111 protein-coding genes, 1 tRNA gene and 1 riboswitch (2 of these 113 only partly in view) are annotated in these 115343 nt (G+C 38.0%); of the genes, 23 read left to right on the plus strand and 89 right to left on the minus strand.

Annotated elements, in window-relative coordinates:
- Both IGL93_RS09760 and IGL93_RS09765 read right to left on the minus strand, forming a co-directional pair.
- Positions 1-610, minus strand: partial view of a hypothetical protein gene (locus IGL93_RS09760; RefSeq protein WP_010713183.1) — the 5' portion only. It extends 722 nt beyond the left edge of the window; the window shows 610 of its 1332 coding nt (coding positions 1-610); it begins with the start codon at positions 608-610; the stop codon falls past the left edge of the window.
- Between the two features lie 112 nt (positions 611-722).
- Positions 723-1274 (minus strand): helix-turn-helix domain-containing protein, encoded by a 552-nt coding sequence (locus tag IGL93_RS09765; protein WP_002362234.1) that lies wholly within the window; start codon positions 1272-1274, stop codon positions 723-725.
- Positions 1275-1487: 213 nt separating this feature from the next.
- On the opposite strand from IGL93_RS09765, the gene IGL93_RS09770 reads away from it, so the two are divergent.
- Complete coding sequence (locus IGL93_RS09770) at positions 1488-2195, plus strand: AzlC family ABC transporter permease (RefSeq protein ID WP_002356628.1); 708 nt, start codon at positions 1488-1490, stop codon at positions 2193-2195.
- The gene (locus tag IGL93_RS09775; protein WP_002362235.1) at positions 2182-2508 is read left to right on the plus strand and encodes an AzlD domain-containing protein; all 327 of its coding nucleotides are present in this window, start codon (positions 2182-2184) and stop codon (positions 2506-2508) included. Before IGL93_RS09770 ends, IGL93_RS09775 begins: the two co-directional genes overlap by 14 nt.
- 49 nt (positions 2509-2557) lie before the next feature.
- On the opposite strand, the gene IGL93_RS09780 is transcribed toward IGL93_RS09775, so the two are convergent.
- Positions 2558-2630: transfer RNA gene (locus IGL93_RS09780), tRNA-Thr, on the minus strand.
- A 158-nt stretch (positions 2631-2788) separates the two neighbouring features.
- On the opposite strand from IGL93_RS09780, the gene IGL93_RS09785 reads away from it, so the two are divergent.
- Positions 2789-3025 carry a hypothetical protein gene (locus IGL93_RS09785; RefSeq protein ID WP_002381528.1) on the plus strand — a complete coding sequence of 79 codons (237 nt, stop codon included), beginning with the start codon at positions 2789-2791 and terminating at the stop codon, positions 3023-3025.
- A 73-nt stretch (positions 3026-3098) separates the two neighbouring features.
- Here the strand turns inward: IGL93_RS09785 and IGL93_RS09790 are convergent, their stop codons facing one another.
- The 8 genes from IGL93_RS09790 to IGL93_RS09825 form a co-directional block, all read right to left on the minus strand.
- A complete protein-coding gene (locus IGL93_RS09790) occupies positions 3099-3371 on the minus strand; it encodes a membrane protein (protein ID WP_002356625.1) in 273 nt (90 codons plus the stop codon).
- A 105-nt stretch (positions 3372-3476) separates the two neighbouring features.
- Positions 3477-4106, minus strand: coding sequence for a uracil phosphoribosyltransferase (gene upp, locus IGL93_RS09795; RefSeq protein ID WP_002356624.1), 630 nt, complete (start codon positions 4104-4106; stop codon positions 3477-3479).
- A gap of 131 nt (positions 4107-4237) precedes the next feature.
- On the minus strand, positions 4238-5476 hold the full coding sequence (glyA, locus tag IGL93_RS09800; protein WP_002356623.1) for a serine hydroxymethyltransferase: 1239 nt from the start codon (positions 5474-5476) through the stop codon (positions 4238-4240).
- Between the two features lie 75 nt (positions 5477-5551).
- A complete protein-coding gene (locus IGL93_RS09805) occupies positions 5552-6574 on the minus strand; it encodes an L-threonylcarbamoyladenylate synthase (protein WP_002368930.1) in 1023 nt (340 codons plus the stop codon).
- A gap of 43 nt (positions 6575-6617) precedes the next feature.
- The gene (gene prmC / locus IGL93_RS09810) at positions 6618-7451 is read right to left on the minus strand and encodes a peptide chain release factor N(5)-glutamine methyltransferase (protein ID WP_010776026.1); all 834 of its coding nucleotides are present in this window, start codon (positions 7449-7451) and stop codon (positions 6618-6620) included.
- Positions 7444-8517 (minus strand): peptide chain release factor 1, encoded by a 1074-nt coding sequence (gene prfA / locus IGL93_RS09815; RefSeq protein WP_002356619.1) that lies wholly within the window; start codon positions 8515-8517, stop codon positions 7444-7446. The genes prmC and prfA overlap by 8 nt, the downstream gene beginning before the upstream one ends.
- 11 nt (positions 8518-8528) lie before the next feature.
- Positions 8529-9113: a thymidine kinase gene (locus tag IGL93_RS09820; RefSeq protein WP_002356618.1), complete on the minus strand. Its 585-nt coding sequence runs from the start codon at positions 9111-9113 to the stop codon at positions 8529-8531.
- A 226-nt stretch (positions 9114-9339) separates the two neighbouring features.
- Positions 9340-10857: a flavocytochrome c gene (locus tag IGL93_RS09825; RefSeq protein ID WP_002356617.1), complete on the minus strand. Its 1518-nt coding sequence runs from the start codon at positions 10855-10857 to the stop codon at positions 9340-9342.
- A gap of 369 nt (positions 10858-11226) precedes the next feature.
- Between IGL93_RS09825 and IGL93_RS09830 the strand changes: the two genes are divergently transcribed.
- Complete coding sequence (locus IGL93_RS09830) at positions 11227-12642, plus strand: TrkH family potassium uptake protein (protein ID WP_010713181.1); 1416 nt, start codon at positions 11227-11229, stop codon at positions 12640-12642.
- A gap of 36 nt (positions 12643-12678) precedes the next feature.
- On the opposite strand, the gene nifJ is transcribed toward IGL93_RS09830, so the two are convergent.
- The 23 genes from nifJ to ssnA all read right to left on the minus strand — a co-directional run bounded on the left by nifJ (position 12679) and on the right by ssnA (position 41134).
- A complete protein-coding gene (gene nifJ, locus IGL93_RS09835) occupies positions 12679-16212 on the minus strand; it encodes a pyruvate:ferredoxin (flavodoxin) oxidoreductase (RefSeq protein ID WP_010776027.1) in 3534 nt (1177 codons plus the stop codon).
- Positions 16213-16232: 20 nt separating this feature from the next.
- The gene (gltA, locus tag IGL93_RS09840) at positions 16233-17651 is read right to left on the minus strand and encodes an NADPH-dependent glutamate synthase (RefSeq protein ID WP_010776028.1); all 1419 of its coding nucleotides are present in this window, start codon (positions 17649-17651) and stop codon (positions 16233-16235) included.
- Positions 17644-18501, minus strand: a complete 858-nt coding sequence (locus IGL93_RS09845) for a sulfide/dihydroorotate dehydrogenase-like FAD/NAD-binding protein (protein ID WP_002365019.1) — start codon at positions 18499-18501, stop codon at positions 17644-17646. The genes gltA and IGL93_RS09845 overlap by 8 nt, the downstream gene beginning before the upstream one ends.
- Positions 18502-18538: 37 nt before the next feature.
- Positions 18539-19003 (minus strand): flavodoxin, encoded by a 465-nt coding sequence (locus tag IGL93_RS09850; RefSeq protein WP_002382673.1) that lies wholly within the window; start codon positions 19001-19003, stop codon positions 18539-18541.
- A gap of 235 nt (positions 19004-19238) precedes the next feature.
- On the minus strand, positions 19239-20069 hold the full coding sequence (yqeB, locus tag IGL93_RS09855; protein WP_002356611.1) for a selenium-dependent molybdenum cofactor biosynthesis protein YqeB: 831 nt from the start codon (positions 20067-20069) through the stop codon (positions 19239-19241).
- Entirely contained in the window at positions 20033-20788 is a 756-nt protein-coding gene (yqeC, locus tag IGL93_RS09860) for a selenium cofactor biosynthesis protein YqeC (protein ID WP_010776029.1), read from the minus strand. Before yqeC ends, yqeB begins: the two co-directional genes overlap by 37 nt.
- Positions 20776-21033, minus strand: a complete 258-nt coding sequence (locus IGL93_RS09865; protein WP_002367121.1) for a DUF3343 domain-containing protein — start codon at positions 21031-21033, stop codon at positions 20776-20778. The genes yqeC and IGL93_RS09865 overlap by 13 nt, the downstream gene beginning before the upstream one ends.
- 20 nt (positions 21034-21053) lie before the next feature.
- Positions 21054-21641 (minus strand): sulfurtransferase-like selenium metabolism protein YedF, encoded by a 588-nt coding sequence (yedF, locus tag IGL93_RS09870; RefSeq protein ID WP_002374269.1) that lies wholly within the window; start codon positions 21639-21641, stop codon positions 21054-21056.
- Positions 21642-21656: 15 nt separating this feature from the next.
- Positions 21657-22679, minus strand: a complete 1023-nt coding sequence (gene selD, locus IGL93_RS09875; protein WP_002362241.1) for a selenide, water dikinase SelD — start codon at positions 22677-22679, stop codon at positions 21657-21659.
- A 15-nt stretch (positions 22680-22694) separates the two neighbouring features.
- Positions 22695-23843 (minus strand): selenocysteine lyase SclA, encoded by a 1149-nt coding sequence (gene sclA, locus IGL93_RS09880; protein ID WP_010776030.1) that lies wholly within the window; start codon positions 23841-23843, stop codon positions 22695-22697.
- A gap of 13 nt (positions 23844-23856) precedes the next feature.
- A complete protein-coding gene (gene mocA, locus IGL93_RS09885; RefSeq protein WP_010707246.1) occupies positions 23857-24438 on the minus strand; it encodes a molybdenum cofactor cytidylyltransferase in 582 nt (193 codons plus the stop codon).
- 13 nt (positions 24439-24451) lie between these two features.
- On the minus strand, positions 24452-27025 hold the full coding sequence (gene xdh / locus IGL93_RS09890) for a selenium-dependent xanthine dehydrogenase (RefSeq protein WP_284954680.1): 2574 nt from the start codon (positions 27023-27025) through the stop codon (positions 24452-24454).
- A gap of 120 nt (positions 27026-27145) precedes the next feature.
- On the minus strand, positions 27146-28153 hold the full coding sequence (locus IGL93_RS09895; protein ID WP_010776031.1) for an XdhC family protein: 1008 nt from the start codon (positions 28151-28153) through the stop codon (positions 27146-27148).
- The gene (locus IGL93_RS09900) at positions 28150-28509 is read right to left on the minus strand and encodes a winged helix-turn-helix domain-containing protein (protein ID WP_002356595.1); all 360 of its coding nucleotides are present in this window, start codon (positions 28507-28509) and stop codon (positions 28150-28152) included. The genes IGL93_RS09895 and IGL93_RS09900 overlap by 4 nt, the downstream gene beginning before the upstream one ends.
- Before the next feature lie 93 nt (positions 28510-28602).
- Positions 28603-29922, minus strand: a complete 1320-nt coding sequence (locus tag IGL93_RS09905; protein ID WP_002356594.1) for a nucleobase:cation symporter-2 family protein — start codon at positions 29920-29922, stop codon at positions 28603-28605.
- A gap of 93 nt (positions 29923-30015) precedes the next feature.
- Positions 30016-30396: a RidA family protein gene (locus IGL93_RS09910; protein ID WP_002362244.1), complete on the minus strand. Its 381-nt coding sequence runs from the start codon at positions 30394-30396 to the stop codon at positions 30016-30018.
- A gap of 14 nt (positions 30397-30410) precedes the next feature.
- The gene (gene arcC, locus IGL93_RS09915) at positions 30411-31355 is read right to left on the minus strand and encodes a carbamate kinase (RefSeq protein ID WP_002359647.1); all 945 of its coding nucleotides are present in this window, start codon (positions 31353-31355) and stop codon (positions 30411-30413) included.
- A gap of 240 nt (positions 31356-31595) precedes the next feature.
- Positions 31596-32789, minus strand: coding sequence for a knotted carbamoyltransferase YgeW (ygeW, locus tag IGL93_RS09920; protein WP_010707240.1), 1194 nt, complete (start codon positions 32787-32789; stop codon positions 31596-31598).
- A gap of 38 nt (positions 32790-32827) precedes the next feature.
- Positions 32828-34153 (minus strand): YgeY family selenium metabolism-linked hydrolase, encoded by a 1326-nt coding sequence (locus IGL93_RS09925; protein ID WP_002362247.1) that lies wholly within the window; start codon positions 34151-34153, stop codon positions 32828-32830.
- Complete coding sequence (gene dpaL / locus IGL93_RS09930; RefSeq protein ID WP_002356589.1) at positions 34144-35337, minus strand: diaminopropionate ammonia-lyase; 1194 nt, start codon at positions 35335-35337, stop codon at positions 34144-34146. Before dpaL ends, IGL93_RS09925 begins: the two co-directional genes overlap by 10 nt.
- A 23-nt stretch (positions 35338-35360) precedes the next feature.
- The gene (gene hydA, locus IGL93_RS09935) at positions 35361-36734 is read right to left on the minus strand and encodes a dihydropyrimidinase (RefSeq protein WP_016616770.1); all 1374 of its coding nucleotides are present in this window, start codon (positions 36732-36734) and stop codon (positions 35361-35363) included.
- 29 nt (positions 36735-36763) lie between these two features.
- Positions 36764-39769 carry a putative selenate reductase subunit YgfK gene (gene ygfK / locus IGL93_RS09940; RefSeq protein WP_010776034.1) on the minus strand — a complete coding sequence of 1002 codons (3006 nt, stop codon included), beginning with the start codon at positions 39767-39769 and terminating at the stop codon, positions 36764-36766.
- Positions 39770-39799: 30 nt separating this feature from the next.
- On the minus strand, positions 39800-41134 hold the full coding sequence (gene ssnA / locus IGL93_RS09945; protein ID WP_010776035.1) for a putative aminohydrolase SsnA: 1335 nt from the start codon (positions 41132-41134) through the stop codon (positions 39800-39802).
- A gap of 403 nt (positions 41135-41537) precedes the next feature.
- On the opposite strand from ssnA, the gene IGL93_RS09950 reads away from it, so the two are divergent.
- The 5 genes from IGL93_RS09950 (at position 41538) to IGL93_RS09970 (ending at position 46175) form a co-directional block, all read left to right on the plus strand.
- Positions 41538-42176: a helix-turn-helix transcriptional regulator gene (locus IGL93_RS09950; RefSeq protein ID WP_002381503.1), complete on the plus strand. Its 639-nt coding sequence runs from the start codon at positions 41538-41540 to the stop codon at positions 42174-42176.
- Positions 42177-42381: 205 nt separating this feature from the next.
- Positions 42382-43734, plus strand: a complete 1353-nt coding sequence (locus tag IGL93_RS09955) for a Mur ligase family protein (RefSeq protein WP_002356584.1) — start codon at positions 42382-42384, stop codon at positions 43732-43734.
- A complete protein-coding gene (locus IGL93_RS09960; RefSeq protein WP_010709837.1) occupies positions 43724-44416 on the plus strand; it encodes a type 1 glutamine amidotransferase in 693 nt (230 codons plus the stop codon). The genes IGL93_RS09955 and IGL93_RS09960 overlap by 11 nt, the downstream gene beginning before the upstream one ends.
- A 114-nt stretch (positions 44417-44530) precedes the next feature.
- Positions 44531-44575, plus strand: a riboswitch (PreQ1 riboswitch).
- Positions 44576-44652: 77 nt separating this feature from the next.
- Entirely contained in the window at positions 44653-45627 is a 975-nt protein-coding gene (locus tag IGL93_RS09965) for a nucleoside hydrolase (RefSeq protein ID WP_002376589.1), read from the plus strand.
- Between the two features lie 2 nt (positions 45628-45629).
- A complete protein-coding gene (locus IGL93_RS09970; RefSeq protein ID WP_002356581.1) occupies positions 45630-46175 on the plus strand; it encodes an ECF transporter S component in 546 nt (181 codons plus the stop codon).
- A 54-nt stretch (positions 46176-46229) separates the two neighbouring features.
- On the opposite strand, the gene manA is transcribed toward IGL93_RS09970, so the two are convergent.
- From manA to licT, 10 genes are all read right to left on the minus strand, one after another.
- Positions 46230-47201 (minus strand): mannose-6-phosphate isomerase, class I, encoded by a 972-nt coding sequence (gene manA / locus IGL93_RS09975; protein WP_002356580.1) that lies wholly within the window; start codon positions 47199-47201, stop codon positions 46230-46232.
- Positions 47202-47242: 41 nt separating this feature from the next.
- Positions 47243-48286, minus strand: coding sequence for a serine hydrolase domain-containing protein (locus tag IGL93_RS09980; protein ID WP_010776036.1), 1044 nt, complete (start codon positions 48284-48286; stop codon positions 47243-47245).
- Between the two features lie 129 nt (positions 48287-48415).
- Positions 48416-49285, minus strand: a complete 870-nt coding sequence (locus IGL93_RS09985) for a VOC family protein (RefSeq protein ID WP_025192700.1) — start codon at positions 49283-49285, stop codon at positions 48416-48418.
- Between the two features lie 161 nt (positions 49286-49446).
- Positions 49447-51315 (minus strand): ABC transporter ATP-binding protein, encoded by a 1869-nt coding sequence (locus tag IGL93_RS09990; protein WP_002356577.1) that lies wholly within the window; start codon positions 51313-51315, stop codon positions 49447-49449.
- Positions 51312-53039, minus strand: coding sequence for an ABC transporter ATP-binding protein (locus IGL93_RS09995; RefSeq protein ID WP_002374237.1), 1728 nt, complete (start codon positions 53037-53039; stop codon positions 51312-51314). The genes IGL93_RS09990 and IGL93_RS09995 overlap by 4 nt, the downstream gene beginning before the upstream one ends.
- 20 nt (positions 53040-53059) lie before the next feature.
- The gene (locus tag IGL93_RS10000) at positions 53060-53737 is read right to left on the minus strand and encodes a TetR/AcrR family transcriptional regulator (RefSeq protein WP_002367146.1); all 678 of its coding nucleotides are present in this window, start codon (positions 53735-53737) and stop codon (positions 53060-53062) included.
- Between the two features lie 147 nt (positions 53738-53884).
- Positions 53885-54454: a guanylate kinase gene (locus IGL93_RS10005; protein ID WP_002367148.1), complete on the minus strand. Its 570-nt coding sequence runs from the start codon at positions 54452-54454 to the stop codon at positions 53885-53887.
- A gap of 181 nt (positions 54455-54635) precedes the next feature.
- Positions 54636-56081 carry a glycoside hydrolase family 1 protein gene (locus IGL93_RS10010; RefSeq protein WP_010776038.1) on the minus strand — a complete coding sequence of 482 codons (1446 nt, stop codon included), beginning with the start codon at positions 56079-56081 and terminating at the stop codon, positions 54636-54638.
- 24 nt (positions 56082-56105) lie between these two features.
- Positions 56106-57986: a beta-glucoside-specific PTS transporter subunit IIABC gene (locus IGL93_RS10015; protein WP_002359609.1), complete on the minus strand. Its 1881-nt coding sequence runs from the start codon at positions 57984-57986 to the stop codon at positions 56106-56108.
- A gap of 161 nt (positions 57987-58147) precedes the next feature.
- Entirely contained in the window at positions 58148-58990 is an 843-nt protein-coding gene (gene licT / locus IGL93_RS10020) for a BglG family transcription antiterminator LicT (RefSeq protein WP_002359608.1), read from the minus strand.
- A 301-nt stretch (positions 58991-59291) separates the two neighbouring features.
- Between licT and IGL93_RS10025 the strand changes: the two genes are divergently transcribed.
- Positions 59292-59918 (plus strand): FMN-dependent NADH-azoreductase, encoded by a 627-nt coding sequence (locus tag IGL93_RS10025; RefSeq protein WP_002367152.1) that lies wholly within the window; start codon positions 59292-59294, stop codon positions 59916-59918.
- A gap of 61 nt (positions 59919-59979) precedes the next feature.
- Here the strand turns inward: IGL93_RS10025 and IGL93_RS10030 are convergent, their stop codons facing one another.
- The 28 genes from IGL93_RS10030 to groES form a co-directional block, all read right to left on the minus strand.
- Positions 59980-61149 (minus strand): AI-2E family transporter, encoded by a 1170-nt coding sequence (locus IGL93_RS10030; RefSeq protein ID WP_002381494.1) that lies wholly within the window; start codon positions 61147-61149, stop codon positions 59980-59982.
- A 4-nt stretch (positions 61150-61153) separates the two neighbouring features.
- Complete coding sequence (locus IGL93_RS10035; protein WP_002356567.1) at positions 61154-61522, minus strand: PTS glucitol/sorbitol transporter subunit IIA; 369 nt, start codon at positions 61520-61522, stop codon at positions 61154-61156.
- 127 nt (positions 61523-61649) lie between these two features.
- Positions 61650-61826 (minus strand): DNA-directed RNA polymerase subunit beta, encoded by a 177-nt coding sequence (locus IGL93_RS10040; protein ID WP_002356564.1) that lies wholly within the window; start codon positions 61824-61826, stop codon positions 61650-61652.
- Positions 61827-61839: 13 nt separating this feature from the next.
- Positions 61840-63141 carry a UDP-N-acetylglucosamine 1-carboxyvinyltransferase gene (gene murA, locus IGL93_RS10045; protein WP_002356562.1) on the minus strand — a complete coding sequence of 434 codons (1302 nt, stop codon included), beginning with the start codon at positions 63139-63141 and terminating at the stop codon, positions 61840-61842.
- A 102-nt stretch (positions 63142-63243) separates the two neighbouring features.
- Complete coding sequence (locus IGL93_RS10050) at positions 63244-63480, minus strand: DUF1146 family protein (protein WP_002356560.1); 237 nt, start codon at positions 63478-63480, stop codon at positions 63244-63246.
- Positions 63481-63668: 188 nt separating this feature from the next.
- Positions 63669-64088, minus strand: coding sequence for a F0F1 ATP synthase subunit epsilon (locus IGL93_RS10055; RefSeq protein WP_002356559.1), 420 nt, complete (start codon positions 64086-64088; stop codon positions 63669-63671).
- A 16-nt stretch (positions 64089-64104) separates the two neighbouring features.
- Positions 64105-65511: a F0F1 ATP synthase subunit beta gene (gene atpD / locus IGL93_RS10060; RefSeq protein WP_002356558.1), complete on the minus strand. Its 1407-nt coding sequence runs from the start codon at positions 65509-65511 to the stop codon at positions 64105-64107.
- A 73-nt stretch (positions 65512-65584) separates the two neighbouring features.
- A complete protein-coding gene (locus tag IGL93_RS10065; protein ID WP_002359606.1) occupies positions 65585-66493 on the minus strand; it encodes a F0F1 ATP synthase subunit gamma in 909 nt (302 codons plus the stop codon).
- 15 nt (positions 66494-66508) lie between these two features.
- Positions 66509-68065, minus strand: a complete 1557-nt coding sequence (atpA, locus tag IGL93_RS10070) for a F0F1 ATP synthase subunit alpha (RefSeq protein ID WP_002356555.1) — start codon at positions 68063-68065, stop codon at positions 66509-66511.
- Positions 68066-68093: 28 nt separating this feature from the next.
- A complete protein-coding gene (atpH, locus tag IGL93_RS10075; protein ID WP_002356554.1) occupies positions 68094-68636 on the minus strand; it encodes an ATP synthase F1 subunit delta in 543 nt (180 codons plus the stop codon).
- Positions 68623-69153 carry a F0F1 ATP synthase subunit B gene (gene atpF, locus IGL93_RS10080; protein WP_002365031.1) on the minus strand — a complete coding sequence of 177 codons (531 nt, stop codon included), beginning with the start codon at positions 69151-69153 and terminating at the stop codon, positions 68623-68625. The genes atpH and atpF overlap by 14 nt, the downstream gene beginning before the upstream one ends.
- 137 nt (positions 69154-69290) lie before the next feature.
- Positions 69291-69512, minus strand: a complete 222-nt coding sequence (gene atpE / locus IGL93_RS10085) for an ATP synthase F0 subunit C (RefSeq protein ID WP_002356552.1) — start codon at positions 69510-69512, stop codon at positions 69291-69293.
- A 48-nt stretch (positions 69513-69560) separates the two neighbouring features.
- A complete protein-coding gene (gene atpB / locus IGL93_RS10090; RefSeq protein WP_002356551.1) occupies positions 69561-70280 on the minus strand; it encodes a F0F1 ATP synthase subunit A in 720 nt (239 codons plus the stop codon).
- A 302-nt stretch (positions 70281-70582) separates the two neighbouring features.
- Complete coding sequence (gene smpB / locus IGL93_RS10095; RefSeq protein ID WP_002356550.1) at positions 70583-71047, minus strand: SsrA-binding protein SmpB; 465 nt, start codon at positions 71045-71047, stop codon at positions 70583-70585.
- Between the two features lie 12 nt (positions 71048-71059).
- Positions 71060-73429 (minus strand): ribonuclease R, encoded by a 2370-nt coding sequence (gene rnr, locus IGL93_RS10100; RefSeq protein WP_002356549.1) that lies wholly within the window; start codon positions 73427-73429, stop codon positions 71060-71062.
- Positions 73429-74202: an alpha/beta hydrolase gene (locus IGL93_RS10105; RefSeq protein WP_002384145.1), complete on the minus strand. Its 774-nt coding sequence runs from the start codon at positions 74200-74202 to the stop codon at positions 73429-73431. The genes rnr and IGL93_RS10105 overlap by 1 nt, the downstream gene beginning before the upstream one ends.
- A 145-nt stretch (positions 74203-74347) precedes the next feature.
- Complete coding sequence (gene secG, locus IGL93_RS10110; RefSeq protein ID WP_002356546.1) at positions 74348-74584, minus strand: preprotein translocase subunit SecG; 237 nt, start codon at positions 74582-74584, stop codon at positions 74348-74350.
- A 167-nt stretch (positions 74585-74751) separates the two neighbouring features.
- Complete coding sequence (locus IGL93_RS10115; protein WP_002356545.1) at positions 74752-75027, minus strand: GNAT family N-acetyltransferase; 276 nt, start codon at positions 75025-75027, stop codon at positions 74752-74754.
- Complete coding sequence (locus tag IGL93_RS10120) at positions 75017-75301, minus strand: (4Fe-4S)-binding protein (protein WP_002356543.1); 285 nt, start codon at positions 75299-75301, stop codon at positions 75017-75019. Before IGL93_RS10120 ends, IGL93_RS10115 begins: the two co-directional genes overlap by 11 nt.
- Positions 75302-75392: 91 nt before the next feature.
- The gene (locus IGL93_RS10125) at positions 75393-77222 is read right to left on the minus strand and encodes a heavy metal translocating P-type ATPase (protein ID WP_025191376.1); all 1830 of its coding nucleotides are present in this window, start codon (positions 77220-77222) and stop codon (positions 75393-75395) included.
- A gap of 167 nt (positions 77223-77389) precedes the next feature.
- Positions 77390-78217 (minus strand): ammonia-dependent NAD(+) synthetase, encoded by an 828-nt coding sequence (nadE, locus tag IGL93_RS10130; protein WP_002356540.1) that lies wholly within the window; start codon positions 78215-78217, stop codon positions 77390-77392.
- 2 nt (positions 78218-78219) lie between these two features.
- Entirely contained in the window at positions 78220-79704 is a 1485-nt protein-coding gene (locus IGL93_RS10135; RefSeq protein WP_002356538.1) for a nicotinate phosphoribosyltransferase, read from the minus strand.
- Positions 79705-79781: 77 nt separating this feature from the next.
- Entirely contained in the window at positions 79782-80192 is a 411-nt protein-coding gene (locus tag IGL93_RS10140) for a GtrA family protein (RefSeq protein WP_002367164.1), read from the minus strand.
- Between the two features lie 218 nt (positions 80193-80410).
- Positions 80411-81958, minus strand: a complete 1548-nt coding sequence (locus tag IGL93_RS10145) for a glucosaminidase domain-containing protein (protein WP_002374218.1) — start codon at positions 81956-81958, stop codon at positions 80411-80413.
- Between the two features lie 16 nt (positions 81959-81974).
- Positions 81975-82685: a hypothetical protein gene (locus IGL93_RS10150; protein ID WP_010776039.1), complete on the minus strand. Its 711-nt coding sequence runs from the start codon at positions 82683-82685 to the stop codon at positions 81975-81977.
- A gap of 23 nt (positions 82686-82708) precedes the next feature.
- The gene (locus IGL93_RS10155) at positions 82709-83428 is read right to left on the minus strand and encodes a response regulator transcription factor (protein ID WP_010776040.1); all 720 of its coding nucleotides are present in this window, start codon (positions 83426-83428) and stop codon (positions 82709-82711) included.
- 302 nt (positions 83429-83730) lie between these two features.
- Positions 83731-85356: a chaperonin GroEL gene (gene groL, locus IGL93_RS10160; RefSeq protein ID WP_002362559.1), complete on the minus strand. Its 1626-nt coding sequence runs from the start codon at positions 85354-85356 to the stop codon at positions 83731-83733.
- Between the two features lie 57 nt (positions 85357-85413).
- Positions 85414-85698, minus strand: coding sequence for a co-chaperone GroES (groES, locus tag IGL93_RS10165; RefSeq protein WP_002356531.1), 285 nt, complete (start codon positions 85696-85698; stop codon positions 85414-85416).
- 232 nt (positions 85699-85930) lie between these two features.
- On the opposite strand from groES, the gene IGL93_RS10170 reads away from it, so the two are divergent.
- Entirely contained in the window at positions 85931-86107 is a 177-nt protein-coding gene (locus IGL93_RS10170) for a hypothetical protein (protein WP_002356530.1), read from the plus strand.
- 18 nt (positions 86108-86125) lie between these two features.
- Positions 86126-86779, plus strand: a complete 654-nt coding sequence (locus IGL93_RS10175) for a CPBP family intramembrane glutamic endopeptidase (protein ID WP_002356529.1) — start codon at positions 86126-86128, stop codon at positions 86777-86779.
- Positions 86780-86821: 42 nt separating this feature from the next.
- On the opposite strand, the gene IGL93_RS10180 is transcribed toward IGL93_RS10175, so the two are convergent.
- On the minus strand, positions 86822-87472 hold the full coding sequence (locus tag IGL93_RS10180) for a redox-sensing transcriptional repressor Rex (RefSeq protein WP_002356528.1): 651 nt from the start codon (positions 87470-87472) through the stop codon (positions 86822-86824).
- A 213-nt stretch (positions 87473-87685) separates the two neighbouring features.
- On the opposite strand from IGL93_RS10180, the gene IGL93_RS10185 reads away from it, so the two are divergent.
- The 6 genes from IGL93_RS10185 to IGL93_RS10210 all read left to right on the plus strand — a co-directional run bounded on the left by IGL93_RS10185 (position 87686) and on the right by IGL93_RS10210 (position 94007).
- A complete protein-coding gene (locus IGL93_RS10185) occupies positions 87686-89632 on the plus strand; it encodes an ABC-F family ATP-binding cassette domain-containing protein (RefSeq protein ID WP_284954679.1) in 1947 nt (648 codons plus the stop codon).
- 14 nt (positions 89633-89646) lie between these two features.
- Positions 89647-90279: a GntR family transcriptional regulator gene (locus IGL93_RS10190; RefSeq protein ID WP_002356525.1), complete on the plus strand. Its 633-nt coding sequence runs from the start codon at positions 89647-89649 to the stop codon at positions 90277-90279.
- Between the two features lie 95 nt (positions 90280-90374).
- A complete protein-coding gene (locus IGL93_RS10195) occupies positions 90375-90584 on the plus strand; it encodes a helix-turn-helix transcriptional regulator (protein WP_010776042.1) in 210 nt (69 codons plus the stop codon).
- Entirely contained in the window at positions 90581-90916 is a 336-nt protein-coding gene (locus IGL93_RS10200) for a hypothetical protein (RefSeq protein ID WP_002359589.1), read from the plus strand. The genes IGL93_RS10195 and IGL93_RS10200 overlap by 4 nt, the downstream gene beginning before the upstream one ends.
- Positions 90917-91114: 198 nt before the next feature.
- Positions 91115-92305, plus strand: a complete 1191-nt coding sequence (locus tag IGL93_RS10205; RefSeq protein WP_002388977.1) for a quaternary amine ABC transporter ATP-binding protein — start codon at positions 91115-91117, stop codon at positions 92303-92305.
- Positions 92298-94007 carry an ABC transporter permease/substrate binding protein gene (locus IGL93_RS10210; RefSeq protein ID WP_010776044.1) on the plus strand — a complete coding sequence of 570 codons (1710 nt, stop codon included), beginning with the start codon at positions 92298-92300 and terminating at the stop codon, positions 94005-94007. The genes IGL93_RS10205 and IGL93_RS10210 overlap by 8 nt, the downstream gene beginning before the upstream one ends.
- A gap of 283 nt (positions 94008-94290) precedes the next feature.
- Here the strand turns inward: IGL93_RS10210 and IGL93_RS10215 are convergent, their stop codons facing one another.
- The 11 genes from IGL93_RS10215 to IGL93_RS10265 form a co-directional block, all read right to left on the minus strand.
- Positions 94291-95025: a YcjF family protein gene (locus IGL93_RS10215; protein ID WP_002384134.1), complete on the minus strand. Its 735-nt coding sequence runs from the start codon at positions 95023-95025 to the stop codon at positions 94291-94293.
- Between the two features lie 119 nt (positions 95026-95144).
- Positions 95145-96047 (minus strand): diacylglycerol/lipid kinase family protein, encoded by a 903-nt coding sequence (locus tag IGL93_RS10220; RefSeq protein ID WP_010713166.1) that lies wholly within the window; start codon positions 96045-96047, stop codon positions 95145-95147.
- Positions 96048-96169: 122 nt separating this feature from the next.
- Entirely contained in the window at positions 96170-97183 is a 1014-nt protein-coding gene (locus tag IGL93_RS10225) for a CdaR family transcriptional regulator (RefSeq protein WP_002356518.1), read from the minus strand.
- A 141-nt stretch (positions 97184-97324) separates the two neighbouring features.
- A complete protein-coding gene (locus IGL93_RS10230; RefSeq protein ID WP_002367172.1) occupies positions 97325-98473 on the minus strand; it encodes a glycerate kinase in 1149 nt (382 codons plus the stop codon).
- Between the two features lie 21 nt (positions 98474-98494).
- The gene (locus IGL93_RS10235; RefSeq protein WP_002370504.1) at positions 98495-99787 is read right to left on the minus strand and encodes a GntP family permease; all 1293 of its coding nucleotides are present in this window, start codon (positions 99785-99787) and stop codon (positions 98495-98497) included.
- Positions 99788-99896: 109 nt separating this feature from the next.
- Positions 99897-100580 (minus strand): TVP38/TMEM64 family protein, encoded by a 684-nt coding sequence (locus tag IGL93_RS10240; RefSeq protein WP_010776045.1) that lies wholly within the window; start codon positions 100578-100580, stop codon positions 99897-99899.
- A gap of 150 nt (positions 100581-100730) precedes the next feature.
- Positions 100731-101804: an ABC transporter substrate-binding protein gene (locus tag IGL93_RS10245; RefSeq protein ID WP_002359578.1), complete on the minus strand. Its 1074-nt coding sequence runs from the start codon at positions 101802-101804 to the stop codon at positions 100731-100733.
- Positions 101801-102637, minus strand: a complete 837-nt coding sequence (locus IGL93_RS10250; RefSeq protein WP_002356512.1) for an ABC transporter permease — start codon at positions 102635-102637, stop codon at positions 101801-101803. The genes IGL93_RS10245 and IGL93_RS10250 overlap by 4 nt, the downstream gene beginning before the upstream one ends.
- A complete protein-coding gene (locus IGL93_RS10255; RefSeq protein WP_002356510.1) occupies positions 102637-103443 on the minus strand; it encodes an ABC transporter permease in 807 nt (268 codons plus the stop codon). The genes IGL93_RS10250 and IGL93_RS10255 overlap by 1 nt, the downstream gene beginning before the upstream one ends.
- Positions 103444-103461: 18 nt before the next feature.
- Positions 103462-104547 (minus strand): ABC transporter ATP-binding protein, encoded by a 1086-nt coding sequence (locus tag IGL93_RS10260; RefSeq protein ID WP_002356508.1) that lies wholly within the window; start codon positions 104545-104547, stop codon positions 103462-103464.
- 25 nt (positions 104548-104572) lie between these two features.
- Positions 104573-105115, minus strand: coding sequence for a helix-turn-helix domain-containing protein (locus IGL93_RS10265; protein ID WP_002356507.1), 543 nt, complete (start codon positions 105113-105115; stop codon positions 104573-104575).
- 263 nt (positions 105116-105378) lie between these two features.
- On the opposite strand from IGL93_RS10265, the gene IGL93_RS10270 reads away from it, so the two are divergent.
- Genes IGL93_RS10270 through IGL93_RS10285 form a run of 4 tightly spaced genes read left to right on the plus strand, consistent with a single transcriptional unit; the run spans position 105379 to position 108350 of the window.
- Entirely contained in the window at positions 105379-106371 is a 993-nt protein-coding gene (locus IGL93_RS10270; RefSeq protein ID WP_010707222.1) for a YhdH/YhfP family quinone oxidoreductase, read from the plus strand.
- Positions 106372-106386: 15 nt separating this feature from the next.
- Positions 106387-107160, plus strand: coding sequence for a phosphopantothenate--cysteine ligase (gene coaB / locus IGL93_RS10275; RefSeq protein WP_010776047.1), 774 nt, complete (start codon positions 106387-106389; stop codon positions 107158-107160).
- Entirely contained in the window at positions 107157-107711 is a 555-nt protein-coding gene (gene coaC, locus IGL93_RS10280) for a phosphopantothenoylcysteine decarboxylase (protein WP_002359573.1), read from the plus strand. The genes coaB and coaC overlap by 4 nt, the downstream gene beginning before the upstream one ends.
- Positions 107712-107714: 3 nt before the next feature.
- Positions 107715-108350, plus strand: coding sequence for an ECF transporter S component (locus IGL93_RS10285; RefSeq protein ID WP_002356501.1), 636 nt, complete (start codon positions 107715-107717; stop codon positions 108348-108350).
- 55 nt (positions 108351-108405) lie between these two features.
- Here the strand turns inward: IGL93_RS10285 and IGL93_RS10290 are convergent, their stop codons facing one another.
- Positions 108406-109611 (minus strand): aminoacyltransferase, encoded by a 1206-nt coding sequence (locus IGL93_RS10290; protein ID WP_002385715.1) that lies wholly within the window; start codon positions 109609-109611, stop codon positions 108406-108408.
- Positions 109612-109848: 237 nt separating this feature from the next.
- Positions 109849-110355 (minus strand): QueT transporter family protein, encoded by a 507-nt coding sequence (locus IGL93_RS10295; RefSeq protein ID WP_002356499.1) that lies wholly within the window; start codon positions 110353-110355, stop codon positions 109849-109851.
- 262 nt (positions 110356-110617) lie between these two features.
- On the opposite strand from IGL93_RS10295, the gene IGL93_RS10300 reads away from it, so the two are divergent.
- Positions 110618-111577 (plus strand): diacylglycerol/lipid kinase family protein, encoded by a 960-nt coding sequence (locus IGL93_RS10300; RefSeq protein WP_002356498.1) that lies wholly within the window; start codon positions 110618-110620, stop codon positions 111575-111577.
- 66 nt (positions 111578-111643) lie between these two features.
- Here the strand turns inward: IGL93_RS10300 and recD2 are convergent, their stop codons facing one another.
- From recD2 to trmL, 3 genes are all read right to left on the minus strand, one after another.
- Positions 111644-114253, minus strand: a complete 2610-nt coding sequence (gene recD2 / locus IGL93_RS10305; protein WP_010713160.1) for an SF1B family DNA helicase RecD2 — start codon at positions 114251-114253, stop codon at positions 111644-111646.
- Positions 114254-114279: 26 nt separating this feature from the next.
- Positions 114280-114924, minus strand: coding sequence for a histidine phosphatase family protein (locus IGL93_RS10310; RefSeq protein ID WP_002365042.1), 645 nt, complete (start codon positions 114922-114924; stop codon positions 114280-114282).
- A gap of 216 nt (positions 114925-115140) precedes the next feature.
- Positions 115141-115343 carry the 3' end of a tRNA (uridine(34)/cytosine(34)/5-carboxymethylaminomethyluridine(34)-2'-O)-methyltransferase TrmL gene (gene trmL, locus IGL93_RS10315; protein ID WP_002356493.1) on the minus strand. The gene runs 304 nt beyond the window's last position, so 203 of the gene's 507 nt are visible here — the last part of the coding sequence; the start codon falls outside the window, past its right edge; it ends in the stop codon at positions 115141-115143.

A 115343-nucleotide genomic window follows, 5' to 3' on the forward strand; every position in this document is an offset into this window, starting at 1 on the left:
AAAGTAATAACACAAAAAAGATAACAAACAGAATTAATTCTTTTCGTGAAACTTCTGCTGATTCTTCTTCTAGCTCGTTTAATGAAACAGGATAGCTCTTGATTGCTACTAAAGCAACCAGAAAATAGAGCGCGTACACCAATAACGCCAGTCCAATCTCAGTCGCTTTAAAAAATAAAGCGCCAAATAAAACAGCGGTCAATAAGACTGTCGTTAAAAGATTGCTATGACTGATTTTTTGACCTTCTTCTTTTAAGAAAAAGCGAATTGATTGATTACTTGGTGGCAACAATGCCCCACTAAGTCCTAACAACATTCCTGAAATACTATAAAGCGGGAAAGAAAAAGCGCCGGCGATCCCAATTAAGGAGCCTGCCAAGCCTAACAATAGAGAAATCTTTAGTAGACCTAGACTAGTTAAAGACAAATTAATTCCTCGAACCAGAAAAATGCCTGTCATACGCAATGTATAAAATAAGACAAATGGTAAAATTGTTAAAAGGTTGTGTCCATCACTCAATTGAATGTAAAGTAAATAAGGCACAACAATAATCGTATTACTTAGTAAACTTAATGCTGTATTACCAAGACTTTCAATTTTTTTATTCATTTTGACCTCTTCTTTTATCTTTCATTTTCTATTATTTTTAGGGTAGCATTGTTTACTTTTTTTGTCCATAAAATAACAGATGTAGCAATTTCCTAATGTTTATTTTCCACTGTTACGTATAATAGTTAATGACGACAGCTTGGACTTTCTCTGTTCCATCATTTATATACGTGTGTACTTGATTAGCATCAAAATACATAGCGGCGTCTTTTGGAAGAAGGTATCTCTGACCGCCCACTTCAAGAGCTAATGCTCCTTGAATAACCATGACATATTCTGTCGAACGTTTTGAATGCCCAACAGCTTGATACTTTTTCCCTGGATCTAATTCAAACTGAAAGAGTTCAAAGTTTCTTTCCTGGTTGTCTGAGTAGTAATTAAAGACTCGATAGGAGTGATCTTCAGAATGTTGTGTTACCGTCTCAGTTTTTTTAACCACGGGATTTTCTTTAACATAGTCATCTTCTAATAAATACGTATATGGAACATTGAGTCCATTACTTATTTTCCAAATTGTATTTATGGTAGGATTGGTGGTTCCTTTTTCAATCTGCGAAAGCATCCCTTTACTCACTCCGGTTATCCCAGCTAGTTCATCTAACGTAAGTTTTTTTTCTTGTCTAATTTTTTTTAAATTATTGCCAATGATTGTATTAATCTCCAAAATAGTTGCTCCTTCTGTTTCTTTTTATTATCTAAAAGTTTAATATATTGAACAAAAGTATTCTTTATTGTATTATACAATATATATCTTAGTTGTTCAAAAGGAGTGGTTAATAATGAAAACGCTCATTCGCTCGTTGTGTCTTATTATCGAAGGTCTAGATTTTCATACACACGTGTTTAAATTTTATACAGAAAGAAGGAAAAAAAGAGAATGAACCACCAATTAGATGCACGCACTGGCATTCGTGAAGCCTTGCCAACGGTTTTTGGCTATATTGGTATTGGGATTGCTTTTGGTATCGTAGGACAAGCAGCAGGTTTTTCCCCTCTGATTGTTAGTGCGATGTCGTTTTTTATTTTTGCAGGATCTGCTCAGTTTGTAACAGTTAGTATGTTGACTGGCGGCAGCCCTATCTTATCTATTGTGTTAGCGACTTTCTTAGTAAATGCGCGTATGATTCTTATGGGAATGACCATTGCGCCTTACTTTAAAGCCGAATCTCTCGGTAAAAATCTCTGGTTGGGAACCTTACTGACGGATGAAAGTTTTGCACTAGGAATGAATAAATTAAACCATACCAAAGGACGTTTAAGTTTTGAGTGGTTTAATGCTGCCAATTTGATTTCCTATGCGACTTGGGTTTTTTCAACGATCATCGGTGCCTATCTAGGGCGCTTTATTGCAAACCCTCAAGCATTAGGTCTTGAGTTTGCGGTCGTGGCTATGTTCATTGGTTTACTTTATCTGCAGATAATTAGTGATCGTTCCATGAAAATCGCTTTACAACTCATCATGGTCCTGATTACTTTTGGGTTGATGTCTATTGGTCTAATTTTTATTCCCAGTAATTTAATTGTCTTAGTTGTCACGTTAATCGGTTGTGGAATAGGAGTGATGATAAAACATGCCTTCTTCTGAGTATCTCTTTTTAACAATTTTAGGCTGTACCGTTGCAACCTGGCTTTCAAGAATACTGCCATTTTTACTTTTAAAAAAAATCAGTCTGCCACAGAAATTATTAGAATATCTAAGTTTTGTTCCCATTGTGATTATGTCCGCCTTATGGTTTAGTAGCTTATTTGAACAAAGAATTGGGCATTTACCAAGCCTCAATCTTCCTTATTTATTCGCTTCATTTCCTACCATTTTAGCCGCAATACTTACTAAAAACTTATTGCTTATTGTACTGGTAGGCATTGCTTCATTTGCACTAATCCAAAATTTTATCTAAAAAAACAGACAGGCACTACCAGATGGTAGTGCCTGTCTGTTTTTTTAGATGCCAGCTGCAGGGATCGAACCTGTGACCTACGCGTTACGAGTGCGTTGCTCTACCAACTGAGCTAAGCTGGCCTGAAACAAATCTATTATAGGACTTTCTACTTTATTTGTAAAGTCTGTTTGTTATTTATTTATGCAAAATCTCTTTAAAATAAGCCAAATAGCGACTTTACAAACTTTTTTCTGAAAATGTGGTATAATAGAGATATCAAGAAAGGATGGTTTTTTGTATGTCAAATTTTAATGGTATGGTTACTCCTGTTGTTCCATCGGATGCTGGTAAGGATTTCGCCGTTGACACCCATGTTACTTTTCTTGTTCACGGACAGCCACAAACAGGCGTTGTTACGAAACAATTAAAAAATGCCGCTGTCGTCGAAATTGACGAAACGCAAAAAAACAATCACTTAATGGTGCACAGCAATGGTGTGATTGTTATTAATTACAAACAATTGAAAAAGATTTAATTCTTCAAGCGTGGGAAATTTCCCCCGCTCTTTTTTATGTACAGAATTGGAATACTTTCCAATTCGTCGGAAACTATAATGCTGTAATAAACGCAAAAAAACCAAAAATAATTCCAGGAACATTAGCAAAAATAATGGACTTATCACGTGTTTCTCCATCGTCTCCATATAACCCATGAATCGTCCAAAAAATACAATTAATCATTGCCACTAATGGTTGCGTCGGATTGCCTTTTTCCCCATGTAAATTTCCATAAATTTGTGGAATATATGAAACATACATCAAAACTGACATCACACTAGCAATCACAGCGATAGCGTGTAAGACTTTTTTATTCTTTTTCATAGCTACTCCTTTGTTTTTTTATTTTTTATTATACACCTAGAAAAGTTCTTTAAGCAAAAGAAAACCGTTAGTAACCATAATCGGTTACCTAACGGTTTTTTGTTATTATTTTGTTCCGAATAAACGGTCACCAGCATCCCCTAAACCAGGAACGATATAGCCGTCTTCGTTTAAGCGCTCATCTAAAGCTGCTGTATAAATATCTACATCTGGGTGCGCTTCTTGTAAAGCTTTCACACCTTCTGGAACGGCCACTAGACATACAAATTTAATGTTGCTAGCACCACGTTCTTTTAAGGAATCGATGGCCATAATTGCGGAACCACCTGTTGCTAGCATTGGGTCAACAACAAATAATTGACGACTTGCAATGTCTTCAGGTAATTTCACGAAGTATTCATGTGGTTGCAATGTTTCTTCATCACGGTAAAGTCCAACGTGTCCAACTTTCGCTGCTGGAATTAATTCTAAAATCCCATCAACCATGCCAATTCCGGCACGTAAAATAGGAATGATTGCTACTTTTTTCCCTGAAAGTGTTTTTTGTGTTGATTTACCCATCGGTGTTTCGATGACAACATCCTCTAAAGGCATATCCCGTGATACTTCATAAGCCATTAACATAGCAATTTCGTTGACAACTTCGCGGAAAACCTTTGTCCCACAGTTCTTTTCGCGAATCATTGTTAGTTTGTGTTGAATTAGCGGATGATCAATTACTTGAAATTTTCCCATATCTATTCTCCTTCATTATTTTATTCTTTCTTATTGTAAAACAAAAGAGCCTAGGACACAAGTTGAATTCCTTAAATCCTAAGCTCCGACTCTTATTTGTACAGAGAATTGCGCTTCAGCTATCCCTGATGTTAGTTATATAATGGATATTTTTTAGTTAGCGCTGCTACAGCTGCTTTGACTTCATCATGAACTGCTGTATTTTCTGGATCTTTTAAAACTTGAACGATTAATTTAGCAACTTCTACCGCATCTTCTTCTTTAAAACCACGTGAAGTAATCGCAGGCGTTCCAATACGGATACCACTTGTTTTAAATGGACTTAATTGTTCAAACGGAATTGAATTTTTATTGACAGTAATATTTACACTATCTAAAATAGCTTCTGCTTCTTTTCCATTTAAACCAAAACCTGTCACTTCAATCAGTAATAAGTGGTTGTCTGTTGCCCCACTAATTAAACGAGCTTCTGGCGCTTGATTGAAAACTTTCGTCATCGCTTGCGCATTTGCAATCACTTGCTGACTATATTCAGCAAAACTTGGATCCAATGCTTCTTTAAAAGCTGCGGCTTTTCCGGCAATCACATGTTCCAATGGGCCACCTTGAATGCCTGGGAAAATACTACTATTTACTTTTTTCGCCAATTCTTCGCTATTTGTCAAAATTAAACCGCCACGAGGACCACGCAATGTTTTATGGGTCGTACTTGTTACGATATCAGCATACGGAACTGGATTTGGGTGCAACCCTGAAGCTACCAAGCCTGCAATATGCGCCATATCAACCATTAACTTGGCATCTACTTCATCAGCGATTTCACGGAAACGTTTGAAATCAATCGTTCGTGAATACGCACTTGCGCCAGCAACAATTAATTTTGGACGATGTTCTCTTGCTAAAATTCGCACAACATCGTAATCGATTACTTCTGTTGAAGGATCCACTCCATAACTGACAAAATTATAGGTTTTTCCACTAAAGTTAACGGGCGAACCATGTGTTAAGTGACCACCAGCTGATAAATCCATCCCCAAAATGGTATCACCTGGTTCAACCAATGAAAGGTATGCCGCTGTATTGGCTTGAGAACCTGAATGGGCTTGTACATTCGCGAATTTTGCACCAAATAATTCTTTGGCACGATCGATAGCTAAATTTTCTACGATATCGATAAATTCACAACCACCATAGTACCGTTTGCCAGGGTAACCTTCTGCGTATTTATTCGTTAAAATACTTCCTTGGGCAGCCATAACTGCTTTTGACACAACATTCTCAGATGCGATTAGTTCCAAGTTATTTTCTTGGCGCTCTTCTTCTCTTGCAATTGCATTCCATAAATCTGGGTCATACGTTTTGTAATCCATTCAAACAACACTCCATTTTGTTTTCTTTTGTCTGATTGTATCATACTTCTGTGTCAGCTTCGTTACAAATACCTCTTATTTTTCAAAAAATTTTTGATTAGCTGATTTTTTCAAGCGATTCATGTAAGCAGTGCCTAAACCAGTTTCTGCAAATCCTTGCGCAAAAATCGTGGTAGCTCCTTGCTCATCTAACGCTCTTAACCCTGCAAATAGTTCTTTTGTGGCATTTTCAACCGTTTCTGCACCATAAGAATAAACAAACGCATTTTCTGTATCTAGTTGTGCTGCCTGTTCATCACTTAAAAATAAGCCGATTTTTTCCTGTTGTTCTGTTGCTTGCTGAATCGCCGCTTGCCATTCTGCTGTTTGACCGCTTATAATCCAAACTTCCGCATCAGGAGAATAGTGTTTGTATTTCATCCCTGGCGCTTTGGGTGCTGCATTTTCGCTAATTAAATGTGTATCGATTTTCACTTGGGAAATAATGCTTTCCAACTGCTCTTTGGTAATTGCTCCTGGTCGTAAAATAACTGGCACACCATCTTCCGCCGTTAAATCTAAGACCGTTGACTCCACCCCAATCTGCGTTGGGCCATCATCTAATATGGCAGCAATTTTCCCCTGCAAATCATGATAAACATGCTCTGCAGATGTTGGACTAGGCTTGCCAGAAGTGTTCGCACTTGGTCCGACCAATGGAACATTGGCTTGTTCAATCAAAGCTAAGGTCGCTTGGTTATCTGGCATACGAAAAGCGACTGTCTCTAAACCACCTGTTACTGTTTTAGAAAATGTATCGCTAGGCACATTAAAAATTAAAGTTAATGGTCCCGGCCAAAAGGCAGACACCAATTTTGTAGCGACTTCTGGTAAGGTCGCCACGTATTTTTTGACCATCTCAACGTTGTTCACATGAACAATCAATGGATTATCACTGGGGCGGCCTTTTACTTGGTAAACTTTTTTTACTGCCGCTTCATTTAAGGCATCGGCACCTAAGCCATAAACAGTTTCTGTTGGAAAAGCCACTAGCTCGCCTGCTTGAATGGCTGCTGCTGCTTGGGCTATTTCTTGTTTGGTTAATTTTTTTGTTTCCATTGCAAATCGCTCCTTCTAGAAAAGTGGCGACGAAGAACCTTAGTTACTCGGCTATCGCGAGGCGATCGTTGCCAGATAAATCTTTTTCAATTTTAATTGTTTTTTGTGGATAGGCGGCGCTCAATAATTCTTGGAGGGTCGCGCCTTGTTGAAACCCTATTTCAAAATAAATTTTACCGTCTGCTTTAAGCATCGTTTGACTTTCATGAATTAATTGTTGGTATAAAGCCAAACCGTTATTTTCAGCGAATAAAGCGGTTTTAGGTTCATACGTTCGGACACTTGCATCCATTAAATGCCATTCTTGTTCACTAATATAGGGCGGATTAGAAATAAGCAGATCAATTTTTTCAGAAGCAACTGGCTGTAAGCCATTCCCATGATAAAATTCGATGCCAGCACCTAATGCTTGCGCGTTTTGTTTAGCGACAGTCAACGCTTTCTCTGAAAGATCAATGGCAATAACTCGCCAGTTGGGCCGTGCCAGTTTCAAGCTAATCGCAATGGCACCTGTCCCTGTTCCGACATCCACGACCGTCAAAGGAGTATCTGGATTGGCTTTTAAGCAACGCTCGACTAATTCTTCTGTTTCTGGTCTAGGAATCAAAGTATGTTCATTAACAATAAAGGAATGTCCATAAAATTCAGCTTGTCCTAGTAAATATTGTGCTGGGTAATCTGTCAATAATTGGGCTAAATCCGTTTTTAATTGTTCCTCTTCTTCTTTGGGCATTTCTTCTTGCATATGCAGGAGCCACTGCGTTTTATCCCAACCTTTACGTTCTAAAAAAACATAGTGAATAGCATAGCCTTCTTTGCCTTGCGCCTCTAAAAAAGAAGAAGCCCAGTTAAGGACTTCAAAGTAACGTTTAGCCATTTTGCATCTCTTCTAATTTCGATGTTTGATCATATAAGACTAATGCATCAATGATTTCATCTAATTTGCCAGCAAGAATCTGGTCTAGTTTTTGGATGGTTAAACCAATACGATGATCCGTTACTCGATTTTGTGGGAAGTTATACGTTCTGATTCGTTCTGAACGATCTCCAGTCCCCACCGCCGATTTACGGTTAGCATCATATTCACTTTGTGCTTCTTGTTGAATTTGGTCATACACACGAGCACGCAAAACTTTCATTGCTTTTTCACGGTTTTTTAGCTGTGAACGTTCATCTTGCATTGCGACTACGATTCCTGTTGGTAAATGGGTTAATCGAACAGCCGAAGCGGTTTTATTGACGTGCTGTCCACCAGCGCCACTTGCATGATAAATATCGACACGGATATCTTTATCAGCTAATTCGATTTCGACTTCTTCCGCTTCCGGCATAACTACAACGGTTGCTGTCGATGTATGAATCCGTCCTTGTGATTCTGTTGAAGGAACTCGTTGCACGCGGTGAGCGCCACTTTCATATTTTAATTTTGAAAAGACGTTATCTCCTGAAATCATCATAATTACTTCTTTATATCCACCGATTCCAGTGACGTTCGCTTCTAAAACTTCCGCTTTCCACCCTTGTGCTTCTGCATATTTTTGGTACATATTAAATAAGTCGCCAGCAAAAAGTGCGGCTTCATCGCCACCGGCTGCACCACGGATTTCCATGATGATATTTTTATCATCATTTGGGTCTTTTGGTAATAATAAAATTTTAATGCGGTCTTCTAACACTTCTTTTTCTTTTTTCAAATCAGAAAGTTCTTCTTTCGCCATTTCGGCCATTTCCGCATCTAAGTTTTCACTTAAAAGTTCTTCGGCATCGCTAATCCCTTCAACAACTTGTTTATATCGGCGATAAACCTCAACCGTCTCACGTGTATTAGCTTCTTCCTTCGATAATTCCATGAAACGTTTTGTATCGCTAATGACTGCTGGGTCACTTAATAATTCGCCCAATTCCTCATAGCGATCTTCAATAGATTGTAATTGATCGTACATAGTGTCTCTCCTTACTGTTCTTCATTCACTGTTTTTGGATGAAAATAATGTTTGCGACAAACAGGATAGTAGGCTTCATTCCCACCAATTTGGACTTGATCCCCTTCATAAACGGGTTTGCCATCAATATAGTGCAAGTTCATAGTTGCTTTTTTATGACAGAACCAGCAAATCGTTTTTAATTCTTCTAATTTGTCTGCATATAAAAGTAAATACTTTGAGCCTTCAAATAATTCATTTCTAAAATCATTCTTTAGCCCAAATGCCATTACTGGAATATCTAATTCGTCAACAATTCGTGCAAATTCAATGACATGATGCTTGTTTAAAAATTGACATTCATCGACTAATACGCAAAAAGGTTTGTAAGACAAATCATTAATCAAGTCAAAGACATTGGTTTCTTCAAAAATTGGAATAGCATCTCTGCGTAATCCGATGCGACTGGATACTTTCCCGACACCATCACGTGTATCTAGTCCACTGGTCATCAAAACAACTGGTTTGTCTTGTTCTTCGTAATTGTGTGCTACTTTTAAGATTTCAATGGTTTTACCACTATTCATTGCGCCATACTTGAAAAATAATTGAGCCATGTTCACTACACCTTTCCGTTAGTTCCTTACGTATTTTACTATATTTTCAGCAAAAAAGCAGTATTTTTAGCTAAAATGGTCGTGCATTTTTCTGAAAAAAACAGAATCTACGCCAAAGTCATTTTAGCAGAGCTGTTTATACTACAACTAATGATCCTGCTAGTATGCAATAAAAAAGCCCGAAATTGTAGTTATTTGACTACAATTTCAGACTTTTTAATGCTAGTTATTTTTGAGCAGAGGCAAATTCTGCTGATTGCGTACCTGCTTGACGACCATAAATGATAATATCGGCGATGGCATTGCCTCCGATACGGTTTTGACCATGTAAGCCACCTGTTAATTCACCAGCAGCATATAGACCTTTAATTGGTGTGCCATCTTCACGTAAAACTTCTGTTTTCGTGTTGATTTTCACGCCACCCATTGTGTGGTGAATCCCTGGTGCAATTTTAATTGCGTAGTAAGGGGCTGTGCTTAAGTCAGCTTCCATGCCAGTTGTCCGGCCAAATTGTTTGTCATCTTTGGCATTAACATCTTGGTTCCAAGTATCAATCGTTGCTTTCAATGTATCGGCAGGCATGCCAATTTTTTCAGCTAATTCTTCAATCGTTTCACCTTTTTCCACGAAACCTTTTTGATCATAGAAATCAATGGCTTTTGCACGGTCGCGAACGCCTTGGTCAAAGACTAAATAAGCTGATTTTTCTGGTAAGGCATTGATTGCTGCAGAAACTTTGTCACGTGTATCTAACTCATTAACAAAACGTTCTCCTTTTTGAGAAGCCAAGATTGCGCCTTCTCCACGAACTGCTTCACCAATTAAGAAAGCATCGCTTTGTTGAACAGTTGGGTGAATTTGAATTTCTTTCATATCCACTAACGCACCACCAACTTTTTGAATCATTTGGATACCGTCACCTGTTGTTCCTTCTTGGTTCGTTGTAACATAGTTTTTCAATTCTGGTTTGTATTGTGTAATTAATTTTTCGTTGGCACCGAAACCACCTGTTGTGACAACGACTGCTTTTGCTTTAACTGTTTTTTCTTTATCATCTTTCATTTTCACTTTTACGCCATCAATTTGACCGTTTTCTTCAACTAAGTCTGTCACGTCAGCATCAACAAACAATGGAATTTTTTCTTCGCGAACGTTACGTACTAAACCGTCAACTAGATAGCCCCCAATTGCTGATCCGTCAGCAGGTCGGTGTGTGCGTTTTTCGCTCATTCCACCTGTAATCGTTAAATTGCTCAATGTAATTCCTTTTGTATCTAACCAATCAATTGCTTCAGCTGAATGATCAACAAAATAACGTAGTAATTCTTGATCGTTGGTTCCTTTACCGCCTTTTAGTGTTTCTTCAAAGAATTTATCGTTGCTATCTTTAATGCCTTCTTTTTCTTGGAATTTTGTTTGTGAAGCATTCATTCCTGAAGACGATTTAATTGTATTCCCACCTGCAACAGGCATTTTTTCTAAAATAACTGGATTCATGCCAGCTTCTTTGGCTTGTAATGCAGCGGTCATCCCCGCACCACCTGAACCAACAATAACAACATCATAACTGTCTTTTAGTTCGCTTGGATCTGTATAACCATTAGCAGAGGCACCAGATGTTGCTTCTGTTTTTTCAGAAGATGCTTTTGTTTTACCAGCGGCTTTTTCTTGATCGCTTGTACAACCTGTTGCTGCACCTAATAATAACCCTAGGGAAAGAACTCCCATTAACACTTTTTTCATTGTTTTCCCACCTTATAAACTATTGATTTCTACCAACACAATTTCTTATTTTTCATTTGAATAAAAATAACAGTTTGTTACATAAAGTGAACACATTCACATATCAACCGAAATAAAAAAGCTACCACTACTTTTTAAAGTTGTATCGTTAGACAAACTGACCAATTAGCAATAAGTTGTTTGGGGAACAACCTATTTTTCTATTCTTTCATAAAATATCATGTTCTCGCTTGTTTGTGGATGTTTTCCAATTATTTCTAACGAATTTCTTATTTTTATTTGTCATTTCAAGGATTTTCTGGCAGAATTATTCGTTTGAGGCGAAAAGTTTTGGTATACTTAGTTTAATTAGAATTGGGAGGTTATCTAGTGAACCATACACGTTTGCTGTGGCTGGCACAGCGAAAAAGCGATCGATTTATTCGCAAAAATTTTTCATCTATTCAAATCATCGTCGCTTATTACATATTAATGACGGTTATTTCTTATTTATTGTTTTGCCTCCCTATTTTCAGAGAACCTGACTCTCATGTTCCCTTTATTGATTTATTTTTCTTAGCAATCAGTACAGTCAGCGTTACTGGACTCACCACAGTCGATATTAATTCGGTTTTTAATGATCGTGGGATTGTCTTATTGGAGGTTCTTTTCCAAGTTGGTGGCTTAGGGATTATGATGATTTCAACGGTCTTTTTTATTTTATCAAAACGGCGAATCACATTAAAGCAACGTCAGTTAATTATGACTGACATGAATCAGCCGCGACTGAGCGGAATTGTTCGACTGATCCGCACCACTTTTTTGATTTTAATTTGGTTCCAAGTAATCTTCGGCTCGCTCTTTTCGATTTATTTTTATATAAGTGGTTATTATACGAACTGGCGAGATGCGATATTTTATGGCTTTTATCAAGCTATTTCTGCAGTGACTAATTCAGGCTTTGATATTTCAGGTGATTCAATTATTCCTTTTGCTCATGATTATCTCTTTTTACTGGCAATTATGTTCTTAATTTTTATCGGCGGAATTGGATTTCCCGTTTTACTGGAAATTCATGAGTGGTTACATTTTAAGAAAAAGAACTTTCGTAAGAAGAAACGAGGCTTGCCTTTCCGCTTCTCATTGTTTAGTAAAATTGCTTTGCTAGCGTTTATTGTTCTGTTTATTGGTGGGACTATTTTGATTTACTTATTAGAAAAAGATCACCTATTTTTGACAATGAATGAAAGTGGCCGTTGGGTAAGTTCGATGTTTTATTCGATGACTACACGAAACGCTGGCCTCCAAATTAATGATTTAGGGGACTTCCAAATCACAACATTGATTATTTTTTCTGTGTTAATGTTTATTGGTTGTAGTCCTAGCTCTGTTGGTGGTGGTGTTCGAACAACGACTGTTGCGATTATTGGCTTGTATTTGTTAGCCTTTTTAAAAAGTGAAGATGATATTAGCGTCTTTAGCCGTAAAATAGATGACGATGATGTCAAAAAATCGATTGTCGTCTTCATGTTATCTTTGATTATGTGCTTTTTCGCTGTCGTCTTTTTGTCAGCCACTGAAAATCTACCCTTGATTTCAATCATTGTGGAAGTCGCTTCTGCCTTTGGGACAACCGGTCTTTCTTTGGGCATTACAGACGATTTAACAACAGTAGGTAAATTAATGATTGCCTTATTAATGTTTATTGGACGTATTGGTATGCTTTATACCTTAATGATTTTTGTACCAAAAGAAACACGTGACTTAGGCTACGAATACCCTTCAGAAAAAATTATTATTGGATAAAAAAAACAAAGCCTCTCAAGTAAGAGGCTTTGTTTTTTATTTTTTCATATGTGTGGCTAGTTTGTTATAACTTTCAGAGCGTTCAATTGCATCTTCTTTAGTTTTATCAAGTAAATGTTCGACTACTTCTTGATTCTGTTTAATTGTATGCAACGCAGAGTAACGTGTTTGTTTTTCAAGAAAATCACGCATTTTGTCAAAATCTGTTTTCTTGTAGTCAATGACCATCGGATCTTTGCCTTTCTTAACTAACTCTGGATTATAGCGATAAAGTGGCCAATAGCCAGATTCAACGGCTTCTTTGGCTTGATCTAACGTCCGAACCATTCCGCCTTTAACCCCGTGATTAATACATGGGGTATAACCGATGATAATTGATGGGCCTGGGTACCGCTCCGCTTCGTCAATTGCTTTAATCGTTTGCATTGAGTTTGCGCCTAAAGCTACTTGTGCAACGTAGACATTCCCATAAGTGATTGCCATCATCCCTAAATCTTTTTTAGAGGTATGTTTCCCACCCGCTGAGAATTTGGCAATGGCTGAAGCTGGTGTAGCTTTAGATGTTTGTCCGCCTGTATTGGCATACACTTCGTTATCCATAACAAAAATATTAACATCTTCCCCACTAGCAAGAACATGATCAATGCCGCTAAACCCGATATCATAGGCCCAACCATCGCCGCCGACAATCCATTGACTCGTTTTCACTAGTAAATCTTTTTGTTCGTAAATTTTTGTTAGAAGTGGATCTTCATCGGCTTCTTCACTTAATGCTGCCGCTAGTTTGGTGGCTCGCTGTTGTGTTCCTTCCCCTTCAGCCATGTGTTCCAACCAATCATTTAACAAGGCTTGAAGTGAATCTGATCCGACGTTTTTAGCAAGACTTTCTTCAACCAGACTAGCTAAATGTTGACGTTTCGTTCGATTGGCAATATACATACCATAACCATATTCCGCATTATCTTCAAACAGCGAATTACTCCAAGCTGGTCCTTGGCCACATTCGTTCGTTGTATAAGGCGTCACCGGTGACGAACCACCCCAAATTGATGAACAGCCTGTTGCGTTAGCAATCATCATTCGATCACCAAATAATTGCGTCAACAACTTAATATAAGGTGTTTCGCCACAGCCTTCACAAGCACCTGAAAATTCCATCAATGGCTGGTTAAATTGGGACCCTTTAACAGAAAGTTTTTTGACTGGGTTGGCTTTTTGTTTAAGAGTCATCGCAAAGGCCCAATTCATCGCTTGCTCTTTCTGAGTTTCATAAGGTTTCATTAAAATCGCTTTGTCTTTCACGGGACATGCCTGAACACAAAGACCACAACCTGTACAGTCTTCTAAAGAAACTTGGATACGATACATCAACCCATCTGTGCCACGCATTTCGCGCATGGCAAAACCTGCAGGTGCTTCTTTCAGTTCTTCTTCATCCGCTAAAAATGGTCGAATAGCCGCATGTGGACAAACAAAGGCACATTCATTACACATCGTACACTTATCCATTTGCCACTCAGGCACTTCTAACGCAATGCCACGTTTTTCATAAGCCGCAGTGCCCATTGGAATGGCACCGCCCTTCATTCCGTTTTCAATCAAATCTGAAACGGTCAGCTGATCCCCTTCTTGACGATTGATTGGTTCTAAAATATTTGTCACAAAAGCTGGAGCTTCCGACTCTTGATTTTCTGGTTCTAAAACAATGGTTGCCCAATCTTCTGGAACTACGATTTCTTGCAGCGATTCAAAGGTAGCATCAATCGCTTGGTAATTTTTTTCAACAATTTCCATTGATTTTTTTCCATAAGTCTTTTTCACTTCTTCTTTAAGTAACGGTAAATATTGCTCTTTCGTTAAAATATCTGTTACTTCAAAAAAGGCAGTAGACATCACTGTATTGATCCGACGACCTAAGCCTACTTTGCGAGCTAACTCAACCGCATTGATAATGTAAAATTTGATTTGGTGCTCCCCAATATATTTTTTTAACTTAGCCGGTAATAAACGGTGAACCTTTTCTTGATCCCAAATAGTATTCAGTAAAAACGTTCCGCCATCTTTTAAACCTTTTAACAGGTCGTATTTATGCAAATAGGAAGCATTATGACAAGCGATGAAATCTGCTTGTTCAATTAAATACGTGGAAGTAATTGGCTCTTTACCAAAACGCAGATGCGAAACGGTTAAACCGCCTGATTTTTTAGAATCATAACTAAAGTAAGCTTGTGCATAAAGGTCGGTATGATCTCCGATAATTTTAATCGCTTGCTTGTTTGCTCCCACAGTTCCGTCAGAACCAAAGCCCCAAAATTTTGCTTGGAAGGTAGTATCTGGCGTTAAATCTAAAGTAGGTTCTTCTGGCAATGATTGATAGGTTACATCATCAACGATCCCTACCGTAAAGCGTTGTTTTAATTCTTTAAATGGCAATAACAAATGGTCATAGATCGCTTTAATTTGATTAGGCGCTACGTCTTTAGAACCTAACCCATAACGTCCACCAATCACAATTGGACGATTTTCATGTTGATAGAGAGCGCTTTGAACATCTAGCAATAACGGTTCCCCTTCGGCTCCTGATTCTTTTGTTCGATCTAAAACCGCAACCTTTTCTACTGTAGCTGGTAATTTTTCAAGAAGGTTTTCGGTAGGAAATGGACGATATAAATGAATATTGATAAAACCAACTTTGCGTCCTTGTTGATTGAGATAGTCGACTGTTTGTTTGATTACTGGCGAAGCCGACCCCATTGAAATAATGACTTCTGTTGCATCTTCAACCCCGTAATAATCGGTTAAATCATACGTTGTTCCACGAAGATTGTTAATTTTTTTCATGTATTTTTGAACAATTTTTGGCATTTCTTCGTAATTTTTATTGACTGTTTCTCTTTGTTGAAAATGAATGTCAGGATTTTGAGCGGTCCCTGAAACAGTGGGATGATTAGGATTCATGCCTCCCATTCTAAAACGAGTTACAGCTTCCTGATTCACCATTTCTTTCAGGTCATCATAATCAATCACTTCGATTTTTTGTAGTTCATGGCTCGTTCTAAAACCATCAAAAAAGTTTACAAAAGGTAAACTACCTTCTAAGCTAGCTAAATGAGCAACTGCCGACAAATCCATCACTTCTTGAACACTCGATTCTGCTAACATACAAAAACCTGTTTGGCGGGTAGCCATCACATCGCCATGATCACCAAAAATACTCAACGCACTTGTCGTTACTGCCCGAGCCGCCACGTGGAACACAGAAGGTAGCAATTCTCCTGCGATTTTATACATATTGGGAATCATCAACAGTAAACCTTGTGAAGCAGTATAAGTAGTGGTTAACGCACCTGTTTTTAACGAACCATGAACTACTCCCGCTGCCCCAGCTTCTGATTGCATTTCAATAACTTGAACTTTTTGACCATAAATATTTTTTAAACCACTTTCCGCCCATTCATCTACCAACTCAGCCATTGTTGAACTTGGTGTGATAGGATAAATAGCGGCAACTTCTGTAAACGCATATGAAATATAAGCCGCTGCGGTGTTTCCATCCATTGTTTTTTTCATTTTTTCACCTTTTATCTTTCCTAAACATTGCTTGTGACTGTTGTTTTTTGTGTTTTGACATACTGATCAATTGCATTAGCTGCGATTTTCCCAGCGCCCATCGCTAAAATAACGGTGGCAGCACCTGTGACTATATCGCCCCCAGCAAAAACGCCAGGTATTGAGGTTGCTCCTGTTTTAGGATCAGCTTGAATGTAACCCCATTGGTTTAGTTCTATTTCTGGATATGTTGATAACAAGACGCGATTTGCCCCTTGGCCAATTGCCTCGATTACTGCATCAGCAGGAATGGTAAACGTGCTGTCTGGAACCGGTTCTGGCCGTCGTCTTCCAGACGCATCTGGTTCACCTAAAACCATTTTGACACATTCAACACCGGCTAGATTTCCTTGTTGGTCATCTAAATAAGCAATTGGATTCGTTAACCAATAATAGTTAATTCCTTCTTCAAGGGAATGGTGGTATTCTTCAATTCTTGCTGGTAATTCTTCTAACGAACGACGATACACAATGTTCACATTTTCAGCGCCTAATCGTTTGGCTGAACGAGCGGCATCCATTGCAACATTCCCGCCGCCAATCACAACAACATTTTTAGCACGTTTAATCGGTGTATCATATTCTGGAAACTCATAGCTATGCATTAAATTGATTCGTGTTAAAAATTCACTAGAAGAATAAACCCCATTTAAACTAGTTCCTGGGATTCCCATAAAGTTTGGTGCCCCTGCACCAACCGATAGATAACAGGCATCAAACTCTGACATTATTTCTTCCATCGTAATCGTTTTACCTACTACCACATTGGTTTCTATTGTTACACCTAAGGCTTCAATACTCGCAATTTCTTGTTTAACAATTTTTTTCGGTAATCGAAATTCAGGTATGCCATAGGTTAATACGCCACCAGCTTCATGAAGCGCTTCAAAAATAATTACTTCGTAGCCGAGCTTTGCCAAATCCCCCGCAACTGTTAACCCAGAAGGACCAGAACCGACCACTGCGATTTTCCCTTTTGTTGGTTCCGCTGTTTTCTTAGGAAACTTGTGATTTTCTAATGCCCAATCGGCAACTAAACGTTCTAATTTGCCAATTGCCACTGGTTCAAAGTTTTTGGCTTTCCCTAATTTACAAACTTGTTCACATTGTTTCTCTTGCGGACAAACGCGTCCACAAATAGCAGGTAAATTCGTATATTTACTTAAAATATCGGCTGCTTGTTCCATGTTTCCTTCACGAATAGCTAAAATAAATCCAGGAATATCAATCATCACGGGGCATTTAGCAATACAAGGTGCATTTTTACATTGTAAACAGCGAATCGCTTCTTCTTGCCCTTCTGCTAATGTATAGCCTAAGCAAACCTCTTCAAAATTATTCTTTCTGATAGTAGGTGCTTGTTCCGCAATCGGTGTTTTTATACGACTTTTTCTAGCCATTTTTCTCCACCTGCTCTTTCAAACGATCTGTAAAGCAAACTGCTTCTTCTTCCTGATATTGCTTCATTCGATTAATGAATTCATCCCAATTTACTTCATTGCCTTTAAACTCAGGTCCATCAACACAGGCAAATTTCATGGTGCCATCAACAGTGACCCGACAACCGCCACACATGCCTGTTCCGTCAATCATAATAGGATTCAAGGAAACATAAATTGGTAATTGATGTTTTTCAGCTGTCAAGGTACAAAATTTCATCATGATGCTGGGCCCAATCGCCCAACTGCACGCTACAGATTCACGTGCAATAACTTCTTCCATCGCTTCTGTTACTAAGCCCTTTTTACCTAATGAACCATCATCCGTTGTAATGATTAGCTCATCTGAATAACGACGGCATTCTTCTTGTAACAGAACTAACTCAGCTGTGCGTGCCCCCAAAATCGTAATCACTCGGTTGCCTGCTTCTTTTAAAGCCTTAATAATTGGATAAATAGCCGCGATACCAACCCCGCCACCGACAACCATCACCGTTCCATATTGCTTCACTTCTGTGGGCATACCTAAAGGTCCAGTGATATCCAACAAAGAGTCGGAAGTTTTAAGTTGGGAAAGTGCAGCTGTTGTCTTACCGATTACTTGGAAAATAATTCGAATACTGCCTGCTTGTGGATTTGTCTCCGCAATCGTTAAGGGGATCCGTTCTCCCTTTTCGTCAATTCTTAAAATAACAAACTGTCCAGCCTGAGCATGTGTCGCTATTCTTGGCGCTTCCAGCCAAAAATCAAATGTATTACTAGATAATTGAGTCGATTGAAGAATATTAAACATTGAAATACCTACCTTCATCGTTCCTTTTCATTCTGACTCCTACTTTCTTAAACCCTTAGGCAACGCTATCAGATAAAGTTGTGGCGACACTTTTAACAAATGTTTTTAGCATTTCGATATCTTCTTCTTCTGCATTGTTTTCAATTTCAACTGTTTCAGCTACTTTTTTAGCACCAGCTTTTTCAAAAGCTCCTACAAAATCATGCGCTGATTTACAGAAAAATTCACCATATTCACGATCACCGGAGCCAACAACACCAAATGGCTTACCTGCTAAATCCTTCTCAGTTAATTCATCAAAGAAATCTTCAAATTCAAAAGGCAGTTCCCCATCACCATAAGTATACGTTGCGATAATACAAGCATCTGCATCATCAAAGAAGTCTACATCAACTTCTGAACATTCTTCACGTTCTACTTCAACTCCAGCTTCTTGAAACTGTTCTTCCAAAATCTCGGAAATTTCTTCTGTGTTTCCAGTCATACTTGCATAAACAATTTTTACTAGTGCCATCTTCATTCATTTCCTTTCTTTTTCCTAAATATTTCAATGCATTCAAATGCAATTGTAACCCCTTACATTAATTCTTAAAAAAATAACTTTTACAAATGATTTTATTCACAAACTAATCTAACTAAGTATGTACTCTTCCCCTTTCGAGATAGAGTATTTTTTACTACGTCTTTACTATACCACATTCCAAACCTTTTTAACAATATTTTTAAGGTAAAAAAAATATTATTTAGGTTCTTTTTTATAAAACGTTTTTCCTTCTTCCAATCATAAAAATTGCTTCTAAAACCGCTCCCCCTAATGCACGAGCTTTGTCGGAGATCGTCAAGCAATCGACTTTCTCAACTGGTCGAGGATCTACATCTGCACACTTCAACCCTTGATAACAGGTTACCTTTTCTGAAATCAATCCTCTCAAAGTCCCTGTCAGAGGCGAATAAACTGGAACCTGATCGATTAAAAATAATGCTTCCCCTTTCAACACGAGATCCCCTATGTTTTTAAGGTGGGTAACTTGTCCTGAAGCCGGGGCATGGACAACTCGTTCCGCACTTTTTCCGCCAATTTCACCTGGAATACCTGTATTAGGTAAAGCTGTTCCTTCAAAGTATAAACGTCCCAACCTATGGCCACGCATTGTCTCAATCACAACATCGACATCTTGCGGTGCTGAAAAGCCTGGTCCTAAAGCAATCGTAATCGGTGCCATTCCTCGATGCGTACCTAAATTTTTCTTAGCCAAAATCGCATCGATAACAATCAGTGGTTTCAATTGTTGAATAGCACTTGCTGTTTGATCGACAAAAACAGGCAGCTTATTTTGCTGCCAACATTTCGCGCAATCCTTTAATGAAGTAATTCGAACAGCAACCAAATCTTCCACTCTTTGTTCTTTCTGAAAAATAGCATCACAAACTGAAACAGTCCGCCGAATGGCCAGAGGACATTCGGTTTCTAATACTAGTATTTTAAAGCCAACGTGCCATAATTTTTGGATAACACCTGTCGCTAGATCGCCCCCTCCGCGAACAATCACTAATTTTTCTTGGATGTTTTGACTGATTTCTCCCATAAAATAAGTCCTTTCTCTAATTCCATATTGCAAGCAATAATCTTGTCTAATTTTTCAAAACAGCTTTTGGGTAATTGAAGACAGACATTCATCGCTTGAACGAACTCTCTTCGCGTATGGGTTTGATTTAAACATAAAATTCGTTGGCCTTGGCTCTCTTTAAACAATCCTTTTGGATGAGCAATCAGTTGAGCTAACAATGTTTCTGTGATTGGTTCTTGTTGTTGCGCATCGGTTAATTCCAAAAAAAGCGGCAACCGATGAATGGTCGTTTCATCTATCTTTTGACCAATAACAGAAATCGGAAGCACACCAATTGTGGTGGTTGTTTCTTTTAATATCACGGGTTCATAAGAGGACCAGCCTTTCAAAGGTCGTTGCTTGGATCCATCCGCTTCTAAAAAAACTTTCGTGAAGTACTGAAACAATGTTTGAAGCGAAGTCATTGCAGGCATTGTTAGTTTTGTTTGATTGTTGATAGCGGTTCCTGCTAAAGTGATTCCGCAGATATTCGGCGTTATTTTTTCAAAATGGTTTGTATAAAAATAATCATACAATTGACGTTGGGGAAACCCAATTTTTGTAGTTGTACTAACCAGAACAGCTTCCTTTCGATATGTTTTTGCTAGCGCCCACATTAAGCTTGTTTTCCCACCACTACCAACAATTGACACAATTTCCTTCCCTTGTAAATCAAAACACTTTTTTAAGGACTCCACAGTTGGTACCTCCTTTCCCCAAGGTCATTTTTCACAGAAAAAATAGAGGCTACGCGTACTTTTGCTTCTTCTAAAAAACATACACTGTGAGTTATTTCCGCTTCATTAATGAGTAAACCGATCCCACAGCCATCCGTCAATGATGGTGGCAAAGTAAAGACGCGAACAGCCACCTTTCTTGTCAACAGTACTTGTTCTGCCTGAACAGCATAATGTGTATTCGGAAAGGTTAGCAAATACTCCATCTTTTCACCTTCTTTTTTTGTTAAAGCGTAATTACTTTAGCCGCTTGATTCATTGTTTCAACAATTTCGTACATATTAGTAATAGAGCCGATAGCTAAGGTGTCTGTTAAATGATAAAAATCTAAACAGGCCCCACACGTTTTAATCGTGGTTCCCTTCTCCGCTAATTGTTGCAAATCAGCTAAGGTGTTCGCTGCTTGATTCGTTAAAAACGCCCCTCGATTAAAGAATAATAGCTGTGTAGGAACAGTTTCTGCTTCTGATAATGATTGAAGATAACTTTTCATTAACAGTCGTCCTAGCTGCTCGTCTCCAGTACCTAATTGATCGGAGCCAATCGTAATTACTAAATCTGTTGCTGACTGACTTGTTTGTTGCGTCGCTTCTTCAGGTACCGTAATTTTGACAGAGAAAACCGTGGCTTCTATCTGCTTCGCAGTCAAAGTGGCCTGTTTTTTAGCAGCTAATTTTTTCAAATTTTCAACAGCTACTTCGTTATCGACTAAAACCTCGATAGTGCCTCCAGCTAAACCTAACTCCGCCAAAGCTTTTTTTGTTTCAATCACAGGTATTGGGCAAGGTTTCCCCAATGCATCTACTAATTTCATATTTGGCCCTTCTCTCTATAAAAGTACTACTGCTTGTTGTTCTTTTGGCAGAACCTCGCCAATAATTTTGGCAACAGGGTCCTCTTTTTGAATAGCTGCTAAACAGGCTGCCGCTTCATCAGCAGCGACACTAATTAACAGTCCGCCAGATGTTTGTGGATCAAACAAAAGTTCTTGCATTTCCATAGAAATTTTTGAATAATCGATTGTCGTTCCGATTGTTTGTCGGTTTCTTTGCCCAGCTGCAGTGACTAAACATTCTGCGGCGTAGGCCAACGCTCCTGTAATGGTTGGTAATGCTTCTGTATCAATCAGTAATGTTACCTGATTATCAGCCATTTCTTTCGCATGAATTAATAGACCAAACCCAGTCACGTCAGTACAAGCATGTACTGCGTAGGATCGAGCATTCGCAGCGGCATATTTATTTAAACGTTCCATCGAATCTTGTGCGATTTTTTGTTCCGTCTGCTTCGCCAATTGCCCCCGAACAGCCGCTTGAATAATTCCTACACCTAATGCTTTAGTTAAAATCAAGACATCCCCCACCTGTGGCGTATTATTATGCCACAAATTTTCTGGATGAACTTCTCCAGTTACCGCTAAGCCATACTTAGGTTCATGGTCATAAATCGAATGGCCTCCCGCCAGTAAAGCACCCGCTTCCTTTAATTTTAAACTGCCACCCAAGAGCATTTGTTCCAACCATTCTTTTGACATCTTTTGTGGAAAACAAACAAGATTTAGCGCATAAAGGACTGTACCGCCCATGGCATAGACATCACTTAAAGCATTAGCGACCGCAATTTTTCCAAATGATAACGGATCATTGACCATTGGTGAAAAAAAATCAACCGTTGAAATCAAAGCTTTTTCAGGCGTTATTTGGTAAACAGCGGCGTCGTCGGCATGTTCAAATCCGACGAGTAGCCGCTCATTTGCCGGTGTTTCGGGTAAGTGTTGCAACAATTGGTTCAGTACACGGGATTCAATTTTTGCCCCGCAGCCACCTGATGTACATTGTGATAAAAAATCCATGCTGTCCGCTCCTTCTCAAATTAGTAGTTCTTGTAAAGCGTGAATTGTCCAAGTAATTTCTTCAGGCGTTGTCTGCCAACCAAAGCTAAAACGTAAGGTGCCAGTTGCTAAAGTCCCAGCTGTTTCATGGGCTAATGGTGCACAATGCAAACCTGCGCGCGTCATAATGCCATGTTGTTCTGCTAGTTGCTGTGCCACCACTGTTTCTTCCTGATTCCACAGTGTGATAGAAACAACAGGGACAGTTTGTGCCACGTCCTTGGTTCCTAAAATTGTGACAGGTAACCCTGATAAACCATTTAAAAAATTCTGCATTAAGGTTCGTTCGTGCTTTTGAATCGCTGCTAAACCAATTTTATTCAACTCTTTAACAGAACTATTTAAGCTTAGAATACCTAAACTGTTTAACGTACCAGCTTCAAATTTATCTGGTAAAAAAGAGGGTTGATCAAAGGAATTAGAATGGCTACCAGTGCCGCCCGTTATCAGTGGTTTGACCGCTTCAGCCCCTCGCTCACTAAAAGCTAACCCACCAATACCTGCTAATCCATATAAGCTTTTATGTCCAGTAAAGGCTAACACATCAATGGCCATCTGGGTCATTTTTATTGGTAAAAATCCCGCCGTTTGAGCTGCATCCAAAACGGTTAATAATCCTTTCTGTTTGGCCCATTGAAAACATTCTTCAATGGGTAAAATGGTGCCTAAGACATTGGATGCGTGTGTCATCACCAAGGCTTTTGTATTCGTTCGCCAGGCTCGCTGAATATCTTCTACATCTAACAGACCCGTTTTTTGACAAGCAACATACGTCACTGAAATGCCTCGTTCTTTCTCAAGTAAGTGAAGCGGTCTAGCTACTGCATGATGTTCTAACATGGTCGTAATCACATGATCGCCAGGTTGTAAAATCCCCGCTAATGCAAGATTTAAGGAAGTTGTTGCGTTATTCGTAAACGTAATCTGAGCCGCACTGGGTGCCTGAAAAAAGTCTGCTAACAATTGACGTGTCTCTAAAAGAGGAAGCCCCTCTCTCAGCAAAGGGGCATTTCTTCCGTAATTCATGAACTGATTTTCTGCTAAATAGGCAGTCAAAGCCTCAATGGTTGCTGGAAATTTTTTATAGGAAGTCGCTGCATAATTTAAATAAACCAAATCCTTCATACGATTTTCCTCTCTAACTATTGGTTTCTTGAATTAATTTTCTGTACTCTTCTGGCGTATCGATATCTTTCAAACGGCCAGGAGTCGCTATTCTCAGCATCTGAACTGCTTCTGGAAAGCGTTCATAAATCATGCGTCCGCCTTTTTCACCAGTCAATGTTAATAGTTCTTGTCGAAATTGATTACCGAATAATACTGGACTACTAGGACAGCCATCTTTTTGTAATGGCACTACAATTTTATTTCTCTGACATTTATCTAACACGGGTTGTAGCATTTTAGGTGTTAACAATGGTTGATCACTAGGTAAGTATAAATAGCCAGCTCCCCGAGCTTGTTCGGTTCCTAAACGAATACTGCTACTTTGCCCTTCTTGCCATTGATGATTGAGAATCACCTGAATGTTCTTAGGTAAAGGAAACGCTGGCTGATTCTCAGGCGAAACAACTAAAATCCGTTCTAATACGTCTAATTGATTCACTAAGGTTAACGTGTGCTCTAAAAATGTTTTTCCTTGATATTTTAAGAACAATTTATTTTGGCCCATCCGTTGTGAATTGCCCGATGCTAGAATAATGACACTAACGAGTGACATGAGTTGTCTCCTTTTATCTTTTTTTCTTTTGATAAGGGGTATTTTCTAAAGGCAGACTTGGTCGTAGCTGACCATCCAAGGCAAAATATGCGCCTGCTAAAGCTGGTGCGGTAGGGATCGTTGCTAACTCACCTACGCCTTTAATTCCATAGGCTAAACCTTCGTGAAGATTGTCAGCATGAACCAAAATTGTTTCGATTGGTGGTACTTGAGTGGCGTTCACTAATCCTAGCGTTGCATATTTTGCTTTAACATAGCCTTCTTCTAAGGCAAATTTTTCAGTTAAAGCATACCCCATGCCCATCGCAATCCCACCTTCAATTTGACCTTCAGCAGCTCGTGGATTCACCACTTGCCCCATATCATACGCAGCCACAAATTTAGCTACTTTTCCTTTGTCATCTAGAATAGCTACTTCAGCAGCATAACCATAACCAGCATGACTAACTGGACTTTTTTTATCATTAATTAATGGATCCGTTTTCGCTGAATATTCCCCATAAAATTCTTCGCCTTCCAAATCACTTAAAGCACGTCCCATATCAAGCTCATACCGTAATTGCATTGCCGCTCTTCTAGTTGCTTCTCCTGTGAAGAGTGACTGCCTCGAAGCCGTTGTCGTTCCTGAATTCGGCGTTCTTCTCGTATCAGGTGCTTCCGCAACAATCATTTCTGGTGGTAAATTTAATGTTTCACAGGCAATTTGCGTCGTAACGGTTGCCATCCCTTGACCGATACAAGCAGCACTTGTGCGGACATGTATTTTTCCTTCTTCAACAGAAATAATACAACGCCCTGTATCAGGTAGCCCCACACCCACGCCACTATTTTTAAAGAAACTAGAAATTCCAGCAACTTCCGCTTGTTCATAGACGTCTTTAACTGCTAACAAGGCTTCTTTTAACGCCGCATTTTTCGAGACCAATTGTCCATTCGGTAAAGTATCTCCTGGGGCGACGGCATTTTTAAAGCGTATTTCCCATGGTGATAGTCCGACTTTTTCTGCTAACAAGTTTAAATTACTTTCAATTGCAAAAGCCGTTTGGCAAACACCAAATCCACGAAATGCACCTGCTGGCGGATTATTAGTATATACAGCAAACCCTTCCACATCAATCGTTTGATACTTGTAGGGACCTGCCGCATGTGTACAAGCCCGTTGCAATACTGGTCCTCCTAAAGAAGCATAGGCCCCAGTATCCGCATAAATCACTGCTTTCATTGCAGTTAAATTGCCTTCTTCATCACAGCCGGTCGTAAAGTCCATTTCCATGCCATGGCGTTTAGGATGAACCATCAAACTTTCTTCACGGCTTAGCAGTACTTTTACTGGTTTCTTCAATAACCAAGCGGCTAAGGATGCATGATGCTGAACACTCATGTCTTCTTTTCCACCAAAACCACCACCAACAAGTTTTGATTGAACATGAATTTTTTCCTTGTCCAGTCCTAACATCCGAGCCACTTCCCGTTGTTCATCATAGATACTTTGACCCGCACTAAAGAGCAAAATGCCCTCACCTTCAGGCTGTGCAATCGCACACTCGGGTTCCATAAAGGCATGTTCGTTAATTGGTACGGAATAATGTTCTGTCACTATAAACGCAGAATTTGCTAATACTTCCTCTGCATTGCCACGTACCAAGTGTTCATGAGACAAGATATTGCCCTTTTCATGAATAGCTGGTGCACCTTCTGCTAAAGCAGCTTCACAAGAAGTAAGCGGTATCATTTCTTCGTAATCAACTTTCACTAAATTTTTTATCTCTGGTAAGGTTTCTTTTCTTTTTGAAACAACGAGTGCCACTGCATCCCCAACGTACCGTGTTATTTCTCCTTCTGGAATCATTACATCCCAATCGGAAATAAATTCTAAATGACCAATTTTATTATTTCCTGGAACGTCTTTAGCTGTGAACACAGCCACACAGTCAGGATGCGCCAACGCTTGGGTACTATCGATTGATAGAACTTTTGCACGAGGATAGGCACTCCGCAAAGCAGATGCATGAAGCATTCCTTCTATGTCAATGTCATCTACATAAATCCCTGTGCCTAATGTTTTCTCTACTGCATCGACCCGTTGGAAGTCTTCCCCTAATTTACCATTTGAATGTTCTTCCGGAATGCTCGTTTCTTCACAAAACATTTTAGCAGCTAACTGAATGGCTTCTATTATTTTCACATATCCTGTACAACGACAAATGTTTCCTCGTATAGCTTTTTGAATGTCTTCTTTTGTGGGTTCGGGTTTCTTGTTCAATAATCCTTGTGCCGAAATAACCATCCCAGGGATGCAATACCCGCACTGAACTGCACCCGTTTTTGCAAACGCATAGGCATAAACATCTTTTTGCCGTTGGCTTAAACCTTCGATTGTCGTGACTTCTTTACCAGCTAATTTTTCTAGAGTAAACAAACACGCTTTGGAAGCCTTTCCATTTACTAGCACCGTACATGCGCCGCAAGAGCCTTGGTTACAACCATCTTTTGTTCCAGTTAGGCCCAGATCCTCCCGCAAAAAGTCCATTAATTTTTTGTTTGTTTCACAGGTTTCACTTTGACCATTTACAATAATTGAATACATTTCTTGCACCTCGATTTCTGATATAGTTTAGTGTTCAATCACCTAGATTATACCACAAATCTTCGTTCTAAAAATTATTTTTTAGCAAAAAAACTTTTTTATTTAACTCAAAAGTCCTCATTATTGATAGCGCTGTTGAATTAATTCTCCCGCGATGCTAATCGCTAACTCTTCTGGTGTTTCGGCTGCAATGTCTAAGCCAATTGGCATGAAAATTCTTTCAATTTCAGTCATTGTATAACCGACCTCTTTTAACCGTCGAACTTGTGAAGCAATTTTGTGTTTGCTCCCCATCACACCAATATATTTGGCTGGTGTTTCCAATAACTGTTTGGCAACGATGAAATCAAAATTGTGTCCTCTGGTAATTACTATACCATAATCGTCCGCCGTTATTTCAATAAACGCAGCTAAATTTTCTAAAGGAATAACCCGTAGTTCCTCAGCTTGTGGAAAAGCTTGTGCCGTCAAAAATTCTGGACGATCGTCCACTACAACGCAATAAAACGATAAATAGTTTAAAATAGGTACCAATGCGCGTGCGACATGACCACTTCCAAAAATATACACTTTCCCTACTTGGAGGATCGCTTCTGTTAAAAAAGTGATTTCCTCTTTTTGCTCACAATAGATACCTTTAGGTAGCAAACTTAATTCCCCCTCCCAAGAAGTGGAACCAATCAATTTGCCTGTTTCACTATAAAAGGATACTTTTCCTAAATTGTTTTGATCTAGTTCAGTCATTAACCAACCTTGTTGATTATTTTGAAATTGCGTTTCTATGGACTCACACAACTCTTTTAAAAATGGCGTTTCCCATGAAAGATAATGGAAAAAAATCGTGACATTTCCGCCACAGACCATGCCTAAATCAGCAATATTATTCGGGGCTAAAATAAATTGACGTTGTGCATTTTCTTTCTCAATAAGTAGCTTTTTTGCCACTTGTTCAGCCTGAAATTCAACCGCGCCACCACCAACAGTTCCGGCTATTCTACCTTCGGCGGAAACCAGCATTCTAGCCCCTTGACTTCGTGGTGTAGATCCTGAACTTGTACCAATCGTTAATAACATCGTGTCTTGCTTTTCCAATATTGCCTGTTTCAAACGCTGAAATACTTCTCTCATTTCAGTTCCTCCGATACTACATCCTGTTCTTTAAATATTTCTTCAAAGCATGCCTCTACCTGTTGATACACTTTTTTCTCAAATAAAAGATATTGATCAATCAACTCTTTTCCTTGATCCGTAACAATTGACCCGCCACCATTACAACCACCAACACTTTTGATAATTAATGGAAAAGATAGCTCTTCTTCAGCTACCCGCACAATCCGCCATGCCTTATTATAAGACATTTTCATCTCTTTTGCCGCTAAGTTTAGTGACCCAGTTTGCTGAATTTTTTGTAAAACTTCGACAACGCCAGGACCAAAAAAGTTCCGATCTGTTTTTAATTTTAAGTTTAAGGAATACGTAAACATCTTCTCCTCCTTTATTCGTTCATTTTTTTATAGATAACGTAAGGGAAAAAGGATACGAAAGCTTACTCACTTTCGTATCAAAAAAAGCAATCTTCACTCAAGTGCTACGCGCTTTTTTGGTTTTAAAATGACATTTAAAAGGACTGCTACCAAAGTGGTTAAGATAACTTCCGAATTACCGAAAATCGTTGTTACCCAAGTTGGAAAACCAGCTAAGCTTCCAGTAGACAATGTGACACCAATTCCAAATGCTAGAGCTGTTCCGACAACCCCAGTATTTCGAGGAGTCATTTCCTGCGAAGCAATCATCCGAATACCTGTCATAGAAATAGAAGCAAAAACTGAAATCGTTGCGCCACCAATTACCGCGTAAGGAATCGTAGTTAATAACGCAGCTACTTTCGGAACAAAACCAGCAATTAATAATATAACTGAAGCGAAAACCAGAACATACTTATTAATCACTTTTGTTACCGTAACCAGACCAACATTTTGTCCAAAAGTTGCCACTGGGATTGATCCAAATAAACTACCAATAAAGTTAGTGAAACCACTCCCCATAATTCCGCCAGATAATTCTTCATCCGTTGCATCCCGATCCATTGCCCCAACCGTTGTTGCTGTAAATTGACCGATGGCTTGAACAGCATCAACAATAAACATCACCACAAGCGTAAAGATAGGCACCAGTTGAAAATCCAGTCCAAAATGAAACGGGGTAATTACCTGAACGATTTTAGCATTTTGAACTGGCTCAAAACTAACCATCCCTAAAGCTAAAGAAATCAAATAACCAATAACCATTCCGTTTAAAATTGCTGATAACTTCAAAAATCCTTTTGCAAAATAATTGAAGTAAAAGACAATCGCAAAGGTTAATAATGCAACTAACCAATTCCGGGCTGAACCAAAATCAGCACTACCAGCTCCTCCTGCCATATACTTAATCGCAACAGGAAACAGGGATAGGCCAATACTTAAAATAACCGTTCCTGTTACTAAAGGCGGAAACAACACACGGATTTTTTTAATGAACAAACCAACAATAATAACAAGAATACTGCCAACTAATTGGGAACCAAAAATTGCTGCAATCCCAAAATCAGCTCCGATGGCCATCAAAATCGGTACATACGCAAAACTTGCCCCCATCATAACTGGTAACCGTGAACCCACTTTTCCAAAAATAGGGAAAAGTTGAATTAACGTGGCAACTGCTGAAAAAATCAATGATGTTTGAATCAAAATAGTCGTATCACTAGGACTTAATTGGCAAACTTTGGCAATCATAATTCCCGGTGTGACAATCCCTACTACTGCTGCGACAACGTGTTGCAATCCCATCGGAATTGCTTCAGAAATTGATAGTTTCGCATCATATTCAAATAATGCTTGCTCTTTTTTTTCATTCATAGGATCGTTTCCTTCTTCTTTTTATTCTAAAAGGATTGTTTCCCTTAATCAGTAAAGAATGCAATCCTTTTTCCCTCAGAAACATCTTAAAAATTATCCTTTGACAGCAACTGCTTCAATTTCAAATAAACCATCTTTTGGCAACTTGGCTACTTCTACACAAGAACGTGCAGGCAAAACTTCTGAAAAGTAATTCCCATAGATTTCGTTAATTTTGCTAAAATCAGACATATGTTGTAAAAACACCGTTGTTTTCACAACATTATCATAGGTCATCTCGACCTCTTTTAAAATCGAACCTAAATTGATAAAAGCTTGTTTTGCTTGTTCTTCCACTGTAGTCTTCATTTCGCCCGATTGCGGATCTAATCCTAGTTGTCCAGAAATGTACAACGTATTTCCCGCTAAGACAGAATGTGAATAAGGACCTACAGCAGCTGGTGCCTGTGCAGAATTAATCATTTTGTTTGTCATCGTTTTCCTCCATTCTATGATTCTTTATTTTCAATTAAAGTCCCTGTTTTTCCAGATAATCCTTCTTTGGCTTTTTCTAATAACGTAATCAATGTTTTTCGACCTGGCTTAGATTCAGCAAACTTAATCGCTGCTTCAACTTTTGGTAACATTGAACCTGGAGCAAACTGACCTTCTTGCGCATATTGTTTCATTTTTTCTGTTGAAATATTCCCTAAGGCTTCTTGATTTTCTTTACCAAAATTAATACAAACTTTTTCAACTGCTGTTAAAATCACGAGCAGATCAGCATCTACTTGTTCAGCTAGTCGTTCACTACAAAAATCTTTGTCGATGACTGCATTTACCCCTTTCAGTCGGTTCCCTTCTTGAATGACTGGGATGCCACCACCGCCGCCAGCAATGACTGTTTGGCCAGCGTCAACCAATGTTTGAATCGTGAGAAGTTCGACAATATTTTTGGGTTTAGGGGAAGCGACGACTTGGCGGTAACCACGGCCAGCATCTTCCATCACTTGTATATTTTTTTCTTTGACTAATTGTTCTGCTTCTTCTTTTGTCATGAAGCGGCCAATTGGTTTCGTTGGTTTTTTGAACGCCGGATCATTTTCATCCACGACCACTTGAGTGACTATGGTGGTGACGGCTTTACTTATATTTCGCTGACGCAACTCTTCTTGTAGCGCATTCTCTAAATCATAGCCAATGTAACTTTGACTCATGGCTACGCACATGGATAACGGAACAACTGGATATTGTGGATTATTAAAGGAAAATTCTTCCATAGCTAATTGAATCATCCCCACTTGAGGACCATTGCCATGAGATAAAATAACTTCATATCCTGCTTCAATCAAATCTGCAATCGCTTTGGAGGTCTGTTTTACGGCAGTCATCTGCTCCGTCAAATTATTTCCTAAAGCATTGCCACCTAAAGCTACTACGACGCGTTTGCCCATTGCTTCACCTCATTTTCTGTTTTATAAAAAGGACGATGCTTTTTCTTTTTCACAACGAGTTTTCGTATTAACTGTCTGTTGTCGTTGCATGAAGTCAACGCACATGACTAAGCGTTCTTGACTCGAGACAATCACACATTCATGAATAGACTTGGGAAGGTCTTATTTGTTCATGTTGAAGAGGCAACTTCTAATGATTCATTGTGTAAAGAAAAAGCATCTGTCTTCATGCCAAATTCATTATTTTACTTCTCTTGGTATCGCTTTATCCGCTAAGTCTGTTAAGGTTTTTTGCGGATTTTTTACTTTACTTAAGAAAATCATAGCCGCAATAACATACGGTTTGTAGCTAGCTTCTTTGTAAAGTTCGACCCGATAACGATCGAAAACAGAAGCTTCCACTTCGCCTTCTTCACAACTAACGCCAGTAATATCAGCTGGTAGACAATGCATATACAAAGCTTTGCCGTCTTTTGTTGTTTTCATCAATTCTTCTGTACATTCCCAATCTTTGTGCTTTTTATTTTGAGAAAGTAATTCTTGTTCTAATTGATCAATTCCTGCTTGGTCACCATTGCCATATAATTCAGTTCGCTTTTCCATTGCCGCAAAAGGTGCCCAGCTTTTCGGATAAACAACATCCGCATCTTTGAATGCTTCTGCCATACTATTCGTTTTAGTAAAGTTTCCACCAAATTCTGCTGCATTTTTCTTCGCAACTTCTTCTACTTCTGGCATAATTTCATAACCTTCTGGATGTGCTAAGACGACATCCATTCCTAAACGGGTCATTAGACCAACAATTCCTTGAGGAACAGATAATGGTTTTCCATAAGATGGTGAATACGCCCAAGTCATGGCAACTTTTTTCCCTTTCAGGTTTTCAATGCCACCAAATTCATGAATTAAATGCAACGCATCCGCCATTGCTTGCGTCGGATGGTCAATATCACATTGTAAATTCACTAACGTTGGGCGTTGTTCTAATACCCCATCTTTATATCCTTCTTGGACAGATTCTGATACTTCGTGCATGTAAGCATTGCCTTTACCAATGTACATGTCATCACGAATACCAATGATATCAGCCATAAAAGAAATCATGTTTGCTGTCTCACGAACAGTTTCTCCGTGAGAAATTTGACTTTTTCCTTCGTCTAAATCTTGAACTTCTAAGCCCAAAAGATTACACGCTGAAGCGAAACTAAAACGTGTTCTTGTAGAGTTGTCGCGGAATAAAGAAATCCCCAAGCCACTATCAAAGATTTTAGTTGAAATATTATTTTCTCTTAAATAGCGTAATGTATCGGCAACTGTGAAAACAGCTTCTAATTCATCTCTTGTTTTTTCCCAAGTTAGGAAAAAGTCATTTTCGTACATTTTTTCAAATTCTAATTTATCTAATTTCTCAATATATTCTTTAAACGTTTCCATTCCATCTGCTCCTTTTTTCTTGTCTAATAATCCTTTACTTAACCACAATAGACCGTTGGTAATGCCGCATAAACGGCTGCACAACGAACCAAATCATCTTTCCAAGTTTTTTCATTTGGTGCATGTGCTTGTGCTTCCGCCCCTGGCCCGAAACCAATACAAGGAATGCCATTACGTCCCATAATTGAAACGCCATTTGTTGAGAAGGTCCACTTATCTAACAATGGGCGTTCTTCACGCATTTCCACTGTTTCTACAGAGCCTTTCCGTGTTTCTCCATAGAGATTTTTATGCGTTTCCATCAAGGCTTTTGTTACATCATGATTTTCTGGAATTACCCACGTTGGGAAATAACATTCAATTTCATAAGTTAAATCAGTATAAGAAGGACGATCATAGTTGTACATTGAAACCGTCACATCATCTCCATATTTTTTAACAGCTGGTAAATTACGAATTTCTTCTAAACAACTTTCCCAAGTTTCTCCAGCTGTCATTCGACGGTCTAGTGAAACGGTACAGCCATCCGCAACAGCACACCGACTTGGTGAAGAATGGAAAATTTGCGAAACAGTCACCGTACCACGTCCTAAGAAACGGGCTTCTTGCCACTCTGGATTGTACTTAGGATCTAACATACGAACTAAACCACGAATCGCTGTGCTTTCTGTATCTCCATTGTTGTTTAAGGCACGAACATCTTGTAAGATATCCGCCATTTTGTAAATGGCATTATCTCCACGTTCTGGTGCTGAGCCATGACACGAAACGCCTTTGACATCAACTTTAATTTCCATTCGGCCTCGTTGACCACGATAAATCCCACCATCTGTTGGCTCTGTTGAAACAACAAATTCTGGACGGATACCGTCTTCTTTGATAATGTACTGCCAGCATAAACCGTCACAGTCTTCTTCTTGGACAGTAACTGTTACCAAAGCAGTGTATTTTTCTGATAATAGACCTAAATCTTTCATAATTTTAGCGCCATAAATAGCTGAAACAATCCCGCCTTCTTGGTCAGATGTACCGCGACCACCGATCTCAGTTTCTGTTTCATAACCATCGTAAGGATCAAATTTCCAGTTACTCATTTCACCAATTCCGACAGTATCCATGTGCCCATCAAAAGCAATTAATTTTTCACCAGACCCCATATAACCAAGTAAATTTCCTTGAGGATCAATGTCAATTTTATCGAAACCTAATTTTTCCATTTCGGCTTTTGCTCGCGCAATTTTGTTGCCTTCTTCTGCACTTTCTCCTGGAATTTTGACAAGGTCTCTTAAAAATTTGACCATATCTTCTCTGTAACCTTCTGCTGCTGCATTTACTGCATTAAAATCCATTCCTTTTACCTCCATAAAATTTTTTTATAATTGTCTGGATCAGTGTCCCCTTCGGTAGAAAACATTAAAACGTTTGACGTCTCATCCAGTTGCAATGCCTCACGTAATTCTTGATAGTCGGGATCTTGCATCACTGTAGCTACTAAGCCCATTGCTACTGCCCCAGATTCGCCTGATACAACTTGCGGATCCCCTTTTAATGGCGCGCCCAACATACGCATTCCTTTTTCAGAAACCCAATCTGGTGCTGAAACAAAGAAGGATGTATGATTTTTTAGAATATCAAAAGAAATCGTATTAGGTTCTCCACATGCTAGGCCAGCCATAATTGTCTGTAAATCACCATCGACAAAGCGAATTTCTCCGTCTTTTTTAATTGCTGATTGATATAAACAGTCAGCCGCCTGTGCCTCAACTACGACCATAATCGGTGGGTTTTCTGGAAAAGCATTAGCAAAATAACCAATCACCGCCCCAGCTAAACTGCCGACACCAGCTTGAACAAAAACATGACTAGGTCGTTCAGAGCCAAATTTTCTTAATTGTTGAGAGGCTTCTAACGCCATCGTTCCATATCCTTGCATAATCCAAGTTGGAATTTTTTCATATCCGTCCCAAGCGGTGTCTTGAACCATGACACCGTTTTCAGTTTCTTCGGCCATTTTATTAGCCATTCGCACACATTCATCGTAATTAACTTCTTCGATTGTGACGGTTGCGCCTTCTTTTTCAATATTTTCTTTTCTCGTCTGTGTTGAACCCTTTGGCATGAGTACAACTGATTTTTGACCTAATTTATTCGCAGCCCAAGCGACTCCTCGTCCATGGTTGCCATCAGTTGCTGTAAAAAACGTAGCTTGTCCAAAAGCTGATCGTAATTGATCAGAAGTTAATTCATCATATGTTAGTTCCGAAACATCTTTCTTTAATTTTTCGGCAATATAGTTAGCCATGGCAAACGAACCACCTAAGACTTTAAAAGCATTTAAACCAAAGCGATAAGATTCATCTTTAACAAAGAAATCATTTAACCCCAGATACGCGGCCATATGATTCAATTCTGCTAATGGTGTTTCTGAATACTGTGGAAAACTTTTGTGAAAAGCCAAAGCTTTCTCAATTTTTTCTTTAGACATCAGTGGTAAGTACTTATCCTCCGTCTTCGGCATTTCATTTGCTGTCCATTTAATTTTTTCCAAAAATACTTCTCCTCCTTCTATTTTTAAGTTGCTTTACGAAAAACAAATTTTCCTTGATTTGCCAAGATGACTTGCCCAGCTTCAGCAACTTTTTGACCTCTTAAATAAACCATTCGAGCCTGTCCTTGTGTTTCAAATCCTTCATACGGCGTATAATCGACATTTTGTAACTGCGTTCTCGCAGCAATCACGCCGGTTGTTCTAGGATCCCAAACAACTAAATCGGCATCACTGCCTTCTTGCACCACACCTTTTTGTGGATACATCGAGAATTGTTTAGCAATATTTTCAGAAAGCAGAGCAACCATTTTTTCCAAGGTGATTCGGCCCTTCGCCACACCTTCCGTGTAAATTAATTCTGGTCTCGTTTCAACACCTGGCATCCCATTGGGAATTTTACTAAAATCATCTTCGCCAACTGTTTTTTGTCCGTGAAAATTAAAACTGCAGTGATCTGTCGATATTGTATTGATTGCCCCCTCTTTAATCCCTTGCCACAAAGCCTGTTGATCCTCTCGTTTGCGTAGTGGCGGTGAGCAGACATATTTTGCTGCTTCAAAATTAGGCGCATCATACAAGTGATCATCTAGTAAAAGATATTGAGGGCAAGTTTCTACATAGACTGATTGTCCTCTTTGACGAGCCCGTTCCACCGCTTCTAATGATCGTTTTGTGCTTAAATGCACAATGTTAACCGGCAAATCAGCCATTTCCGCTATCATCAAATATCTTGCTACCGCTTCTGCTTCAACAGCCGCCGGTCTTGATAACGGATGATAGTGCGGGGTTAGCTTTCCTTGAGAAACATATGATTGGATTAATTCATCTACTAAATCACCATTTTCACAATGAACGCCTAACATTCCATTAACTTTTTTTATTTCTTTCATCGCTTCAAAAATTTCCGCATCTGTGGTCCGCAAGTTATCATAAGCCATATACATTTTGAAGGAAGTAATACCTGCAGCAATCATTTCCTGAATTTCAGCAGCTATCGTTGGGTTCCATTCGATCATGGACATATGGTAAGTATAATCACATGAACTCTTGCCTTCAGCCAATTGATTCCAAGTAGCTAAACAGTCTTTCAATGAGCCACCTTTATTAGGTGTAGCCATATCAATAACCGTAGTCGTACCTTTGGCCACCGCCGCTTGGCTGCCAGTAGTAAAGTTATCCGCCGTACTTAACGAACCTTTGCCATTATTTAATTCCAGATGCGTGTGCGCATCAATAAAGCCTGGTAATACATAACACCCCGTAACATCCTCAATCTGAGAATTTTCTACTGGTAAATTTGCCCCCATCTCTACAATTTGCTCGCCGTCAATTCGAATATCCAATTGACGACGATTATATGCAGATACGACGGTTCCACCTTTGAGCAGAATAGACATCTATTTATCCCCCAGTCGTAAATTTCCTTTTATGCTTGCATACAATAAGCATATTCTTCAATCATAGTTACCATTAATGCGATTAAATCTTCTGGTACATCTAATCCTTGATCCGTTAATTGAATTGTTGACACCGTTCCCCATAAACGCAGTAAACAAATTTTATCCACAGGATTTTGAACATAGAAACCTGAATTAGTACTGTCATAAAAATCAGCTTCACTGTTAAATAAGGTAAATTTGTCTTTGTAAGGGGCACTTGCATAAGGGCAAAATGTTTCACAGTTGCCACATTCGTTACACATCCGATCAACATGAACAATTTGTGGTTTTCCTTCGACGTACACAACAATATTTGCTCGGTTTGGACAGACATCCATACAAGATTCACAAATTGTGGAGCATTCTAAGCAACGACTAGCTTGACTACAAGACATCTCGTCTGTCACAAGGATACCTCGTTTGTTTCTAACAAATGCAACATCACTATTTAAATTATCTTTTTCATAGTGATGATTGTGGACAAGACAAATATTATTGGCCGCTTTGGTTGCATCAGCGATTGCTTCAACTATTGTGGCTGGTCCTAAATTAGCGTCACCAATGACATAGATGCCTGGTATATTTGTCTCCAATGTTTCTTGATTTGAAACGACTTTCCCATAGGTGTCCGTGTGAATGCCTAATGCTTGGTAAAACTCTGTATCTACTTTTTCACCAACAGCGGCAATCACTGTATCAGCAGGAATATCAATCATTTCTCCTGTACCAACTGGACGACGGCGTCCAGAAGCATCTCGTTCACCTAGGACCATTTTTTCACAAGTTAATTGTTGATTTTCATGTTTAATTGGCGAAAGTAATTCTAAAAAGTCGACACCATCTTCTAAGGCTAAATAAAGTTCTTCTTCATCTGCTGGCATATTGCGTTTATTCCGACGATAAACCACTGAGACTTTTTTAACACCAGGTAATGTTGTGGCTGCACGAGCACAGTCCATGGCTGTATTTCCGCCACCAACGACGACAATCTGTTCTCCATAAGGATTAATTGTTGGATTTTCTCGGTTTGCTTTTAAAAATTCTAACGAGTTCAATGCTCGACCAGATTCTAAACGAAGGACCCCATGTTTCCATGCACCAATGGCATAAATAACATTCGTATAGCCTTGGTTTTTCAATTCCGCCAATGATGGCGCCTCTTGTCCTGTACGGAATTCGGCTCCCATAAATTCCGCTAACTGAACGTCTTTTTGAACAGATTCCATAGAAATTCGAAATTCTGGTACAATCTGGCTACAAACGCCCCCAATTGTCTCGGATTTTTCAAACACAGTAACAGGCATGCCTTCACGTGCTAATAAATACCCAGCAGAGATCCCTGCAGGGCCTCCACCCACAACAGCTGTTTTAGGTGCATTTTCTTTTGGCTGTGGCTTTTCTAGTGTCGTCAATAATTCATCATAAGCATGTTCAGCTGCTTCTAACTTCACTTCCCGAATATGAATAGATTCTTCATAAAATTGACGTGTACATTTAGTCATACAAGGATGTGCACAAATGGTTCCAGTAATAAAAGGCAATGGATTTTTATCGACAATTACTTGCAAGGCCTTTAAATAATTACCTTCACTTACATAACGAAGGTAAGCAGGAATATCCTGATTGATTGGACAACCACCGTCACTTCGACAAGGAGCGATATAACAATCTGTTAGTGGAACTGTTTTTCTTAGTTTGGTACTTTCTGGTAATTTAATTGATTTTTGGTAACGCGCTTGTGTTTTAGCTTTCTCAACAACTTGAGCTAATTTATCCAAGTTGACATGAACCATCTGAGGATATTCTGCTGCGCTTAATACATTAGCAACTTGATTCATTCGTTGATAGCCACCAGGTTTCAACAGCGTCGTTGCCATAGTGATTGGCCAAATACCAGCATCAAATATTTCTTTACTATTGAAAATATCTGCACCGCCAGAATAAGAAATTTGTAGTTTCCCATCAAATGCTTCTGATAATTTTTGTGCCAATGAAATACTAAGAGGAAATAGCGAACGTCCTGACATGTACATTTCATCACCAGGTAATTCATTTGCTGCAATCGTTACCGGGAAAGTGTTCGTAATTTTAACTCCGAAGCTTAGATTTTTACTATTGGCTAATAATTGCAGACGTTGTAACATCGGTACTGCTTCTTCAAATTGTAAATCTTCTTTGAAATGGTGATCGTCAAAAACCATATAATCAAACCCTAGCTCATCCATCGTTTGACGCGTATATTCATAACCTAACATGGTTGGATTACATTTAATAAAGGAATGGAGCCCTTTTTCACTTAATAAATAGGCCGCAATTCGTTCAATTTCGTCTGATGGACAACCGTGTAAAGTCGACAGCGTAATAGAATGACAGACTTTAGGACTAATTGCTTCGATATATAAGTCATCTACTTTTTTAAAATAAGATAGATATTTTTTGGCAGCTGCTTGGCATTCCGCCCAAATCGGCGTTCCTTCTGCGTTCTGCATTTCGTTAATATAACGATCAATTTTTGGTGATTGAATCCCTGCCAAATCATAGCCAACACTCATGTTAAAAATGAAACCATTCGGGTCACCTAGCTCAAACTCTTTACTCAGTAACTTCAAAACAAACCATGCTTTGACGTATTCATCATAAGCTTGGGGAACGCGCAATTCTGTGGACCACTCAACGTTGTAACATTCATCCGCTGCTGCGATACATGGTTTACTCACTGGTAAATCTTCTCCATCCAGTATCTGGACTGTCTTAACTTCAAAAAAACGAGAACCTGTTAAATAGGCCGCAATAATATTTTGTGCTAATTGTGTATGAGGACCTGCTGCTGGACCACAAGGGGTTTCCATTTTTTCTCCAAATAACGAAATCGTTTTTGTAGGATCCGCATGATAAAATTTACGAATGCCAAAAATTGTGCCATCTTGTTGATACTCACTAAAAATCCAATTTAATAAAGCCTCAATTGAGATGGGATGCATAATATCACTCATTAACGTCACTCCTTTTATTTATAATGAAAGCTATTGATTTACTCGTTTCCAGAAAGATTGTGCTTGCGTTTGCGCATCATGCCAAACTTTCTCTTCATCAATTCCTTGAACTTCACGATTACGCATCCGAATTTCTCCATTAATCACCGTGTCAGTGACCATCCCACCATTCATACCGAATAAAATGTGCATGTTATAATTCTCTTTTGTCATTGGTGTCGGGCCATGATAATCAACAATAATGACGTCTGCTGCTGCATTAGGTTCTAAAACGCCTAGCTTTGTTTTAAAATAGCGATTAGCCATTTGCGGATTATTATCAAACAGCATTGTGGGAATTTCTGCCCAAGCCGCATTTGGATCAGCTAAATGATGTTTGTGGATAACATTTCCTACCTTATAAGATTCCGTCACATCATTCGTATAACCATCTGTGCCAAGACCCATCAAAATACCATACTCATTAAACATGCGCATTGCAGGTGGGCAACCGACCGCATTCCCCATATTCGACTCTGGATTCGTGACCACCATTGTGTCTGTATCTCTTAGTAATTCCATCTCATGAGGTCCAATATGGATGCAATGGCCTGCCATTGTCTGTTTTCCTAAAATTCCTAAATCAAATAATCGGTTCACAATCGGCTTCCCATATTTTTTCAAAGAATCATGAACATCGGCTAAATCTTCTGCAATATGAATATGATAACCAATCCCATCTGGCGTATTGGCTGCACATAATTCTAAAGAAGCATCTGATAAAGTAAAGGCTGCATGCATACCCATCATCGCTTTTTGCATATCATCCTTTCTTAAGGAACTGGCTTTAATAAAGGCGGCATTTTCTTGAACTGCTTCCCGCATTTTCTGCTCACCATCGCGATCAGAAACTTCATAACAAAGGCAGGTTCGAATCCCTAACTCGTCCGCTGCATTAGATAATTGGGTTAAACTCCCTGTAATTTCTCCGTAACTAGCATGATGATCAAAGACAGTTGTAACGCCGTTGCGAATACTATCTAAATAAGCAACCTTACCACTTTGATAAGTGTCTTCTAATGTCAAGGCACGATCAATTCGCCACCATTGATCTACCAAAATATCCATGAAATTTTTAGGATGATAATTCGTTAAACTTAACCCACGTGCAAAGGTACTATAAATATGATTGTGCATGTTAATAAAGCCTGGCATAATCACTCCACCTTTAGCATCAATAAATGTCGCTTCTGGATAAGCTTGTTTTAATTCTTCTGTCGTTCCGACTTGTTTCACAACTTGACCATCAATCGCCACACACCCATTTTCAAAAAAATGATTCTGCGCATCCCGAGTGATTAAACGCCCATTTCCAATTAATAACATGTATTCTCCTCCTATTTTTCAACCTATTCCCCACAAGTGGCAAACGCTTACAAATCAATCGCTCAATCATTCACGAATATAGCTTGATTAGCTTTGCTAATCTACATTCCTTACGAAAAGCATTTGAAGCGCTTGCATTTTTTTACTAACGAACTCATTAACTTAATTAAAGTATATCACCTTACCTTAAAAAAAACAATGCTACCTAAAAAATATTTTTTAGAATTTTGACAGCCGTTATCTTGTATTATTATTTTTATCATGCTATCATTATTTTTCAGAACAGGTAGTATGCGACATTAAAGGATTTAGCCCTGCCTATTCCATTTAAAAATATTATGTTAAATTTGACACAATCTTATAAAAACTGTTTGTGCCAGGCACATTAGAAAGGAGCTTATTTATGTTATCCGACGAAAAACTTACTTTTTTAACACAAATTGCTAAAGGTTTAGCTGGTCAATTTGGTGAAAACTGCGAAGTCGTTATCCACCAAATCAATGAAGACAATATTAACAATTCTATTGTTTCCATTGAAAATGGTCATGTCTCTTCTCGTCATCTGGGCGATGGACCTTCTCAAGTAGTCTTAGAAGCCTTAAAAAAAGACCCTAGTGAGTTGAATGATCATATTAACTATCTGACCCGCACCCATGATGGTCGTATTTTAAAATCTAGTACAATGTATTTTAAAGATGAGAATGGTCAGCTCGATGGTATTTTTGCTATTAACTACGACATCACTACATTGATTGCTGCAGAGTCGAACTTAAAATCTTTGATTTCCACTGCAGAACCTGAAGAAGATAAAGACCCTGATTACATTCCTCAGGATGTTAATGAGTTGTTAGACGATTTAATTCACGAATCAGTTAAATTAGTTGGTAAGCCGGTCCCATTAATGACGAAGGACGATAAAATCAAGTGTATTCAATTTTTAAACAATAAAGGCGCCTTCTTAGTCACTAAATCTGGGGACAAAGTTTCTAACTTCTTCAATATTTCTAAATATACGCTATACAGTTATATTGATGCGAAATAAAAATGGAAATCGATGGACGATTTGTTGTTAAGACAAGTCGTCTATTCTCTTTTTTCCTTCACTATTCTACTTTTTCTAAAAGACTTTTTAAATAATAGTAAGAAAAAGTAAAAGGAATTAATTTTTTATTTTAGTTATGGTATGATAGATTGAGTTTAATTTAAAATAACGAAAAATTAAAGATATAGAAATTGGGGGACAACAAATGGGGATTCGAAGTCATTTAGCAATTGCTGCAGGAAAAACTTCGCAATGGGTTTTACAAACATTTTTTAAAGGCGGCAGTAGCTACCCAGGGAAATTAGCCCTAAAAATCGATCCTAAAATTTTAGATACATTGGCAAAAGACTATGAAATTGTCGTAGTCACTGGAACGAACGGCAAAACATTGACAACTGCTTTAACTGTTAACATTTTACGCCAAGAATTTGATGAGGTATTAACAAATCCAACTGGTGCTAACATGGAGCAAGGAATTGTCTCTACTTTTTTAAATGCCAAGGCGAAAAAAGGACAAAAGAAATTTGCGGTTTTAGAAATTGATGAAGCAAGTTTAAGCCGTGTCACTAAATATATTCAACCAAAATTATTTGTTTTTACGAATATTTTCCGCGACCAAATGGATCGCTATGGTGAAATTTATACGACGTATCGCTTAATTATGGAAGGCGCCGCTGCTGCTCCTGAAGCAACTATTTTGTGCAATGGTGATTCGCCAATTTTTAATTCAAAAGAAACTGTAAATCCTCGCAAATACTATGGATTTAATCATTTACCACCGAAAGAGCAATTGGCTCATTACAATACAGATGGGGTTTTATGTCCAAAATGTAATCATATTCTTCATTATAAAATGATTACGTATGCTAATTTAGGTGATTACTATTGTCCAAATTGTGGCTTCAAACGGCCTGAGTTGGATGTGCAGTTAACGGAGATGGTCCGGATGGATAATACATCTGCTGATTTTGTGATTGATGGCGAAGAATACGGCATTGCTGTTGGTGGGATGTATAATGTTTATAATGCGCTAGCGGCCACAGCGGTAGCAGAATATTATCAGGTGGCACCAGATAAAATCCGAGCAGGTTTAGCTTATGATGAAAAAGTTTTTGGGCGTCAAGAAACTATTAAAGTTGGCGATAAAGAATGTACATTAGTTTTAGTAAAAAATCCCGTTGGTTTAAATCAGGTCATTGATATGATGGGCTTAGCCCCTTACTCTTTCTCGCTGGTTTCATTATTAAATGCCAATTATGCAGATGGAATTGATGTCAGTTGGATTTGGGATGGTAATCATGAAGCCTTTGCTGATATGGACATTCCAAAAGTAATTGCTGGCGGTGATCGCCATGAAGATATGGCCTTGCGTTTAAAAGTTGCGGGTATTCCTGAAGAAAAATTACTAGAAATTGCTGATTTAGAGCAAGTAATTTCAGAAATTAAAACGTTGCCGACAGATCATGTCTATATTTTGGCAACCTATACTGCTGTTTTGCAATTAAGAAAATCATTAACAGCCCAAGGGTATATTCAAGGGGGAATGAATGGTGTCTAAAGAATTAGTCGTTTGTCATTTATATGGCAACTTATTAAATACTTACGGAGATAACGGAAATTTATTGATGCTTAAATATTTAACCGAAAAAATGGGCGTTACCTTCCGATCAGAAATTATCAGTATCTACGAACCGTTTGATCCCGAAAAATATGATTTAGTCTTTGTTGGTGGCGGTCAAGACTTCGAGCAACTGATCATCTCAGAAGACATTCAGAATAAAAAAGAAGCTTTGACTTCTTATATTGAAAATGACGGCGTCTTGTTAGCTATCTGTGGTGGTTATCAACTTCTAGGACATTACTATGTCGGCGCAAAAGGCGAAAAAATTAAAGGAATCGGTGCATTAGATCATTACACTTTGAGCCAAGACAACAATCGTTTCATTGGTGATATTGAAATTTATAATGAAGAATTTGATGAAACGTATTATGGTTTTGAGAATCATAATGGCATGACTTTTTTAGGCGAAGGTGAACGACCTTTAGGAACAGTCAAACAAGGCAAAGGCAATAACGGTCAAGATAATGGCGAAGGCGTTGTCTATAAAAATGTGTTTGGTTCCTACTTCCACGGTCCAATCTTAGCACGCAACAAAAATCTAGGGATTCGGTTAATTCGGACCGCTTTAGAGAAAAAATATGGTGAACCGATCGCTATTCCTGAAACGCTTTATAAATAAAAGAAGAATCTAGTTCCTACATATAGGGCTAGATTCTTTTTCATTTCTCCGACAACTATTTACATCTTTACAAAATATAGTAAGATAAAGAGGTGCATTTAAAATCGAGAATTTCTCGGACTGGTTCGGAAACTTCCCAGAATAAAAAACTAAGTATCTCTCAATACTAACTCAAGTCATAGCTTTTTTAACAAGAGTTATCATTTGCAGTTAACGAAAAAGGAGGATTGGAAAAAATGCAAAAAGTAATTATTGATTGTGATCCCGGAATTGATGACACGCTTGCTCTCTTGTATGCACTTGCTTCACCAGAGCTAGATGTCCAAGCGATTACAGTTGTTTGCGGAAATGTCCCTGTGGAGATTGGCGTGGAAAATGTTTTTAAATGTTTGGAAAAAGTTAATCGCTTAGATATTCCTGTCTACCAAGGGGCTGCTAGCCCTTTAAAACGGCCATTTGTTAGTGCACAAGATACACATGGCATGGATGGTTTAGGTGAAACATATTTCCCCAGAACTAGCAAAATCCAAGCACAAGCGCTTTCCGCTGCTGACTATTTAGCACAAACCTTTCAACAAGCTACCGATTGCTCAATCATTGCCCTTGGTCCTTTAACAAATATTGCGTTGGCTTTAAAAAAAGAACCTCTTCTGGGACGAAATCTTCAACGTTTTGTCTCAATGGGTGGTACCTTTAAAAGCCACGGCAATTGCTCTCCTGTTGCAGAATTTAATTATTGGTGTGATCCTGATGCAGCAGCTTGGGTTTTTGAGGAATTAGGTGCAAAAATCGAGATGGTCGGCTTAGATGTCACACGAGAAATTGTTTTTACACCAACAATTCTCAACTATTGTCAACGACTCAACCCCAAAATGGGGAATTACCTCGCTGAGATTACTCAATTTTATTTTGATTTTCATTGGAAATATGAACGTATTTTAGGGTGTGTTATCAACGATCCCTTAGCGGTTGCTTATTTTATTGATCCTACGCTCTGCCAAGGCTTTTCCAGTTACGGACAAATTGTTCCTGACGGCATTGCTATGGGGCAATCAATGATCGATCAGTATCATTTCCAGCAGCAACCAGCTAATTGTCATGTCTTGACTACGGTTGATAGTCAACAGTTTTTCGTGAAGTTTCTATCCATTCTTTTAAATGTACAAATAGATGAGATCGAAAGAGATTTCAAAAATTTAAGGATGGGATAACCATGAAAAAAATAACACCACGAATCATTACAATTATCGCTTTTAGTGTTGCTTTAAATTACCTCGGCAGTACCATTGCGTTACTCCTTCGTTTACCAATTTATCTTGATAGCGTGGGAACTATTTTTACAGGTGCGTTATTAGGCCCACTCTTTGGTGCACTGACAGGTATTTTAACAAGTCTATTAACTGGATTGACAACGGATATCTTTTCTCTGTATTATTCACCTGTCCAACTCTGCACAGGAATTTTAGCAGGCTTGCTCCTTCATCAGCAGTTAAAAGTAACCAAATTACCATTTAAAACGTTGTGGTTAACGATACCAGGAACAGTGATTTCTTCCTTAATCACAGTTTGTTTATTTGGTGGAATTACTTCTGCTGGCTCCAGCATAATTGTCCAATTTTTATATGGTTTAGGCTTAAATCAGTTAGCAAGCGTCCTGTTGGTTCAATTGATAACAGATTACGGGGATCGTCTGCTATCAGTCATCATCGTCACAGCTGTTATCGCTGCCTTACCTAAACGTTCCTTTATAACAAAATAAACTGTTTTAATGCCAAAAAAAGAGGAAATCATCTGTTGATGATCCCCTCTTTTTTTAGCGACTACCAGGTTCTGAAGCTATAATCGTTAGATCACCTTCAAAACGCCAGCTCGGAATATCTGTTGGAAAGATAAAGCTATCACCTTTTTTCAAATCAAAAGTAGCCACATCTGCTTTTGCAGCATCTTCTGTAATCAATCGACCCACACCTTCAATAACTGTTGCTAATGTATAAGGTGCTTGTTTTTTAACTTTTAGAATCCCACTGACACGCCACTCATAGACATTAAAGAAATCTGTTTTTACATAAGTAACAATGCTTGATTGTCCTTGATTTTCTTGTTGAATAGAGAGGTCAGGATCCTTCGCCGGAACGGTTGTCACATCAATGGATTGTTGAATATGCAATTCCCGGGTCTTTCCTTGATCATCTGTTCGATCATAATCATAAACCCGATACGTAGTATCACTGCTTTGTTGCGTTTCTAAAATTAAAATACCCGAGCCGATGGCATGAATAGTGCCGCTTGGTACATAATAAAAATCGCCTTTTTTCACTGGTACTTTTCTTAAAAGATCGTCCCAACGACCTTCTTCAATCATTTCAGCTAGTTCTTCTTTTGTTTTCGCGTGATGTCCATAAATGATTTCAGCGCCAGGTTCTGCATCAATAATGTACCAACATTCAGTTTTGCCTAGCTCGCCTTCATGTTTTTGACCATATGCATCATCAGGATGAACTTGCACGGATAAATCATCTTCAGCATCTAAAATTTTCGTTAATAATGGAAAGACAGCGCCACCTGCATGGCCGAATAACTCTTGATGGTCTGCCCACAATTCATCTAATTTTTTTCCTTTAAATTCGCCATTTAAAACAGTACTAACGCCATGTGGATGTGCACTGATGGCCCAATCTTCACCAATTTTATCGCTCGGTAAATCAAAACCAAATAGCGTGTGTAGACGATTGCCGCCCCAAATTTTTTCTTGAAAAACAGGTTGTAAAAATAATGGTTCTTGCATTGACTGTGACCTCCCAAATTGAATTCGCTCTCATTATATCACTAAAAACTAGTCATTTCATCTGAAACTGATGATTTCTCTTTTAAATAGGTTGCCAACAACTGATCTCTTTCTTCGATATAAGTATTCCGGTGGTCCTCTGGATGGACTCGATTAGATAAAAAGATAAACGCTGATTGTTTTTGCACATCAATTAGCAAAAAAGTGCCTGTATAGCCTGTATGGAATAATAATGGCCGTTGCGTAGCTACATCATATTTAAAATCCCAGCCTAGAGAACGTGGTTTATCTGCAGCTGGCACTTGGTTAACTAGTAACAAATCAATTGTCTCTTTTTTCAAGAATTGGTGATTGTGATAACTGCCTCGATTTAAATACATTCGAACAAATTTTGTTAAATCATAGACATTGCTAAACAAGCCAGCATTCCCTGCATGTTCCCGTAAAACAAATGCCTTAGGATCATGGGTTGTACCTCGAATCAACCCTCTTTGTTCATGTAATTCTGTTGGCACACAGTTTAAAAGATTCTTTGGTAGAAACGTACTTTCGTTCATCCCTAAAGGAAGCAATACTCGCTCAGATAAAATTTCTATCATTGATTGCTGGAACATTTCTTCTAACATAAAGCCTAATAAAATAGTCCCTGCATCTGTATAAACAACTTTTTTACCTATCGCTTTGCCTGCGTGAAATGAATGATTGTAGGCGTCTTTTAATTCTTGGGCATTCATCTGATCACGATTAGGAATATAGCCTTGTAAATCTGCCGTATGTGTCAACAAATGCCGGATTGTAATATTAGAATCTTGAAAAGAGGGATAATAAGTTTGTAATGATTGATCTAGAATAATTTTTCCTTCTTCCACTAATTGCAAAATAACGGTGGTGGTGCCGACTACTTTGGTTAAAGAAGCCACATCAAACAGCATGGCCGAGGTTAATTGTTCTTTGGTGGGTTTTATTTGTGCGAGTCCCCAACAATTGCTCTCCTCTTTTTCACCTTCAATGAAACAAAAACTAGCCCCCGAAAAAACACCTTTTTTCATCATTTTTTGAATTTTCCACTTTGTTTTTTCGTACATTTTTTCACCTTCTATTTTTAATATTAAAGGAAAAGTCTAGAATAAGTCCCGAACAAAAGTAGCGTTAAACTTTTATTCCGACTTTATTCCAGACTTGCTAAAACAAGCTTATTTTGTCTGTCTAAGCGTTTATTTTAAGACAAACCACCATTCCAAGCCAATTGGATCAAACATAGTAACAATCGCTTTTTTCTGGTCAATAAAGAACTCTTGATTTTTTGCCGTTAATTGTTGCTCCATTGCTAAAATATGTTCTTGATCAGAGAGCTTAATGGTAAAGAAATCTAAACCTAAGTGTGGATCAGGTAATTGATCCACTTCACTTGTTTCAGGTTTTTGGAATCCAATAGTTGCTTTGCCATCTTCTAAAACAAATTGATCTTTTTCATTGCGTTTTAAACCCAGAACTTCCTCATAGTATGCTTTTATTTCTTTTTGATTGTTTGTTTTTAATTGCACATGCGCTAAATATGACCCAGCGGCTAACCCTTGATGTGGCTCTAAGTCCTCACTGATAAGATCTTTAAGCACAATTGGTTGCTTTTCAGAAGTCGAATTTGCTGTTGCTTCATCGTGAAAAATCTCAAATTGATTGCCTTCAAGATCAGTAATGAACATGCTTTGTCGTGTGCCAATTTGGAAACTTTCATCAATTGGGTAGTCTTGCTCAAGCACTCGTTGAGCAATTTGTAAAAATTCTTTTTCCGTAGGAACTTTAATTGAAAAATAAGCCATTTGCTTTTCTTCATTATGAAAATCTTCGGCTTTTCTAGTTTCTTCTAAAATTAATAATTGCGTTCCTGCTTCACGTGTACCCCAGATAGACAGGTTATTTTCTTCTGACTTTAAAACAAAACCCATTACTTTTTTATAAAAGTCGACCATTTCGCCAACTTTTTTCGCACGAATGGCAATTGTTTTTAATGTCGCAGCTTTTTCTAATTGAAATTCAGTCATTTTTTCTGTTACCTCCATTTTCTTCTCTCCCATTTTATACATCTCTTGCTATTTCATCAAGTAATATCCTGTTTTTCTCAAAAGAAAATAGAAATTTTTCAATTTCGCCAACTTTTTGTCAAAAAAATAAGGCTTCAGGAACCAGTCTTTACGACTATGGTTCCTGAAGCCTCATCATGAATTACTATTTTTTGCTTCGCCTTTTAGGCTACTTCTTCTGAAAACTGACTGTTATATAAATCAGCATAAAAACCGTTTTTCGCCATTAATTCATCGTGGGTTCCTGTTTCCACAATTGAACCTTCTGCCATAACGATAATCGTATCAGCATCACGGATAGTCGACAAGCGATGAGCAACTACAAAGCTGGTCCGATTTTCCAATAAACGATTCATTGCTGCTTGAATCAGTATTTCTGTTCGAGTGTCCACACTTGAGGTGGCTTCATCCAAAATTAAAACGTCTGGATTTGCTAAGAATGCTCGAGCAATTGTAATTAATTGTCGTTGACCTTGAGAAATATTGCTGGCTTCTTCATTTAAAATCGTTTGGTAGCCTTCTGGTAATTTTCTGACAAAATCATCCACATGGGCTGCTTTCGCCGCACGGATCACTTCTTCTTCGCTCGCTTGGTCATTACCATAATGAATATTGTCATAGATACTTCCAGTGAACAACCAAGTATCTTGAAGAACCATTGAGAAGTGTGCTCGCAACTCTTCGCGAGATAAATCGCGCGTATCTACGCCATCATATTTGATGCTGCCGCTACTAATATCATAGAAGCGTTCCAATAAGTTAATTAGGGTTGTTTTTCCAGCACCTGTTGGGCCCACGATTGCGACCATTTCCCCAGGTTTAACATTTAAATTGAAATCTTTCATTAATAATTTCTCTGGTGAATAGCCAAAAGCAACATGTTCAAAAGAAACACGATAAGGACTATCTGTTTCCACTGGTACGCCAGAAGGTTCATCCACCATTTCTTCTTCATCTAATACTTCAAAGACACGTTCTGCCGAAGCCACCGTAGCTTGGATTGTATTCATTAAATTAGCGATTTGAGTAATCGGTTGTGAAAATTGATTGGTATATTGAAGAAATGCTTGGACATCCCCTAAATCCATCATACCATTCGCTACTTTTACGCCACCAAGGACTGCAACAAACACGTAGCCTAGATTTTTGATAAAGTTCATTAAAGGCATAATGATCGCTGAAATAAATTGTGCTTTGCGACCAGCATGATATAATTTTTCATTTTCTTTTTCAAATACTTCTTGATCACTTTCTTCGTGGTTGAAACTTTTTACTACTACGTGACCACCGTAGGTTTCTTCGACTTGGTTATTCAATAATCCTAAGCTTTTTTGTTGAGCCGCAAAATGTTTTTGCGAGCGAGGTGCCACAACCATCACAACAATTAAACTTAATGGCACTGTTGCTAAAGCAATTAGTGTTAACTGCCAGCTAATGGTCAGCATCATCCAAAGTACACCCACAAATGTCACGATACTGGTAATTAATTGGGTTAAGTTTTGTTGTAAAGTACTCGCAATATTATCCATGTCGTTAATTGCCCGTGACATAATGTCCCCATTACTATGAGTATCATAATAGGAAATTGGAACTTTGTTCATTTTCGCTTCTAATTCTTGACGTAATTCATAAACTGTTCGCTGTGAAACACGTGTCATAATTACTTGCTGCAAGAAATTAAAGACAGCAGAAATAAGGTACATGGCAATAACAATTAATAAAATTTGACCGATTTTGTCAAAATCAATTGGAAAAGAAGTTATTTTTAAGCCTTGTTTCATTTCAGCAGCGCCTTTCATGACGCCTTTAAAAATTTCAGTTGTTGCCTGTCCTAATACTTTTGGTGTTTGAATTTGGAAAACGACGGCTGCGATTGCTAATACTAAGACAGCAATAATTGACAGCATTCGTTTAGACATGTACCGAAATAAACGTTTCACTGTTTTCCAGAAATTTTTTGGTTTTGGCCCTTTTGCGCCAATGTTACGTCCTGGTCCCCCGCCCATTGGTCCGCCTTTTGGTCGACTACTCATGCAAGGTCCTCCTCTCTCAATTGAGAATGTACAATTTCTTGATACGTTTGGTTATTCGCTAATAACTCTTCATGCGTTCCTTTACCAACTAATTTCCCTTCGTCTAATACTAAAATTGTCGATGCTTCCATAACCGTACTTACACGTTGGGCTACTAAAACGACAATTGCATCCGTCATCTGCTCTTTTAAGGCTTTTCTTAAATTAGCATCTGTTTTGAAATCCAATGCAGAAAAGGAATCATCAAAAACATAGACATCTGCTGGTTTTACTAAAGCACGAGCAATAGCCAACCGCTGGCGTTGTCCGCCAGAAAAATTACCGCCGCCTTGTTCGACATGACTATCCAAACCTTCTGCCAATTCTGAAACAAACGCCTTCGCCTGCGCGATTTCTAAGGCTTGCCAAATTTCTTCATCGGTCGCATTTGGGGCGCCGTATTGCATATTTTCACGAATCGTTCCTGTAAATAAAACAGCCTTTTGCGGTACAAAGCCAATCATTTCTCGTAAATTATGCTGTGACGTTTCTTTAATGTTTTTACCATTTAGCAAAATTTTGCCAGATTCAACATCATAAAAACGTGGTAAAAGATTAACCAGCGTTGTTTTCCCAGAACCTGTCCCACCAATAATTGCGACCGTCTCCCCAGATTTTGCTGAAAAATCTATATCTTCCAGTGCTAAGTTTTCAGCATGCTGGTAACGATAATTAACATGTTCAAACGCCAATGTTGCTTTGTCGCCTTTTAGAGAGAGTAGTTCTGGATTGGGTACATCTTTGATTTCTGAATCAGTATTTAGCACCTCATTAATCCGATCAGCAGAAGCTTGCGCCCGCGGTACCATGACAAAAATCATGGATAGCATCATGAAACTCATCAGAATTTGCATGGCATAAGTCATAAAGGCGATTAAGTTCCCTACTTCTAGTTGCATTTCCGCAATATAATGACCGCCAAACCAGGTGATTGCAATATTGGTACCACTCATAATGAGTGTCATTAAAGGAATCATCAAAGCGACAATCGTATTCACTTTAATCGCCGTTTGTGTATAATCCTTATTGGCTTCATCAAAACGTTGTTCTTCATAGTTTGCTTTGCCAAAGGCCCGAATCACACGAACCCCTGTCAGTCCTTCACGAAAAACTAAATTTAAACGGTCTGTTTTCTTTTGCATGCTTTTAAATAACGGAACCGCTAAAAACATGATACCACCCACTAAAACAGCCATAATTGGTAAAACATATAGAAAAATTTTCGTTAATTGTGGGTCCTTGTTATACGCCATAAAACTTGCACCAATTAACGTTAAAGGTGCGTTAATCATTAAACGTAAAAACATTTGCATAACCATTTGAATCTGATTGACATCATTGGTTGTTCGTGTAATTAGCGAAGCTGTCCCAAATTTGTCAAATTCATTATTAGAAAAATTTTCAACTTTTCGATAAATATCAGTCCGTAATTTTTTACCTAAACTTTGTGATTCTTTGGTGGCAAAAAAGGTATTTCCAATAGAAGCGACAATGCTAATCAAAGAAAAGCCTAACATGACAACTCCTGTACTCCAAATATAGTTAATATCTCCTTTAGCGACACCGTCATTAATGATATTAGATGTTAATGTGGGCAGATATAAATCTGCGATAATTTGCACGATCATAAATAAAACCGCTGCAAAGACCGACCATAACGACATCCGTTTGACTAGTTTAATCAACTAACTTCTCCTCCTTTTTGCTACTTATAAGCGCCATTTTTCAACCAATTTAATTTCATTTTTAATTGTTTGACTGCTTCAGTTGAATCATAGGCAGTATTTTCTCTTTGTTGACGATACCCATCAACAATTGTTGAGAAAACGGCATGCATCGCCGTCTGCATGAACCATGTGAATTCTTTTGGCGTTTCAATGGTTAATTTCGAACGATCAATTATTTGATAAAGATGTTCTGCATAGGCAGCATGGCCTTTTCTTCCTCTATGCTTATGACAGTGCTGTTTCCTATTTTTTTCCTCTTCTCCAGTCGCTAAATTATCCGTCACCCGACGTGAAGCACGATAATCCATGTTGACAAATAAATTCCGATAGAAAGAAGCATTCTCTCCCGTTAGCACTTCGACAATCATTTTGGAGAAATAGACATCCATGGCTTCGATTAAATCACCATTTTCTGCAATAATTTGTTTCTCTAAATCTCGTTCACTATTTTTTCTTAATGTCGCAAAGTAATAAAAATACAAATCTTCTTTGTTCTCAAAATATTGATAAAAGCTACCGCGAGGAATTTCCGCTAATTTAACAATATTTGCAATTGACGCTTCTTGTAAAGAATGGCGTGAAAATTCAATTTGCGCAGCATCTAATAAGCGTTGTTGCTTTTCTTCTGGCAAATGAAAAAACGTATTCGTAGGCATATTTGTGTTCCTCCCTTTTATGACACATTGTCATATGACACCATGTCATTATAGCACTCTCTATTCAGAATGCAAGTTTTTTACAAAAAAAATCAAGCACCTAGCAAGACAAAATTGATGTTAGATTCTGTCTCACCAGTTGCTTGATTAATAATAGTGTTTGATGCATTCTTGTAACAAGCCAGCGACCTCTTTTATAGGTCCATTGGCATCTATTCGTTGATAATTAGGATATTGTTCCAATTGGTTTTTGATAAGAATTTCTTGATCATAAAGGTTTAAACGTTCTTCAATAATTTTAGGATCAGATTCTCGTTGCTTTAAACGTTGATAAATATTTTCTTTTGAAACGTCAAAAAAAACTGGAATGACGGACTCGCCAAAACGCTCAAAGACCGCTTGAAAGCCTGGAAAAGTTAACGCATTATAGGCTGGATGCTCTTTCGTTGTTTCAACGATGGCAGCTACACCGACACCGTAATAGTTTCCATGGTAAAAATCATACTCCACTAACTGATTGGTTTCAATCAAGGTTTGAAAACTTGCTTTTGTTTCAAAATAGTAATCCACACCATCCACTTCATCCAACCGTTTTTTCCTCGTAGTATGCGAGATAACTTTATAGTTTTTCGGAAAAACCTTACTTGTAATTGCGGTCTTGCCAGAACCACTAGGACCCATAATAACAAAAAATGGATGTTGTAATTGCTTAATCATTAGAAACGCTCCTCTCAGTTGTTTCTATTATAACGTATTGTGCACTATTTTGAAAAATTGACAAAAAAGAGCTTGGGCCAAAAATCACTTTGGATTTTTGGCCCAAGCTTAAAAATTAATAAACGGCGGGAACAGAAGCAACAACCTGCTACGCTTATCTTGTTTTGTTTAATTACAATAACTAGTCTAAGTTTTGTCCATTAGTTTCGATAACTTGTTTGTACCAATTAAACGATTTTTTTTCATAACGGTTTTTAGTACCATTTCCTTCATCGTCTAAATCAACGTAAATAAACCCATACCGTTTACTCATTTCACCTGTGGAAGCACTGACTAAATCGATACAGCCCCACGGCGTATAGCCCATTAAATCGACGCCGTCTGCAACTGCTTCTGCCATTGCTTCAATATGACGACGTAAATAATCAATCCGATAGTCGTCTGCCACATAGAAATTTTCGTCTACTTTATCAATTGCACCTAAGCCGTTTTCCACAATAAATAAAGGTTTTTGATAACGATTATATAATTCATTTAGGGCAATTCGTAAGCCTTCGGGATCAATTTGCCAACCCCATTCACTTGCTTCTAAGAAGGGATTTTTAACGCCGCCTAAAAGATTCCCATTTGCTGTATCGTTGGTAGTGCCAGTAACATCGACAGCAGTCGACATATAATAACTAAAGCCAATGTAATCCACTGGGTATTCTTTTAATAATTCTAAATCTCCTTCTTCAATAATTAAGTCTTTCACAGCATATTTTTGATACATGCGTTCTGCGTATGCTGGATATTCACCACGAACTTGAACATCTGTACAATAATAATTAAACTCTTGGTTTTCAATCATTGTAGCAACTTGATTGACTGGATTCGAATCAATGCCATACGTTGTTGCATAAATAATCATACATCCAATTTTTAATTCTGGATTTAATTCATGGCCAATTTTTACAGCTTTACTACTTGCAACAAATTGATTATGCCAGGCTTGGAAAATGTTTTGATAATCATTGGCTCCATTGCTTTTCACCAATCCTTGACTAAGTGCTGGGAAATGAAAAGCTGAATTAATTTCATTGAATGTCATCCAATAGTTAACTTTTTGGTGGTAACGTGTTAAAACAGTTTCCGCAAAACGTTCATAAAAGTCAACTAATTGACGATTTTTCCACCCGCCGTATTCTTTCGCTAAATGCAGTGGCATTTCATAATGAGAAATCGTAATTACTGGTTCAATGTTATAGCTTAAACATTCATCGATAACCGCATCATAAAATTTCACGCCGGCTTCATTCGGTTGTGTTTCATCTCCTTGTGGAAAAATACGCGACCACGCAATTGAAAAGCGATAACATTTGAAGCCCATTTTAGCAAACAACGCAATGTCCTCTTTAAAGCGATCATAGTGATCAATTCCTGTATGATTAGGGTAGCGATATTTCGTTTCGTCAATCGTCCAATCAAACGCTTCATCTCCTAAAATAGCGAAACGTTGTTTTCCTCCAGGCATCGCATCTGCCACAGATAACCCTTTACCATCGGCTAAGTAAGCCCCTTCTAATTGATTGGCTGCGGTCGCACCGCCCCATAAAAATCCTTTTGGAAATTTTGTCGTTGTTGTCATACTTGTTCCTCCTCCAATTGTCTTTTATTTAATAATGGCTAAAAAGTCTTCACCATGTAACACGTCTGTTTGGTTCATATCCAAAACATCTAAATAATCATTCGTATTCGTTACCACAATCGGTGTAACTACTGGATAACCAGCTTCTTTAATGGCAGCAATATCAAAAGTAACCAGCAAATCTCCTTTTTTAACAGAATCACCTTGTTTCACTGATAATTCAAATCCTTTACCATCTAATTCGACTGTATCCATGCCAATATGCATTAATAATTCAACGCCCTCTGTTGTCGTCAAGCCAACAGCATGTCCTGTCGGAAATAATGTGGTGATTTCACCATCTGCGGGTGCATACAGTTTGCCTTCAGTCGGCTCAATTGCAACACCTTTTCCTAAAGCACCTGACGCAAAAACAGGATCTTGTACTTTTTCTAGCGGTAAAATTTCACCTTGAAGTGGACTTGCTAAAATAATTTTGTCTTCTTGATTCGTTTTTACAGGTGCCACCATCTTATCAGTTTCTGTTTTTTCAGTTGCTGTTTCTGGATTAGGTTGATCTTCAAAGCGTAAGACAAACGTTAAGACAAACGCAATGATAAAGGCAATTCCGGCACCAATCGCACCAGTAATCATCGGTGCAGTATCTTTTGTCTCTGCAGGAATAAACCCAGGTAAACTCAACATACTAACCAAGCCAAACGTAAAGTTTTTCACGTGATTCATAGCCACAAATGCACCACCGATACCGCCACCAATACAAGCTGCAATAAATGGTTTTTTCAATGGTAAAGTCACGCCATATACAGTTGGTTCAGTAATTCCAAAAATAGTCGTAATACTTGAAGACAAAGCCAAACCTTTTAATTTCACATTTTTTGTTAGGAAAAAGACAGCTAAAGCAGCCCCGCCTTGTGCAATAACGGCTGGTAATAACATTGGTACCATCGTATCGCCACCTTGTGTTAAGTTTAACATCATAATTGGTACAAAGCCCCAATGCATACCAAACATTACCAAGACTTGCCACAACGAACCCATTAATAACCCTGCGATAATTGGACTAAAAGCGTAAATTGCGTTGTATCCTTGTCCCAACCAATCGCCGATGACCGTCCCGATAGGACCAATAGCTAAGAAGGTAACAGGTGCCATAATAAGGAAAACAGCTAACGGAACGCAGATAATTTGTAGAAAACTCGGAATTACTTTTTTGAAGAAACGTTCCACATAACTTTGTGCAAAAACAGCCAAAATAATTGGTAAAACCGAAGAAGTATAGCCACTTGGCCCAATAATCACTGGAAGACCAGCAAAGCTAATTGTTTTGCCTGCTAAAGCAGTAATGCTGGGATGAACTAAGGCCATCGCCAAAGCAACCGCTAAAAAGGGATTAGTATTGAATTTTTTAGCAGCCGTAAACGCTAACATAATTGGTAAGAAAGTAAATAAGCCATCTGCAATCGAAAAGAGAACAAGATATACGCCTGAAGTGTCAGCTAACCAGCCCATAGTTACAGCTAATGTTAAGAAGCCTTTTAGAACCCCAGCGCCGGCCATTGCACCTAAAAACGGTGTAAAAATAGAAGAAATAATATCAATTAAACGGTTAAAAATATTTCCGCCACTTTCTTTTTCTCTATTATCAGAATCATTACCTAGTCCACTGTTGGCCATCAAATCCTTATAGACATCACTAACGTGACTGCCAATAACCACTTGATATTGTCCTGCACTTTGAACTACCTGAATAACATCTGGGTCAGCATTCAATGCAGCTGTATCTGCTTTATTTTCATCTTTTAATTTAAAACGTAAGCGCGTAGCACAGTGAACAACACTATTAACGTTGCCTTCGCCCCCAACAGCTTTTAACACACGTGCTGCAATTTCTTGATTTTTACTCATCTCTAGATCCTCATTTCCATTAATTTTTAATATCAAAAAAACCTACATTGAAAAAGAGCCAGATCCTTCTCTTCACAGCTGCGCAGTCTGCGAAAATCATTATCGGTTTTTCAATCTAGGTTTTGCCTGCATTATCAGTAACAATCCGCGATTATTGGTTGTTATGCTTTTTTATCATTGACCACTCTTTGGATATGAATGGTTAAATAAATCATTTCCGCTTGATCAATTGGTCGATCATAGCTTTTTAATAAATACTCATTAATACGTTGGACCGCTTGAAACGCCTTAGGATACTTTCCTTGGACCAATGCAAAAAGAAATTCGTCCTCCTCATCATGCGCTTCTTGTTTTAAATAACGTTGCGCAAAATATTGAAGATGTGTAACAATTCGTTGATAGTTCAATGAATCTTCATCAAACACCTGTCCAAAGTAGCGACTAATAATCGTTAAAATATCACGAACCATCTTGGTTGCTTCCATGGTAACTTCCATATTGCCATTTCCTTGTTCAGCATTCACAATATGAAAAGCAATGAAGCCCGCTTCATTTTCTGAAAATTGAACCCCTAGCTTTTCAGCAATAATCGCTAATGCTTGCTTTGCGATTTCAAATTCTTTAGGATAAAATTTACGTGTTTCGAATACAAGAGGATTCGGAATATCAATTCCTTCTTTGGCTCGAAGTAACGCATAGTGAATATGATCCGTTAAAGTTAAATAAATATTTGATGAAAGCTCAATCGCTAGCGTTGTTTCTGCTAAATCAACGATTTGTTTGACGACTTCTACTTCTTTGGTGGGGACGTCTTCAAACAGCTGCTGGAATTGTCCTGCCATAGCGGAGTCCTTTAACACGAATTCCTTTTCAACATAATCTGGATTGATCGTGTCTCCAATCTTCTTTTGAAAGGCTAAGCCGCGTCCCATATAAACAATTTCTTCGCCTTGCTCATTTCTTGAAAGCACGACATTATTATTTAAAACTTTTTCAATCCTCATGATGAATGCAACCTCACTTTTTTATAAAAAAAGCCCAGAATCCCTCCACTGATTGTGTTAATGGAAGACTCTGGTTTTGCCTGCAAAGCAGTAACAATCCTTATTTACAAAGTAATAATAGCATGCTTTTTTTTAATATGCAAGCCTTTCCAAAAAAATATTTTTATTTATTTTTTACTCTGTTGATCCATTTAAAAAAAAAGTTTACTAAAAGTAAAAAAAAGACTTGCTTTCTCTTACTTTTTATTAGTAAAATAGAGATGTTGAATTTTTAAACTATTTATTTTAAGGAGATTACACAATGTCAAAATTATTAGTTGTTAAAGCACATCCATTAACAAAAGAAGAATCACGCTCAGTTCGTGCGTTAGAAACATTTTTAGCTTCATACCGTGAAACAAATCCATCAGACGAAATCGAAATTTTAGATGTTTATGCACCAGAAACAAACATGCCGGAAATCGATGAAGAATTATTATCTGCTTGGGGTGCACTTCGCGCTGGCGCAGCGTTTGAAACATTAAGCGAAAACCAACAACAAAAAGTGGCTCGTTTTAATGAATTAACTGATCAATTTTTATCTGCAGACAAAGTAGTAATTGCTAATCCAATGTGGAACTTAAACGTACCGACACGCTTAAAAGCTTGGGTAGATACAATCAACGTTGCTGGAAAAACATTCCAATATACTGCAGAAGGACCAAAACCTCTAACAAGTGGTAAAAAAGCCTTACACATCCAATCAAATGGCGGCTTCTACGAAGGAAAAGATTTTGCTTCTCAATACATTAAAGCGATTCTAAACTTTATTGGTGTTGATCAAGTCGACGGATTATTCATCGAAGGAATCGATCATTTCCCTGATCGTGCGGAAGAACTTTTAAATACTGCCATGACCAAAGCAACTGAATACGGTAAAACATTCTAAATTTTCCGAGTGATTTACAGCAAAAAGAGACAAGCAGTTCATTCACTGCTTGTCTCTTTTGTTACGTAGATTCTTGTTGATCTGGCTTATCTTCATCATACAAACCGGAAACAATTTGGTACCACTCAAAAATGTGTGTAATTATCACCTTAGCTGCGGCATAAACAGGAATTCCTAAAATCACCCCGACAATCCCAAATAGTTTACCAGACGTTAATAAAACAACCAAAATGGTGACTGGATGAATGGATAACTGACTGCCTAGGACAAGTGGTGAAATAAACCGACCTTCGACCGTTTGCTCAATGGCAAAAACAATCAAGACTTTAATTAACAAGGCTGGCCCACTGACAATTCCTAAAAAGACTGCTGGAATCATTGCTAAAAATGACCCTAAATAAGGGATTAAATTTAAAAAGCCTGCTGCAATACCTAAAGTGACTGCATAATCTAAGCCAATGACAGAAAAACCAATCATAAACATAATTGCCACTGCGAAAGCGACAGTTAACTGTCCTCTAATATAAGAAGAGACTTGATCATTGACTTCTGCAAGAACTTTTAAGGTTGGTTTACGCATCTTCACTGGTAAAAACTTCATTAAATATGGCGCTAAGTTTTTGCCATCTTTCAGTAAATAAAATAGAATAAACGGCATCGTAATGATGGCGACAAAGATCGTAGCCACCGCCCCAAAGAAATTACCAATTCCTTGTACTGTGAACGTTGAGACGTTTTTAATGATGGTACCTAACGAACTGACAACTTTATCGCCTGCCGCTTCAAGTTGTTCTCTAAATTGCGCGAAAAGTGGATCACTTAATATTTCCTGCGATTTTTGATCAATTGTATCAATATATTGAGGAAAATGATTTACAAAGCTGACAGATTGCTCACGAATTTTAGGAACGATTACAATACCACCCCAAATGAGTAGTGCCACAATTAAAATAAATAGGCCGATAATACTCCAGACACGTGAGATTTGTTTTTTCTCTAAATAATCGACAATCGGATTTAATAAATAATATAAAATCCCCGCCATAATTACTGGTAAGCCGACAACGCCGAAAAACTGCCAGACGGGCTTAAATAAATAAGAAACTTTCGTAAAAGTTAGAATAATTAACAGCACCAATAAGACAATCAGTAAGGCTGTTACTACTTGATTATTTAAAAACCAACGCCAAAACCAAGACAGGCGTTTATCAGTCGTTTGTTTTTTATCCATTGATTCACGCTCCATTTACTAAGTAATCAATTGTTGTTCCAATCGTTATCTTTGGTAACTGATGGGGCGTTAAATAAACACCATTTCGGATAACATCATCCTCATCGGTTGGTGCATCAGCAAAGATTAAAGTGCTGTGAGCGATACTTTGCAAGTTACTATTGGCAAAAGAACCCACTTTTGTAATTGTATAGTTTGTATCGCCAATTTTCAGATGATCTCCTTCTGCCAAGGTAACTTGGTCTTTTTCTGGGAATGATTGAATAACTGCATGTTGCTTCAAGGTATCGGTAGCAGTTTCACCAAAAAGAATAATCATTTTTTCTGAATCATCGATTGCATGTTTGCCTATTTCTGTTACGGTTGCTTGCATCTTCCATCCCACTCCTTCATTATCTTACTTCTATTATTATAGCATAGAATAAAATAGATATTCAGGAAAAAGAAAAGGCGATGAACAATCGTCAATTGACTTTTGTTCACCGCCTTAAAATAAGTTTTTATTTAAAGAAGTTCATAATATGAGTCCAAATTTTTTCATCAAAGACATCCATCGGATTCCCATTTCCAATCAAACCATAACCAATCATTGTTCCCACAACAAATAAGATAATGACTAACGAAATGACCACTAGAATTTTCAATAATGTTACTAAAATATAACGAAATGAACTCATACGTTTGACTCCTTTAGATTACTGTCGTTGCTTGTTTTTCTTCAATTTTTTCATCATTGACGCGTTCAACGTTCGCGCCTAATTTTTGAAGTTTTTTATGGAACTCATAATAGCCACGATCTAAATATTTCAAATTAGAGACACGTGTAATGCCATTTGCACGTAACCCTACTAAAATCAATGCGGCAGCTGCCCGTAAATCAGTGGCTTCCACTGCTGCTCCTTGTAACTCGTTGCCACCATTAATAACGGCGATGTTGCCATCAATTTTTAAGTCAGCGTTCATTCGACGCATTTCCTCTAAGTGTTGGTAACGATTTTCAAAGACTGTTTCTGTCACGATGCTTGTTCCTTCAGCAAACATTTGGATCGCTGTCATTTGCGCTTGCATGTCTGTTGGGAAACCAGGATGCGGCATTGTCTTAACATCTGTTGGTTTTAGATGTTTTGGTCCAATTACACGGATGCCGTTTTCTTCTTCTTCAATGATTGCACCCATTTCAGTTAATTTAGAAATTAGCGGACGATTATGTTCAGAAATTGCTTCTTCAATTAAAACATTGCCCTCAGTCATTGCTGCAGCTACCATGAACGTACCTGCTTCAATTCGATCTTGAACGATTGAATGCTCTACGGCATGTAATTTATCGACGCCTTCGATACGCATCGTTTCTGTCCCAGCACCGATAACATTGGCACCCATTTTGTTTAAAATGTTTGCTAAGTCAACGATTTCAGGTTCACGAGCAACGTTTTCAATGATGGTTGTTCCTTTCGCACGAACAGCAGCCATCATAATATTTTGCGTAGCGCCGACACTTGGGAAGTCTAAGTAAATAGTGTTACCGATTAGTTCATCCGCAATTGCTTCAATGTAACCATTTTTTTGGATGATTTTTGCACCTAATGCTTGGAAGCCTTTTAAGTGTAAGTCAATTGGTCGTTTGCCAATGGCACAGCCACCTGGCATTGCCACTTTGGCATGACCATTACGAGCCAATAAAGGTCCCATTACAACGATAGAAGCACGCATTTTACTAACGTACTCATAGTTTGCTTCGATCCCTAAAGGTTGTGTTGCGTCTATTGTTACTTCATTCGCGTCTTCATCAAAATCAATGGCTACATTCAAATGCTTAATTACTTGATTCATTGTAAATACATCAGATAAAATTGGTACATTTTTTAAAGTAGTAACGCCTTCTTCAGCTAAAAGAGTAGCTGCTAAAATTGGTAAAACAGCGTTTTTGGCGCCTTCAATTTTTACAGTTCCTTCTAATTTTGTATTACCACCATGAACAATAATTTGTTCCATTTTGTTCCCCCCAAAAAAATGAGAATAGGTATTCCTATTCAAAATCTTTACTATTATACCATTATTCAACTAAAAATTGTACCTTTTTTTATTTTTCAATTTTTAAGGAAAATACACAATGAAAAGATTTCGACAAAGCGCAATCAATTCTAAAGCAAACGAGCTAACTGTGTATCCGATAGCGATGGCGAAAAATACCATCAACATTCTAATTTGCGGTGTAAATTGGGTTTTGAAAAATTGCTCAATACGCAATGATTGCAACGCCCAAAAACTTATGTAAATGAACATAAGATGACTAACGATTCGAACAATAGCATCTACTCCATAGTATTGCATAAGGAGCCTCCTTTTTTCTAACGTAGGAACATTTTATCACAAAATAATAAAAACCGATAATTAATCCACTTGAAATGCCAAAATTTGACACTATTTATTAAAAAATACGAAGAAATAGAGTTTAAGGCAACTGACTCAATAGCAAGCGCCTTAAACTCTACAAAAGTGACTGAATCCTTCAGCCTTTTTTACCCATGTTTCGATACGTTGATCCGGTTGATTGCACGATGCAAAGCAACAGTCGCACGACGTAGTTGATCGCGGTCGTCTTTTGCTTTGGCTTCTTCAATTAAACGTTCTGCTCGTTGTTTTGCTCGTTCAGCACGAGGTACATCGATATCTCGTTCACGTTCGGCACTATCGGCAATAATAGAAACGACATTATCACGGACTTCCATGATACCACCATTTACAGCTACCCAGTCAACATGTGTATCTGAATCGGTCCGTTTGATGCGGACTTCATCAATCGCTAGCGGAACGATGATTGGCGCATGTTTTGGTAAAATACCAATTTCACCATCTGTTGTTTTCGCCACAACGATTTTTGCATGGTGGTCATAAACTAGACCATTAGGCGTTACTACATTCACAGTAAGACTATCCATTGTGTTTGCCGCCTTTCTAGTAGTTTAATTGTTTCGCTTTTTCGATGGCATCTTCAATTTTACCGACACTACGGAAGGCTTCTTCTGGCAGATTATCATGTTTACCTTCAAGAATTTCTTTAAAGCCACGAACTGTTTCCGCAACTGGTACATAAGAACCAGGTTGACCTGTAAATTGTTCAGCAACGTTAAAGTTTTGAGATAAGAAGAATTGAACACGGCGTGCGCGACCAACAAGTACTTTTTCGTCATCTGATAATTCGTCCATCCCTAAAATAGCGATGATATCTTGTAATTCACGGTAACGTTGTAAAATATGTTGCACTTCGGTAGCCACTTCGTAGTGTTCTTCTCCAACAATTTCAGGAGCCAAGGCACTAGAAGATGAAGCTAACGGATCTACCGCTGGATAAATCCCTTGTTCGGTTAATTTACGTTCCAAGTTAGTTGTTGCATCCAAATGGGCAAACGCTGTTGCTGGCGCTGGATCGGTATAGTCATCGGCTGGAACATAGATTGCTTGAATAGAGGTAATTGATCCTTTTTTCGTTGAAGTAATCCGTTCTTGTAATTGTCCCATTTCAGTCGCTAAGGTTGGTTGGTAACCAACGGCTGACGGCATCCGACCTAAAAGGGCAGAAACTTCTGAACCGGCTTGGGTGAAACGGAAAATGTTATCAATAAATAATAGCACGTCTTGTCCTTCCACATCACGGAAATATTCAGCAATCGTTAACCCAGTTAAGGCCACACGCATCCGTGCACCTGGTGGTTCGTTCATTTGACCAAAAACCATGGCTGTTTTTTCAATAACGCCTGAATCTTTCATTTCATAGTACAGGTCGTTCCCTTCACGTGTCCGTTCACCAACACCAGTAAAGACGGAAATCCCTCCATGTTCTTGGGCAATATTATGAATTAATTCTTGAATTAAGACGGTTTTACCAACACCGGCACCACCGAAAAGTCCGACTTTACCACCTTTTAGATAAGGCGCTAATAAGTCAATAACTTTAATCCCTGTTTCTAAAATTTCATTACTGGTACTTAATTCATCAAATGCTGGCGCTTTTTTATGAATCCCACTACGTTCAGCATCTGCAGGGAATGGCGCTTCTAAGTCAATTGTGTCTCCTAAAACGTTAAACACACGACCCAATGTATCTTTACCAACAGGAACTGAAATTGATTTTCCTGTATCGATAACTTCCATTCCACGTTGTAAACCATCTGTCGATTCCATGGCGATAGAACGAATCACTCCATCACCTAGTTCTAAAGCGACTTCAAGTACTACTTTTTGTTTTGCTTCGCCATTTTTATAAACGACTAAAGCGTTGTTAATATCGGGTAAGGATTGATCTAATGAAAATTCCACGTCAACAACGGGACCGATTACTTGAACAATCTTTCCTGAACTCATAATTTCTTTCCTCCAGTCTTCATAAAGTCACACGCTTTGAACGTTTTTATACACGTTCAAACGTAAGACTAGATTATTCTAGTGCAGCTGCACCAGCAACAATTTCTGTAATTTCTTGGGTAATCGCCCCTTGACGAGCACGGTTATAAGAAATTGTTAAATCGCTAATAATATTTTGCGCATTGTCAGTGGCTGTTTTCATGGCGGTCATCCCAGCAGCATGTTCTGCTGTTTTCGCATCAATGATCGCCCCATAAATTAAGCTTTCTGCATATTGTGGTAATAATTGATCCAAGATTGCTTCAGGTGAAGGCTCTAAAAGATATTCTTGTTCGTAAGAGGTCGCCTCTGATGGATCTAAATCAGTAATTGGCAACATTTTTTCCACACGAAACTGACTCGTTAGTGAGTTAACGTGGTGATTATAACAAACATACAATTCATCAAACACTTCGTTTTGGTACATAGTCGTTGCCGTTGTCACAATCTTACGGACTTCTTCAAACGTTGGTTGATCCGTTAAGCCTCTTAGCTCATAGGAAACATCGATTCCGCGTGCTTTAAAGAAATCCGCCCCTGTACCACCAATGGCGATTAAGGCATATTCTTTATTAGAATCGTGGTCTTCTTGAATCATACTCATGGTTTGTTTTAAGATTGAGCTATTGTAGCCACCAACTAACCCTTTGTCAGAAGTGATAACGATATAGCCTGTTTTTTTGACAGGTCGTTGTGCTAACATCACATGATAGTTCCCTTCACTAAGAGAAGATTGTTCTGTTTCACGTAATTCACTTAACTGAGCAGCTACTAAATGCGTAACGACACTACGAATTTTTGAAGAATATTCTTGAAAGCTTTTAGAGGCGCCTTCTGACTTGGTCAATTTGGCTGCAGAAACCATTTGCATCGCTTTGGTAATTTGGCTTGTCTTTTTTGTTGATGCAATGCGTTGTTTGATTTCGTTTAATGAAGCACCCAATGTCGCTCACCTCTCTTATGCGTTATCGATTTTTTCTAAAGCTTCTTTGGCTGAATCTCCGCTATTGTTTGCCGCTGCAAACATTTCAGAAAACTCTGTAATCGCTGCATCTAATGCATCAGTATCTGGTAAGTCTTTCGTTGTACGAATAGTTTCCAATAAGTCTGCATGTTTACCATCAAAATAATCGAATAAATCTTGTTCAAAGTGTAAAATTTTATCTACGCTCACGCTATCTAAAAAGCCGTGTGTTAACGCATATAAAATTAAGACTTGTTTTTCTACAGGCAGTGGCGCATGTAGTTTTTGTTTTAAAATTTCTACCGTACGACGACCACGGTTTAATTTAGCTTGTGTTGCCGCATCTAAATCAGAGCCAAATTGTGTAAAGGCTTCTAACTCACGGTAACTAGCTAAGTCTAAACGAAGCGTTCCGGCAACTTTTTTCATTGCTTTGATTTGCGCTGATCCTCCGACACGAGAAACAGATAACCCAGCATCAACGGCTGGACGAGTGCCTGCATAGAACAAGTCGCTTTCTAAGAAAATTTGTCCATCAGTGATTGAAATAACGTTTGTTGGAATATAAGCAGAAATATCGCCTGCTTGTGTTTCAACGAATGGTAAGGCTGTCATTGAACCGCCACCTAATTCATCACTTAATTTAGCTGCACGTTCTAACAAACGTGAGTGTAAATAGAAGACATCCCCTGGATAAGCTTCACGACCTGGTGGACGGCGTAATAGTAAAGAAAGTTCACGATAAGCCACGGCTTGTTTTGATAAGTCATCAAAAATAATTAAGACATGTTTGCCGTTATACATGAATTCTTCACCCATTGCAGTTCCTGCATATGGTGCAATGTAAAGTAATGGTGCTGGTTGCGAAGCTCCTGCAGTCACAACGATTGTATAATCTAAGGCACCAAATTTACGAAGTGTTTCTACTTGGTTACGAACAGTAGATTCTTTTTGACCAATCGCTACATAAATACAAATTACATCTTGTCCTTTTTGGTTAATAATTGTATCAATTGCAATCGATGTTTTCCCTGTTTTACGGTCTCCAATAACTAATTCCCGTTGTCCACGACCAATTGGTACTAGGGCATCAATGGCTTTTAAGCCAGTTTGCATTGGTTCAGCAACAGATTGACGTTGCATAACACCGGGAGCTGTTGCTTCCACAGGACGTGTTTTGTCTGTTTTAATTTCGCCTAAACCATCTAATGGTTGACCTAATGGATTAACAACACGGCCAATCAAAGCTTCCCCAACGGGTACTTCCATGATTTTGCCTGTGCGTTGTACTTTATCTCCTTCACGAATGGTTTCAAAATCGCCAAGGATAATAATCCCTACATCATTTGTTTCTAAGTTTTGTGCCATTCCGTATGAACCGTTTGAAAACTCAACAAGTTCTCCACTCATGGCATTTTCTAAACCGTGGGCGCGGGCAATTCCGTCACCGACGTAAGTGACTGTTCCAACTTCTTCAACAGCAAGCTGTTGTTGATAGTTTTCGATTTGTTCTTTAATCAAGGCACTGATTTCTTCTGCTTTGATAGCCATTCAATTCACCTCTTTGTAGTCCTAAAGATTATTTTAATAACTTCTGCTGCATATGTTCTAATTGTTTGCGGATGCTGCCATCGATTACTTGATGGTTTGCTTCAATAACCACTCCGCCGACAATTGACGGGTCAATTAAATTGACTAAATGCGCTTGTTCATACCCTAATAATTGGGCAGCTTTTTCTTCCATTGCTTGATGTTGTTCTTTTGATAAAGGAATGGCTGTTGTCACTGAACCCAAAATTAGTCCTTGGTGCTCATCATAACGTCGTTCATATTCATCAATCATCAAGAGCAGATCGTACATGCGACGATATTCGTAAACCACTCGCAAAAAGTTTTGCATCATTTCACTAAAACCTGTTACTAGTTTTTCCATGATGCTGTCTTTTTCATAAGGTTCTAAGCGATCATCACTTAAAATATCGCCAATACCAGGTACTTGGTGATAGACTTCGCGAAGCGTCAATAATTCTTGATAAATTGCTTCAGCTTGGTTCTTTTCAACTGCCAACTCAAACAAAGCCTTGCCGTAGCGTTTACCAACTGTATATTTATCTAGTTTCATTTGCTTTACCTAAACTTTCAATATAAGAATCAATCAATGCTTCATGTGCATCTGGTGTTAATTCTTTATTTAAAATTTTGGCTGCAATTTGAAGAGAAAGATCTGCCACTTCATTTTTTACTGAAGACAATGCTTCTTCACGTTCTTGAGAAATATCTGTCCGAGCTTTTTCGCGTAAGCGAGTAACTTCCGCAGTTGTTTCTTTTAATGTTTTTTGGCGAGTCTGTTCTCCACTTTCTTTCGCGTTTTTAATAATTTCAGCTGCTTCTGATCTGGAAGAAAGTAATTGTTGTTGACGTTCTTTTTCCATTTTCGCTGCTGCTACGCGAGATTGTTCTGCAGAGTCTAAATCGTTGGCAATTTTTTCTTCACGTTGTGTCAAAATATCTACGATTGCTCCCCATGCATATTTCTTTAATAAGAGCATCAAGATTAAAAATGCACCACTGACAACAATCATCGTGCCTAGTGTGGTACTAGGAGCCGTTTCACCGACTACCAATGTAGTAAGTAGCATGAAGTCTCAACTTCCTTTCCTGCAAAAATCGATTTAGCTTCTTCAACTGCTTTATCACCAGCTATTGAAAAGGCTAAAGATAGAAGAAAGCAGTGACGGTCCCGATAATAATCAGCGTCCTGCCTCCATTTTATTGCTTATCTGAATAAAAGTAATAAAGAAACAACGACACCTAAAATTGGCACAGCTTCGATTAAAGCGACCCCGATAAACATTGTTGTTCTTAATTGACCAGACATTTCTGGTTGACGAGTCATTGACTCGATTGTTTTTGAAATAACTTGTCCGTTACCGATAGCGGCTCCGATAGCTGAACCGAAAATTGCAATTGCTGCTGCGATAAAATTTAATCCTTCCATTGTGTAAAATCCTCCTAAAAGATAATTTTTGTCCTTCGTATTTCTTGATTATTCTTCTGTTTCAATTTTGTGTGACATATAAACCATTGAAAGTGTCACAAAGATAAACGCTTGGATACATCCAATAAAGATTGAGAATGCTACCCAAATCATTTCTAGCGGAATTGCTAGTGGGATAACCCATAATCCGACGCTTGCTACGGTTCCAGCAATTAAGCCCAATAGAACTTCGCCGGCAAAAATGTTTCCGTACAAACGCAAGCCTAATGTTAATAGATTCGTGAATTCTTCCATTAATTTTACCGGTAGTAAGAAACCAACGGGTCTTAAATAACTATTAACTAGATAGCCTTTAAAACCAAAGCGTTTCATACCAAAGAAGTGTGTTAAGACAATCATCATCATCGCTAACGTTAAGGTTACGATTGGATCGGCGGTTGGACTTTTCCAAACGCTGAGATCGTCGCCCACAACGATTTTTGTAACGAGACCCAAGATGTTTGAAACAAGTACAAACATGAACAGGGTAAACGCCATTAAATGAAAATTGCTCACTTCTTTACGAGGTAAATTGTCTGTAATGATTCCACGAATAAAATCCACTAACCATTCGATGACCGTTTGTTTGCCTTTAGGTCGTAGCTTCATATTTCTCGTACAAGCATAGACAAAGGCGAAAACAATGATACACGTCAACAGCACCATCAAAACAATGGTTCCATCAAACCAAATTGGTCCGATATTGAAGAGTAATTTCTTCTCTTCCAAATCAATTCACCTCTTTTCCAACAATCTTTCAGAAGTTTCATCCTACTCCTGAGTGATAATCCCTGGCAAAGCTATCGTACCACCACTTGTTGATAATTTACAAATAGTTTACTTTTAAAATTTCATGTGTTGAAAATTGGTTGGAAAACCTTTTCCATAAACCAATCTAATGCAGGGTGGTACTGCTTTCCGAAGCGATTAAAAAATGAATCATTTACATTCATTTACTCAACACTTACCAGATTTTACACCTAATCCGAAGAAAGGCAAGCAAATATGCGAAAAAGAATAAATTTACATTTTTAACGTCGGTTATTTTTTAATGTTCGGCTGATTTGTCGGTCAACTTCCTTACGTTTCAAGTCTTCACGCTTGTCGTACTGCTTTTTCCCTTTAGCTAAACCAATCAAAACTTTGGCATAGCCGTCTTTAATATAGACCTTCAAAGGTACTAATGTGATACCTGTATTTTTGGTTTCGCCGATTAACTTATTAATTTGTTTTTTGTGTAATAATAATTTTCTGGTACGTAATGGGTCATGATTAAAAATATTGCCCTGTTCATATGGACTAATATGAACATTATACAAAAAGGCTTCTCCGTTTCGAATTCGTGCAAAACCATCTTTTAAATTGATACGACCATTACGAATAGATTTGATTTCTGTTCCTTGTAAAACAAGACCTGCTTCAACCGTATCGATAATTGAATAATCATGTCTAGCTTTGCGGTTTTGTGCGATTAATTTTCCTTCCCCTTTTGGCATAAGCGACCTCCTCTACTTCTTCTTTTTCCCTTTTTTATTTTTTTGTTTCATTGCTTCTTTATAAAAAGGTTGTTTTTTGCCTTTGCCTTTTTTCTTATTTTTCTTTTTCTTACCATCAAATGATTCATCTTTTTTATTTCTTCGTTGATTATTTGAACGAGTTGAAGAATTGGCTTTACCTTTTTTACGTCCTTTTGGTCCTTCGACTGGCGCGACTTCCTCAGCTGAAATCAATTCAAAATCAACTTCTCTTGTTTCTGGATCAGCTTTTTCAACACGGATTTGAACTTTCTGACCAATTTTCAAAGTCATTCCCGTCCGTTCACCAACTAACGCCATATGATTTTCAATAAAGTGGAAATAATCTTGTTTTAAGTTGTTCACGTGAATTAAGCCTTCTATTGTATTAGGCAGTTCCACAAAGATACCAAATTTTGTGACTGAGCTGATAATCCCGTCATACGTTTCTCCCACTTTATCTACCATAAATTCGGCTTTCTTCATGGCGTCCACTTCACGCTCTGCATCAACTGCGCGACGTTCCATACTTGAACTATGATTGGCAATTTCTGGTAATGCTTCGTTCCATTTTTCTTGATTTTTTTCAGATTGATCTTGGCTATAGCTGCGAATCAAACGATGCACAATTAAATCTGGATAACGACGTATTGGTGAAGTAAAATGCGTATAATATTCAGCAGCCAACCCATAGTGTCCGTAGTTGTCTTCTGAGTATTTCGCTTGTTGCATACTTCTTAGCAACATCGTATTGATAACCACTTCTTCCGGCTTATTTTCAACTTGCTCTAAAACTTTTTGTAAATCTTTTGGTGAAATGTTTTCTTTTGTTCCTTTAACAAGAATGCCAAGTACTGCAGCAAAGTCAAAGAAACGTTGCATTTTTTCTTCTTTTGGTTGTTCATGAATCCGATAAATAAATGGCAGTTTTAAGTCATGATAATGACGTGCCACAGTTTCATTCGCTGCCAACATAAAGGATTCAATTAATCGTTCACCCACGCCACGCGTGCGTAAAAGAATATCTTGGGGATGACCATTTTCATCAACTAGGACTTTGGCTTCACGATCTTCAAAAGAAATCGCACCACGGCGCATACGCATCTCTTCTAATATATGGTGCAGCTCGCCCATCTCTTTAAACATGGGAACTAGCTCTTTGTAGCGTTCTAACGTTTCAGGTTTTTGCTCTTCTAAAATTTCATTGACTGCTGTATAGGTCATTCGCTCCGTTGTTTGGATTACACTTTGGAAAATTTCATGCGAAATAACTTCTCCTTCTGGTGTAATTTCCATCTCACAACTCATGGTTAAACGTGGAACATGTGGGTTTAGCGAACAAATCCCATTTGATAATCGCTGCGGAATCATTGGCACAACTCGGTCTGTCAAATAGACACTTGTGCCACGTTCATACGCTTCCATATCCAATTGGCTTCCTTCAGTTACATAATAAGAAACATCTGCAATATGCACCCCTAAAAAGAAATTACCATTTGCTAACTTTTGTACCGTTACTGCATCATCTAAATCTTTCGCATCTTCTCCATCAATCGTCACAATCAACTGATCACGTAAATCCCGACGACCGACTAAATCGCTTTCTGCAATAGTTTCTGGTACTTGGTCCGCTTCAGCCAAAACTTCATCAGGAAATGCTGTGGGAATTCCATGAGCCACCACGATTGATAAAATATCCATTCCTGGATCATTTTTATGACCAATCACTTGTTTGACTAGTCCTTCCATACTTGTTGGATATTCTTGATCTGGATAATAGGTAATTTCAGCAATGACAATGCTACCATCTACTGGCTTAATCCCTTCAGGTGCAATTGATACAGTATACTGATTCAATTTCTTATCTTTGGGAATCATGTAGCCATACAGTCCCATTTCTGCCATTTCTTCTTCACTATATGCCACAAATTCTCCGACAACTTGGCTCACTGCTCGCTCTTTAATTTCTTTGACTTTACCTTCTGCGCCGCGATCTGAAAAAGGATCCGCATGTTGGATCACGTCGATTAAAACCGTGTCCCCATCCATTGCAAAGTTCGTTGCCTCTTTCGGAATGTAAACATCTGGTTCTTCAGGATCGATGGTTACAAAACCAAAGCCTCGTTCATTTGCACGAAACGTTCCTTCTATTAATAAGTCTTTCATTGGTAACAGGACTTTGCCTTTTTTGTTGAAACTAACTGACTTTTCTCGTTCCATTTGTGCAATGGTTTGCACTAAAATTTTAAAATCTGAACTTTTTTCTAAATTCAAGCCTTGTGCAATTTCTTCCATTGAAAAGCTTTTCTTTTTTTGGCTTTCCATGAAATGTAAAATTTGCTCTTTAATTGTTTGTTTTGTCATTATTTCTCCTCATTCCAAGGTAGTGTTGCTAAAAATTGCACCACATCTTGCTCTAATTGTTTGTGTTCTCCACTCACCGTAATGACATGTCCGCTGTTTGGGTACCATTGTAAGGTCACACGTGCTTGTGTTAGCGCTTGGGCCGTTTGATAGACGCCCATTGGCTCAATCATTTCATCTTTGCCAGCTTGCGCTAAGAAAAGAGGTGCGTGGATTTTGTTTAGTTTGTCAGCCGTCTGACTAGCAATCGTTTCAATCGCTCCTAATTGTTGTTTGACTCGTTGCTCAATCGATTGCAACCGGCTTTGTTGTTCCTCTGCAGGAACTTCTGCGATTTTCATCACATTTTCTGCGTATAATACAAAATTTTCTGGGACTTTATTTTCGACAGGGTAGATCGGTGAACAGAAAAATCCACCACCAATTAATCCTGTTAATTGTTCCGTTAATGCATGCATACTGAAAATCCCGCCCATTGATAAACCAAAAATAGCAATTTCTTGGTAACCTCTTTCTCTCAAAAAAGCGACTGCTTCTTGTGTATCTTGCCACCATTGTTCCGTTGTTTGATCTAAAATATCTTCAGGAACTAGCGTGCCATGTCCTGAAAAATTAGGCGAATAGACAGTATAATTTTCTTTTTCTAAACGTCTGCTTAACATCCGTACATCATTACTGCTGCCAGAATAAGCGTGTAATAAAAGGACCGCCCGTTTTCCTTTTTCTGAAAATAACGGCTTCGGTAAATTGATTTTTTTTGCCACTTCGCTCACCTCAGCTTCATTCTATCATATTCTCAAAAGAAAACCTTCCGAAATGATAAGTTTCAAAGACTTTTTCAGAAAGAAAAAGAACAGAAAAATAAGTGTCCGCACTCATCTCTCTGTTCTAAACTTGTCATTTTAAAAGATTACGTACTTATTTTGAAGATAAGAACGCCAAAACAAATAATAAAATCATCCAAATTGCGCCAAGAACTGCTGTTGAGCGTTGCATAACAGCTTCAAAACCGCGCGCTTTTTGCTTCCCAAATAATTTATCTGCACCGCCAGTGAAGGCACTTGCTGCACTGTTTTGTTTGCTTGGTTGCATCATAACAGTAATGACGATTAAAACAGATAAGATGATGACCAACGTTAAGATTAGATTATACATGCGTTAATTCTCCTTTTTATACAAATATGCGAAATTCATCTACTTTAATGTAGCATATTTTATCTGTAAACACCAGTGAAATTTAATGTCTTTCCCTATTTGTCTCTAATAGCAACAGCCGCAAGTAGGAATCAGATTTCTACTTGCGGCTGTTGCTAGTTTCTTCTTTATTTTCTCAATACGTCTCCGTATTCAGGTTTAGTATCAAATTCTTTTTTGGCAAATGGACATAGCGGAATAATTTTTTTATGCTCTTTTCTCGCTTTTTCAACACCGGCTAAAACAAGTTTTTCAGCTAATTTTTGTCCACGATAAGTTGGATCAACAAACGTATGATCAATAATCATCATGCTTTCGCCAGCATCTGACCAAGTCATTTCACCAATTTCTTGGTTTTCATCGTTATATAGAGCAAAACGATTGTTTTCTTCTTTAATTTGCATATTCGTTCCCTGCTTTCCGAATATATTTTAGAGCGCCACTTGGACATGAATCAACTACAATCATGTCATTTTCAACACTTCCGTTATCTGGAATAATCCATGGTTTCCGACCAACTTCAAAGACTTCTGGATTTCCGCGAACACAATTACCAATATGTTCACAAATATCTTTATTATAAAAGATATCAATTCCTTCCCCAGTATATTTACGGTAGCCTTCTTTTAATAGTTGTTCTTCCGTAACTGGTTGCCCATCTATTTGGTTTCCTTTCATTGCACAATCTCTCCCCTGTAACTTATTAATATTAAAAACGTACCTTTATTTTACCACTAAGCTGGACATTCAGGCAATTAATTGTTCCACCTTACTTGCCAATTCGACGAGCACGCAAAGCAGATAAGATTGACACAGTGTCCACGACTTCTTGTAGCATAGCCCCGATTAGCGCCGGAATGATCCCGGTACTAGCAATTAGCATTAGTAAAACGCAGATAAAAATTCCGATTAATACAGATTGTTTGGCAATTTTCATGGTATCTTGGGCAATTTCGACCGCTTGGCTGACTTTACTTAAGTCATCTTTTAAAATAACAACGTCAGCAGTTTCACTAGCCGCAGTAGCTCCATGAGCGCCCATAGCAATACCTACGTCTGCAGCAGCAAGCGAAGGTGCATCATTTACACCATCTCCTACCATGATGACTGGATGGTTTTCTTTGGGCAATTCTTTTAGAATAGTTAACTTATCTTGTGGTAAACATTCCCCATGTACTTCGGTAATTCCTACTTCTGCAGCAATCGTTTCTGCGACGGATTCTTGATCCCCCGTCAGCATTAAAATTCGTTGAAGATGTAATTGGTGTAATTTTTCCATAGTCTCTTTTGCTTCTGGGCGTACAGTGTCTGTAAAAGTAATTCGGCCTAAATATGTGCCATTACGTGAAATATGAATAGTCGTTTTATCAATTTTTTCAGTTGCTTGAGACTCTTGTGTCACAAAATTCTTTTTACCTACCCGTATCTCAGCACCATCCACAAATGCCTTCACGCCAGCACCAGAAACTTCCGCTAGATCTGTAATATTTTTTAATGGGACATCTTGCTTTCTGGCATAAGCAACAATTGATCTAGCTAAAATATGACTTGATTCTTGTTCCACGCTTGCTGCCAATCCCACTAATTCAGCAGCAGTTATTCCAGCATTGATTGGTTGGACTTGATCAACAGAAAGTTGTCCTTGCGTAATCGTGCCTGTTTTATCAAACGCAATCGTTTTTGCAGAAGCTAATTTTTCGACCATCGTTCCCGATTTAATAACGACCCCATGACGACTTGAACGACCCATCCCTGCCACTAAAGCAATTGGGGCAGATAGAATTAAAGGACACGGCGAAGCAACAACTAAGACTTCCGCAAAACGTGTCGGACTTTTTGAAACAAACCAAGCAACACCTGCAATTAAGTAGGCAACTAGTGTAAAAGGTACCGCATAGCGGTCTGCTAAACGTACAAAATGAGCTGGACGTGCCGCAGATTCTTTCACTAAGTTCACAATCGTTTGATATTGACTGTCGGCTACAGTTTTTTCAGCAACCATTTTCAAAGAGCCATCACCATTCACGGAACCCGACATTAATTCATCACCAGGATTTTTTTCAATTGGTTTTGATTCTCCTGTTAATGAAGATTCATCGACTGTTGATGTCCCGGTTTTTACCAAGCCATCAACTGGAACTAGTTCCCCTGGTTTTACTACTAATTCATCGCCAACATTGATTTCCTCAACAGAAACATCTTCTAAATTTTCGCCATTCAAGCGATGAGCTTTTTGTGGCGAGTTATCCAATAATGACTTCAGCTCTTGGTTAGCTTTTCCAGCGGCATAGTCTTCTAATGAATCACCACCAGTCAACATAATTAAAATCATCAAACTGGCCCAGTATTCTCCCACAGCTAAGGTTGCAACGATAGCGGTAATCGCTAAAATATCGACACCATATTTTCCTTCACGTAAGGTTTGAATCATTTCCCAGAACATCATTAACGCCATTACAGAACCTGTTATTAAAATAATGCCATACGCCCAATTCGGCTGATGTAAAATAAATTCAAATAATAATGCCAAAACTCCTGTTATAATTGTAATCCCCAATTTTGTTACATGCTTCATCTCTTTTTCTCTCCTATCATTCACTTTACATTATTGAGCGTACCTTTTCTGTTTTGAAAAAGAAAGTGAAAACGCCTAAATGAAAACGACTTTCATTATCATAGGATAGTTGCTGTAGCAACGTTTACTTTCTGAAAAGTAGTTATGTAAAAAAACACAGACCATCGTTCATTCGCCGATGGTCTGTATTTTTATTTCCAAAAATCATCAAAAATTGTAATGGGTAAATGCCGTTTGTGTTGTCCTTTTTTATACCAGTTTTCAATTGTTTGTTGATCTGTTTCCGAGACTTTTTTGCCTTCCAAATAGTCATCAATGGCATCATACGTGACACCTAAGGCAACTTCATCTGCAACTAACGGTTTGTCATCTTCTAGATCAGCTGTTGGTATTTTTAGATACAAGGCTTCTGGTGCCCCAAGTTCTTTCAGCAAAGCTTTCCCTTGGCGCTTATTTAAACGAAATAACGGTAAAATATCCGCTCCGCCATCGCCATATTTGGTGAAGAAAGCTGTGACATTTTCGGCTGCGTGGTCTGTGCCAATTACTGCGCCAGCATTTTCGCCAGCTACTGCATATTGTGTAATCATACGTTGACGTGCTTTCATGTTCCCTTTATTAAAATCGCTAATTTGAACGCCAGCGTTTTCTAGCGAACCAACCATTGCATCCACTGCTGGTTTAATATCCACTCGTAAAGAAACATCTGGCTGGATAAAGGCTAGCGCGGCTTGTGCATCAGCTTCATCTGCTTGCTCACCATAGGGAAGGCGAATCGCAATAAATTGATACGACATATCTCCTGTTTCTTCGCGCATTTCAGTCATCGCTAATTGTGCTAAGCGCCCAGCTAATGTTGAATCTTGTCCGCCACTAATTCCCAAGACAAAGGTTTTTAAAAAAGGATGTTTAGTTAAATAAGCTTTCAGAAAATCAATACTTTTACGAACTTCTTCTTTTGGATCAATTGTCGGTAAAACACCTAACTCTTGAATGATTTTTTCTTGAAGTGTTGTCATTTCTAGGCCTCCTTATTCACCGTTTCCGTTAAATGTTTAACGTCTTTACGCACTTTTTCCAATAAATTCATTTTGTGGTTCCAACAATCTGTTGAAAGGTCCACTGGATATTTCTGCGGATTCAAGTCCCGCTTGTATTCTTCCCAAAGTGAATCTAAATTTTCTTTTGCATACTGTTTAATTTCATCTAAAGTTGGTAATTCGTACACACGTTTTCCTTCAACGAAAATATCTTGGAGTACTGGCCGTGCTTCAAAATCACGGACATACTTATTAATAAAGGTATGAACGGGATGGAACATATAAATTTCTTCTTCTTGGCGAGGATCTTCGTTCCAAAGTGTCACATAGTCCCCTTCTGACTTTTTATCAGATTTACGTGTAATACGCCAAACTTGTTTTTTTCCTGGTGTTGTCACTTTTTCAGCATTGCTAGATAGTTTAATGGTATCTTTCATTTGACCATCTTCACCTTCAATTGAAACTAATTTAAACACCGCTCCTAAAGCCGGTTGATCATAGGCCGTAATCAGCTTGGTACCCACGCCCCATACATCAATTTTTGATTTTTGCATTTTTAGATTCAAAATCGTATTTTCATCTAAATCGTTCGATGCATAAATTTTTGCTTCAGTAAAGCCTGCTTCGTCCAGTTGTTCACGAACTCGTTTAGAAATATAAGCCATATCGCCACTATCAATCCGCACACCTAGGAAATTAATTTTATCCCCCATTTCTCGAGCTACTCGAATTGCGCTTGGCACTCCCGCTTTCAAAGTATCATACGTATCAACAAGGAAAACGCAATCCCGATGTGTTTTGGCATACGCCATGAATGCTTCATAATCATTTCCATACGACTGAACCAATGAATGGGCATGAGTCCCACTAACCGGAATACCAAAAATTTTACCAGCACGAACATTACTTGTCGCGTCCGCCCCACCAATATAGGCGGCTCTTGTGCCCCAAATGGCAGCATCTAATTCTTGTGCCCGGCGTGTTCCAAATTCCAATAAAGGATCATCGCCTATCACGGATTTAATTCGAGCCGCTTTTGTCGCAATTAATGTTTGGAAATTCACCATATTTAGCAAGGCAGTTTCTACCAATTGACATTGTGCCAAAGGACCTTCAATTTGAATTAACGGTTCGTTATTAAAAACCAAATCCCCTTCTAAAGCAGAGCGTACAGTACATTTAAATTCAAAATTTGCTAAATACGTCAAGAAATCTTCTGGATATTCTTCAACTTCTCGGAGATATGCAATATCAGATTCTGTGAACGTTAAATTTTCGAGATAATTGACTAAACGTTCTAAACCTGCAAAAATTGCGTAGCCATGATTAAAGGGCATCTCTCTAAAGTAACATTCAAAAACAGCATGTAAATCTGCTCTCCCTAATTCCCAGTATGTTTGCATCATATTGATTTGATACATATCTGTATGCAATGTCAAACTATCATCTGCATATGTATAGTCCATCGTTTTCTACCTCTATTCTTTGTATTAAAAACTTGTTTATATTATAACAAAAAAATTTTTTTTAGCCTAAAATCTGCTTAGACCTCTTTTTCTTTAAAAATGAAAAATTTACTGAAGAAATAATTTAAAATCACTACTACAACTTGTGTAATCATTTTCGCCCAAAACGATGAAAAATGAATACCATCAATTAGGAGAATCATTAAACCCATATCGGCCACAAAAGATAAAATTCGGTACCAATAAAATAAGCCCATTTCTTTAAAAAAACCAGCTATGCTTTCATGCTTACTTGCGAATACCCAATATTTATTCGTGAAAAAGGCAAATAGAACAGATAAAAACCAACTAATTGCGTTACTTATCTTGTAATCCAGCCCTAACACGTTTTGACAAACAAAAAACACAACTAAGTTGACGACCGTCGTTGCACCACCAAAAAATAAATAAGCCAGTACTTCTCGGTATTTACGAAATAATTCTTTCAATTTTCACGCATCCTTTCAACTAATCATTTTATCAAACTTCGGCAAGAAAACCTATCTATTTTGTGTAAAGACACAATTCTCTTGCTAATTTTACTATTTATTAAGGTATTTATGAAAAACATAGTAAGAGAAGAGGAGAAGTTCATCCATGGATGAACTTCTCCTCTTCTCTTCGTCTAATAATATATGACTCCATCAACCAATAAGTTAAATCAGCATTAGTCCTTTAGCTTAGGAAGTGCTATCGTTTGTCCTTCGGTTAATACAGAATACGTTAAGTCATTTGCCTGCTTGAGTGCGGTTAAGGAATAGCCCGTTTTTTTAGCAATTTTTGCGAGTGTCTCTCCTCTTTTTACTTCATAATACTCAGTAGACTCTGTTTTTGAGTCATTCGCTGTACCATTTGATTGCTCTGCTGTTTCCAAAGCATTAGTCACCGATTTACTGATTATTAGTGATTGAAGTAACGCTTGTTCTTTCGGTTCTAGAGAAGTCGCCGCTGTATGCTGAGGAATCGTGATTTTTTGGCCAATATAAAACATTTCTTGAGTCTTTGAATTTTGTTTTAAAATGGCTGTTGCTGACACACCAAACGTCTGGCTAATGGTGGCGAGAGAATCTCCTTTGCTTACTTCATAGATGACTGCTTCTTTTTTTAGCTGTTCTTTGACTGCTTCCTTATCAAACGAAGGTTTCTTTTCTTCTGCCAAATTAGTCACTACTGGTTTCTTCTTTTCTTGATCGTATTCAGTTAATTGATAGGTTTCAATCAACGCGTTTAATTTTTTATCGTAATATGTATCCGTTGCATAACGACCTGTCAAAAATTTTGTTGCCTGCTGATAATTCGTCGTGTTTGCTTTCAAAACGCCGTGATAAAACGTCGGATTCCCCGCCAGCCCATTGATGATTAATTTACTATAGTCTGTTAATGACTCTTTATAGGAAGGATACTGACGAAAATCGGCATGAATGGTGGTCATCTTCCCTTTACCATCATCTTCTTGTGTGGGAAAGCTGACACTTTGACCTTGATAAGCGCCTTTAATGCCAAACAAATTATAATTTGGCGGCGCCGCTAACGCACTATTACCCGAGCCACTCTCTAAAATAGCTTGAGCTATCATGACAGAAGCGTATAGATCATGCCGCTGACCAATAACTCGTGCTTCTTCACCGATTTTTCTAATAAACTCAGAAGTAGAAGCATTCTCTTGAACAACAAAATTTGCCTCGGCTTGTTGTTGAATTCCTGCTTGCTTTTCCTTTTCTTGACTATTGTCTATCTCTGAATGTACCAACGGCTCTTTGGTCTTTTCAGTTAATGTAGAATTTTGTGGTTCCTGATTATGAGGTGACTTCTCAGTGAGCGCTTTACGCTCTTCAGATACTGGTTGCTCATTTTGTAACGATTCGGTTGGTTTAGTACTAGCAATTGGCTTTTCTTGTGGCGGTAAACTATTTTCAGATTCTGAAGGTTCCACATTATTTTCCTGATGGTCACTGCTGTCATCTTGTATTGAACTTTCTTGTTGTTCAGACGAACTTATTACTGTTTCGTTCAGCGTTGAAGAAGTAAGAGTTCCTTGGTCTTGATTGACTTGGTCCGCTCTTTTTTCTTCCAGCACTAGCTGTCGGTTTTCGTGACTCGTTTCGGTCTCCTCTTGAGCGATTAATGGTTCCGAATTGTAGTAACTGGCGCCAGCATAAGTCCCTAAGACTCCAAGACATACCAACTTCAAATATCTTGCCTTTCTTTTTTTCATCGCATTTCTCCTTCATTTACCTCTTTATTTCTGCTAATAATTGCTCTATCTGTTGGTACATTCCTGTTGATTCATTCTTGATGGTTAGCATTTGTTCACAATAAGCTTGGTACTCTCTTGCCACTTGCTTCATGCGTGTTAAAGTTGCTAAACGTTGTTCCATCTCTTCATGAACTGTTGCAACTTGTTGGTTAGCTTGGGCAATTGTTTCTTTTGCTTGACGTTTGGCTTCTAATAAGACTTCGCCAATTTCTTTTTGAGAAAGCGTAACGGCTGTGTCTAAGTTCTCTTCGCTAGTCTGTTTCTGTTGTATCTTTGCTTCAGACAATTGTTTCTGTAAAGAAGTGATAGTTGCTTCTTTATCACTTAACGTTTCTTTAACATCTTTAAGTTGAACATCTTTTTCGACTACTTGTTTTTGTAATGCTTCCACTTCATTGGTTTGCATTAATAATTGCTCCGTTAGTTTTTTTATGGATTGCTGATATAGTTGATTTTCTTCTTCTAGTTTTTCAGCAAAAGAAAATGACTCTTCTGACAGTTCAGTCGGCACTTGTTGCTGGACCTGTTTTACTTTTGCGGCTTGCTCTTTTGCATAAACGACCTCGTCATCAAAGATTGCTTCCTCTGTTACCTTTGGTTGTGCTTTCCCCGATTGTTCATTTTCGAAATCCGGCATCTTCTCATACTCCTCATCTTCATTGTTTTTAGTCAAAAATTGCCACATTTGTTTCTCCTCCTTCGTACCTTTTACACCGTTAACATATAGCCTTTTGAGCGAATTGTTTTGATATATTGTGGTTTGTTCACATCTTGTTCAATTTTTTTACGCAAATGGAAAATCACATTAGCGACACGATATTTTCGTTCATTCGCAGTATCTTTCCAGACATTTTTGTAGAGTTCTTCATATGTAATTGTTTGTCCTGCGTGTTTGTATAAATACTCTATTGTGAAAAATTCCAATTTTGTTAAAAGAATTTCTTCTCCACTTCCCAAGCAAACACTTAAGTTTGGCGCAATTAAATACAATTTCTCAGAAAGATTCTTAGTAACTGTATGTTCCTCGTTTGCACTAACTAATTTAGGATAAAAACGTCTTTTTACACGTTGCAATAAATTACTCATGCTTAACACGCATTCTTGGCGATCATAAGAATGATCAAAAACGCCATCTGCGCCTAATTGTAAATAAATAATTCGATTGACTTTACTAATTGCTTCTGTCCGAGAAAATAACCAAATTGGCAAGTCTGACTGCTTGCGAATTGTCATTAATAACTCACAACAAGTATTTACTTGCTGGTGGTCAGTAACTTCAATCACTAATCCATCAATATGGTGCAAATGAAGAAGTATATTTGTTCCTTGGATGATCTGACATTCTACTTGATTACTAACAAACCAATTTTGACAGTATTCTTTTGTTTCAATTGTCAAAGGAACGACACCAATTGTATATTTTTCCATTTTTCCACCTCAATCTTCCTAATATTCCCCTTCAAAATATAATAATTTTTATTTATATTCTATTAATAAATAAAAATTACCAACTACTAGTTTTCAAAAAATGATTGTTATTACTAAATTTTATCGAATAAAAACAAGGCTGTCTAGCTAAAACGAGGCCTTTAAATTATCATCTTTTTTGTTAAATGAGTAAATATTTGAGAAAACACTACAAGTAAAGATATTATTTAGATTATTTATTCTTTATGTAAAAAAAAGCTTACGATTTTTCAATCGTAAGCTTTTAGAATACTTTTTTATTTTTACATCATACCGCCCATGCCCATTGATGGATCCATCATAGGAGCTGGTGCAGCTGGTTCTGGTTTGTCTGCAACAACTGCTTCGGTTGTTAATAATAAAGCTGACACAGAAGCTGCATTTTGTAAGGCAGAACGAGTTACTTTTGTTGGGTCAACAATACCGGCTTCAACCATGTTTACCCATTCACCGTTAGCTGCATTGAATCCGATACCTAAGTCAACATTTTTTAGTTTGTCAACAATCACTGATCCTTCATAACCAGCATTTTCAGCGATTTGACGGATTGGTTCTTCTAATGCACGAACGACAATCTTGATCCCTGTTGCCACATCGCCTTCAGCTTCTAGCGCAGCGACTTTACCAATTACATTGACCAGTGCGGTACCACCACCAGAAACCATGCCTTCTTCTACAGCGGCACGTGTTGCGTTTAACGCATCTTCAATTCGTAATTTTAATTCTTTTAATTCTGTTTCAGTTGCAGCACCGACTTTAACGACAGCAACCCCGCCAGCTAATTTAGCTAAACGTTCTTGTAATTTTTCACGATCAAAATCAGACGTTGTTTCGCCGATTTGGTTTTTAATTAAATGAACGCGGGCATCAATGGCTTCTTTTGAACCAGCACCTTCAACAATTGTTGTGTTATCTTTGTCGACAACTACTTTGCTAGCATTTCCTAAGTTTTCAATGGTTGTGTCTTTTAACTCTAACCCTAAGTCGTCAGTGATTACTGTACCACCTGTTAAAATAGCAATATCTTCAAGCATCGCTTTGCGGCGGTCACCAAATCCTGGCGCTTTTACTGCGACAACATTAAATGTACCACGGATTTTGTTCAATACTAATGTTGGTAGAGCTTCTCCATCAACATCATCCGCAATGATCAATAGTGGACGGCTTTGTTGTAGAATTTGTTCTAATAAAGGTAAGATATCTTGAATATTTGAGATTTTTTTGTCGGTAATTAAGATATATGGATTTTCTAAAACAGCTTCCATTTTATCGTTGTCAGTAACCATGTATTGAGATAAATAACCGCGGTCGAATTGCATTCCTTCAACCACATCTAATTCTGTTTCAATCCCTTTTGATTCTTCAATGGTAATTACGCCGTCGTTACCAACTTTTTCCATTGCATCAGCAATTAATTGGCCGACTTTTTCAGAACCTGATGAAACAGCAGCGACTTGTGCAATCGCTTCTTTTGAATCAACTACAGATGAAATATTGTGTAATTCTTCTACTGCTGTTTTTGTTGCTAATTCAATCCCACGACGAATACCTAATGGGTTAGCTCCAGCAGTTACGTTTTTTAAGCCTTCACGAACAATGGCTTGTGTCAAAACAGTCGCTGTTGTTGTTCCGTCACCAGCAATATCATTCGTTTTAGAAGCAACTTCTGAAACTAATTTTGCGCCCATGTTTTCAAAATGATCTTCTAATTCAATTTCCTTAGCAATTGTTACCCCATCGTTAGTAATCAATGGTGAACCAAATGATTTTTCTAAAACAACGTTACGACCTTTAGGGCCTAATGTCACTTTCACTGTATCTGCTAATACATCTACTCCGCGTAGCATTGCTGCACGTGCATCTTCTGCAAATTTAATCTCTTTTGCCATGATTTCTTCACCTCATAATTTTTTTCTTCTATTATATTATTCTGTAAAAGTTGTTTATTATTCAACAGTGGCAATAATGTCTTTGGCTGATACAATTAAGTATTCTACGCCTTCGTATTTCACTTCTGTTCCTGAATATTTTTCAAACATTACTGTGTCACCAATTTTTACTTCCATCGGAACTTTTGTGCCATTTTCAAGCACACGACCTTCACCTACTGCGATAACTTCACCTGTTTGTGGTTTTTCTTTTGCAACGGATGCAAGAACAATTCCTCCAACAGTTTTTTCTTCTTCTTTCGCGACTCTAATTACGACGCGATCGCCTAATGGTTTTAACACAATAAATCCCTCCAAATAAAAAGTTTTCGCTTATTTTAGCACTCGATACACAAGAGTGCTAACTCACACTATTTATAATACTCATTTCACTCTAAAAATGCAAGTCTTTTCTCTCTTTTTCTTGTCAATTATAAGATACGCATTTTTTATTGCGTATTCTTTTTTCATGGAATGTTTTTCCAATCCTTTAATTCATGGTAAAATAAATTGACTACGATTGGAGGCGAATAAAATGAAACAACGTTTACTTACAGCACTAATAGCAACATTCGTTTATTTTGTGATAGCGAATTTAGGAAATCTTGTTTTCAGTGTCACAGAAGGAATTGTTTCGACACTTTGGGAATCTCTTTTCTTTTTCTTATTCGTTTTTCTTTTATTAGGATATCGCAATAATCGTAAAAAATAATTATAGAAAGGATTAACCATGACCTTAAGAAAATCAAGTTTATTTATTTTAGTCACATACATTATCGCTTTTTTCGGGCCGTTACTTTTTTCGGGTATTTCCCCCAATGCAGCGATTAATGTGACAACTGCTCTCTACATTATTGGCGCCCTTGTAATGATTGGCATCTTTTTAAAAACAACAGAACCTTCTCCTTTAGAGGAAACCGCAACCTTGAAATCACCTATTTTTATTTTTTTACTAGGTGTTAGTGGGATTTTCATTGCCATGCTGATTCAAGGGGTTACTTTTGCCATTGAAGTAGCCATCACAGGAGAACAAGCTACTTCTCAAAATACGCAAGCTATTGTAGCGGTGATTTTGGCAAATCCTTTATTTATTTTGGCAACTACTATCGGTGGTCCGATTATGGAAGAATTCGTCTTTCGTTATGCATTTATCCATTTAATCCAGCCTTTTACAAATTTCTGGATTGCGGCTACTGTTAGTTCGGCGATTTTTTCACTCGCACATGCCGATGGTCACTTTTTTGTTTATTTCTTTATGGGATTTTTCTTTGCTCTTTTGTACAAGCAAACTGGAAAAATTTGGACCTCAATTATTGCCCATTGCGGCATGAATACGATTGTGATTATTGTTCAACTACTTTTGCATAATGGTGCAATTCAATAAGAAAAGGGCCTTCGTCTAAACGACTAGGCCCTTTTCTTTTGCTTATTCTTCTTCGTCAATCAATTCGTTGTCATGATGTAAGAAATAAATTAATGTTTGTAATTCGTTGGTTAAGTCAACATTTTGAATTAATACTTCAGGTGGCGCTACTAAACGCGCAGCCGTAAAGTTTAGAATTCCTTTAACCCCTGCTTCGGCAAGTTTGTTTACAACTTCTTGTGCTTTGCGAGCTGGAATAGTTAAAATAGCTACTTCGATTTGTTGAACACGGATTTGTTCCATCATATCTTCCATTGGATAAACTGGAATACCGTCAACAATGCGTCCCACAATATCTTCATTCACATCAAATGCGCAACTTACACGAATACTGTTGCTTTGATGGAATTTGTACTTTAATAAAGCACTTCCTAAATTACCAACCCCGATTAATGCGACATTGGTTAACTCATCTTCATTCAATGTTTTTGCAAAAAAGTTCATTAAGTTTTCAACATCATAGCCGTACCCACGTTTACCTAATTCACCAAAATATGAAAAGTCACGACGAATAGTCGCACTGTCTACTTGTACCGCTTCACTTAATTCAGTTGATGAGACTTTATTTTTTCCTGTATCATGTAACATTCTTAAGTAGCGATAATATAAAGGAAGGCGTCGCGCCGTTGCTTTTGGAATAACTTGATCTTTCACAATTGGACCTCCAATACTTTCACTTAAATCTTATCCATTAACATAATAGCAGTTTTTCACAATAAAAAGCAATTCTATGGCTCAAAAATAGCATTTTTCTTCAAAAGTTTGTGATAAAAGGTATAAACCTTCACAAAGCATTTTTTGATACGTGCTATTTTAGCAGATTTTATGCTACACTAAGGGCAATGAATTTAGAAATGAGGACTACTGATGATTTTATTACAAGCAAATCAAGTTGCCCGGCATTTTGGCTCGGAAACATTGTTTGAAAACATACATTTAGAAATTGCAACAAAAAGTCGGATTGCCTTAGTTGGTCGTAATGGTGCTGGAAAATCGACTTTTTTAAAAATCATTGCAGGCATTGATGCTCCCGATAGCGGAACCATTGCCAAAAATAAAACTGCTACGTTAGGTTATTTAGCTCAAAATACCGGCTTAGAATCAGATAAAACCGTTTGGGATGAAATGACAAAAGCCTTTGCTGACATCCTAGAAATGGAACAGCGTATGCGAGAATTAGAAACTAAAATTAGTGAAATGGAGCCAACCACTTCCGTTTATGAAGGAATTTTAAAAGAGTACGATCAATTGCAACATACGTTTTCTGAAAAAAATGGCTACGGCTATGAAAATGAAATTCGCTCAGTCCTTCACGGCTTTGGCTTCGATGAATCCTTTTACACGAAAGATATTCAAACCTTATCTGGTGGTCAAAAAACCCGGCTTGCATTAGCGAGAATGCTTTTACAAAAACCAGATATTTTAATTCTGGACGAGCCTACAAACCACTTAGATATCAAGACGCTTTCTTGGCTGGAATCTTATTTGCCAAGCTATGCCGGCGCCCTATTGATTGTTTCCCACGATCGTTATTTTTTAGACAAGGTAGTTAATGAAGTTTATGAACTGAGTCGCAAAAAAATGACTCACTACAAAGGAAACTATTCCAAATACTTAGAGTTAAAAGCAGAACAATTAGCCAGTGAATGGAAAGCGTATGAAAAGCAACAAGAAGAAATCAATAAGTTAGAAGATTTCGTTGCCAAAAATCTGGTTCGTGCATCTACAACGAAACGTGCACAAAGTCGCCGAAAAGTATTAGAAAAAATGGACCGTTTAGACCGACCTCAAGGAGATGAAAAATCGGCGCATTTTCTTTTCGATAGTGAAAAAGTCTCGGGAAATGTTGTTTTACAAGTCGAAGATGCCGCCATTGGTTACGACCCAGAACATATTTTATCCGAACCTATTCACTTGGATATTCGTCGTAAAGAAGCCATTGCCTTAGTCGGACCGAACGGAATTGGTAAATCCACTCTCTTGAAATCAATTATTGACCGCATTCCTTTCATTAAAGGAAGTAAAATTTTTGGTACCAATGTTTCTGTAGGTTACTATGACCAAGAGCAAGCCAATTTACATGGCAATAAAACGGTCTTAGCGGAATTATGGGATGAACACCCAACCACACCTGAAAAAGAGATTCGAAGTATTTTAGGTGGCTTTCTCTTCAGTGGAGATGATGTTGAAAAAACGATTCCTTTATTAAGTGGTGGCGAAAAAGCACGTGTGGCATTAGCAAAATTAGCGATGGATCGTGACAATTTCTTGATTCTCGATGAGCCAACCAACCACTTGGATATTGATAATAAAGAAGTTTTAGAAAATGCGCTGATTGATTATGAAGGAACCATCCTCTTCGTTTCCCATGACCGTTACTTTATCAATCGAATTGCAACAAAAGTTGTTGAGCTTTCTGAAAAAGGCAGCAAACTTTATTTAGGCGACTATGATTATTATTTAGAAAAGAAACAAGAGGAAGAAGAAATCGCTGCCCTCTTAGCTAATGAAGAAGCGGCGAAAAAACCCGAACCAGTCACAGCCAAAAATACTTTTTATCAAAATAAGGAGCAACAAAAATTACTCCGTACTTTGCAAAGAAAAATAACACAAGTCGAAGAAAATCTTGCTCAGTTAGATACGACAATTGCACAATTAGAAGCACAAATGAGTCAACCAGACATTCTAGAAAATCATGTTGAATTGCTGGCTTTAAACCAACAATTAGATGACGCTCGTCAGCAACAAGATGAACTACTTGAGCAATGGGAAAATTTCAGTTTAGAATTAGAAGAAATGGAAAATAACAATTAACGGAGGGATTCACTATGGCTTCCAAAAAAATCAGTTTAACGAAGCCCAAATATCAACAAATCGCCGTTGATGTTGCGGAAAAAATTGCAGAAGGCAAATTACATGTTGGAGATAAAATCCATGCCCGTTCCACCCTAGCTAACCAATACCAAGTGTCGCCAGAAACAGCCCGCAAAGCCATTATCGTTTTAGTCGATTTAGAAATCGTTAAAGCCAAACACGGCAGCGGCTTCTATGTGGCATCAAAAGAAAAAGCGCAGGACTTTGTGACACAATATCAAGACGTTCAAACGATTGCTGAAATTAAAGAAGAATTGCTAGATAGCGTAGCGAAACAAAAAGAAGAACTTACTCATTTTTCTAGCATTCTAGATACTCTTGTTGAACAAACAAAGCGTTTTGATTCTTTCAATCCAATGAATCCTTATTCATTAGTTTTAACAGAAGAAGCTGCTTATCTTGAGGCGACGATTAGCGAAATGAATTTTTGGCAAAACACTTCGGCAACGATTATCGCCATCAAACACAAAGAAGAGCTTCTGGTCTCACCTGGTCCATATGCAAAGATTTCGTTGAACGACACACTTTATTTTGTTGGACATGACGAATCAACCTTACAACGAGTGCAGAATTTTTTCTATCCTTAAAAAGCTCATTTGAGCTTTTTTTCTTTTGACAAATTCCTTTCAAATTGCTAAAATAAAGTAACGAAGTCGTTACATTTAGAAACGAGGTAGTTACATTGATTAAAAACAAACTTAAGGTTCTTAGAGCCCAAAAAAACTGGACACAAGCTGATTTAGCAGAAAAAGTTGGGATTTCACGCCAAGCAGTTATTTCTATTGAAAAGTATAAATACACACCCTCTTTAGAACTAGCCTTTGATATTGCAGCAGCTTTTAAAAAACCCGTCACAGAAGTATTTTATCAACAAAAGGAGGAAACTAAATGAATATTGAAACACTGAAACCACTTTTAGGAATTAGTTCGATGTGTATCTTAGCGATTTTTATGTATTTAACTGAACGATTCAAAAAACAGAAAAAAGTTGAATATAAAAATGATGAACGCTGGCAAGTTATCCGTTTAAAAGCAAATCAAATGATTTTACGTTATTTCTATATTCTAGGAATTGTTATCTGTATATCTCTAGCAACTGTGCTTGTGTTGAACTTAAAAACGGAAATTTCTTTAACCACTGTTGTTCAAGTTCTTTTTTATGGTTACTTATTTCAAAATCCCATTGAGTACTATTCATTAAAATACTTTGATCAAGAAATTTAAAACAAAGTGACTACTTATCTTGCGGTAAATAGTCACTTTTTTTATTTATTATTTCTATTTTTCATAAAAAACCACTATAAAACCTAGTTAAAATACTGTTTTTCTTCATTTTCAGAAAGATTTTCATCTAATTTGACAAAGTGACAACTTTATAGTAGTCTGATGTAGTCACTTTTTTTATTGAGGAGGAACAATGATTTGCCAAAAGTAAAAGTAAATCACCTTACCAAAATCTTTGGTAAGAAAACCAAACCGGCACTTGAAATGATTCGTGCCAACAAAAGCAAAACAGAAATTTTAGAAAAAACGGGTGCCACAGTCGGTGTTTATGATGTAAATTTCGAAGTTGAAGAAGGCGAAATTTTCGTTATTATGGGGTTATCAGGAAGTGGGAAATCAACATTAATTCGTTTATTAAATCGTTTGATTGAACCAACTTCAGGAAATATTTATATTGATGGACAAGATATTTCTTCTTTAGATAAAGAAGGATTACGTGAAGTACGTCGAAATAAAATGAGCATGGTTTTCCAAAACTTTGGTCTTTTCCCCCATCGAACTATCTTAGAAAATACGGAATATGGTTTAGAAATTCGTGGTGTTCCTAAAGAAGAACGCCAAGCAAAAGCTGAAAAAGCCTTAGAAAATTCTAGCTTAATTGCTTTTAAAGACCAATTACCAAGTCAATTATCTGGTGGGATGCAACAACGTGTCGGCCTTGCTCGTGCCTTGGCTAACGATCCAGAAATTTTATTAATGGACGAAGCGTTCTCTGCTCTTGATCCGTTAATTCGTCGTGAAATGCAAGACGAACTATTAGATTTACAAGAAAATGTCAAAAAAACCATTATCTTTATCACACATGATTTGAATGAAGCTTTACGAATCGGCGACCGGATCGCCTTGATGAAAGATGGTCAAATTATGCAAATTGGGACTGGAGAAGAAATTTTAACCAACCCAGCCAACGAATATGTGCGAACCTTCGTGGAAGATGTGGATCGTTCAAAAGTCTTAACTGCCCAGAATATTATGGTACCTGCTTTAACTACTAACATTGAAATTGATGGCCCAACTGTTGCTTTAAAACGGATGCGTCAAGAAGAAGTGAGTATGTTACTTGCCGTGGATAAAAAACGCCAACTAAAAGGCGTTGTACGCGCAGAAAAAGCTTTAGAAGCGCGTAAAAATGGGACTTCTCTTGTAGAATGTGTGGATCCAGAAATTCAAACAATCGACAAAGATATGTTAGTGAATGATATTTTCCCACTGATTTATGATGCACAAACGCCTCTTGCTGTGACTGATAACGGCAAACTATTAGGCGTGGTCATCCGTGGTAGCGTACTTGAAGCACTTGCAGAAACAGAGGTGAACGAACATGAATAAGTATCAATTACCTGTCGCGTCTTGGGTTGAAAGTTTTACTGATTGGTTAACTTCAACATTTGCTGGATTATTCAGCTTTTTACAAACAATTGGTCAAAGTGTAATGGACAACATTACTGCCTTACTAACAGCCGTACCACCACTTGTGCTGATTGTGCTATTAACGATTGCTGCTTTCTTTATTTCTAATAAAAAAATTGGCTTAAGTTTATTCACATTTATCGGCTTAATGTTTATCTATAACCAAAACTTATGGAACGATTTAATGAGTACCGTTACGTTAGTTTTACTTTCTAGTGTTATTTCCATTATCATTGGTGTGCCACTAGGGATTTTAATGGCGAAAAGCGAAAAAGCCAAGAGTATTATTACACCGATTTTGGACTTCATGCAAACAATGCCTGGTTTCGTTTACTTGATTCCAGCCGTTGCATTCTTCGGAATTGGTATGGTTCCTGGGGTCTTCGCCTCTGTTATCTTCGCTTTACCACCAACCGTGCGCTTTACGAATTTAGGAATTCGACAAGTACCAAATGAACTTGTTGAAGCAGCTGATTCTTACGGTAGTACTGGCTGGCAAAAATTATTCAAATTAGAATTACCTTTAGCCAAAAACACGATTATGGCTGGTGTTAACCAAACAACCATGCTAGCCCTATCAATGGTAGTTATTGCTTCAATGATTGGTGCGCCTGGACTAGGACGTGGCGTCCTTTCTGCTTTACAACGTGCGCAAGTCGGGAACGGTTTCGTAAATGGTGTGGCTTTAGTTATTTTAGCGATTATCATTGACCGTTTTACTCAACATTTAAATAATAAAAAAGCAGCCCCTAAAGCATCTGGTGCCACCTCTAAAAAGAAAAAATATGGGATTATTGCAGCGGTTGTTGTAATTGTTGCTGGCTTAGTTGGTGCTTCAATTTTTACAACAACAAATGATAAGCAAATTTCCCTTTCTTATGTGGAATGGGATACCGAAGTAGCCTCCACACATGTGGTTGCCGAAGTCTTAAAAGATATGGGATATGATGTTAAAACGACTCCTTTAGATAACGCAATTATGTGGGAATCTGTAGCTAAAGGTGAAACAGATGCCATGGTTGGTGCGTGGCTGCCAGGAACTCACGCAGAGCAATATAAACAATATAAAGATAAATTAGACGACCTTGGTGAAAACCTTAAAGGCGCGAAGCTAGGAATTGTCGTCCCTTCTTATATGGATGTTGATTCTATCGAAGATTTATCTGATCAAGCTGGGAAAAAGATTACTGGAATTGAACCTGGGGCTGGTGTTGTTGCAGCAGCAGAGAAAACTAAAGAAGCTTATCCTAATTTGAAAGATTGGTCTGTTGAAACTTCTTCATCAGGTGCCATGACTGTCGCCTTAGGACAAGCAATTAAAAACAACGAAGACATCGTTATTACTGGCTGGTCTCCTCACTGGATGTTTGCAAAATATGATTTAAAATATTTAGCTGATCCAAAAGGCACTATGGGCGGCGAAGAAGCGATTCACACAATGGCTCGCCAAGGCCTAAAAGAAGATCAACCAGAAGCTTACAAAGTGTTAGATAATTTCCATTGGACAACTAAGGATATGGAATCTGTCATGTTAGAAATTAACGAAGGCAAAGACCCACAAGAAGCTGCACGTGATTGGGTTGATTCACATAAAGACCAAGTAGCAGAATGGAAAAAATAATTCTTAACAAATGACTTCCCCATCTATTAAAAGAGGGCGTTGAACAAATTGTTCAACGCCCTCTTTTTTCGCCAAAAAAACCACTCAGTTGGGTAGACTGAGTGGAAAGGAGTTATTTTTACTTGAGGAGTAAAAATGAAAAGTGTTTATGTTGGGTGTTTTGTTGGTATGCTTATATATTAACGAGAACCTGTGAATAATTTGTGACGAAAACCTTGGAAATTTGCTACGAATTACTTAAAAAAGTTTAAATGTGTCTCACCCTAGTTAATCGATACAGTGATTATTTCTTTTTAGCATTTTGGATGGCTTTAAATAATGTTGAAAATTGTCCTTTGAAAGACATCACATCATCAAAGATATCAACACCATCGTTTAACATTTTGACGGTCACCCAGCCAAGCGCTTCCGTAATTGCTACCGCAACTGAAGCATTGACCATGCCACCAGTCACAGTTCCGACAACAGGAATCACTTTTAGAATATTTCCGACTGCGCTCTTACCTAAACTAACCACTACTAATTCTTTGGTTAAACTTTTCCCTAAGCTTTCAGACCAAGACTGACCAAAAATTTTATGCAGCCGTGACATCATAGTTAATTGAACAGGTACCAGTAAAAAAGCATCCGAAAATGGAATTGGCGAAAACCCAATAATTGCTGCTGACAATGCAGCAAAATGAATCGTTTGATGACTTTTCTTTTTCACGTCAGGTGAAACACCAGCCAAAAATTCATCAAATACTTTGTCGAGTTGTGTTTGACTGTTCGTCACTAATTGTTCTGCTTTACCTTTAGAAGTTGCGAAAGCATTCATTATGGCCGTAGACGTTTTTTGTGGAAATTTTTTCAAGACATCCTGAAAAAAAGAACGAAATTCTGGGTCTTCGATTTCTTCATTCAATTGCTTAGTTTCTTGTTCTGCTAATTCTTGTTTTTCAATCTCTTCAAAAAGTTCTTGTTTCTTTTTGTTTTTATGTTTTTTTCTTCTCATCTCATTAACTCCTTTATCTATCAATATGTAGAAACAAAGTATAGCATAGCCCCTGATTGATTCTCTTTTAGATGATTTGAAAAGCCAGAACTTATCTGTTTTTTAAACAAATAGAAATGTTCTAGCTTTTCTCAAAAAATCAGCTATTTTGTTTGTTCTTCACCGCAATACACCGTCAAGTGTTTAGGTAAAATTTCCAGCGTAATTGGCAAAGCAGCTCCTTCATCACCATCCACATTAGTGGTTAATTCTTCTTGGTTTTCTAAGGAGATTGTTCCTTCTTTAAAGGTTAGGTAAACTAAATTATCAGTGGACTGGTCGACGCCTTTTAACAAATCTGGGACTGCTTTTACTGCATCCCATAATGATTGATCTTTTAAATAAACTAAATGAAGTTTGCCATCATCCACTTGGGCCTCTGGTAATAATGTTTCAAACCCACCGATTGAATTCGTTAAGCCAACTAAAACGGTACTACTTTCAATGGTTTGTTCTTTTTGATCCAAGCTTAAATGAAAAGGATACGTTTGAGCATTCGCTAAATGTTTGGCACCTGAAATAAAATAAGCGAGTTTTCCTAACTTCGTTTTTTGTTCAACGTCCACGTCGTTAATTGACTCTGGAATCGTCCCAATTGCAACGACATTCATAAAGTAGTCGTCATTGATTTTCCCCACGTCTAAAGCACTGGTTTTTTCTAAATCTAATTGTTGAATCGCTTCTTCAGGGTCCATCGGTAAATTCAAGGCTCGCGCTAAATCGTTCACCGTTCCTAAAGGAAAAAAGCCAAATTTCGGGCGGTAAGCTTGTTCTGCCAACCCGCTAATTCCTTCATTAACGGTTCCATCTCCCCCCATTACGAAAACACTGTCGAAGTGACTTTCCGCAGCTTCACGGGCAAATTGTTCTGCATCGCCGCCTTTTTCTGTTTGTTTCACTACAACTTCATCAAATAACTGCTTTAATTTTTCTTCTGCTAACGTTTCAAATTCTTTGGCTTTTTCACCACCAGAACTGGGGTTAACAATTAAAACTGCTTTTTTCACTGGCACCACTCCTCATTGATATCTAAATCGTTTGATTCCTTACAATTATTATAAAAGATATTTTTGATTCTGGCGAAAAATATGCTGACACTTGCTTAACAAACAAGCATTCCTGCTCCTCACTACTTTTCAAAACGTTCTTTAAAGCAATAGGCAAAATAATAGAACAATTTCCAAAAATCTTGCCAAACTTTTGGATCCATCCCCGTCAATTCATGAATTCGTTTCAAGCGGTAATTCAATGTATTTCGATGGATATGTAATACTTGTGAGGTTTCATTGATGTTTAAGTTATGATTGGCGAAAAAAATAACGGTTTCATAGTATTCATCATAAATCGTCTGGATGGTTTCAAAAAAATCCAATTCAATATGAAAAGGAAAATTAAAAATTCCTTGAATGAAAAAATCTTCTGCTTGGTAAAACTTAGCCTTTTCTAATTGGAGAAACGATAGAAGTAAATACGTGTTTTGTGCCTCTTGGACCATTTGTTGAATCGTGGCTTTTTCCGAACTTATTACAAGGTATTCTGTTACTGGCTTTGTTATCTGAGGTGGTTCAGAAGTAATCACCAGATAACAATTTTCCCATTCAAATATTTCATGGCCAGGATAATAACTGGATAATAAGCGCTTGTCCTTGGTCAGTACACAATGATTCTGGTCATCTAATTGAAGGTTATATAGTTCCAACGCTTCAAGTTTTAAGGCTTCTGAGTAAGCAGAATCAACATGCATTAAGTGCTGGATAAACTGATTTTTTTGTTTCTTCTTTTTTTCGCGTTCTTGTTGTGTATTTAATTCTTCTGTCAGTAAAAGAACAATCGAGCGCACAAGCTTGGTAAATTTGCGCACCTCGTCTGGTTCTCCTGAAATGCCTACGACACCTAAAATGTGATCATTCAAAATAATCGGTTCATTGGTGCCTTTTTTCTCTAAAGAAGTATCTTTATAAATTTCAATATTTTTTCGTTCATTGATGGCTCTTTCTGCGCCACGATGGCGCTCCCCAATTCGAGCAGAATCTCCACTCGCAATAATTTTTCCTCGTTCATCCATAATATTGATGTTATAAGGAATATCTGCCATCAACTTTTCAACAATTTTATTTGCTTGGATTTTGTCTAATTTTAACATTGCTATCGCCAACTTTCTAAAAAGCGAGTAGCGTTTGGGACATAAGCCGCAATGACTTATGTCCCAAACGCTTAATTCTTCAGATCAACGACTGAACATTTTTATTTCAGCTTTCATTACTGATGATACCATGGTTAGTTCTTAGTCACAAGGCACCAGCTGTAATGTACGAGCAATATTTTCAACGGTTCTTTCTAAGTTAACTGGTCCATTTTTCAATGCTGCTTCCAATGGTTCGGCTTTGGCCAAAATTCCAAAAATAGCCGTCATCCCTTCTTCATAGAGGACATCCACATCTTTGCCGATATAGCCAGCACAAGCGAAAACCGGTTTTTGATACTTCTTGGCCAAACGTGAGACGCCATAAGGGGCTTTGCCGAATTTTGTTTGAAAATCCATCCCGCCTTCACCAGTAAAGACATAATCAGCGGCTTTTATTTTTTCTTCTAATTGATTCACTTCTACGACAATATCAATTCCTGGGCGTAACTGAGCTTTTGTGAATGCTAGTAACCCTGCACCCAAACCACCAGCAGCTCCTGCGCCTGGCATCATCTCAACATCAATGCCGATCTCTTTTTTGATGATCGCTGCATAATGGGCTAAGTTTTTATCTAATTGAGCCACCATTTCTTCTGTCGCACCTTTTTGCGGGCCAAAGACATGAGACGCCCCTGTTGGCCCTGTTAGTGGGTTATTCACATCACTTGCTACTAGAACTTCGGTAGCAAAAATACGTTGATCAAACTGTGTTAAATCGATCTGCGCCAGTTTATCTAATGCACCACCGCCACGTGTCAATTCTTGCCCTTCCTTGTCTAACAAACGCGCACCAAGTGCCTGAATCATACCTGCACCCCCATCATTTGTCACGCTACCACCAATGCCGATAATGATTTTTTTTGCCCCATGATTGAGCGCATGTTGAATCATTTCTCCTGTACCATAAGTAGAAGTGATCAAGGGATTACGTTCTGCTGCTTTGACCAATTCAATTCCGTTGGCTTTCGCCATTTCAATGACCACCGTTTCTTGGTCACCTAATAAGCCGTAATAGGTTTCAACGATTTGATCAGGAAGCGGTCCTGCCACACGCACTGGTACTCTTGTGCCTCCTGTTGCATCCACTAAGGAATCCACCGTTCCTTCCCCGCCGTCTGCCATCGGGACGTGTTGAATGTCTGCATCTTTAAATACAGCTAAAATCCCTTTTTCCATTGCCAGACAGGCTTCTTTTGCACTCATACTTTCTTTAAATGAGTCTGGAGCCAAAACAAATTTTTTCGTCATCTTTTCGCGCCTACTTTCCAACTAGTTTAAAATAAAGCCATATAAAATGGTTGCAACAATCGTCATTACCCCACCGACACACATTTCATAAGGAATCACTCGAATTCTTTCTTTAATCGTCATATTCATACTTTGTGCCGTAATATGGAAATAATTGCCTTGAGGAACACTATCAATCACAGTTGCCCCAGTATGCACCATGACTGCTGCTGAAAGTGAAGATGTGCCCATATCTAAAATCGCTGGTCCAAAAGAACCTGTCGCTAAAATAACCGCTGTGGATGTTGAACCAACTGCTAAGCCCATTAAAATACCAGAAATCGGTGCCAAGAAGGTTCCAGAAATTCCCATAACAGAAATTAAGTGGACAATTTGTGTTGATAAATCAGAAACAGAAATTAATCCAGCAATTGCACCTGCACCAATTAAAATTAAAACGGTATCGGTTACTCTCTTCAAGCCAGAAGATGCATAAAAGGCCAGTTGTTTTGTTTGCCCAATCGCAATTGTCCCAACAACTGAAGCGAACGGCAAAATATACAGAGCATCAATATTCAAACTTTTGATGAAAGAAATATTTAAAACGGCGCCAATCGGATTAAGTAATAATAAGACAATCGCTAACACTGGCGCGATTAACGCCTTTTTCAAAGGTAATAATTCTTTTGTTTGTTCCTCTACAAGATCCGTTTCTTTGACCATTGATCCTTTACTTCTCATGATATTTGCAAGAACAACAGCCGTAATTAAGCCAAATACGGCTGGAATAAAACCAGCAATCATAACGTCACTTAAAGGTAAATTAAAGCCGTTCGCCGCTGCAATAGTATTTGGATTAGGCGAAATAATATTACCCGCTTTGCCGCCACCTGATAAGGCAATCAATAATGATAACTTACTGATACCCGTACTTTTCCCAACGGATAGAGCAATCGGGGCAACAATCAACACTGCAACAGGAATGAATACGCCCACTGCTGTAATTACCATTGTGGATAATGCCAAAGATAAAATAGCTTTTTTCTCGCCAAGCTTTTGTACAATGGCGTTGGCAATTGATTCTGCCGCACCAGATTCCATCATCACACCCGCCAACATGCCGGCTGCTAAGACACGGATTGCGGTTCCCATAATACTTTGTGTTCCGTTTAATAGAACAGCGACTGTGTCTGACAGGGAAGCGCCTCCAATAAGACAACCAACAATTGCACCAAAAAACAAGGAATACACAGGATTAAATTTTTTCAAAATTAATACTATCGCTACAACTAATCCTAAAATTGCAGCAACCCAAGATATTGTAATATCTGGCATTCAAAATCAGCTCCTTAAATTGTTTACGCTTTCATTCTATCAAAGTCCTTTCTTTTTAAAATTGTAAATTTAACAGGATTTATTGTTCAAATGCACAAAAAAACCGTTCTTAAAGAACAGTTTTTTGAAATCTTTTTCTATCTTTCTCAATAATGACCACCAAGCCAACGAACAAAAGAACACTCACAATTAACAATACTGCCGTTTTATTATATCCATGAAATAGCGCTTCGCCTCCACATGCGTAAAGTATTGAGGAAGGAATCACACCAACGACTATCGCGGCTATTAAATTTTTTAATGACAACTGCATAGTATCCGCAGCAAAATTAATCACAGAAGAAGGAATAATTGGAATCATGTAGCCCACCATAATCCCAATTTTTGGATGCTTCATCCGTCGAATGGACTGGACCCAATGATTGGTCTCCGTTTTTTTATCTAAAAATTTTATATGATGCATCAAAAAGATTGCAACTAAATTTCCCAAACTATTCCCTAAAACATTAATGAGTGTGCCACTAAATGGACCAAAACTCAATCCTGCAATCACACCAATTACCGAGGTTGGAATCCCTGGTACTGCACACATGATCGCGGTCAAAAAAACTAACAATAGCGCTGCTGAAAAACCATGTGAACGAATTCGCTCTAATAATTGTGTCTTACTGGCTTTAGGATTCAAAAATAATTGAATATCTGTTTGATATTCTAGATACAAACGGTAACCTACCAGCAGGATTAAAATAAGCCCGCTACTGATTAGTAGTATTCGGATTGCTTTCCTCTTCATTTTCTTTGCTCCTTTTATGCTTTATACAAAGTGTAGCACAGGTTTCTTCGTGCCTCAATTAGAAGCTTGTATGAATAAAAGCCGCCCCTAAAAGTTAGACTAAAAATCTAACTTTTAGGGGCGGCTCGAAAGTTACGAAGGTACTTTTTTTTATTTCCGATACATCTTAAACTCCAAGAACAGATCGTTATAAATTCCTAAGTATTCTTGACCTAAATCTTGGTAAACTTCTAAATGTTTGATGGTTTCATCATCTGGATAAAATTGTTTATCTTCGGCAACTTCTTTTGGTAATAGTTTTTTAGCTTCTTTATTTGGTGTGGAATAACCAATATATTCTGCATTTTGTGCTGCATTTTCTGGTCGTAACATAAAGTTCATAAATGCATAGGCGCCGTCTTTATTTTTGGCTGTCTTAGGCATCACAATGTTATCAAACCAGAGATTAGAGCCTTCACTGGGAATCACATAATGTAGATGTTCATTGTTTTCTAGCATTTCAGCAGCTTCACCAGAGAAAGTTACAGCAACTGCACTTTCTTCATTAGCCATGTACATTTTGATTTCATCGGCAACAATTGCTTTGACATTGTTCGTTAATCGGTTTAACTTATCGGTAGCCTGACGTAATTGTTGGTCGTTTTTACTGTTTAACGAATAGCCTAAACTGTTCAAAGATAATCCTAACACTTCCCGAGCACCATCAATCAGCATGACATTATTTTTTAATTCCGGGCGCCATAAATCATCCCAATGTTGGATCTGACGACCGTCAATAAATTTATCATTATAAATAATCCCCAACGTGCCCCAGAAGTACGGAACGGAAAACTTATTTTTGGGATCAAAGGATTGATCTAAAAAGCGTGCATCAATGTTTTCTAAGCCTTTTAATTTGCTGTGATCAAGTGGTAAAAGCATCTTTGCTTTCATCATTTTTTGAATCATATATTCAGAAGGAATGGCAATATCATAGGCTGTACCACCTTGCTGAATTTTTGTATACATGGCTTCATTAGAATCAAAGGTTTCGTAATTGACTTTATAACCTGTTTCTTTTTCAAATTTCTTAATCAAGGCCGGATCTATATAGTCCCCCCAATTGTAAATGGTCAAGGTATCTGCTCCTGCCATGCCACTTGCTTTCTCCAATTGGCGCACGCCAAAAAACAAGATGACAATAATAGCGATAATTCCAATAAAAAGTGACTGTAATTTTTTCATTTTAACTTGGCCACCTCACTTTGTTCCCGACGCATTTTCTTTAAACGTTTTGGCGTATTGTCTTTACTGATAAAGTAATAACCGACAACTAGAATCATTGAGAATAGGAATACTAACGCACTTAAGGCATTGATTTCTAAACTAATTCCCTGACGTGCTCGTGAATAAATTTCAACAGATAATGTTGAAAAACCATTGCCTGTCACAAAGAATGTTACGGCAAAATCGTCCAACGAATAAGTAAAGGCCATAAAGTAGCCAGCAATAATTCCTGGCGCTAAAAAAGGCAAAATAATATTTTTAATCACTTGAACATTATTGGCCCCTAAATCCCGTGCCGCATCTACCATAGAATCGTTCATCTCTTGTAGTTTTGGTAAAACCATTAAAACAACAATCGGAATACTAAAGGCAATATGCGACAATAATACACTTGTAAAACCTAAACTGATAAACCCTACTGCTGTGAAGAAAATTAAGAAACTGGCTCCAATAATAACATCTGGTGAAACGAGTAAAATGTTATTAAAGCTAAGCAACGTGTTCCGGTTTTTACGACGTTTTGTATAATAAATCCCCATCGCGCCAAATGTTCCAATGATGGTTGCTATTAAAGCCGATAAGAAAGCTAGCAAAAACGTATTCAGAACAATGGTTAACAAGCGTGTGTCTTCGAAAACGTTCCGATAATTATCTAACGTAAAACCAGTAAACTGATTCATCGTTTGCGTGTCGTTAAACGAATAAAAAATCAAATAAAAGATTGGTGCGTACAGTAGCGCAAAGACAACGAATAAATACACATAAGACCATTTAAACTTTTTCTTTTGCATTATTTGCCACGCCCTTTCTTCTTCTCACCCGTCAGCAACATCACAATAAACATGGCAACAATTAAAATCACACCTATTGTTGAACCCATGCCCCAGTTTTGCGTTACTAAGAAGTGTTCCTCAATCGCCGTTCCCAACGTAATCACCCGATTGCCGCCAATTAAACGCGTTAACATAAAGAGCGAGAGCGAAGGAATAAAGACAGCTTGAACGCCACTTTTCACACCGTTTAGGGAGAGAGGAAAAATGACACGACGGAACGTTTCCGCACTGCTAGCTCCTAAGTCCCGACTAGCACTAATCAATGAAGGATTCATCTCTTCTAAGGCATTAAAAATCGGCATAATCATAAATGGAATTTCAATATACGTCGCGACAAATAAAAAACTAAAATCTGTAAACAGAATCTGGTGCGTGCCCAAACCCATAAAACTCATAAACTGATTGATACTCCCATGAATACTGAAAATCCCAATAAAGGCATAAGCTTTTAATAATAAATTCACCCATGTTGGTAAAATAACGAGCATTAACCACAACTGTTTATGCTTGAGCTTTGTCAAAAAATAAGCCGTAGGATAACTTACCAATAACGTAAAAATGGTAATCAGAAAAGCATACCAAACCGAATTAATGGTCATACTTAAATACGTTCCTGATGTAAAATACGTTTGGTAATTCGCCAAGGTAAACTGGCCATTCATATCGAAAAATGATTGATAAATAATCATTAGCACTGGCGCAATGACGAATAAAAGTAACCACATTACATAGGGAATCGAATAAATTCGACGCATTGTTTTCATTTTATTTTCCCCTTTCGTTTACTCGTCGTAACTTTCTAAACGGGCATCAAAGTCTTCTTCTGATTCATTGAAGCGCATCACGTGAATATCTTCTGGCTCAAAAGAGAGACCTACTTGAGCACCTTCTTTGGCTTTTCGAGTGGAATGCACCATCCATTCGTTTCCTTGTTCATCAAAACAAATAATTTCATAATGAACGCCGCGGAATAACTGCGTGTCCACCGTTACAGTTAGCTTGCCTTTTTCAAGCGTGGTAATCGTTAAGTCTTCTGGACGTAAAACGACTTCTACAGGTTCATTTTTCCGCATGCCGCCATCGACACATTCAAACTTTTTGCCCACAAATGAAACTAAATTATCTTCCAGCATCACGCCGTCCACAATATTACTTTCCCCCACAAAGTCAGCAACAAAGTGATTAATCGGTTCATCATAAATATCGACTGGTGTGCCACTTTGCACGATATGACCTTTATTCATGACAAAAATTTCATCACTCATCGCTAATGCTTCTTCTTGATCATGGGTCACAAAAATAAAAGTAATTCCTAAACGTTGTTGTAAATCACGTAGTTCATATTGCATCGCTGTGCGTAATTTCAAATCTAAAGCGGATAACGGCTCATCTAAAAGTAATACTTTTGGCTCATTGACAATCGCTCGTGCAATTGCGACCCGCTGACGTTGGCCCCCAGACATTTCACTAATTTCACGTGTTTCGTAGCCCGGTAATTGAACCAAACGTAATGCCTCTTTCACTTTTTTTTCAATTTCTGCTTTGGATAGTTTTTTGATTTTTAAACCAAATGCAACATTATCAAAAACATTCATGTGAGGAAACAAAGCATAATCCTGAAACACGGTATTGACTTGGCGTTTATTGGCAGGTACATCATTTATTCTTTTACCATCAAAATAAACATCGCCAGAAGTCACGTCATTGAATCCCGCAATAATACGCAAAATCGTTGTTTTACCACATCCTGAAGGTCCTAATAAGGTATAAAATTTTCCTTCTTCAATTTCAAAGCTGACATTTTTTAATACTGGTTCATCGTCAAATTGTTTGACAACATTTTCAAATGAAATCACATGGTTTCTCACTGGATAAACTCCTCCATTTCGTCCTTTATAAATACGATTCTGTCGCCACAATTAACGCACGACTTTTTCCTCGACCATTGTTGCTAATTTGGTGAGGTTCTGTTGCTTGGTAATACATGGTTTGACCTTTTTTAGCAATATACGTGGCTTCCCCTAATGTCAAACGAATGGAGCCATCAATCACATAAATAAATGTTTCCGATAGAGAAGGTTCAAACGTTTTGTATTCGCCATTTTTATCAAAAGTAATAATGACAGGTTCCATTTCTTTTTCATTTGAGGCTGGAATTAACCATTTTAGTTCATAGCCATGTTCTTCATCATAATAGAGGGTACTTTCTTCTTCATTGTAGACAATTTTCTGTTCAAGCGGTTGCTGACTAAAAAACTGCTCTGGCGTCACGCCTAGTACTTCTAAAATTGAGAAAAATGTTTCCATTGATGGTGAGCTTAAATCCCGCTCCAATTGGGAAATATAGCCTTTGGATAAATCCGTTCTTTCGCCTAATTCTTCTTGTGTTAAATTTTTCTGAATGCGTAAATTTCTCAACTTCTCACCAATTTCCATGGCACACCTCGTTTCTATTTTCAGCTAATCTTTTCAACAAAAGTTTTGTAATACTAAACTTACAGTTTAGTTTTACCTTTTTTAGTATACGAACTTTTTGAAAAATTTCAACCATTTTTCTTTATTTTTCTAGTCTAATTGTCACACAATCTTTTTTTTCTGTATAACTTACTGTTTATAAGAAGAAAAATGATACGAAAAAATCAGAATATGATAAAATAAGACGAGTTGCTTTTTTACATAATTGGAAGGAGAGTTTTTATATGAATTCATTTCAAGCATTTACGTTAAGAGAACAAGATACATCTGTTATTGGTCAACTAGAAACCATTACTTTAGACGATTTATCAGAAGGCACTGTAGTAATCAAAGCAGCCTACTCCTCAGTTAACTTTAAAGACTCTTTAGCTTCAAAAAAAGACGGCGGTGTGATTCGCAATTATCCAATGATTCCAGGAATTGATGTCAGTGGCACTGTTGTCACATCGGAAGATCCTCGTTTCAAAGAAGGCGATAAAGTGATCGTAACAGGCTATCAATTAGGGGTTAGTCATACTGGTGGTTATTCTGAATATGTGCGTGTTCCTGGCGATTGGGTAGTTCCACTTCCTGAAAAAATGAGTCTCAAAGAAGCAATGATTTTCGGAACTGCTGGCTTTACGGCCGGATTATCTGTCACAGCTTTAGAAGACGATGGCTTACGCGACGACAAAGAAGCCCCCATCGTTGTAACTGGTGCGACAGGCGGTGTTGCGACATTGTCTATTGCGATGTTGCATCAATTAGGCTACACTTCAATCACTGCATTAACTAGAAAGCCAGATTCTTTTGAGCTTTTAAAAGAGTTAGGTGTTAGTGAATGCTTATTAGTAGAAGATTTCTTAGCAACTCCTGTTAAAGCATTGATGAAACAGCGTTTTGCTTTTGCAATTGATACCACTGGTGGGGAAATTACTTCTGCTGTTTTACCACAACTTCGTTATGATGGCCGTTCAGCCATTTGTGGCCGCGCTGCTGGAATTACATTAGAGACAACCGTTTTACCCTTTATTTTACGGGGCGTTCATTTATTGGGCATTGATTCGGTTAATGTTGGTATGGACAAACGAAAAATAGTCTGGCAACGTCTTGCCACTGATTTAGACATCACTGAAAAAGCTGTGTATCAAGAGATTACTTTAGAAGAACTTCCCCCTGTTTTTGAAGCATTACAAGCAGGCCAACATATTGGACGGACCATTGTCCGAATTTCTTAAGGAGGCGTTTTGATTATGGATGTTTTAGTTACTGCTGGCGGAACGTCAGAACCGATTGATAATGTTCGTTCGATTACCAATCATTCTTCTGGCGGACTAGGAAAAGCAATTGCTGAAAGTTTTTTAGCTGCGGGACACACCGTAACCTACGTAACAACCAAACATGCATTACGTCCAACCCAACAATTGGACTTATCAATTAAAGAAATAGAAACAACGGTTGAATTAGCCACTACGTTAGAACAACTCTTTGCTGAAAAGCAATTTGATGCGATTGTTCACGCAATGGCAGTCAGTGATTTTACGACGGAAACCGCGCAAACGGAAGAACAATTTATTGATTCTTTTGCTCAACAATTAAGCGAACAAACATTGCCAAAGACCAAAGAAGCCTTGGCAACTATCGTTCAAAACACATTGAATCAGATTGCTGATATTCCTCAAACAGCAACAAAAATTTCATCTGATACGGACCGATTATTAATTTTTCTAAAGAAAAATCCTAAAGTCATCCAAATGATTCGTGACAAGCAACCCCAAACTGTTTTAGTGGGCTTTAAATTACTTGTCGACGTTTCACAAGAAGAACTTGTCCAGGTTGCACAAGCCGCTTTGGTTAAAAATCGGTGTGACTTTGTCTTAGCCAATGACTTGATGAACGTTCATGAAACAGAACACGAAGGATTATTAATTAACGAAACGGGCATTGTCCAAGAAGCTTGTTCAAAACAAGGGATTGGTTCAATGATCGTTAAAAATGTTGAAAAGAAATGGAGAGAACAACAATGAAAACTATTTTATTAGGCGTCTCTGGCAGCATTTCTGCATATAAAGCAGCAGATATTACAAGTCAACTAGCTAAGCTTGGCTACAATGTGGAAATTTTAATGACTAAAAGCAGCACAGCGTTCATCACTCCGCTGACCTTACAATCACTTTCTAAGAATCCAGTGCATACGGATGTCATGATGGAAATTGATCCCAGTAAAATTAATCACATTGAGTTAGCTAAAAAAGCGGATTTATTTTTAGTAGCACCTGCTTCGGCCAATACAATTGGGAAATTAGCCCATGGGATTGCCGACGACTTATTATCAACAGTTGCTTTGGCGCTTTATCCTGAAACACCAAAAATTATTGCGCCCGCGATGAATACGTATATGTACCAAAACCCCATTGTCCAACGAAATATTGGCATTTTAAAAGAAGTCGGCTATCAAGAAATAATCCCACGTGAAGCTCTATTAGCTTGTGGCGATTATGGTCGTGGCGCACTTGCCACTGTTGAAGATATCCTTCAAACAGTGATGAAAATTTTAGCATCTGATAACAAGGAGTAATTTATGAATAACACGAAAAAATTTACGTTAACAGCAATGTTCTTAGCTATCTTACTTTTACTGGCTTTAACCCCGCTAGGATTTATCACATTAGGTCCTTTAAATTCGACCACGATGCATATTCCTGTAATTATTGGTTCCATTGTTTTAGGGCCAAAAATCGGTAGTATGTTGGGCGGCACGTTTGGGATCATTAGCTTAATTAAAAATACGACAGCACCAACACCTTTGTCGTTTGTTTTTTCTCCATTTATTCCCGTGATCGGTACCGATCACGGTAGTTGGAAGGCTCTTTTAATTGTGCTAATTCCGCGGATTTTAATTGGGGTCGTTCCTTATTTCGCTTACAAATGGCTAAATAAATTAACGAAGGAAAAAGCGCAACCTGTCTCCTTATTTGTGGCTGGTGTTTTAGGCTCAGCAACGAATACCATTTTAGTCATGAACATGATTTATTTTCTTTTTAATTCAGCTTATGCTGAAATTATTGGTAAAGCTGGAACTGCTGTTTACCTAGCTATTATTGCGACGATTTTCAGTTCTGGTGTGCCAGAAGCTCTTGTTGCTGGTGTAGCTGCTTCAGCAATTGCTAGCGTTTTGCTTCGCTTAATGAAACGGAATGCAACGCAAAAACTATAGAAAAAAACACAGGGACTAAAAATCAAGTTTGATTTTTAGTCCCTGTGGTTCTTATTTATTTTTTTTGTTTTCGTAATTTATAGGCATATTCACTGGCTTTAAATAATAATTTATTAACCGGTAAATCGAATTCCCCAATAAATTCATTAATCGTTGGGTTGAAGTTCGCTTTAAACTTAATTAAGCCATCATTTAAACTACCTTCTAAGCCGCCCATATTACAGCTTTCGCAGCCACGGTTAAAACATTCTTGAATGGCATCTCGCCAAGTCACATATGTTGGCATGTAGCGTTTATAACGATCATCTAAGCCAGCATAAAGGATTTCACTTGTTGGACCAAATGTCACAGCCAAGGCGCCAGCAACCGTTACAATTTCACCAGCTTCTGCGATATTTTCTTCTAATTCTTTTAGTTCCCGAGTCAAGGAAGCATCTAATTCTTCTAAATTATGGCGCTTTTTCACTTGATTTTCTTTCAAATTACTCAAGTCTTTTTGATTTTTATCATAGCGTTGTCGCGTGCTATCTAAGCGTTCCTTTAAATTGACTTGCGCCAGCATAATAAAGGAGTCTTCTGGATAAATGTTCAACAGCTTCTTAAAGTAATCACTATTCCGCAAAGAAATATGTTGGCGTTCCATGGTTGATTGAATGACTTTTTCAAATTCATCAACAAAGTCAACATGCCCTTGCTGCACAACGACCCCTTTTTTTTCAGCTGTTTTAATCATTTTCTTGGTACTTTTTGACAATTGTTCCTCACTAAAATCTTCACGATAAATATTCGCTTGGAAGCGGGGCTGGATGGTGGCCCCCATATCCATTGTCAGTCCTTGATATTTGGCCCCTGCTTTTTTCAAGGTCTCAATAATAGCTGTCGCTTCAGCATGCGGTTGATGTTCTTCTCCCAAATGGAAATCTTGATAATGAACCGCTGGATCCATTTTTATAAATAAAGCTCGTTTTTTCTTGCCAAATTTTTTCAATTCAGCCATAAAGTAGCTGACCAAACGTTCATTTGTATAGTCCATTACTGGACCTCTTGGTGTATATAACATCGTAAAACCGGCTGGTAATGGTTTGATTAAAACTAAACTTGATGCGACTAATGTATCCTTTTCATAAACCCCAACAATTTCAGAACCCCAGTTATCCTTGACTTTTGCCCATGAAGATGACTGTAGTAAATTACATAATGGGTGATTTTTAACAAATGTATCGTGTACTTCTGCCGGAATACCGATTTTAAATGTGTACATGTTCAAACTCCTCTGCTGTGACTTTCCAATAGTCCGTTTATCTTACACTATCATAGTGTATTCCAACAGACTAGTAAAGTTTTACATGAAAATTTTTAGAAAAAATGTAGATCTTATTCTTTATGTAAAAAAGACGAGGTAGAAACAGTTCATTCTACCACTTAGTTCACTAATAGCAACGACACTTTTCTTCACTGCCATTCAAAGGATGAATCATTTCTATCCACATCTTTTCAATTAAATACGTGTTTCAAATTTTAATGACTTGTTGATAAAATACATGATTGGTGCTGAAATCGTCATAATAATCGCTTCACTTAATGCTAACCAACCATAAGTTGTCCAAAATGCTTGACCGCCACTTGGTACTAGCATAAAGGCAATAAAAAACATACTTACAGTAAAAAATAGACTATTTAGACACATTCTAACAGGAATACTTGGTACCTTTTTTTGTAAAAAAGCTGTTAAGCTCAACGCAAATAATGTTTGCGCTCCACCAAACAGAGCATCCATTACACCGAAACCAAAAAATAAGTTAAAAAAGATAACGCCGCCTAAAACACCCCACATCAATTTGCGATTGAAAACGACTAGGTGATTCAAACTTTCTGAAATTCTAAATTGAATCATACCAGAAGAAACTGGCCGAACCAATAAAGAGAGGACAATATATAAGCCCATAATGATACCATTGGCTAAGACTGTTCTTAGCTTTCGATTGGCTTGAAACGAATTTTGCATACTTTTTCCTTCTTTCTCCGAGTTTTTTTACAAGGGATGGTTGATGAACCTTGGTTACAATTGCAACAGTTCACATTCTAATATGGAAAGTCAAAATAGTCAATGAAAGCCCTGTTTTACTTTGCACTTATTTGCAGTTTTCACCTCTCGTGCATTGTTTCGTACCTTTTTCTAGTCATTTTTTACTTTTTTAAGCAATCTTTATTCGCAGAAGTTCCTCCCTCTGGTATAATGGACAATAGCGATTCAAAGGAGGAGCTCAATGAACATTCACTACTATCTTATTATCAACGAGCAAGCAAGTAGCGGCAATGGCCGAAAAGTCGCTAGAAAAGTGATTCAACAACTCAAGCAACAAGAACTTAAATATACGGCTCTTTACACTGATTACGCTGGACATGAAAAAGAATTGACGAAGGAACTTGCAGAAACAACTTTACTTCCTTGGTCTGAAGACTTAGACGTTTCAACTTTTCCAATCCTAGTCGTGCTAGGCGGCGATGGCACACTACATAATGTCATTAATTCATTACTTCCATATGATTCAGCTATTCCTTTAAGCTATATTCCATGCGGCTCTGGAAATGATTTTGCACGAGGGGTGGGATTATCAAGGAATATTGATAAAGCATTGCATCAAATCCTGCGCACCAGACGACCAAAAGAAATTCAAACGATTCATTATGTAGAAGCCAACCAAGAAGAAATCGGCTTAGCCACCAATAATGTTGGCTTAGGGTTAGATGCGGCAATCGTGGAAAAAACCAACGAATCGTCATCAAAAAAAGCCTTAAATAAATTTAAGCTTGGCTCGCTTTCCTATATTTCTTCAATCATTCATGTCTTTTTTAAACAAAAAGGCTTTCCAATTTTAGTTGAAATGAATGGTAAACAATACACATTTAATCGTGCTTTCCTATGTACGGTCACAAATCATCCTTATTTTGGCGGGGGCGTATCAATTATGCCGACGGCCAATCCTCGCAAAGCAGTCGTGGACTTAGTTGTCGTGGAACGAATCAATATTTTTAAAATTTTGTGGCTTATTTTCCTATTGCTTCGCCAAAAACAAGGGAAATCTAAGCATTTTCATCATTTTCAATCAAGCAAAATTCGAATTGTTTCGACGATTCCACAAACCATTCACGCAGATGGCGAGATTTTAGGCAAACGAAGTATTGATATGGTTTATACCACACAAAAACGTTTGTTTTGGTTTTAACTGAGTCCCTTAAGGTTGAAAAAGAGTGCCATAAGTCAAAACGACTTATGGCACTCTTTCCTTTTCTCACATAAATTGATAAGGCGTCGTATCCTTCATTCCAATCATTGGATCAACAGCATTTGTTTGAATAATTTCGACTGTTAGTCGTGGTTCTTTTGGTAATGGTTCTTCGACAACTTTTGTCGCTTTCTTTGCTGTTTCTGGGGTTGACTCTTCCCCTTCATCAGCAAATAGTGAAACTTCTTGTACCGTTGTGTCAACTAATTGCTCGTCTGTTTCTTTTATCTGATCGGCTTTCGTTGATTGCTGTTCATTTTCATAAGAGACAGCTTTTGTTTCTTTTTCAGTAAATGGATGGTCTGCCGTTAAACCTTCTTCATAGGCTTCTAACTGAGTTCTAGTCGTTAAGGTCATTTGTTCTGCGTTCACGATTCGTTCTTTTAGCATCGTCATGCGACTAGCCGATTCGTTTTTGACACATGTTTCAAAAGCAGAAACCTCACCTAATAGAATTAATAATTCTTTACTACGTGTCACTGCTGTATACAGCAAATTTCGTTGCAGCATTCGGCTATACTGATGAACCATTGGCAGTAACACCATGCGGAATTCACTACCTTGCGCTTTATGAATCGAACAACAATAGGATAACGTAATTTTATTCCATTCATTTCTTTTATACGTTACTTCATTATTATCAAACTGTAAAACCAACTCGTCCACTTTGTCCTCTGAGTCTTTGGCTAAAGTAATTCCGACGATTTCTCCCATATCTCCATTGAACACATTTAATTCTGGCGTATTGACTAGTTGCAAAACTTTGTCCCCAATCCGATAGACGGTGTCATTCCATTTGACTTCTTTTTTCTTACCATCATTTGGATTGAAGATTTCTTGCATCATCTTATTCAAGGCATCAATGCCGGCTGCGCCACGATACATTGGCGCTAAAACTTGGATATCTTGTGGCGTAAACCCTTTTGCTTTTGCCTTTGTGACGATTTGTCGAATGTATTCTTCGATATGACCAATATCACTTGCAAAGAACGAGCGATCCTTTTGATTTTTTTGAAAATCAGCAGGCAACTTTCCTTCTTTAATTTCATGGGCAAGAGGAATAATACTTGAACCGTCTCCTTGACGATAAATTTCGTTTAACTCACATTTGGGAATTTCGTTAATTTGCAATAAGTCATGTAAGACTTGACCTGGACCGACAGACGGTAGCTGATCCTTATCACCAACAAAAATCACTTGCATGTTTGTCGGAATAGCTTTTAATAACGTATTGGCTAACCAAGTATCCACCATTGACATTTCATCTACAATTAGCAAACCGCCTTCTAATTCTTTGGCGGTTAAACTCGGATTTTTTTCACGACCTGTCAAGCCTAACAAACGGTGGATGGTACTTGCAGGTAAACCTGTCGTTTCGTTCATGCGTTTCGCTGCTCGCCCAGTTGGCGCCGCTAGCAAGATTGGAAACATCTCCTGCGTGTAGTCTTTGAGATCTAATGAAAGACCATTTAGTTCCGCAAACAACGAGACAATCCCATTAATAACAGTTGTTTTCCCTGTTCCGGGCCCTCCAGTTAAAATAAATAACGGCGATTTAATCGCTTCTTCAATCGCTGCTTGTTGCGAGTCGCCATACTGAATATTTAAACGTTTCTCAATCATTCGGATATTTTTTTGGACTTCTTCTTCCTCGTAATGAATTTCTTTTTTACGAGAAAGTAAACGCTGAATCGAAGTACCAATGCCCCATTCAGAAAAATAGAGACTGTTCTCAAAAAGTTTAGTCTCTTCTTGTTGGATTTTTCCATGTTCGACTAACGTAATGATTTCATTGGCCACTTGATCAGGTGAGATTTCCACTGGGCGACTTGCTTCCAAGGTCCGAATCGCTTCTTCTAACAAAACATCTGCTTGAACATACGTATTGCCTGAGCGAATGGAGTGTTCAAACACTTCATGTAAAATCGCCGCTCGAATTCGAACAGCAGAATCCGCCTGAATGCCGATTTGTTCAGCAATATTGTCCGCTCGTTTAAATCCGACTCCCTCAATATCTTCAACTAACTGATAGGGATTTTCTTGAATCACAGAAAGGGTTTCTTCTTGATACGTTTGATAAATTGAAAAAGCTAACTGACTACCGAAGCCGTATCGATTTAGTCCCACAATCACTTGCTCCATCCCGTGATTCAAACGAATTGTTTCGACGATTACTTGACGTTTTTTTTCATTTAAAACAGTAACTTCTTCCAAAACACTCGGGTCATCAATAATTCGGTCAATCGCACTTTCCCCTAATACTTCAACAATTTTTTCAGCGGTTCGTTTACCAATGCCAGGAAATTTGTCACTTGATAAATAGTTAACCACCCCACTAGCCGAAGTCGGTCTTTCTTGCTGATAACTATCCACCTGAAACTGTCTGCCATAACGAGGATGGTCCACAAAATGACCAAAGAAACGGTAGGGTTCCTCTTCTTGAACTTGGCCAAAACTTCCAGTTACTACAATTTCTTTTTCTAAATAATCTGTATTTGTATCGGTCACATTTACAAGAACGACTTTATAAAAATTACTGGGATTTTCAAAAAAGATTGCTTGTACAGTCCCAACAATAAAGGCTTTTTCTTCGTCCTCACCAAAAAGTGTTACCACTACAAGCCCTCCTTTCTGTTGTGCGCTTATTGTGCTTTTTCTTTAGCTAAAAAAGACGTATCATTCCATAACGTTAAGTCGTACGGCATGTTCCTTGATGCCTCTTTGGTTTCAAGGATTGAAAGGCTATTGTTTAACAGCCCGCCCATTGTCCGTAATTCTGATAATGGTTTACCAGCCATCGCTTGGATTGCCGCCGTCAGCGCTGCTCCGTGTCCGACAAATAGAACTGGACCTTCGTGCTGCTTCGCCGCTTCAGCAACTGTTTCTGAAATCCGTTGAATCGCTTGCTCGATTGGTTCACCATCAAAAATTGTTGGATCATACAAATCTAAACGATGCCGTAAATGATCTAATTCTTCTCCATAAAAATTACGCATTTCTTCAATATATTGTCCTTCTAAACGACCTAAACCTAATTCTTTTAAGCTATCTGTATAAACAATTTCAACTGGACGATTCAATTCTTGTTGAATTCCCCGCGCAGTATTTTTGGCACGTAATAGCGGACTAGAATAAATTTTTTCAAACGGAATATCTTGTAAATATTGGCCTAATTGTTTAATTTCATCATAACTAGTTGGTAATAACGGCGAATCTCCTGTCATTCCTTGAAATCGTTTCTGTTGATTCCATTCAGTTTTTCCATGTCGTGTAAAATATAATTTCATGTAACTTCTCCAAACTTCTTTATCTCTTCATATGTCTTTCTAGTTTATCACTTCCCTGCGAAAATATCCATGGAAGTTTCTAGTAATCCAAGCAAAATAAGCCTAGAACAAAAATCTAAATTGTTTTTTGTTCTAGGCTTGGAAATTGGCCAACAGTAAAAATAAAACCACTTTCTTCTGACATTTTTGAAAAAAGCGCTACTGTCTTAACTTTTTTTAATCCAATTTATCATTTTCATAATGATGCGTCAGTTCTAAGTTCGGAAAATTTTGCTGACGTAAGGCTTCATAAACAATTAGTGCGGCAGTGTTAGAAAGATTCAACGAGCGCACATGTTCATCATTCATAGGAATTCGGATACACTTTTCTTCGTTTTCTCGCATAAACGTTTCTGGTAAGCCCGTTGTTTCTTTTCCAA

The sequence above is a fragment of the Enterococcus sp. DIV1328a genome (genome assembly GCF_050536905.1).
GTDB lineage: Bacteria > Bacillota > Bacilli > Lactobacillales > Enterococcaceae > Enterococcus > Enterococcus faecalis.

Excerpts from the sequence above, each read along its gene's own strand:
- IGL93_RS09770 (WP_002356628.1), top strand. The coding sequence starts at position 1,488 with ATGAACCACCAATTAGATGCACGCACTGGCATTCGTGAAGCCTTGCCA.
- IGL93_RS09775 (WP_002362235.1), top strand. The coding sequence starts at position 2,182 with ATGCCTTCTTCTGAGTATCTCTTTTTAACAATTTTAGGCTGTACCGTT.
- IGL93_RS09785 (WP_002381528.1), top strand. The coding sequence starts at position 2,789 with ATGTCAAATTTTAATGGTATGGTTACTCCTGTTGTTCCATCGGATGCT.
- IGL93_RS09790 (WP_002356625.1), bottom strand. The coding sequence starts at position 3,371 with ATGAAAAAGAATAAAAAAGTCTTACACGCTATCGCTGTGATTGCTAGT.
- upp (WP_002356624.1), bottom strand. The coding sequence starts at position 4,106 with ATGGGAAAATTTCAAGTAATTGATCATCCGCTAATTCAACACAAACTA.
- glyA (WP_002356623.1), bottom strand. The coding sequence starts at position 5,476 with ATGGATTACAAAACGTATGACCCAGATTTATGGAATGCAATTGCAAGA.
- IGL93_RS09805 (WP_002368930.1), bottom strand. The coding sequence starts at position 6,574 with ATGGAAACAAAAAAATTAACCAAACAAGAAATAGCCCAAGCAGCAGCA.
- prmC (WP_010776026.1), bottom strand. The coding sequence starts at position 7,451 with ATGGCTAAACGTTACTTTGAAGTCCTTAACTGGGCTTCTTCTTTTTTA.
- prfA (WP_002356619.1), bottom strand. The coding sequence starts at position 8,517 with ATGTACGATCAATTACAATCTATTGAAGATCGCTATGAGGAATTGGGC.
- IGL93_RS09820 (WP_002356618.1), bottom strand. The coding sequence starts at position 9,113 with ATGGCTCAATTATTTTTCAAGTATGGCGCAATGAATAGTGGTAAAACC.
- IGL93_RS09825 (WP_002356617.1), bottom strand. The coding sequence starts at position 10,857 with ATGAAAAAAGTGTTAATGGGAGTTCTTTCCCTAGGGTTATTATTAGGT.
- nifJ (WP_010776027.1), bottom strand. The coding sequence starts at position 16,212 with ATGAAAAAAACAATGGATGGAAACACCGCAGCGGCTTATATTTCATAT.
- gltA (WP_010776028.1), bottom strand. The coding sequence starts at position 17,651 with ATGGCTAGAAAAAGTCGTATAAAAACACCGATTGCGGAACAAGCACCT.
- IGL93_RS09845 (WP_002365019.1), bottom strand. The coding sequence starts at position 18,501 with ATGAAGGTAGGTATTTCAATGTTTAATATTCTTCAATCGACTCAATTA.
- IGL93_RS09850 (WP_002382673.1), bottom strand. The coding sequence starts at position 19,003 with ATGAAGATGGCACTAGTAAAAATTGTTTATGCAAGTATGACTGGAAAC.
- yqeB (WP_002356611.1), bottom strand. The coding sequence starts at position 20,069 with ATGGGAGAAATCAGTCAAAACATCCAAGAAAAATTAGTGATTGTTCGC.
- IGL93_RS09865 (WP_002367121.1), bottom strand. The coding sequence starts at position 21,033 with ATGGAGTATTTGCTAACCTTTCCGAATACACATTATGCTGTTCAGGCA.
- yedF (WP_002374269.1), bottom strand. The coding sequence starts at position 21,641 with ATGAAATTAGTAGATGCATTGGGGAAACCTTGCCCAATACCTGTGATT.
- selD (WP_002362241.1), bottom strand. The coding sequence starts at position 22,679 with ATGGATTTTTTATCACAATGTACATCAGGTGGCTGCGGGGCAAAAATT.
- sclA (WP_010776030.1), bottom strand. The coding sequence starts at position 23,843 with ATGAAGGATTTGGTTTATTTAAATTATGCAGCGACTTCCTATAAAAAA.
- mocA (WP_010707246.1), bottom strand. The coding sequence starts at position 24,438 with ATGTCACTCGTTAGTGTCATTATTCTAGCATCGGGCAATTCACAACGG.
- xdh (WP_284954680.1), bottom strand. The coding sequence starts at position 27,025 with ATGTATTCAATTATTGTAAATGGTCAAAGTGAAACCTGTGAAACAAAC.
- IGL93_RS09895 (WP_010776031.1), bottom strand. The coding sequence starts at position 28,153 with ATGAGAGAAGTATTTCAGCGTTTGAAACAGGCAATATTGGAAAAGCAA.
- IGL93_RS09900 (WP_002356595.1), bottom strand. The coding sequence starts at position 28,509 with ATGTTTACGTATTCCTTAAACTTAAAATTAAAAACAGATCGGAACTTT.
- IGL93_RS09905 (WP_002356594.1), bottom strand. The coding sequence starts at position 29,922 with ATGAATGAAAAAAAAGAGCAAGCATTATTTGAATATGATGCGAAACTA.
- IGL93_RS09910 (WP_002362244.1), bottom strand. The coding sequence starts at position 30,396 with ATGACAAACAAAATGATTAATTCTGCACAGGCACCAGCTGCTGTAGGT.
- arcC (WP_002359647.1), bottom strand. The coding sequence starts at position 31,355 with ATGGGCAAACGCGTCGTAGTAGCTTTAGGTGGCAATGCTTTAGGAAAT.
- ygeW (WP_010707240.1), bottom strand. The coding sequence starts at position 32,789 with ATGGAAACGTTTAAAGAATATATTGAGAAATTAGATAAATTAGAATTT.
- IGL93_RS09925 (WP_002362247.1), bottom strand. The coding sequence starts at position 34,153 with ATGGAGGTAAAAGGAATGGATTTTAATGCAGTAAATGCAGCAGCAGAA.
- hydA (WP_016616770.1), bottom strand. The coding sequence starts at position 36,734 with ATGTCTATTCTGCTCAAAGGTGGAACCGTCGTATCTGCATATAATCGT.
- ygfK (WP_010776034.1), bottom strand. The coding sequence starts at position 39,769 with ATGAGTGATATTATGCATCCCATCTCAATTGAGGCTTTATTAAATTGG.
- ssnA (WP_010776035.1), bottom strand. The coding sequence starts at position 41,134 with ATGTTATTAATTGGAAATGGGCGTTTAATCACTCGGGATGCGCAGAAT.
- IGL93_RS09950 (WP_002381503.1), top strand. The coding sequence starts at position 41,538 with ATGTTATCCGACGAAAAACTTACTTTTTTAACACAAATTGCTAAAGGT.
- IGL93_RS09955 (WP_002356584.1), top strand. The coding sequence starts at position 42,382 with ATGGGGATTCGAAGTCATTTAGCAATTGCTGCAGGAAAAACTTCGCAA.
- IGL93_RS09960 (WP_010709837.1), top strand. The coding sequence starts at position 43,724 with ATGGTGTCTAAAGAATTAGTCGTTTGTCATTTATATGGCAACTTATTA.
- IGL93_RS09965 (WP_002376589.1), top strand. The coding sequence starts at position 44,653 with ATGCAAAAAGTAATTATTGATTGTGATCCCGGAATTGATGACACGCTT.
- IGL93_RS09970 (WP_002356581.1), top strand. The coding sequence starts at position 45,630 with ATGAAAAAAATAACACCACGAATCATTACAATTATCGCTTTTAGTGTT.
- manA (WP_002356580.1), bottom strand. The coding sequence starts at position 47,201 with ATGCAAGAACCATTATTTTTACAACCTGTTTTTCAAGAAAAAATTTGG.
- IGL93_RS09980 (WP_010776036.1), bottom strand. The coding sequence starts at position 48,286 with ATGTACGAAAAAACAAAGTGGAAAATTCAAAAAATGATGAAAAAAGGT.
- IGL93_RS09985 (WP_025192700.1), bottom strand. The coding sequence starts at position 49,285 with ATGTATAAAATGGGAGAGAAGAAAATGGAGGTAACAGAAAAAATGACT.
- IGL93_RS09990 (WP_002356577.1), bottom strand. The coding sequence starts at position 51,315 with ATGAGTAGTCGACCAAAAGGCGGACCAATGGGCGGGGGACCAGGACGT.
- IGL93_RS10000 (WP_002367146.1), bottom strand. The coding sequence starts at position 53,737 with ATGCCTACGAATACGTTTTTTCATTTGCCAGAAGAAAAGCAACAACGC.
- IGL93_RS10005 (WP_002367148.1), bottom strand. The coding sequence starts at position 54,454 with ATGATTAAGCAATTACAACATCCATTTTTTGTTATTATGGGTCCTAGT.
- IGL93_RS10010 (WP_010776038.1), bottom strand. The coding sequence starts at position 56,081 with ATGACAACAACGACAAAATTTCCAAAAGGATTTTTATGGGGCGGTGCG.
- IGL93_RS10015 (WP_002359609.1), bottom strand. The coding sequence starts at position 57,986 with ATGAGTAAAAATCAAGAAATTGCAGCACGTGTGTTAAAAGCTGTTGGG.
- licT (WP_002359608.1), bottom strand. The coding sequence starts at position 58,990 with ATGAGGATTGAAAAAGTTTTAAATAATAATGTCGTGCTTTCAAGAAAT.
- IGL93_RS10025 (WP_002367152.1), top strand. The coding sequence starts at position 59,292 with ATGTCAAAATTATTAGTTGTTAAAGCACATCCATTAACAAAAGAAGAA.
- IGL93_RS10030 (WP_002381494.1), bottom strand. The coding sequence starts at position 61,149 with ATGGATAAAAAACAAACGACTGATAAACGCCTGTCTTGGTTTTGGCGT.
- IGL93_RS10035 (WP_002356567.1), bottom strand. The coding sequence starts at position 61,522 with ATGCAAGCAACCGTAACAGAAATAGGCAAACATGCAATCGATGATTCA.
- IGL93_RS10040 (WP_002356564.1), bottom strand. The coding sequence starts at position 61,826 with ATGAGTTCATTTCGTTATATTTTAGTAACATTATTGAAAATTCTAGTG.
- murA (WP_002356562.1), bottom strand. The coding sequence starts at position 63,141 with ATGGAACAAATTATTGTTCATGGTGGTAATACAAAATTAGAAGGAACT.
- IGL93_RS10050 (WP_002356560.1), bottom strand. The coding sequence starts at position 63,480 with ATGCAATACTATGGAGTAGATGCTATTGTTCGAATCGTTAGTCATCTT.
- IGL93_RS10055 (WP_002356559.1), bottom strand. The coding sequence starts at position 64,088 with ATGGATAGTCTTACTGTGAATGTAGTAACGCCTAATGGTCTAGTTTAT.
- atpD (WP_002356558.1), bottom strand. The coding sequence starts at position 65,511 with ATGAGTTCAGGAAAGATTGTTCAAGTAATCGGTCCCGTTGTTGACGTG.
- atpA (WP_002356555.1), bottom strand. The coding sequence starts at position 68,065 with ATGGCTATCAAAGCAGAAGAAATCAGTGCCTTGATTAAAGAACAAATC.
- atpH (WP_002356554.1), bottom strand. The coding sequence starts at position 68,636 with ATGAAACTAGATAAATATACAGTTGGTAAACGCTACGGCAAGGCTTTG.
- atpF (WP_002365031.1), bottom strand. The coding sequence starts at position 69,153 with ATGCTACTTACTACATTGGTAGTCGGTGAAACGGCTCCTAGTACCACA.
- atpE (WP_002356552.1), bottom strand. The coding sequence starts at position 69,512 with ATGGAAGGATTAAATTTTATCGCAGCAGCAATTGCAATTTTCGGTTCA.
- smpB (WP_002356550.1), bottom strand. The coding sequence starts at position 71,047 with ATGCCAAAAGGGGAAGGAAAATTAATCGCACAAAACCGCAAAGCTAGA.
- rnr (WP_002356549.1), bottom strand. The coding sequence starts at position 73,429 with ATGACAAAACAAACAATTAAAGAGCAAATTTTACATTTCATGGAAAGC.
- secG (WP_002356546.1), bottom strand. The coding sequence starts at position 74,584 with ATGTATAATCTAATCTTAACGTTGGTCATCATCTTATCTGTTTTAATC.
- IGL93_RS10115 (WP_002356545.1), bottom strand. The coding sequence starts at position 75,027 with ATGCAAATTAAAGAAGAAAACAATCGTTTTGCTCTATATAACGATGAA.
- IGL93_RS10120 (WP_002356543.1), bottom strand. The coding sequence starts at position 75,301 with ATGAAAGGAAACCAAATAGATGGGCAACCAGTTACGGAAGAACAACTA.
- nadE (WP_002356540.1), bottom strand. The coding sequence starts at position 78,217 with ATGACAACACTTCAAGAAAAAATCATTCAAGAGTTAGGTGTTTTACCG.
- IGL93_RS10135 (WP_002356538.1), bottom strand. The coding sequence starts at position 79,704 with ATGGACTATACATATGCAGATGATAGTTTGACATTGCATACAGATATG.
- IGL93_RS10145 (WP_002374218.1), bottom strand. The coding sequence starts at position 81,958 with ATGAAAAAAAGAAAGGCAAGATATTTGAAGTTGGTATGTCTTGGAGTC.
- IGL93_RS10150 (WP_010776039.1), bottom strand. The coding sequence starts at position 82,685 with ATGTGGCAATTTTTGACTAAAAACAATGAAGATGAGGAGTATGAGAAG.
- IGL93_RS10155 (WP_010776040.1), bottom strand. The coding sequence starts at position 83,428 with ATGGAAAAATATACAATTGGTGTCGTTCCTTTGACAATTGAAACAAAA.
- groL (WP_002362559.1), bottom strand. The coding sequence starts at position 85,356 with ATGGCAAAAGAGATTAAATTTGCAGAAGATGCACGTGCAGCAATGCTA.
- IGL93_RS10170 (WP_002356530.1), top strand. The coding sequence starts at position 85,931 with ATGAAACAACGTTTACTTACAGCACTAATAGCAACATTCGTTTATTTT.
- IGL93_RS10175 (WP_002356529.1), top strand. The coding sequence starts at position 86,126 with ATGACCTTAAGAAAATCAAGTTTATTTATTTTAGTCACATACATTATC.
- IGL93_RS10185 (WP_284954679.1), top strand. The coding sequence starts at position 87,686 with ATGATTTTATTACAAGCAAATCAAGTTGCCCGGCATTTTGGCTCGGAA.
- IGL93_RS10190 (WP_002356525.1), top strand. The coding sequence starts at position 89,647 with ATGGCTTCCAAAAAAATCAGTTTAACGAAGCCCAAATATCAACAAATC.
- IGL93_RS10200 (WP_002359589.1), top strand. The coding sequence starts at position 90,581 with ATGAATATTGAAACACTGAAACCACTTTTAGGAATTAGTTCGATGTGT.
- IGL93_RS10210 (WP_010776044.1), top strand. The coding sequence starts at position 92,298 with ATGAATAAGTATCAATTACCTGTCGCGTCTTGGGTTGAAAGTTTTACT.
- IGL93_RS10225 (WP_002356518.1), bottom strand. The coding sequence starts at position 97,183 with ATGTTAAAATTAGACAAAATCCAAGCAAATAAAATTGTTGAAAAGTTG.
- IGL93_RS10230 (WP_002367172.1), bottom strand. The coding sequence starts at position 98,473 with ATGACGAAAAAATTTGTTTTGGCTCCAGACTCATTTAAAGAAAGTATG.
- IGL93_RS10235 (WP_002370504.1), bottom strand. The coding sequence starts at position 99,787 with ATGCCAGATATTACAATATCTTGGGTTGCTGCAATTTTAGGATTAGTT.
- IGL93_RS10240 (WP_010776045.1), bottom strand. The coding sequence starts at position 100,580 with ATGAAGAGGAAAGCAATCCGAATACTACTAATCAGTAGCGGGCTTATT.
- IGL93_RS10245 (WP_002359578.1), bottom strand. The coding sequence starts at position 101,804 with ATGAAAAAATTACAGTCACTTTTTATTGGAATTATCGCTATTATTGTC.
- IGL93_RS10250 (WP_002356512.1), bottom strand. The coding sequence starts at position 102,637 with ATGCAAAAGAAAAAGTTTAAATGGTCTTATGTGTATTTATTCGTTGTC.
- IGL93_RS10255 (WP_002356510.1), bottom strand. The coding sequence starts at position 103,443 with ATGAAAACAATGCGTCGAATTTATTCGATTCCCTATGTAATGTGGTTA.
- IGL93_RS10265 (WP_002356507.1), bottom strand. The coding sequence starts at position 105,115 with ATGGAAATTGGTGAGAAGTTGAGAAATTTACGCATTCAGAAAAATTTA.
- IGL93_RS10270 (WP_010707222.1), top strand. The coding sequence starts at position 105,379 with ATGAATTCATTTCAAGCATTTACGTTAAGAGAACAAGATACATCTGTT.
- coaB (WP_010776047.1), top strand. The coding sequence starts at position 106,387 with ATGGATGTTTTAGTTACTGCTGGCGGAACGTCAGAACCGATTGATAAT.
- coaC (WP_002359573.1), top strand. The coding sequence starts at position 107,157 with ATGAAAACTATTTTATTAGGCGTCTCTGGCAGCATTTCTGCATATAAA.
- IGL93_RS10285 (WP_002356501.1), top strand. The coding sequence starts at position 107,715 with ATGAATAACACGAAAAAATTTACGTTAACAGCAATGTTCTTAGCTATC.
- IGL93_RS10290 (WP_002385715.1), bottom strand. The coding sequence starts at position 109,611 with ATGTACACATTTAAAATCGGTATTCCGGCAGAAGTACACGATACATTT.
- IGL93_RS10295 (WP_002356499.1), bottom strand. The coding sequence starts at position 110,355 with ATGCAAAATTCGTTTCAAGCCAATCGAAAGCTAAGAACAGTCTTAGCC.
- IGL93_RS10300 (WP_002356498.1), top strand. The coding sequence starts at position 110,618 with ATGAACATTCACTACTATCTTATTATCAACGAGCAAGCAAGTAGCGGC.
- IGL93_RS10310 (WP_002365042.1), bottom strand. The coding sequence starts at position 114,924 with ATGAAATTATATTTTACACGACATGGAAAAACTGAATGGAATCAACAG.